Genomic DNA, 88793 nt, shown 5'->3' on the forward strand with positions numbered 1-88793 from the left:
CACCTGGGTGCACTCGTACGTGAGCGCAGACAGGACGCGCACCTTCTGCGGTTACGACGCTCCCAGCCCCGAAGCCATCCGTGAGGTGGGGCAGCGCAACCAGCTTCCCGTCGGCAGCATCACCGAAGTGTCCGTGCTCGATCCGTATTTTTACTTAGGTACCGGACATGCCGGGGTCGAAACCGTGGCGCACTCCCGGCTCCGCACGCCCTGGCTACCCTTCAGTTACGTGCTGGCCTGAGGCGCGATGCTGCAAGGGCAGCACGTCGCTTCACTCGTCTGGAACCTGCCCGGTGCGAACATAGGGCAGGTTCCGGGGAGCGGGTACGGTGGAACTCATCGAACGCGATTACCCCCTGCAACGGTTGCATGAAGCGGTCGAGCGAGCGGAGCAGGGTTCAGGGCTCATCGTCCTGGTCAGCGGAGAGGCGGGCATCGGCAAGACATCGCTGGTCCGCCGTCTCGTTCGCGACCGGACCGGGGAAGGCGACCGCGTGCTCTGGGGAAGTTGCGAGGCGCTGTTCTCGCCCAGGCCCCTGGGGCCGATCTACGACATGGCCGGCGCCTTCGATGGGGACGTGCAGGGCATGCTCGGCGTCGACGGGCCCCGCGCGAGGTTGTTCACCGCCATCCTGAGCGATCTGCAGCATTCGCCGCGCACGACGATCCTGATTCTCGAGGACGTGCACTGGGCCGATACCGCGACACTGGACCTGGTGAAATACCTGGCCCGACGTGTCCATCCCCTGCGCGCCGTCCTCCTGCTTACCTATCGTGACGATGAGATAAGCGACAGGCATCCGCTGCAGACCGTCTTCGGTGACCTGCCCACCGACCGTGCCGGCGCGCGTCGAGATCGCCATGGTCGACGCCGTGCTCGCGCCGTCGCTCGATGACCTCTCCTCCGCCCTGGCGTCGGGCCTCCTGACTGCAGCGGACGTCTGGTATGCCTACCGCCATGAACTGGCGCGCATGGCCGTCGAAAAAGCCCTGGCCGCGCCGGTGGCAACGGCCCTACATGCACGCGTGCTCGCCTGCCTCGAGACCGGGAACGATCCCGTGCCGATGGCCCGGCTGGTCCATCACGCCGCGGGTGCGGGCGACGCAGCGGCCGTGTTGCGGTACGCGCCACTCGCCGCGGCCGAGGCGATGAAGCCTATGCGGACGATGCGGTGGCGTTGTTGGAACAGATGCCGGAAGAGAGCGAATTTGCCTGGGCATTGAGCAACCGGTCGCAGCTGTACATGCTTGCCGGACGTACGCCCGAAGCGGTCGCATGGGGTACGCGCGCCATGGAGCTGGCCAAGCGGGTTGATGACACCGAGGTCCTGTGCCACGCGATGAACAACGTGGGCACGGCGATGCTCTCGAGTGGCGATCCGGAAGGCCGGCACTGGCTCGAAGAGAGCCTTTCCATCGCGCTTGATCGCGGCTACGGGGAGCATGTCGCCCGGGCCTACGCCAACCTGACCAGTACCGAAGTCACGACCCGCAACTACGTCGTGGCCGCACGGACGATTCATGAGGCGGGTGTCTACTTCGCCGAGCGTGATCTCGACTCGTGGGCAAACTACGTGCTGGCCTGGAAGGCCCGCGTGGATTTCGAGCAGGGACGCTGGGACGACGCTGCCCGCCTGGCGAGTCAGCTCATCGTTCGCGATGCGGTGGCGCCGGTGACGCGCATACCGGCCATGGCCGTGCTGGCACGTATCCGCCTGCGACGTGGTGACCCCGGTGCGACCGAACTGATCGACGAGGCCAGCGAACTGGCCAGTCAAACCGGCGAACTGCAGCGGCTCGCACCCATCGCCGTCGCACGCGCGGAAGCGGCGTGGCTCCGTGGCGAGACCTGCCTGAACGATCCGTGGGTCGGGGCAGGGCAAATATCGCGACAGCGACGACCCGTACGCGATGCAATGGGAGGGGGCTTGGCAGTCCGCTGCGGACGCGTGGCGCATTCTCGCTTGTCCCTACATGCGCGCGATGGCCCTGTGGGATGGCGAGGAAGCCTGCAAACTCGAAGCCCTGGCCATCTTCGAAGCCATGGGCGCCTGCGCGACAGTGAAGCTATGTCGCGCCCAGTTGCGCCAGGCCGGCATACGTGGCGTGACACGGGGACCAAGAGCTACCACGGTCGCCAATCCCGCCGGCCTGACCACGCGCGAACGCCATGTCATGAGCCTGTTGGCGAAAGGCCTGTCGAATGCGGAAATCGCACAGCACATCGTTCGCTCGGAGAAAACCGTCGAGCATCACATCTCGGCCATCCTGCGCAAGCTGGACGTCTGTTCCCGCGGTGAAGCCGTCGCCGCCGCGGGGCGGCTCGGACTGACCGACCCGCCCTAGCGACGTGGGCCGTTATGGGGACAGCTTCGCCGTGAACTGCTTGCGCAGCTCGGCCGGCACGTCACCCTTCCCGAGCGACGCATCCAGCTGACGAACGCGTGCGCGGAACGCCGCCACCTCCTGCGCGAAATGTTCGGGGTGATAGTCGATGAGCCGATCGGCTTGCGCGGCTTCGGAAAGTTCGTCGGGAATGCCGCCGAACTCCGTCCAATGGCTCTTCAACCACTCGACCGCCTCGCGAACGTCGCGCATCTTACCGACAAGCCCATCGACATCGGGGGCATCATCCGGCCAGGTGACGTCGATCGCCTGGGCGCTGGCGAAGTCATGCGCCGGCAAGGACACCTGCAGCGTCAGCGTGCGTCCCTCGAGACGCCATGACCCAGGCTTGAGTTCGGCATCGCCCGCGACGCGCTGGAGCGTCTGGCCATCGACGACCACGCGTGACGGCATCGCCGACGCGACGAAGGCCACGCTCCAGTGACGCGTCGATGGCATACCCGCGTACGTGCCGGAACGCGGCGCGATGCGCAGGCGCACCGCGTGCTTCGACCACTCGGTGGTCAGTGTGGTGCGTGCGAAGGCCTTGCCGCGATATCCTTCATCGTCGCCGGCATCTTCATACAGTTCCGCCTGCCGGTTCGCGCCTGGATGGATCACGAAGGTGCGCGCACCATCATCGTTGGCGACGCTGTGCGTGGGATCGCTATTGGTCGGCACGATGGCGCCCGCGCGGGCGAATACCGGCACGTCGTCCAGGCGATAGCGACCGCTCACGGTCTGTCCGCCTTTCAGTGTCCGGCCGCGAGTCACGTCGAACCAGTCGCCCTTGGGCAGCCATGTGGTCTGTCTGGCGAAACCATCGCTGCCGGCGGCCGCGGTCACGGGGGCGACCAGCAGGTCGTCACCGAACATGTACTGCCCCGCGGTCTGGTAGGCCTTCTCGTCATCCGGCCATGCGTAATACATCGGGCGCACCAGCGAAACGCCAGTATCGAAGGCCTTGCGGCCCATGGTGTAGGTGTACGGCAGCAAGGTATATCGCGTGAGCACGGTGTCGCGCAACGCATCGAACTGCGCCGGCGCGAAACGCCAGGGCTCCTTGCGAAGGTCCGGATTCTTCGTCGTGTGCGTGCGCATGATCGGGCTGTACGCGCCGAACTGCATCCAGCGTATGTAGAGCTCGGGATCGATCCGCCGTGTCGCCGGATCGCTCTCGTCGCGGAACGTATGGCCGCCCAGATCGTGGCTCCAGTAGCCGTAGAGGACATTGGAGGCGGTAGCGGTGAAGCGCGGCTGGAAGGCCAGCGAGCCCCACGAGATGATCGAGTCGCCCGAGAAGCCGATCTGGTAGCGATGGTTACCCAGGCCACCCCAGCGATGATAGATCAGCGCGCGCTTCTCGCCCTGTTGCTGCATGTGGGTAAAAAACACGTGGTTGAGCCACCACGTGTTGCTCAGGCCCGGCTGGGCCTTCGATTCACGCCACTGCTGCCAGTCCAGCCACCAGAAGCTCACGCCCATGTGCTGCAGCGGATCGAGCACGGTCTTGAAGAAGGCGGCCATGTACGTCGCGTCAGCGGCCTCGAAGGCCAGTGGCTTGGCGGGATCGGCCTTCAACTCGCCCATGAACCGGCCGTAGGATTCTTCGTGGGGCAGGATGCCCGAGGCCGGGTGCAGGTTCAGCGTCACCTTGAGGCCCTGATCGCGCAGCCACTGCAGGAGGCGCTCCGGCTCGGGGAACAAGGCGCGATTCCAGGTGAAGCCGGTCCAGCCCTTGTCCTGGCCGTTGATGTCGTTCTGCGGATGCACCGATGACAGTCCGTCCGTACGGTGCCAGTCCATGTCGATGACCAACACGTCGAGGGGAATGCGGTAACGCACGAAATCGGCGACCACGTCGCGCAGTTCGCTATCGCTGTAGTTCCAGTAACGCGACCACCAATAGCCGAAGGCATAGCGCGGCGGCAGCGGTTCGCGGCCGGCCAGCAAGGCGAAGTCCCCGAGTGCCGCGGTGTAATCGTGGCCGTAACCGAAGAAGGTCCAGTCCGTGCATTCCTGGCAGGCCCGTCGATGCACCCAGGGCAGCGTCTCGTCGCCAAAGACGAAGCTTCCGGTGTCGTCCACGACATGCCAGCCATCACGCGAGAGCAGGCCGTCGCCCAGGTCCAGCGGGGTGTTGTCCCTGACGTGTCGATCGCCGTCCACCTGATCGAGCGTGCGTGCGGTGCCGCCGAGGTTGGCCGCGTCTTTCTGGCCCGGGTGCCAGGTGAAGGCGGGCTTGGCCCTGTCCGATGCGATGCTCAGGTTCTCGGCCGTAAAGACGCCTGCACCTTCCTTGTAGCGGAGGATGATGTCGGTGGTACGTATGACCAGCCAGCCGTTCTCATGGGCGATCTTTGCGTCGACTGGCGGGGCGTCGTTGCGCGTGGCGAAGACCAGGGACGGCGCGTCTTCGAAATGACCGTTGCCGGCGAACTCCATGCGGATGACGCGCGGCGTGAGGACGGTGAAGCGGGCAGATCCGCTGATGACGGCTTGGGGTGTGGCCTGGGCGATCGATGGTCCGATCAGGAAACATACCGTCGAAAACAAGATCTTCCGCGCTAGCGTCATGCGTCTGGCCCCAAGGATGAGAGGACGCCCGGGCAGTGCCCGGGCAACAGCGGACCGTAGCATGGGTGGCGACCGTCGCAATGCGCCGTATGGCACATTCCAGGGCAAGGTCATCCAGCACGTCGCCTTTGACGTATATGATCCTGACACTCTTCCCCCACCACAGGAGCCCCCGTCATGAAGCCCTTGATGACCCTCGCCGCGCTTGCGCTGGCCGGTACCGCCGCCCTGGCGACACCGGCGTCCGCCGCGCTGAAAGAAGGCACGCAGGCACCGGACTTCACCTTGCCCGCCTACCTGGCCGGCAAGCCGTTCACCTTCAGACTCGCCGACGCCCTGAAGCAGGGCCCGGTGGTGGTGTATTTCTTCCCCGCGGCGCATACGGATGGCTGCAATGTCGAAGCCCACATGTTTTCGGAGGCGATCGACAAGTTCAAGGCGCTGCACGCGACGGTGATCGGCGTGACAGCGGGCAATACGGGTGAGCTCGCGGCGTTCTCGACGGAGAACGAGCACTGCGGCGGCAAGTTCGCCGTCGCTGCCGACGAGGGCGCGAAGATTGCGAAAGCCTACGATTCGACCCTGATGATCCGGCCAGGCTGGTCGGACCGCACGTCCTACGTGATCGCGCCGTCGGGCAAGATCACCCATGTGTACTCGAGCCTGAAGCCGCAGAAGCATGTGCAGGAAACACTCGACGCGGTCAAGGCGATCGAGGGCGCCCATTAACACGCGCGACTGCGCGGTGTTCGACCTCGACAAGACTCTGCTCTCGGCGGATTCGACCGTCGAGTGGATGCGTGGTTTGTTGCGGGCATCACCGTTGAAGCTGCTTGCCGCGCTGCCGGTGCTGCCGGTGGCGTTGGTGATGCTGCACATGCCGTCGGCGAGGCGCATCGGTGCGTCCCTTTTGCTGTGGATCGCCACGTACGGTCTCGACAAGGCGGCGTTGGAGCAGAGCATCGATGCCTTCGCCGTGCGATTCGAGCAAGGCATGCGCTCGCTGCGCTGGATCGACGATGGGATGGCACGGCTGAGGGAGCACCTGGACCGCGGTGACCGCGTTGTCATCGTAACGGCGGCGCCGCAGTGGCTTGCCCGGCGTCTGCTTGCCTCGTTTGCCGGCGATCTCCCGATGATCGGCTCGGAACTGCGGAGGTCGGGTAGCGGCTGGATCATCCACCGGCATTGCCGTGGTATGGAAAAGTGCCGGATGCTTCTCGAAGCGGGTTATGGCAAGGCGTGGCGATGGGCGTATAGCGACAGCGCCGATGATGCGCCGATACTGGCTCGCGCGCGGGAAGCCTTCCTTGTCAATGCAACGGCGGCAACCCAGCGACGAGCCGCTGCACACGGTGCGTCCCATGCGGTCGTGCTGCACTGGCCCGCATAGCGCTCAGCGCAGGGTGATGGCGACATCGCGATGGCGTTCGGCGAGATTGCCCGACCAGTCGCTCGCCACGATGCGAATCAGGTAATCGCCGGGCGGAAAGATGCTCGCGTCCCAGGCGCCGTCGCCGACTTCGCCGTGGCGGAGGACATGCGTCACGGCGTAGATGAATCGCGTGCGGGCACTGCCGTGTACGGTCTCGCCGCTCTCCGGTGCATAGATGACGCGCGCCGCATCGTCGTCCTCAGGCAGTACGTCGAAGACGATGTTCATTCGCGCCGCTCCGAAGGCGGGCAACGGCGTACCGTCCGCGGCCAGCACCTGGTAGCCGACGGCGTATAGACCCAGGCGCCGCCGGGCGAGATTGCCGTCGACCTGGTCCCAGGCTTCGACCGCGATCTGGATACCTCCCGCGTTACGGGGAACGATCAACCGGTTCGCCACCTTCGTGCGCAGGGCCGTACCGGCGGCATCGCGCAATTCCACGGCGTCGATGGTCGGCGGGATGTGGTCGACGAAACCGGTGAATCCCAGTGCGAAGGCATTGCGATTGGCAACGTTCCCGGTCAATGAGAGGTGCGTATGCGCCATGGCGTTGACCGTGCCCAACACCTCGCCTGCGTGGAAGCGCGTGCCACGGCGGACCTGGACACGTTCCGGCTTGCCATCGTCACCTGCGCCGATGACGAAGCGCTTCGGGTCCAGCGACTGCCCTCGGGCATTACGGCCGACACGCATGTGGATGTAGTCGATGCGATCGATCGCCAGCCCTTCGTTGAGCTTGCCGAATCCCCAGGTCGACAGCGGATCACTCACCTTGCCGTCGGCGATCGCATGGACTTCGTCGCCGACGTCCGCACGCACGTCGAGCCCACCGTGCAGGTGATCGCGACTCTCACCTTTGTCGTTGCCGCGCACCTCGCCGAGCACGCCGACGATCTCGTGCCAGGCATCCTGCGGAGCGATCGGCCATCGGCCCTCCGTGACCGGAAGGGGTGCATCAGGCGCGGGCCCCATGGGAGCCGGGAGTGCAGGAGCCGGTGCGTCATCGACACGATAGATCCGTGCCGACGCGGCGTCCGTGACTATGAGCTGGCTGCCATCGAAGGCAAGTGAGGCCGGCTGTCGCATCGCCTGGCTGCCGTCCTCACCCGTGAGGATGCGCAATGTGCCGTCGTAGCCATAGCGCAATATGCGGCCGTGCACGGCCTCGGTGACATACACCGCATCGGTATCCGCGACGATACCGAGCGGCCGATGCAGCGGCGCATCGTCGTCTTCGCGGGACGACTGGGCCAGGGTACTGACCGTGCCATCCGGGGCGATACGCCGGATGGCACGATTACGGGTGTCCGCGACCCAGATCGATCCGTCCGGTCCGATCGCGAGCGAACACGGTGTGTCGAACCGGGCCTGAGTCGCCGCGCCGTCCTGATAGCCGGGGGCACCACCGGCGATCGTGGTGACCGTACCGCTGGCGTCGATACGACGGATGCGATGGTTATAGGTGTCGGCCACGTAGAGGTTGCCGTGACCGTCCGGTACCACGCCGAGGGGACCGTTGAAGCGGGCGTCGTGACCGGCACCGTCGCGGTCGCCGGGTCCATGCCCGCCGGCGACGGTCGTCACCGTGCCCTTCGGATCGACGCGGCGGATCGCATCGTTGCCCGTATCGGCCACGTAGAGGGTCCCGTCGGTATCGATGGCAAGGTCCGACGGGGTGTCGAAGCGGGCCACACCGGCAGGACCATCCGCCAGACCGGAGACGGAACCTGAGAACGTCTCGCTGCGTCCCGTCCGGTCGATGACGCGAATGCGATCGTTGTCGCCGGCATCCGCGACGAAGACACGCCCGTCGGCCGCCACCGCGATGCCCCAGGGATCGGAGAAGCGCGCGGGGGAGCCGTCGCGGAACCCGGCTACGCCGTCACCGGCGAGCAGTGCCAGATGGGCAGGATCCCGTGCGAAACGATGCACGACGCCAGCGTCGCGGATGGCGGCCGACGGCGAGGCTGCATCGACCGAACGATCCCGATGGCTACGGTGCAGGCAGCCGAGCCCGATGGCGATGACAAGAACCAGCAGGGCGAGTCCTATCCACTTACCGCGTCTCACCATCGAGGTTCCGTCCAGGGCATCCGGCAGAGGATAACGCACGGAAGTGTGATCGCCGACGCGATTTCAGCCAGCGAACAGTGGACACATCCACCCGTGTGCGAAAACTGTCACAACCCGCCGCGATACTCCACGGCGCAGGGGATCACGACAACGCACGGGGCACGCATGACCATCCAGGATCGGCGGCACTTCCTGAAGTTTTCACTTGGCGCCGCGGGTGCCGCTTTCGCGGCCTCCGTCGTGCCGCCGTCCATCCAGAAGGCGCTCGCGATACCCGCGGCACGCCGCACGGGGACGCTGAAAGATATCGAACACGTGGTCATCCTCATGCAGGAGAACCGCTCGTTCGACCATTACTTCGGCAGCATGCGCGGTGTGCGCGGCTTCGGCGATCCCCGGACGCTCACCCTCGGTACGGGGCGTTCGGTGTGGCATCAGCCGGTGACCGCCGGCAGTGACGACTACCTGCTTCCGTTCCGTCCCAAGGCGGATAATCTCGGCCTGCAATTCATCGAAGACCTGCCGCACGGCTGGAACGATACCCATGCGGCCTTCAACGCGGGCAAGTACGACCAATGGGTGCCGTCAAAAGGCACGACGACCATGGCCTACCTGACGCGCCAGGACATCCCGTTCCACTACGCGCTGGCCGATGCGTTCACCGTGTGCGACGCGTACCACTGTTCGATCCTGTCCTCGACGGATCCGAACCGTTACTACATGTGGACCGGCTACGTCGGCAACGACGGGCAGGGCGGGGGACCGGTGCTCTCCAACGCGGAGCTCGGGTACGACTGGACCACCTACCCGGAACGCCTCGAGGCGGCCGGCGTGTCGTGGAAGATCTACCAGGACGTGGGTGCCGGCCTCGACGCGGCGGGCGGCTGGGGTTGGGGTTCCAATCCCTACATCGGTAACTACGGCGACAACTCGCTGCTTTACTTCGACTCGTACAGAAATGCCGAGCCAGGCAATCCCCTCTACGACAAGGCGCGCACCGGCACGAACACGCTCAACGGCCAGTCGCTGTTCGATATCCTGCAGAAGGATGTCCTGGCCAATCGCTTGCCGCAGGTGTCGTGGATTGCTGCGCCGGAAGCGTACACCGAGCATCCCAGTTGGCCCGCCAACTACGGCGCCTGGTATATCGACCGCGTGCTCGATGCGCTGACCGCCAACCCGGAGGTCTGGAGCAAGACGGCGCTGTTCATCACCTACGACGAGAACGATGGCTTCTTCGATCACATGTTGCCGGCGTATCCGCCGGCGTCGCGCGATCGAGGCCTGTCCACGGTGAGCATCGACGGGGAGGTCTATCCGGGCGGCAACGGCTTCAATCCCGGCGTGTACGGCCTGGGCGTGCGGGTTCCGATGCTGGTTGTCTCGCCCTGGAGCAAGGGCGGCTGGGTGTGCTCCGAGACTTACGATCACACCTCGATCCTTCGCTTCCTCGAGCAGCGCTTCGGCGTGCGCGAGCCCAACATCTCGGCCTGGCGGCGTGCCGTTTGCGGCGACCTGACGCGGGCCTTCGACTTCGAGGGGCATGACGGGCGGGTGCCCGCGTTGCCCTCGACGAATGCGTACGAACCCGATCGCGGCACGCATAGCGATTTCAGTCCGACGCCGCCGACCGACCAGCACCTCCCACGACAGGAACGCGGCCAACGGCCGGCCCGCGCGCTGGCATACGCACTGGAGGTGACAGGTAAGCTGGATCAGGGGCAGGGGCGATACGTCCTCGACTTCGGGAACACGGGTGAGATCGGTGCCTGCTTCGCCGTCACCTCGTCCCTGCGGTCCGACGGCCCGTGGACGTATACGGTCGAGGCCGGCAAGTCCTTGGCCGACTACTGGACCAGTTCCAACAGCGGTGATGCCTACGACCTCACCGTGTTGGGGCCGAATGGTTTTCTCCGCCAGTTCAGTGGCAAGCAGCCGGCAAAGGCCGAGGATCACCGGCGGCTCGCGTTGCCTGAGGTCACGATGTCGCAAGGCCGTCATGCAGGTGAACTGCATCTGGTGCTGAGCAATGGCGGTGGGCGTCCTTGCGCCATCACCATCCAGGCCAACGCATACCTGCACCAGGCGCCGCAGCGCTATTGGCTGCAGCCCGGCGAGCACGTGGACGCGCGTTGGGATATCGCCGGATGCGATCACTGGTACGACCTGAGCGCGACGTCCGACGCCGATCCCTTATTCTTGCGGCGATTCGCCGGGCATCGGGAGACCGGGAAGCCGTCCGTCTCCGATCCGGCGCTGGGCGGGTGACGGGGCGAAGTTAAGGTTTCTTCGCTCGTGTAATCAGCTTTTTACCGATGGGGCAACAAGCCGCTTCGCCGCGAACATGATGCCGCCCGCCATGCCACGCATGGCGGCTGTCGTCGCGGCGAAGCGCCGCGGCATCCCCTACCGGCGAAAAGGAACGCATCATGTCACTGCAGACAACGACAAACGACTGGGTCATCAGCGGCCACGGCTCGACCTCCACCGCGACCAAGCCCGCGGAAACCACGGTACCGGCGCACGTGCGCCTGGTACTGCTCGCTCCTCCGGGGGCTTTCCTCAGCAACCGGCTGGGCCAGGCGCTGGAACGCGGTGTCAAGATCGACAAGCTGGTGCTTCGCCAGAACGGTCGTGACAACTCGCATTCGCCGAGTGTCTACGAGCCGGGCAGCAAGGCGCCCAACCTCACGCTGCACTTCATCGGCCCGCGCGATATCGGTACGCCGACCGTTCCCCACGTCATCGGCGTGGCCGTGGATACGCAGCTCAACGACATCTGGGCGCGTATTCCGGCCAGCTCGAAGGTCGTCACGGTGTACTGGGCTGCCTGCTCGAACGTCGACAACGATCCGCACGGCCCGACCGTCGACTATTAAAGCTGCCGTCTGACGCGATGCCCGGCGGGGCCATGGGCCCCGTCTGGCATGCATTGGGCGGGTTCATGCGTCGCGAGGCGCGCCTTCCTGAAGCAACGGATGCGCGCGAGCGAAGCCATCCAGCGCCGCGCAGTTCGCCGCGATGTCGCGCAGCGTCGGCATGCTGTCGAGGTCGATCTGCAAGGCCTGCGCACGGAACACGATACTCACCAGGCAGATGTCCGCCATGGTGGGCGTGTCGCCGTGGCAGAACCTGCCCGTTTGCGGATCAGTCGCCAGGAGGCGTTCCAGGCTTTCCAGATTCGTCGTCAGCCAGTGAACCTGCCATGCCTGCCACGCGACCTCGTCAAAACCGCCGTGCAGGGAGAGGTATTTCTTCACGCGTGGTGGCAGTAGAGGATTGGTATCCGTTACCAGCAAGGCAGAGAGCGAGCGGACCCTTGCGCGGCCGTGCAAATCAGATGGGAGCAGGGGTGGTTGGGAGACCTTTTCCTCGAGGAATTCGAGGATCGCCATCGACTGGGTCAGCGGCGGATGGCCGTCCTCGACAAGGGCGGGAATCACGCCCGCCGGATTGATGGACAGATACGCGGGTGTTGTCTGCTCGCTTTTTTCCAGATCGACGAACCGCTCGTTCGCGACCAATCCCTTCATGTTCAGCGCGATCCTTACCCGATGGGTGGCCGCGGTACGCCAGAAAGCGTAGAGCTCGAAGTCTGCGTTGGTTGACACGGAAGATCCTGCTGTCGTTGGACTGGCTGGAGCATGAGTCTTCCGTTTTCCAGCGTCCAAGACCGGTTCGTTATCCGCGTCATAGGCTCTTCTTATTGCCCACGCCACTCACGGCGAAGAGGCCCGCGACGATGAACGCCATGCCCAGCCATTCGCCGGCCGTCGGTGTCTCGTGCAGGATCGCCCAGGCCATCAGGACGCTGATTACCGGGACGGCTAGCGACGACACCGAAACGACCGCCGTCGGGAGCTTGCGTACGACCAGCAGCCACAGCGTCCATGCGAGACAAGTCGCCAGCAGTACCGAGTAAGCCAGGCCTGCGATGAAGGTCGGGCTCCATTCGATGGATCGCTGGGGAACGAGCAGGGCGACGACGCCCAACGCAGCGGCACCGAATGCCATCTGCCAGGCCGTAAAGGTGAGCGGATCCGGTCGATGCCGCTGGAACATGTGCTTGCTGGTCACGGTACCCAGCGCCCAACAGGCGCCGCTCACCAGAGCAATTCCCGTGCTGACCGGATTGCCCAGGCCGTGCCATGGCGCGATGACACAGGTAAGGCCGATCGCGGCGAGTGCCAGTCCAATCCAGTGCCGGCGTAGTGGACGTTCTCCAAGGAAGGCCCAGGCGAAGAGCACGGCCCAGAACGGCATGGCGTACGCCAGCAGGACGACATGGCCCGCGCCGCCTGAGATCAGGGCGAACTGACCCAGACCCTGGAAGGCAGCTGTCTGGGCGAGGCCGGTGACGAGTGTCCCGACGATCGGTGGCGGTGCCAGTGGCCGACGCAACGCCACCAGCACGACGAACAGCAGCACGGCGCCGATGCTGTAACGCAAGGCCGAGAAATCGAACGGCCCTGCGTAGCGCAGCACGACCTTCATGACGATCCAGCTGAAGGCCCAGATGACGACGGTGGCGCTCAGCGCGATGACCGAGCCCGTGGATGCTTTTGCTTCATTCATGCCTAAGCGTACAACCACGCTGCTCGTCGACTGAAATGCTCAGAAAGGTTTGGTCGGCAGGTACTTGCCGTCCAGCGTAATTACGGCGCGCTCGCCGCCGTCCGGATCCGCGACCTTCTTGATGTCGAGCTTGAAGTTGATGGCACTGATGATGCCGTCGCCGAACTTCTCGTGAACCAGCGCCTTGAGCGTGGTCCCGTAGACCTGGATCATTTCGTAGAAGCGGTAGATGGTCGGGTCGGTCGGGACGCCGCCTTCGATGCTCCCACGCACGGGAATGGTCTGGAGCAGGGCGATCGCGTCCGCATCCAGGCCGAGCTTCTTGCCGACGATCTCGGCAACGTTGGCAGGAAGAGGATGCTGGCCGAGCAATGCGGCCGTGACGAAGGCTTCGGACAAGCCGGTGCCCTCGGCGATCTGGGCGAACGTGAGCGACTTCTTCACCTTGGCCAGCACGATGGTGTCGGCGAGGTCCAGACGGGAAGCGTTGCGATACTGGGACTGGGTCATGGCGGGTCTCTGTGTGGGGAGTGGGGAGTCAGGCGGCTTCGCGAGCTGATGGATGGACTGCCAGCGGAACGAAGGTGCCGGTCGATGCGTCATACGCATCAATGCGGCCGCTCTCGATGTCGTAGCACCAGCCATGCAGGGCCAGGCGACCTTCTGCCAGTGCCAGGCGGACCGAGGGATGCGTCTGCAGGTTGGCGAGCTGGGCGATGACGTTCTCGCGAATCATCGCGTCCGCCTTGGCGGTGGCGCTGGCATGCGACCGCGCTTCGTTGACGACGCGCGCCGAGTCCGCATAGCTGAGCCAGTGAGCGACGGCCGGCATGTGCGTCATGCAGGTGCAGTTCGCGACGGCGGTCATTGCACCGCAGTTGGAGTGCCCGCAGACGACGATGTCCGAGACCTTGAGCGCGGCCACGGCATATTCGACGGTCGCCGTGACACCGCCGGGTTCGGGCCCATACGGTGGAACGATGTTGCCGGCGTTACGGATGACGAAGAGCTCGCCGGGTTCCTGCTGGGTAACCAGCTCTGGGACCATCCGGCTGTCCGAGCAGGAAATGAACAGGGTGCCGGGGCTCTGCTGATCGGCCAAGTTCTTGAACAACGTTGCCCTGGCAGGAAACGCGTCGCGCTGGAACTTAAGAATGCCGTTGATGAGGTCTTTCACGTTGGGCTCTCGGTCTGGCTGGTGCAAGCGAGACTAGGCCCGGGGCGGGATTAACGTAAAAGACCGATATCCAATCGAGTCCATCGGTTTTTCTTATGGGCTGCCGATGTCCGGGCGGACCACGGCGTCGCAGGGCAGCAGACGATCAGTGTCGTCGAGTTCCTCGGCATGGTGTTCGCCCCACTGCCGCATTTGCGCGATCAGCGATTCCAGGCTCATGCCCAGCGGCGTGAGGGCGTAATCGACGCGGCGCGCGTCATCCGCGCCCGCCTTGCGATAGACCACGCCGTGCTCCTCCAGCGCGCGCAGTTGCTGGATCAGTACTTTCTGGCTCAGCGAGGGAATGTGCTTCTCCAGTTCACTGAGACGCTTCGGGCCGGTCAGCAGCACGGAGATGAGGACGCCCTTCCAGCGGCCCGAAATGACGCCGAGCGTTCGCTCCAGGGGTAGGCCAGGCAGGTGTTTGCTGATTTTCATGTTGCACACCAATGGGTGTGTGGATGGGGCGATTCAAGCGGAATAGCGTACGCCGATCACATCCCTTCCCGAGGAACGATCGATGACGACCTTGTTTGAGACCCACGCGCTTGGTAACGAAACGGTGTTGAAGAATCGCATCGTGATGGCGCCCATGACCCGGACCCGGACGTCAAAGGGCGATCTGCCGAACGCGCTCATGGCCACCTATTACGGCCAGCGCGCCAGTGCGGGACTAATCGTGTCCGAGGCGACCGATGTGTCGCCGTGGTCGAAAGGCTATGCGTGGACGCCAGGTATCTACACGGAAGCCCAGGTCCAGGGGTGGCGTCTGGTGACCGACGCGGTTCACCACCGCGGTGGGACGATCTTCATGCAGGCCTGGCATGTCGGCCGGCTCGCGCACACCTCGACGCTGCCAGGGGGTGAGGCCCCCTGGGGAGCGACAGCCGAGCGTGCGAGCGATTCGGATGTCTTTGCTCATGACGACGAAGGCAAGCTCACCTTCATGCGCGCCAGTACGCCGCGCGCGATAACAACCGACGAAGTGGCCGTGGTCTTGGGCGAGTTCGCTCAGGCCTTCACCAACGCGAAGCGCGCTGGATTCGATGGCGTCGAGATCCATGCGGCCAACGGCTACCTGTTCGAGCAATTCATGAACTCGGTATTGAATACACGTACCGACCCATACGGCGGTCAGTCGCCGGAGAATCGCACCCGTTTGCTCCTCGAGGTCGTCGACGCCGCCATACGTATCCTGGGCGCGGGCAGGGTAGGTATCCGGCTGTCACCCTTCGGTCGCTACGGCAGCATGCCGGCCGATCCGAAGGTCGAGGAGACACTGTTTTACCTGTGCCGTGAACTGAATCGTCGTGGCATCGCGTACCTGCATCTTCTCTATCAATTGATGCCCTCGGGTAACGCCCAGGACAGCCAGTTCAACGAGTCGCACCTCAGCGAGTCCTTGTCGAGGAAGCTCCGTGATGGTTTCGCGGGAAGCATCATCTGGTGCGGCGGTTTCGACGGCACGACGGCGCAAGCGGCGCTGGATAGCGGGCTGGTCGATCTGATCGCATTCGGTCGTCCCTTCATCGCCAACCCGGACCTGGTCGAGCGGATGGAACACAACGGGCCGCTGGCGGAAGCCGACAGGTCGGCCTACTACACGCGGGATGGAAAACGAGGCTACACGGACTTCCCGGCCTGGGAACCGGCTGCCGTTCCTGTCGGGCAATAGGACGTATAACGAAGTGTTTCCCCCGCCGACCCTATGAAATCCGGCCGCCGCCACCACACTGCTGGTGGCGGGGCTCCTTCACCTGTGAGACTTATGAGCAAGAAAACCTTTCTTCTTACCGGCGCGACCAAGGGCATCGGGCGCGCTATCGCCGAGCGACTGGCCGCGGCGGGCCACCACGTCGTGGGCGTGGCGCGAAACATCGACGAGCCGGATTTTCCCGGCGAACTCGTTTCGATCGATCTGTTCGACCGCGAGGCCACCGCGAAGCAATTGGCCACACTGGTGTCGAAACACCGCTTCGACGGCCTGATCAACAACGTCGGACTGGTAAAGATGGACCGTATCGACGACCTGAAGCTGGACGATCTCGACATTTCGTTCCAGGCCAACCTCGTGTCTGCCGTACAGACCGTACAAGCGGTATTGCCCGGGATGCGTGAACGGGGTTTCGGCCGCATCGTCAACATCACGAGCCTCGTCGCGCTCGGCGGCTATCAGCGACGTACGACGTACGCGGGTACCAAGGCTGCACTGACGAGTTTCACGCGAAGCTGGGCGTTGGAGCTGGCCGAGACCGGGATCACGGTGAATGCTGTCGCCCCCGGGCCGATCGAAACCGAACTGTTTCGGGCAAATACACCGGCAGGGAGCGAGGCGGAAAAGGCCTTCCTGGCGAGCGTGCCGATGCGCCGCCTGGGCCAGCCTCGCGAGATCGCGGCGGCTGTCGCCTTCCTGCTTTCCGACGACGCGGCTTATATGACGGGTCAGACCTTGTTCGTCGATGGTGGTGCATCCATCGGACGCGCCGCCATTTAGCGGATGCCGGACAGCGATGCGGGCCGGGCCACCCGTGCCCCGGCCCCGCACGGCATAACGAGGCACCTATCTGAGCAAAGCCTCGCCATAACGGGCAAAATAGGCGGCTCAGTCCGTGAGGCGGCGCGTTCCTGCGCCTGGCAACGTGCTGATTTTCTCGTTACGGAACAAGACTTTGACCACTATCACGCCACCGTCCGACGACGCCGATACCGACGCCGCACTGCTGGAGCGCTTGCGCGCCGCGACGCAGCTGCTCGAGTCGGTAGCCGCCGATCGACTCCTGCTCGATGGGCTGCCGGCGGATGACCGCCAGCGCCTGTACCAGGCGGTGGCGCAGGTCTATCACCCGGACCCGGGTGAGCGTCGCATCCGATTGAAGGCCGCGCAGAAAGCGCGGCATGCGTCGAAGATCCAGGTCGAAGACACGGTGCTCAACCAGACCGGCATCCGCGCGCTGCGTCGGAAGCCGGTATTCACCACGCCGAACGTGTTTGCGCCGGAGGGCTTCGAGGCCCATGACGTCGCGCCCGATGTTGACGCCACGCATCCGCGCGAATTGATCGAGCCCAAGCACTGCTATGTGTGCAAGCAGAAGTACTCGGCGATTCATTTCTTCTACGACCAGTTGTGCCCGACCTGCGCGGCGTTCAACTACGCCAAGCGCACCGAACTCGTCGACCTTCGCGGGCGTGTCGCGCTGCTGACCGGTGGACGCGTGAAGATCGGCTATCAAGCCGGCCTGAAACTGCTGCGAGCGGGGGCGGAACTGATCGTCACCACGCGCTTCCCGCGTGACTCGGCGGCACGCTATGCCGAGGAACCGGACTTCGGTGAGTGGGGCCATCGCTTGCAGGTCTATGGACTCGACCTGCGTCACACGCCCAGTGTCGAAGCCTTCTGCCAGGAACTCGTCGCCACGCGGCCGCGGCTGGACTTCATCATCAACAACGCCTGCCAGACCGTGCGCCGTCCGCCCGAGTTCTATGCGCACATGATGGAGGGTGAGACCGCCGCGCTGCACGACATGCCCGAGCACGTCCGCAAACTGGTCGGTCATTACGAGGGTCTGCGTAGCTCGGACATTCTTCCCGAGGCTGGCGTTCCGACGAACTCGCTGACGAACCCTGCCGACGAGCTTCCCGGGCTGACCCGCGCGGCCGAGCTCTCCCAGGTGCCGCTTCTGCCGGAAGAACTCATCGCGCGAAGCCACCTGTTCCCCGAGGGAAGGCTCGATCAGGATCTGCAGCAGATTGACCTGCGCGAACGTAATTCGTGGCGTTTGCTGATGGCCGAAGTGCCGTCGGTCGAGCTACTGGAAGTGCAACTGGTCAACGCGATTGCACCATTCATCATCAACGCGCGACTGAAGCCCCTGATGATGCGCACACCCGAACGCGACAAGCACATCGTCAACGTATCGGCGATGGAAGGTCAGTTCTATCGGAACTTCAAGACCACGCGCCATCCGCACACCAACATGGCGAAGGCCGCGCTCAACATGATGACGCGCACCTCGGCCACCGATTACCACAACGACGGCATCCATATGAACAGTGTGGACACCGGTTGGGTGACCGATGAAGATCCGGCAGAGCTGGCAGCGAAGAAGGTGCTGGAAGAGCGCTTCCACCCGCCGCTGGACATCGTCGACGGTGCCGCGCGGATCGTCGATCCGATCATCAGCGGGATCAACACGGGCGAGCATGTCTGGGGGCAGTTCCTCAAGGACTATCGTCCGACGGACTGGTAAGTCGGCCGGACGGCCCCCTGTTACCGCGGGATTCGAACAGCGAACTCGGTCCCGCGTCCTGCGTCGATCTGCAATGGACGACCCAGGTGCCTTGGTGTGCGCGCCACCGCGTACGAACATATTTGAACATCCATTGCGCAGCTTTGTCAGTGCCCGACGCCTATCGTTCTTGATAGTTTGAACGCATCGGCGTGATGCGCCGGCCATCCTATGGAGATAAATATGCAGATCGGATTCATCGGTCTCGGCAGCATGGGCTCCGCTATGGTCCGAAACCTGGTGAAGGCCGGACATGACGTACGTGCGTGGAATCGCAGTCACGTCGCTTCCGACACGATGCCCGGGGTCACCTTGCTTGGCAGTCCGCATGAAGCGGTGCAAGCGGACGTGGTTTTCACCATGTTGTCGGACGACGCCGCGATTCGCCAGGTGGTGCTTGACGCAGGTCTGCTTCGGGACGCCCGTCAAGGAATGATCCATGTCGTTACCTCGACGATCTCGGTCGCATTCGCAAGAGAATTGGCAAAGCTCCACGAGGATGCAGGGCTTGGCTACGTGTCGGCGCCCGTCCTCGGACGGCCGAACGTCGCGGCGAGCGGGCAGCTCAATATTCTGGCTGCCGGCAAGGCCGATACGGTGGCGATCATCGAGCCTGTGCTCGCTTCGCTCAGCAAGAAGGTCTGGAAGCTGGGCGAGGATCCGGCTCAGGCTAACGCCGCCAAACTCGCAGCCAACATGATGATCGCCATGGCGATCGAGGCCATGGCTGAAGGCGTCGCGCTAGGCGAGAGCGTAGGTCTCGATCGCACCGATTTCTTCGAGCTCATTCTCGGCACATTGTTCGCCGGTCGTGTTTATGAAAGCTATAGCGCGCAGATCACGGAGCGCTCTTTCGAGCCTGGCTTCAAAGCGAAGCTCGCTCTGAAGGACATGCGGCTCGCGAGCGAGCTAAGCAAGGAAAACGGCCGCGCGTTGCCCATGCTCGACGTCGTTCAGGAACGGCTGACCACCGTCGTGTCGGCGGGCCTTGGAGAGAAGGATTGGTCAATCATGGCCGACATCGGGCATCACGACGGCAAAGTGGAGTGCAACGCATGAAGACGTGGCTTATCACGGGCTGCTCGAGCGGATTTGGCCAGCGACTTGCGCTCGCTGCGGCAAGGCGCGGTGATCAGGTCATCGCCACCGCCCGGAACGTCGAAGCAATCCGGGAACTGGCCCGGCCCTTTGACGGACGCATGGTCGCGTTGCCGCTCGACGTAACCGATGGTTCCTCGATCAGCGCCGCCGTTGCGGAGGCCCTGGCGACGTTCGGTACCATCGATATCCTGGTCAACAACGCTGGCTATGGGTTGTTTGGCGCGATAGAAGAGGGGGCGCCTGAGGAATATCGTCCCCTATTCGAGGTGAACGTATTTGGCCTGATCGAGACGACACGAGCAGTGCTTCCGACGCTTAGGCGCCATGGCGGGACGATCATCAACATGTCTTCCGGCGCCGGCATCGCAGGTCATGGCGGTGGTGGGTATTACAACGCCAGTAAGTTCGCTGTCGAAGGTTTGTCCGAAGCGCTGGCGGACGAGCTCAGGCCGTTCGGCGTGCGGGTGATCTTAGTTGAGCCGGGCCCGTTTCGTACCGAGTTCCTGGGTCGCTCGATCACCTTGGCGGCGAACGAAATGCCGGAATACGCCGTGAGTTCGCGGCGCCAGTATCGCAAGACGAACAACGGCAATCAGGCTGGCGATCCCGATAAGGCAGTCGCCGTGATCCTGAAGGCGGTCGATGCCGAAGAGCCTCCGTTGCATCTTCCGCTCGGTCCAACCGCCCACGGGATTGCTGAGCGGAAACTGGCCGCGTTCCGCAAGGACATCGACGTGTGGCGCGACATTTCGATCGGGACCGACTTCGATCGGCCCTGAGCGCAATCGTTCATCCCRTCCCGGCGCCACACTTCGACCGAGTGCAAAAAATGTTTCCCACGTTAGCGGGCTTTCGCCAACAACTGATTACGGCAAACGGCATCAAGATCAATGCCGTCACTGGCGGCGAAGGTCCGCCGATCCTCCTGCTCCACGRCTGGCCTGAAACCTGGTGGGAGTGGCACCACGTGATGCCACTACTCGCGGAGCATATGAGTGTGGTGGCCATCGACCTGCGCGGTGCCGGCTTTTCCGATTGCCCACTTGACGGTTACGACAAGGCGACGATGGCGCGCGACGCACACGAAGTCATGGCCGCGCTCGGCCATGAACGGTACGCGGTGTGCGGGCACGACATCGGCGGCATGGTCGCGCTGCCTCAAGCGGCATTGTTCCGGGACGCGGTCAGTCATCTTGCGGTGCTTGACGTTCCCCTTCCGGGATGGACCGGGTGGGAGGAGACCATCGCCAAACTTTGGCACTTCTCCTTCCACATGAATCGCGACCTGCCGGAACGAATGATCCATGGCCGGGAATACGACTATGTCGCGGCTTTCATGGCAGAGCGCTTCTATGACCACAGCAGCTTCGATCCAGCGGATATCGACATTTTCGCGAAAGCCATGGCGTTACCAGGGAGGACACGCGGCGGCATGGAATGGTATCGAACACTCGTCGGCGATCACATGGCTGCGCTGGAGTACAAGAAGCAGCCGCTCGATGTTCCCGTTCTCGCTTTGGGCGGAGACCAGCGCTTCGGTCCGCGGATGGTGTCAATGCTGCGCGAGTTTGCCAACAACGTGTCGGGCGGGTCGATCGAGCGGAGCGGTCACTATGTCGCCGATGAGCGGCCCAATGAGGTTGCCGCGGCGCTGATCGAATTTCTTGGAGCCACGTCATCCGAGGCGGTGGGGCCACATGCCTTCGAGCCGGATGCGGCCCGCGTCACAACCCCTTACTTCAACGTCTAGACCCAAACGGAGACCATCATGTCTACACCCGAGATCCGCGGTGTCAATCACGTCGGGATGACTGTTCCAGACATCGAGGCAGCGAAAGCCTTCCTCATTGAGGCATTCGGCGCCCAGCTCCTTTATCAGTCCAAGGTTTGCTACTGCCAAATGCCGTGGGGCACGACGATGGAATTCATCACGACGCCGGACGAAGGTTGAAGATGACGACGAAGATGATGGTCATTTGCACGGGCGATGCCAGCGTACGATTCGATCGGGCGTACTACGCCAACGAGCATTTCAAGTTAGCCAAGGCATGTTGGGAGGAGCACGGACTTCAATCGGCAGAAGCGTTCTTCCCACACGCCGAGGGCGGCGACTGGATATCCATGGGTGTGTACACCTTCTCGTCGGAGCAGGGGATACACCACGCACTGGCTAGCCCCAAGACGCAGCAAGTGATGGACGATGTGAAGAACTTCACCGATGCGACCGTGGTGCTCCGCAGCCTGTTCACGGCGTTCTGAGCGAGACTGTCCTTGAGCGTCTCGAGTGCATCTGCCAGGCGAATGTCCACCAGGTCGGCGAGACCGCCCGATCTCGGCTACGAGAGCCTACCCGGCTTTGTCACCATGTTCCGTAAGGCCCTGGGTACCTCGCCGGGACGTTACATGGCGGAGCGCTACTCGGGGTTAGCCTGAAGCCTCAAGCCAACCCCGTGCCTTAACGCTGAGTCAGTACTGGTACTGCAAGGTGACACCCACCGTCCGCGGCTGGTTCAGTGCCACACGGCGCGTGGTCGGCAGGTCAGCGGAGATCGCGACCGGTAGATCGGTCTCGCCACGCTTGTCGAACAGGTTGGTCGCGTACAGTGAGATATCGAAGCCGTTGCGACCTTCCACGCCCATGCGGATGTTGGTCGTGGCGAAGCCGCCGCGGCGATAGAACGGGCTGTCACGGTCGTACAGGAAGTTCGAATTGCCGACGTAGCTGACGTCGGCGCGCATGAAGCCGTCGTACTGCACGTTGACCCGGTGACGGTATTCGGCCGAGACCGAACCGGTAAAGCGCGGCACGTTGACCAGACGGTCGCCGTCCTTCGCATCGGTGCCGGGAACGTCGTTCTTCAGGTGCGCGTCGTTGTAGCTGAAGCCGGCGCCGAGGGTCACCGAGTTGATKGGCAGGAACTTGATTTCCAGTTCCGCACCCTGGCTGACCGCCTTACCGAAGTTGGCGGTGATGTTGTAGCCGCAGCCGAGCACGATCTGCTGCTGCACGTGGTTCCAGTCGATGTGATAGACCGACGCATCGACAAGCAGGCGCTTTTCCAGCCATGCGCTCTTGAAGCCTAGCTCGTAGTTCCAAAGGGTATCCGGGTTGTACTTGTTCAACTGCGACTGACTGAGGCCCAGGCCGGCCACTTCCGTGCCGCACAACGCCGCCGGTGCCGGATTGTTCGGACCACCCGGTCGGTAGCCCTGCGAGGCCGTGGCGTAGACCATGTTTTCCGGGCTGATCTGGTACTGCAAGGTGAATTTCGGCGTGCTGCCGTAATCCTTCGAGTTGCTGTGTACCGTGCTCGGGCCACCGTTGAGCAGGCCGTCGCCGCCCTGCGAGAAGCCCTGCTTGACCTCGAACGCACGGATACCCGCGCTGGCCTTCAGCTTATCGGTGATGTTCCAGGACAGCTCGCCGAACACCGCGTACTCGTCGAGCGTCGCGTTACGGGTACCCGCATAGATCGTCGAGTAAGCCGGGAACGGATTGTTGAACGTCTGGTTGAAGCCGGCCGGGTAGGGGATGGACGATTCAAGCGGCGCGTTCACGTCGTGGTAGAACGCACCGAGAATGCCCTGGACCGGACCATCGAAGTTGCTGGTCGCCCGCACTTCTTCGGTGAATTCCTTGTTCTTGTAGCTGCCGTACATCGTCGTTGGGTAGACCGTGGGCAAGCTGAAGAAGTAGTTGATCACCTTGGAGCTGTCGTCGCGAATGTTGACGTCGCGGGTGAAATACGAGGTCGACGAAATCAGCTCGAACGCATCGAACTGCTTGTGGATCGCGATATTGGAGATCGTCGACTTTTGGACGTTTGCTTCGTTGACGTCACGTACCTGGTACGGGTTGTCGAGCGTTGCGGGGATCTTGTCGTAGGTGAACGGCGATCCCAGCTTCGAGTACTGGTAGATGAAGCTCGGCGTGATGGACAGCGTATCGTCCGGCTTGATCAGCATCGCGACGCGCGTGCCGTAGGTCTTGTACGTGTTGACGTTGTCCTTCTTCTTGCCGTCCGGATCCGCCTCGAGGTAATTGGTCGGGGAGATCGGGTAGCGGTCGATATAGCCGTCATCGTCGCGGTAGTACGCCGACACACGCAGCGCGACCTTGTCCTTGATCAGCGGGACGTTGAGCACGCCGTTGACGTTGGCATTGGGACCGCCATGGTAGGTGCCCGAGACATCGGTCTTGATGCGTGCCTCGACGAAGTCCAGATCCGGCTGATTGGTGACGTACTTGACCGTGCCACCCATGGAGCTGGAGCCGTAGATCGTGCCCTGCGGACCGCGAAGGACTTCGACGCGCTCGATGTCGAAGACCGAAGGGTCGATAACGCCTCGCGTCGACAGCAAGGCGGCATTGCTCGAGGCGGCGATCGGCACGTCGTCGAGGTAATAGCCCACGGTGGCCGCCGAGCCTGCGCTGGACGAGATACCGCGGATGATCAGGTTGTTCTCGCCGGGACCCGACGAGGCGACGGTCAGTGCCGGCGCGATGCGCGCCAGGTCGCTGAGGCTGGTCACGCCCTGCCGCTCGAGCTGCTCTCCGGTCAGCGCCGTCATGCTGATCGGCACCTTCTGGATGTCCTGCTCTCGCTTGGCGGCCGTGACCGTGATGCCTTCAAGCGTCTGCGGCGTATCGGACGCCTGGGCCTTTTTCTTGTCGCTGGCGGGGGCGGTGGCGTCCTGGGCGCTGGCCACGGTGGACGACAGGGCCACGGACAACAGGGCCGTGTAGAGAAGCGTGCGCTTGAAATCGTGATTCATGAAACTCCCCCGCAAATCGGCTTGATGGAAGGCTGCCTGCAGAGGGCAAGCCTTCGGCGCACGCTCGTCGATGCGAGCGTGTTCTTTGAGTGCGTGTGCGTTAACCCCGGGCGTCGATCGCCCTTGCTCGGTTGATGCCGGACCGTCCTGACCGGCAGCGCCTTCGATCCCCTGGCACCGATATAGCCGTCTGAACCGCGATTGCTGCGGTGCACACTCCGTGATTTCGATCAGATCAAAAAGTTTTGATGGAGTCAAGCTTTTACGTTACGATCAGGTTGCAATCGCAGATAGCCATCCAAAAGGGTCGGATCTATTTCTCTCGTGCACAAGGGGTGTCATGAAAACCACGTCCGTTCTTCTCTGTGCCTTGAGCGCAGTGGTGGCGACCGCCACCGTGTCGGCTGAAACACCGGCTGTGCCGACTGCCCAGGCTATCAAACAGACGCTCGACGCCAGCGCCGCGGCTTGGTCCGCCGGCGATCTGAAGACCTTCATGGAGTGCTACGAGCGTGCCCCGGGCACCCGCTACGTGAGTTCCAGCGGCGTCATCGAGGGCTACGACGCCATCGAAGCCATGTACACCGCGCGCTTCAAGAAGCCGGGCGGCACCTTCGGCAAGCTCACACTGGAACTGATCGACGTCAAGCCGCTGGGTTCCGAATACGCCTTCGTCGTCGGCCGATACCACCTCAAGCCGGACACCGGTGCGGAGATCTCGGGCATCACCACGCTGCTCTTCCACAAGGTGGGTTCGCGCTGGCTGATCAGCAGCGATCACAGCTCGTAACGATGGCGGGCGCACGAGCGACGCCGGACAAAGCCGCTGGGCTGAGCATCGGCTCGGCGATTCGCGACCGGCGGCGTGGCCTGGGTCTGACCCTGAAAGGTCTCGCCGATAGCTCGGGACTGTCCATTCCATTCCTCTCCCAGGTCGAGAGGAATCTGGCGTCCCCGTCGCTGTTGTCCCTGGAAGCCATCGCCCAGGCGCTGAACGTCGATGTCGACTACTTCGTCGGCGTTCCCACGCCGGGGCAGATCGTCTGCCGGTCCAACGAGCACGACCGGATCGACCTCGAATCGCCGGTGGTCTACGAGCGACTGAGCGGCCGGCACGCCGAGCGCAAGATGGAAGCGCTCCGTTTGATCGTTCCACCCGGCCTCGTGGCACCCACGATTCACAGGGAAGGCGAGGGCTTCTGGTACATCCTCAGCGGCACGCTCGAAATGACGGTCGGCAGGAAGAAGTTCGTGCTGAACGCCGGTGACAGTGCGCACTTCGACCAGCGGCATCCCTACAGCATGCGTAACGTCGGCAAGTCCGAGGTCCGCATGATCTGGGTAGGGACGCCGGCCATATTCAAGGACTGACGCCCAGATCCATGTCGCCGAGGACGATGGTCACCTTGTCGATGGTGCCGGTGTAGCTGAAGGGAAGCGTATAGCTGAAGTCGATGGCCGAACCGACATCCGTGCCGACGTCGAGGCCCTCGCCGAGCGAGAACTGGATCGGGATGGTTCGTTCCACACGGCCGCTGGCGATCGTTTTACCGTTCGCTGAGAGCGTGAATGTCCCGCCTTTACCGGCGCCGCCGCCGTCGTAACGGAAGTCGACGACCAGCGTGGTCTTGCCTGCAGGTAGCGCGGCGTCCGCGGCAAACGTGCTGCGTTCGATGCTCAGGAAGTTGTAGACGAAGGTGGGCTTGCCGTCACGCAGGTAAAGGCCGTAACCGCCCTCGAGCCCTCCGTGGGTCACGATCATGCCGTTAGCGTCCTTCGCGGGGACATCGATGTCCGCCGTGATCGTCCAGGAACGGTTGCACATCCGCGGTGATGAGCCATCCGGAAGGCCGAACGTGCCCGGGTAGTAGGTCATTTCCTTGCGATGGCCCATCGGGCTAGGACGTCCCATGAGTTCGGCGTTCATGCGGATGCTTCCGCGCCAGTCGAGCGGCAGTACGTTGTACCGGGAGGCCTCGACCCACCACAGGTCCTGCAACGCTCGGAGCTTGTCCGGGAACTGACTGGCGAGATCGTTGGCTTGCGAGAAGTCCTCGTCGACGTTGTAGAGCTCCCAGACCGCCTTGTCCGGATCCCATTCCTGCCGGTTCGGATCCCAGGGAATGAACGACGGCGACGACGCCATCCAGCCGTCGTGATACAGACCGCGATTGCAGCCGAGCTCGAAGTACTGCGTGGTGCGCGTGGCGGCCGCGCTACCGTCGTCGAGCACCGAGGCAAAACTGCGTCCCTCGATCGGCTTCTGCTGGATGCCGTTCAATTCGCTGGGGGCACTGATGCCACACAGCTCGTAGAGTGTCGGGACGATGTCGATGGTGTGCAGGAACTGATCGCGCAGGCCACCCTTGTCGCGGATCTTCGCGGGCCACGAGATGATCATCGGGTTGCGCGTGCCACCGAAGTGGCTGGCCACCTGTTTGGTCCACTGGAACGGCGCATTCATGGCGTGCGCCCATGCCGACGGGAAATGGTTGAAGTGTTTCGGACCGCCCAGCTCATCGATGGCCTTGATGTTGTCTTCCCACTTTTCCGAGAAGCCGTTGAAGAACAGGTTCTCGCAGAGCGACCCTTCGATGCCGCCTTCCGCACTGGATCCGTTGTCGCCCGCGATGTAGACGATGATGGTGTTGTCCGCGCCGGGGAGGGCCTTGCAGGCATCGACGATACGTCCCAGTTCGTGGTCGCAGTGCGCCCCATAGGCGGCGAACACTTCCATCATCCTTGCGTAAAGCCGCTTCTGGTCGGCGTTGAGGGAATCCCAGGCAGGAAGGCCTTTCGAGCGCACGGTGAGCTTCGTGTCCTTCGGCACGACGCCCAGCTTCTTCTGACGCTCGAGCGTCTGCTCGCGGTAATCGTCCCAGCCACTGTCGAACTTGCCCTTGAACTTCTCGAGCCAGTCTCTCGGCGTGTGGTGAGGGGCGTGCGTGGCACCCGTCGCGACGTAAAGGAAATAGGGGCGGTCCGGCGCGATGCTGCTGGCCTGGCGAACCCAGGCGATGGCCTTGTCGGCCAGATCGACGGTCAAATGGTAATCGGGGTCGGTCGACGCGGGGACGAGGTCGCGATTCTGATAGAGGATCGGGTTCCAGTGGTTCATGTCGCCACCGTTGAACCCGTAGAAGTAATCAAACCCGAGGCCGTTCGCCCAGCGATCGAAGGGCCCCACGGCGCTGGTTTCCCACGTCGGCGTGTTGTGGTTCTTGCCGATCCATGCGGTCATGTAACCGTTCTGCCGAAGCACCTCACCGATGGTGCCGCAACTGCGTGGCAGGATGCAGGTATAGCCGTCGTAGCCCGTCGCCAGCTCGGTGATGCCGGCGAACGATGTGGAATGGTGGTTGCGGCCGGTGATCAGGGCGGCGCGCGTGGGGCTGCACAAGGCCGTGGTATGGAAGCGGTTGAAGCGCAGCCCCTCGGCGGCGAGCTTGTCCATCGTCGGCGAAGGCACGCCACCGCCGAACGTACTGAACTGGCCGAAGCCCGCATCGTCGATCAACACCAGAAGCACATTCGGTGCCCCCGACGGCGCCGCTACCGGCTTGGGAAACTGCGCCGGCTCGGAATCGAGGTACGTACGGCCGACTTCCCCCGGAAATCGGAAATCCGGGCGCGGAAGAATGTCCGGTGTGGCCGTTGTCTTCGTGGTCATGGCTGCGTCCTCGACGGGGAGAGCGAATGTCCCTCGACGATGGGCCGTCCGGGTCTTGCGCGCCACCGTAGTTCCGTGAGGCGACCTGCGTAGAAATTCGTATGCGGATTGTGGGATTCTCGACGACTCGCTAACCCAAGGATGCACGCATGCCGCCTGAGCTCCGTTCGCGTGGACTACGCCGCCTCTCCGCCGCATTGGCGGCCCTGGTCGCCGTTCCGGCGTTTGCCAGCCCGCCGCTGGCCACCCTGGTCTTTCGCGATGGCGGCCGGCCCGTCCTTTCGATCACCGATCCGCAGGGCGCTCCGCTGGTGGACGAGACCCTCGGCCTCACCACCGCTGATGCCGACCTCGCGCAGGGCATGACGCTGGCAACGACGCAGACACGGCAGTTCACCGAGCAGTACCGCATGACGACCGGCAAACGCCTGGAAAGGAAGGCGAACTTTGCCGAGACGCGTTACTCCTTGCGGAACGTCGCTGGTCAGAAGCTCGACGTGGTGGTACGGGTGGCCAATGACGGCGTGGCTTTCCGTTATGAACTCCCCGGCGTGAAGCAGACCACCGTGCTTAACGAGGCGACGAGCTTCGCGATTCCTACCGATGCCAGGGCATGGCTGCTGCCTTACGGCCCGCAGTACGAAAAGGAACGGATAGAGACCACGGCCGGTACCGCCGCGTCGGGCGAGTATGGCTATCCCTCCTTGTTCCGCATCGGCCAGAGCTACGTCCTGGTCACCGAGGCCAATGCCGACGGTCGCTACGACGGAAGCCGGCTGTCCCATCTCGTCGGCACGAACGCATGGAAGCTGACCCTCGCCGATGCGCGCGTCGATAGCACCGGCGTCACACCCTGGCGCACGGTCATCACCGGCGACCTCGCTACCGTGACGGAATCGACCCTTGTGGATGATCTTGCCGACGCGTCGAAACTCGCCGATGTCTCGTGGGTGCACCCGGGCAAGGTCGCGTGGTCCTGGCTCAGTGAGCACGACAGCCCCTCCGATCCCGTGCGGCAGCGTGCCTATGTGGACTTCGCGGCGCGAAACGGCATCCCCTACGTACTCGTTGACGAAGGCTGGAAGGACGCCTGGATTCCCGACCTGGTGCGTTACGCCAATGCCAAGCACGTCGACATCCTGCTCTGGTTTCACTGGTCGAAGCTGGATACGCCTGCGAAACGCATCGCGGCGTTGACCAAGGTGAAGGGGTGGGGTGTCAAAGGGGTCAAGATCGACTTCATGGAATCGGATTCGCAGGCACGCTTTCAGTGGTATGACGCCACGCTGGCCGATGCCGCCCGACTGCAATTGATGGTGAACTTCCATGGCGCGACCGTGCCGCACGGCCTGGCGCGGACCTGGCCGCACCTGATGACGATGGAAGGCGTACGCGGTGCGGAGAACGATCCGCCCGCCGTCGGCAACACGATCCAGCCGTTCACACGGAACGTGGTGGGCTCGATGGATTACACCCCCGTAGCGTTCGACGCTGGACGCAAGGAGGCGAGCATCGCGCACGAAGTCGCCTTGCCGATCGTCTTCGAATCCGGCTGGACGCACCTGGCCGATCGCCCGGAGGCCTACGAGTCCCGTCCGGTCGCCCTGGCGTTCCTCGACCAGATTCCGACCGTGTGGGACGAGACGCGACTCGTCGCCGGCACACCCGGCCAGGACGCCGTCTTCGCCCGTCGTCGTGGCAGCCGGTGGTTCGTCGGGGCCATCGCAGCGGGGCCGGCGCGCCGACTTACCGTACCCCTGGCCTGGCTGAAGGGAGGTACATGGCATGCGGATATCGTTCGTGATGGCGTGGGTCGCGGTGACGTCGTGCGCAGCACCCAGAATGTTGCTTCCGATGGCACCTTGTCGTTTGATGTACCGGTGAATGGCGGCTTCGCGGCCATCGTATGCCCGGCAGAGCAGGCGCAGACGACGAAGGGCTGCTACAACTAGCGGAGGGCCTATCGGTCCTTGACGACCTTCCGTCCTTTTTTCCGGGACGCTGCCGCGTAGCGCTCTTCACCCTCGACGAACTTGTCGTAGTAACGCACGACCATCTCGGCGACTTCGGTATTGATGACGTCGCCGTCCATTGTCGGGTTGTCCACGACCATTTCCGTGGCGGCGTACATCACTTCGGTAGAGAGGCGCATCGCCACGCGCAGGGCTTCCGGGTCCGCACTCGGGTAGCGATCGCGCAAGCCCTTGTACGAGGTCTCGGCCACGTCGTCATGCGAATCCAGACGGATGTGGCGGAGCGTCGGTACCGCGCGGAGCGCGCGCATGATCCACACGGCGCCAGGAAAAGCGAGCGTTGCCGCGTTGATCGCGGCCTGCATGTCGCGCAGGCCGCGGATGCTCGCCTCGCGTGATCCGTCGTAGTCGAGTGCCTTTTCCTCTTCCAGCCACGCCCGATACGCCTTGTTCTGGCACTTCATCAAGCGCTCGCCAAGCTCGTTGAGAATGGCGTACTTGTTCGGAAAATACCGATAGAGGGCAGGGGGCGAGAGACCCGCCTGCGCACAGATCAGGTTCGTCGAAAGTCGTTCCACACCCACTTCGCCAAGCAGGCGCGACGTGACCTCGAGGATCAACTCGAAGGTCTGTTGCGACCTTTGTTGTACCGGCTGTTGCTTGGTATCCAGCGCGATTGCCGGACGCGCATCGGGCTTCTTCCGACGCGTAGCGCTTTTCATGGGGTGACCTCGACGAGGATCTTCGCAAGTTCTGGCGAAGAGAAAATGGTTCCAGATGGTACTAATTTCACGTCAAAACTCTGTCATGTGCACACAGTAGCTTTAACTACTGTTTTCCCCAACCCCCACCTCCCAGGTATTCCCACATCCCCTCGGGCTCGACAGAGCTGACCGTGGCGGGTAACCGCGCGGCCGATTTACGCAGGAGTTTCAGCGCAATGCATCACGCCGTACGTTTTGGATTTGGTCTGGCTGCGCTCGCGGCCGCTATCAGCGCCGCCGCGGAAACCACGGAAGCGGATATCACGAAGCAAACGACGAACCTCCAAGGCGTCGCCGTCACCGCGGGCATCGACGACCCGAACCTGGCGCCGCTCGGCAGTGCGGCGGCCCTCGCGCCCACGCAGGGCAACCTGTTCGAGATCGAGCCGCAGTCGGTCCTCAGCCGCAAGTTCATCCAGACGATCGCCACACCAAAGGCGGACTACCTCGCGCTGCTGGAGCTCACACCATCCGCAGTGAACGCGTCGCCGAATGGCGCAGGTCTTTCGAGCAAGAGCGGCACCATTCGCGGCTTCCAGGACGGCGAATACGACGTCACGTTCGACGGTATTCCGTTCGGCGATCCGGGCGCGTTCGGTCACGCCACCACCGCGTTCTTTCCTGGGCCGTCGCTGGACAAGGTGGTGGTCGACCGTGGTCCGGGTACGGCGAGCAACCTCGGTAATGCGACCTTTGGCGGCACCGTGGCCCTGTACTCGGCGCCGACGACCGACAAGCCATCCGGTGAGGTTTCTGCAATGTACGGCAGCGGTGCCACATGGCAGGTCGCCGGTTCCGGCAACACCGGCGTGATGAACAAGATCGGCACCGAGGCCTCGGTCAACTACAGCCACACCGAGTCCAATGGCCTGATCGACGATGCCGGCTTCCGCCAGGACAACGTGTTGTTCAAGGTGAAGCAGCCGCTCGGCGAGAACACGACGCTGACCCTCGTCGCCGATTACAACAAGGTGAAGTGGAACACTTTCACCGCCCAGCCGAAGAAGCGTACCGACATCCTCGGCCTGGAGTTTGGCGGCCTGAATAACGATCCGACGTCGCAGGGCTTTGCCAACTACAACATCGACGATCGTCATGCCGACTTCGAATACCTCCAGCTCCATGGCGACTACGGCGACTGGCGCGTCGACAACAAGTTCTATACCTACGGCCTGCGCGACAGCGGCCCGGGCGGCGTCGACCTGCTCGGCAACACACCGAACATCGCGCTGTTGCCCAACGGAGGTGTCCCGGGCGCGATCAACCACAGCCGTTACCGCGCGGCAGGTGATTTCCTCACGGCCGAGAAGGACCTTGGCGACGGCTGGCTCGAGAGCACCCTGAAGGCCGGTATCTGGGCCGAGCGCACCTACCAGGTGCAGGACCAGGTCACCGTCGATCTTTCCACGATGACACCGCACGTCCTCAAGGGGGAACCGAACGCCAACATCATCGACACCAGCCAGCACACAAATACGACGCAGAGCTACGTCGAGATCAACTGGCACCCCACGGAGAACCTCAGCATCGTCCCGGGCGTGAAGCAGATCGTGTTCGACCGCACGCTGGACGGTGTCTCCAACTTCCTGCCCGTCGGTGGCGATGGCCACTTCGCGACCACGCTCACCTCCGTGGCGGCCAACTACCGGTTCTCGCCGAACATCGCCGTGTATGCGCAGGTCGCCAAGGGCTTCCAGGCACCCAAGGTCAACGTGATCCAGGGGCCGGCCGGCCATATCGATCCCCAGACCACCACGAACTACCAGGCCGGGCTGGTCTGGAAGACCCCGACGACCGTGGCGGACATCGATGTCTACTACATCGACTTCGGCAACCTCGTCAGCAGCATCGACGAACCGATCGGTCCGGGCGGCTCGCTGATCAGTGTGTTCGTGAACCAGGGCGGCGTGGTCTACAAGGGCGTGGAAGGTGAACTGACGCACCTCCTGGGCGACACCGGCTTCAGCTTCACGGCGAACGGCAGCGTCAACAGCGCGTACTCCAAGACCACGCACCTGCAGATCTCCAACTCGCCCATGTCGACGGCGGATGCCGGCTTCATCTACGACCAGGGTCCGCTGTACGGCTCGTTCCTGGTCAAGTACGTGGGCACGCGTTTCACCGGCGTGGGCGAGACCAGTGGCGCCACGTACAACCCGAACACGAAGCTGCCCAGGTACAACTACACCAACTTCAATATCGGCTATCGCTTCACCCCTGACCTGAGACTGCAATTGTCGACCAATAACCTGTTCGACCACCGCACGGCGATCCAGGGCAACGGCCTGGCGAAGGATCCCACCTTCTACTACCTCGCTGGTCGCAACTACACCGTGCAGGCCACCTACACGTTCTGATCGTCAGGTTGAACAGGAAACTCCATCGATGCATACCCTTTATTCCCTGGCGCGGCGCACCCTCGCGGTCGCCATCGCTTCCCTTGTCATGGCAGCGCCCGCCGCCCTGGCCACTGACCACGCTGCCGACGTCGATCCATTCATCGGATCGGATTGGTTCGGCGAGGTCTTCGTCGGTGCGACCATGCCCTTCGGTATGGTCAAGGTCGGCCCCGACGTGCGTGACTACGGTTACCGCAAAGGCTTCCAGAGCACCGGCGATATCCGTGGCTTCTCACATCTGCACCTCAGTGGTGGTTCGGGCAAGTACGAAAACGCCCGCGTCATAGCGACCACCGGCGACCTCGAGCCGGGCGCGTTCCATTCGCCCCGCGCCAACGAAGTGGCCAGCCCGGGTTACTACGCGGTTGACCTCACTCGCTATCAGGTCAAGGCGGAACTCACCGCCACCCGGCGCATGGGCATGCACCGTTACACGTTTGCCAAGGATGGCGATGGCCATGTGACACTGGATCTCGATCTGCTCTACAAAGACACCGGCGAGGAATCCCAGCAGTTTCTCGGTGGCGACCTTCGCGTGGTCTCACCGACCGAGATCGTCGGCGTGGGGCACTATGCCGGCGGCTGGAACGAAGGCGGTCCCTACGATGTCTTCGTGGACATGATCGTCGATACGCCAGCGGCATCGACGCGTACATGGCTCGACAAGGCCGTGAGTAGCGCCGCGTCGGTGCACGCCAGCAGCGCGATGCCGCTCGGCGCATCGTTCGATTACCAGGTGAAGGCGGGGCAGGCGATCCAGGCGAAGGTCGGCATCTCCTTCGTGAGCGAAGCACAGGCCCATCGCAATGCGACGGAAGAGGCCCACGGCTGGCACTTCGATGACGTGCGCCAGGCCGCCGTTACCGCCTGGAACAAGGCACTTGGCCGTATCGAGATCGCCGGTGCGGACGATACCCAGCGCCGCACGTTCTACACGGCGCTGTATCACACGATGATGATGCCCTCCGATCACACGGGTGAGAACCCGAAATGGAAGTCGACCGAGCCGTATTACGACGATTTCCAGGCGATATGGGACACGTTCCGCAGCCAGGGGCCGCTGTTGACCCTGATTGCACCGGAGGTACAACGCGATATCGTGAGGTCGCTGGTGGACACCTACCGCCACGCGGGCTACATGCCCGATGCGCGGGTCGGCAACGACAACGGCCGCACCCAGGGTGGCAGCAATGCCAACGTGTTGGTGGCGGATGCCTATATGAAAGGTCTTACCGGCATCGACTACGCGACGGCGTTCAAGGCGATGGTGAAGGACGCTACGGTGCCACCCGCCAACGCACGCAAGGAGGGTCGCGGCGGTCTGGAGACGTACAACCGTCTGGGCTACGTGGCCCAGCCGACCGAGCGCGCCGGGTCGCGCACGGTGGAATACGCGTACGACGACTTCGGTATCGCCGAGGTGGCCTGCGGCCTCGGTCACGCTGACGAGGTGAAGCTTTATCGCGAGCATGCAGGCAACTGGGCGAACCTATGGGATGCGACGAGCGAGCAGGAAGGCATCACCGGCTTTCTCCGTCCGCGCAACGAAGACGGCAGCTGGGCACCGCAGTACCTGGTCCGTCGCGGTACGTGGCCGGATTTCTACTACGAGGGCGATCTGTGGACGTATTCGCTTTATGCCCCTCATGACGTGCGTAAGCTGATCGCGATGTCGGGAGGTAACGAGGCCTTTGTGAAGCGTCTGGATACGGTCTTCGATAACTTGCATTTCGACATTACCAACGAGCCTGGCTTCCTGATCCCGGACCTTTACCTCTGGGCAGGTCGTCCCGATCTCACCGCCGATCGCGTCACGACCTTCTTGCATCGGGCGTTCGGTGCGGGTCGCGCCGGCATCCCCGGCAACGACGATTCCGGCGCGATGTCGAGCTGGTACGCCTTCCAATCGATGGGCTTCTATCCGAATCCGGGCCAGGACGTCTACTTGATCGGTACGCCGTCGTTCCGCGAATCGTCGATCGACCTGGGTGCCGGCAAGACCTTTACCGTACACGCGGAGAACTTCACGCCGGATGGGACGAACCGTTACGTCCAGTCGGCGACCTTGAATGGGCTGCCACTGGACGCCGCGTGGTTCCGCCATGGCCAGATCGCCAGGGGCGGCACGCTGGATATGGTGATGGGACCGTCGCCGTCCCGGTGGGGAACGAACGCGCCGCCGCCGTCGATGTCGGACCCCGACTTCTCCCTTTGCCAACGCCATAGCCGTTGATCGACTCCGAGGATATCCATGCTTGCTCTTCGTACGTATCTGCTGCCGCTTGCCGCAGCCGCCTCCCTAGTCGCTTCCGCCTCGCTGTTCGCAGCGACGAGCGACGTGCACATCAACCAGATCCAGGTCATCGGCACGCATAACAGCTATCACGCCGGCTTCGCGCCCAGTGCCCGGCGGGTGATGCAGAAAGAGGCGCCCAAGGAGTTCTTCGCTATCGATTACAGCCATCCGTCCTTGACCCGCCAGCTGGACGACGGCGTGCGTCAGGTGGAACTGGATGTGTTCTCGGACGCCAAGGGTGGCTTGTACCTCGATCCCGCGATCGACCACATGATCGCCCTCAACGGCCTCCCGGCAGATCCGCCGACGGCGGCGCCGGGTACGTGGGAGAAGCCAGGCTTCAAGGTCATGCATATCCAGGGCGTCGATCAGCGCAGCACCTGCCAGCCGTTCACCGCGTGCCTGACCGAACTGCGCGCCTGGTCGGAGGCGCATCCGGGACATACGCCCCTGTTCGTGCTGGTCGAGACCAAGCAGGAACCGCTGAAGGCGAAGATCCCCACAGCAACGCCGGAGCTGTTCACGCCTGCCGTGTTCGACGCCCTCGACGCGGAGATCGCCTCGGTGTTCCCGCGTAACGAGATGGTCGTCCCCGACGATGTACGCGGCAGGCACGCGAGGCTGGACGAAGCCGTGCGTGAGGGTGGTTGGCCGACGATGGACAAGGCGAGTGGAAAAGTCGTCTTCCTGCTCGATCAACGCAAGATGGAAAGCGTCTACAGCGAGGGCCATCCGTCGCTACGTGGCCGCCTGATCTTCACCAATGCCACGCCCGGAGCGGATGATGCCGCGTTCACCGAGTGCAACGAATGCTCGGCCGACGAGATCAACGCGCTGGTGCGGCGTGGTTACATCGTGCGTGCGCGGACCGACGATCCGGCTCAGGGGCAGGGACTGAAAAACGACGGCTCCCGCCGAGACGTGGTATTGAGCAGCGGCGCGCAGTTGATCAGTACGGATTACCCGGCGGGTGAGCCGTCGGAGCATGGGTATTCGGTGGGCTTGCCGGGCGGTGTGACGGTTCGGTGCAATCCGATATTGACGAAGAAGGGGCAGTGCACGGATGCCGCTTTAGGTGCCGTGCGGAAGTGATTCACGGTCGATCCGTGTGACACGACGGCGTCCTGAAGATCCGGGGCGTCGTCGTATCCTACTCAGGATCCTCTTACAGGAGGATTCCGGCCAGAGCCCCGCTGTGGCAAGCTTCGTCCACCACAGGACAGGAGTGCCACGATGGTCATGGTCAAGGGATGGCGGCAGGCGGCAACCGTATGCCTGGTGTTCGCGATGGGAGCGGTTGCAGTGCAGGCGATTGACGCGACGGACGCGGCAGAGGCGACGCACAAGCTCATAGTCGCCAGCGACACGCCGCCATCGCAGGCCGATGTGAAGGAGGTGGCCGATGCTGTCCTCGATATCCGCGCAGGGAAAATCCAGCGGGCCATCGATGGTCCCCTGACCGATGTCGTCAACCGTTACGAGAAGCAGTACGGCAATAGCTCCGACGTCGTGTTCTCGGCGCGCGGACCCGTGCAAGGATTGCTGTATCTGGCGACGACTGCGTCCAACCATGCCTTCAAAGGCAGCGGCAATGCCATTGACGTCGGACCAGCCTGGTCCATGGCCCATTGGGCGCGTGGCTACGGCTATAGCGAGATGAATCGTTATCCGGAAGCGGAAGCTGAGCTGAAGAAAGCACTTGCTTTGTCGCCGCGTTACGCCCAATACGCATCGGAACTCGCTTACGTGTATCAGATGCAAAAGCGCTTCAGCGAGTCGCTGGCACTCTTTGAAGGCGTCAACGCTATGCTCGATACAATGGATGGATGGACAGATGCGGCCAAGACCGAGTTCCGCTGCAAGGCGCTTCGCGGGCAGGGCTATGATCTCGTTGAACTGAAGCGATACGACGAGGCCCAGGCAGCCTACAGCGCGTGCGTCGTGTTGATCCCGGGTGAACCGAAATCCGTCGCTGAACTCGAGTACATTAAGAGCGTGCGGGCCAAGGGGGGCTGAGAAGACATGATCCGTCGTCATGACACGTTGTGGGTAGCGATCGGCTTGTCCGCGCTTTTGTTCGTATCGGCGTGCGTCCAGGCGCAGTCGGCGTCCCGACCCGAAGTGACCGAATGGACCTGGGAGGTCCGACCCGACCAGGTCGACCAGAAGCTGCCAAATGTTCTCCTCGTCGGGGATTCGATCACTCGCAACTACTTTCCGGAAGTGCAGCAAGAACTCCAGGGCAGGGCGAATGTCTACCTGTTCGCTGCGTCGACCAGCCTCGGAGATCCACGCCTGGACAGGCAGTTGAACGAGTTCGCTGCGCTGGAAGGCGTGACATTCACCGTCGTCCATTTCAACAACGGCATGCACGGCTGGGCCTATAGCGAAAAGGAATATGCGGCGTCCTTCCCAGGCTATGTTGCGACGCTGCGAAAGATCGCCGCCGGTGCCCACCTCGTTTGGGCGTCGACGACGCCCGTGAGGAAGGCCACTGCACCTGGTCCCTCAAACGAGCGGATCGAGGTGAGGAATGCCGAGGCGCTGAAATTCATGACCCATGAGTCTATCGCCTTGGACGACCAATACGCGTTGATGCTGCGTCATCCCGGTTTCTACATGGATGACGTGCACTTCAATCCGGAAGGATCGAGCCTTCAGGGCAAGCAGGTCGCCGACACCATCGAGAAGTACCTGAAGTAAGGCCCGTATCTAAGATGCCGTTGCATCGACGGCTGCCTGGAGTCGCCTGCTCGCGTCGGTGTAGCCCTGATCTTCGAGCGCCATCGACAGTTGCTCCAGCTGTGCCTGCGTCATCCCTGTGTTCCGACTGATCCGGACATGCGCCAGTAGCTGCGCCTCAAGCCCCGTCGGCGATGCGAGCGCTCCGAGTGTCGCGATTTCCCTGCTGATCCAGTCCAGGTTGTCCCGGGAAAAGATATCGCCGAACACGTGTGCCTTGATGAACTGGTCGGCGACGGGTGCGAAGTCGAACACGGCTCCTTTTGCAGGAGCACCGATCAGTTTGGTCTGATTCGCCGTTCCTGCGCGGAGTGCGTCGTAACCGGGAGACACCGGCCCTGGCGCATCACCCTCGGCATCGTCGTGGCCCGCGGCTTTGCGTGCCTCGATCACCTTGATCAGTTCGCCGAGTGCATTGAGGCTGCGGGGGAATCCCGCGTATGCATAGAGCTGTACCAGCACCTCACGACAGGTACTGATGGTCATTCCGTGGGAAAGACCGTCATCCAGTGCAATGCGGAGAGCCTCGAGATCGCCGATCGCCGTCGAGGCACCGATGGAGACGATGGCACGCTGATGTTTCATAGAAGAGCCTTCGATAGACGGAAAGGACTGGGCTATTACATGGTCACTGTATCCGCGGCCGCCGCGTGGAGCGCACGATGCGGACGATGTCTCTCATGAATGTTATTCACGAATGCGCGTCGGCACTGCCGACACGCGTCAATACACGCCATGGGTTGCCGTCCCGGGGATGCTCGTAATAGGTTGCGATCTATCCCAAAGGTTATGAGGTATTTCGTAGAAACTTGTGGCAAGATCTGGCCCGATCGCGCCTGGCAGGGGTGACGGGGCGCTGGACATTGACGTCTGGGGAAGGGGAGCCACATGAAGGCATTGACCGTGATGCGCAGGCGGGAGCTTGCGCTGGCAGTATGCGTGGGACTTGCTGCCGGCCTGGCCGGCTGCGGCGGGGGTGGAGGCGGACGTTCCTCCACAGGCGGGACGACGGTAACGGCTCCCCCACCACCACCGGCGACGCCACCACCCCCGGTCGACGCGGCACCTGCGAACGCGCAGCTGCACTCTACGGGGGCTCAAGAGGCCAGGGCACTCGGGGCAACCGGCTCGGGCCAGTTCATCGGCATCGCCGATTCCGGCGTGGACGAGACGAACCCCGCGGTCAGCGACAAAGTGTCGTCGCGCGGCACCGTTCTGGACGGCAAAACGGGCGGCGCCGCGACCGGTGATGTCCTTGGTCGCGGCACGGCCATGGCAAGCGTGGCGGTCGGGCATGCCGTCGGTACGTTCGAAGGCGGCGTCGCACCCAACGCGTTCGTGGTGTCCGAGAAGATCTTCTCCAGTGGCGACCCGGCTGACGAGCGTTTCGCCGAAACGCATGCAACGGCCGACCAACTCGCACGCACCCCGGACGCGCTGAAGGCGGCCAACGCGGCGATGCTCGCGGCTGGTGCGCGTTTCCTCGTCTACGGCGCGACGGATGGGATGGTTCGGATCGATGGAACGAATACGGCAGACAGCTACCGTGCTGCGTTCGCCGACGGTGTGGCACAAGGCAAGCTCTTCGTCATCGGCGCAGGCAGCAGCGGCCACGCCGAGGCTGGCGGACTGGCGTCGCTCGCCATGGCGGGCCCGGACGCGAGCAACGCGGTGAACGCTAATTGGCTTATCGTCACCGCACTCACCGGGGCCGCCAGCGATACCATCGCGTCTTATGCCAACCGTTGCGGGCAACTGCAGGCGATCTGCATGGCCGCACCCGGTCACGTGCAGACACTGGCGGCTGGCTCGACGGCGGAAGCCCCGAAGTACGAGGACCACATCGGAACCTCCTATGCCGCCGCGCAGGTAGCCGCTGCGGCTGCGTTGGTCGCACAGGTCTATCCGACGCTGGACAACATGAGTGTGCGCTCCCTGCTCATGAATTCGGCGGATGACCTGGGCGACCCAGGCGATGACAGCACTTATGGATATGGGCGTCTGAATGTCGCCCGGGCGCTTCGTGGACCGACCAACGTGCAGTACGGTCTGGACCTGTTTCTCGGGCACGGCTATCTGCATTTCAAGGACGACATCACAGGGGGAGGCGTGATAGCCGTAGGCGGCCCCGGCACACTCGAACTGTCGGGCAGCGTGGATGCGAAGCTTCGCGTTGCCAATGGCGCCGAGATCATCCTGTCGAAGGGGATTACCCGATCGATCACGATCGATAGCGGCACCGCAGGTTCGACCGTGCGTGTTCACGGCGATATCGGCTCCGGTCATCCCTCCGTCGGCGGCGCGTATATCGACGGCATCTTCAGCGGTGGCACGGTAGACCTGACGTCCAATATTAACGGGACGCGGGTGCACGGCGATCTCATGATGTATGGCGGGTCAAGCAACTTCCTTTCGGTGCTGCTCGGCTCGCCCGTCATCGTGGATGGCAAGGCTCAACTGTATGGCACGCTCGTGCTTGCCGGTACGGTTCCCGGCTACGTGGGGCAGTCACATCAGGTCATCCTGCAGGCAGCGTCCATCGACGGCGTGTTCGGCAATGTCATCAAACAGGGTTTCTTCCTCGATACCTACCTGCAGACCGACGGCAAGGAACTGTGGATCGACTCTTCACGCATCAACGTGCAGGCGGCAGCCAGGGCAACGCCCGTGATCAACAACTCGGCGGCGGCAGTGAACGCTTCGACACGGCTCGACGCGGCGATGAATAGCCTCGACGCGGCCGCAGACGCGGGTACCACTCCACCCATGGGGACCTTGCTCGCAGCAGGCAGTCTCGAGCAGGCACCGGGCGCCGAGGCGGCGCGGCGCTCGCTGGAATCGCTTTCTGGACAGCTTTACGCAGCAAGCACGGCGATGACCCTCGCCAACATCGATGCTGGCAATGATGCATTCGCCGCACACGTCCGTAACGAGCGCGGTGGCGGTGTGTGGACAGCCTCGTTGGGCCGCACCGACACACTCGCGCGCACGGGCTTCGGCGGTGTGTCGTACCAGATGGGTGGCGGCATGGCCGGACAGGAAGTGTTGTTGGGCGCCCAGGGTTTTGCGGGCATGGCGGTCGCACGTTACGAGGGGACGGGCCAGCTTCAGAATGCCTATGACCGGCAGCGCAGCCGCACCAACGAAGGCATGCTATATGCTGGTTCGCGCGGCGAACAATGGTATAGCGCCGGGCGCTTCGCCTTTGGCAGTTTTCGCGGCGACGTGCGCCGGGTGTTGCAATTCGGGCAGCAGGCGGCATTCACCGGCGGTGACGTGGATGGCCATTACACCGCTGGCTTTGGCGAAGCAGGCTTCCGCGCGCACTTCGGAGCACTGGACGTTACCCCGTTCACCACGGTGCAGTACACGCGCATACAGCGCGATGGTTTCGAGGAGGCCGGAGGCGCGGGTTTCGGACTCGCCACTGGCGGACAGCGCGTGGTGCGATGGCAGGGTGGTGCCGGCATGCGCCTGGGCACGGTGATGCGGCTAACGTCTTCCACGCTGCACCTCGACGGCTCACTGGCCTGGCAACGCGCCTTTGGCGTCCAGGGCAACGACCTGTCCGCGCGCTACGCGGGATTCTCCAGCTGGGCACCGGTGGAAGGCATTGGCCTGTCGCGTCAGGCCGCGACCTTCGGCTTCAACGCCAGCCTGGACGTCGGCGCCCGTACGCAGCTGGCCCTCGGTGTCGACCAGCGCTTTGCCAGCCGCGACCGTTCGCACTCGGCGACGGCCAGCCTCAAGGTGGCGTGGTAAATCGACTCAATGCGCTTCGGCACCACCCACGCGAGTGAGCAGGGCTTCGCACGCATCGTTCAGATGCGTGACCTGTAGTTGCTTGCTCTGCTGGGCATAACGACGGCGCAGCGCTTCGATCGCCTCGACGGCCGAATGATCGTCCAGGTGCGCACCGGAACAGTCCAACTCGACGAAGGACGGATCGTTGTCGACATCGAACATGGTCTGCAATCGCGCGGTCGCCGCAAAATACAGCGTGCCCTGTAGACGATAGCGGCGACCGCCGTTGGGAAGATCCTCGCGATTCACGCTGAGGCGATCGGCGTGCTTCCAGGAAAAGGCGATGGCGGAGATCAGAACACCACACAGAACGGCGGTAGCGAGATTGGCGAAGACGGTGATGACCGTGACGGCGACAATGGTCAAGGCATCGGTCAGCGGCAGCCGGCGCAGCAGCGGCACGCTTCCCCAGGCAAAGGTCTTCTGCGCCACCACGAGCATGACGCCGAGCAGTGCGGCCAATGGAATACGCTCGATCAACGGCGAAAGAAACAAAACGAAACACATGACCAGCACACCGGCCGTGATGCCGGACAAGCGCGTGCGCCCGCCCGAGGTGAGGTTGATCATGGTCTGGCCGATCATGGCGCAGCCACCCATGCCGCCGAACAGACCGGACACGACGTTGGCAGCGCCCAGCGCCATGCACTCGCGATTGGGCTGGCCTTCGGTGGCGGTGATTTCGTCGACCAGGTTGAGCGTGAGCAGGGTTTCCAACAGGCCGACCATGGCCATCACCAGCGCATACGGAAACACGATCTTCAGCGTATCCAGCGTCCATGGCACCTGCGGCCAGTGCAGGAAGGGCAGGCCGCCCTTGATGGACGCGATATCGCCAACGGCGCGCGTGTGCACACCGAACAGTTGCACGACCAGGCTGACTATGACGATCGACGCCAGCGCCGAGGGCACGACGCGGGTAAGCCGGGGCAGCACATAGACCACCAGCATCGCCACCAGTGCCAGCCCGAGCATGAGATAGAGCGCGTTGCCGGCGAGCCAACCACCGCCCGGCGCGTGCAGATGTTCCAGCTGTGAGCTGGCGATCACGATCGCCAGGCCATTCACGAAGCCCAGCATCACCGGATGCGGAATCATCCGCACCAGCTTGCCCAGCCGGAGCACGCCGAACAGGAACTGGATCAGGCCACCGAGCAGCACGGTGACCAGGAAATAGTCGGCACCGTGCTGCACCACCAGGGCCACGATCACCACCGCCATCGAGCCGGCAGCGCCGGAAATCATGCCCGGACGGCCACCAAAAGCCGCCGTGAGCGCCGCGATGATCGCTGCGCCGTAGAGGCCCATCAACGGGTTGAGATGCGCGACCAGGGCGAAAGCCATGGCTTCAGGGACCAACGCGAACGCGGTGGTCAGCCCGGCCAGGAGGTTCTGGCGGACAGAGAGGGTGGAAGGGGACATATGATTTTCCTGCGCAGCGTGCCGCAGTCAGGCTCAGACCCCTGCGAAGCCCCGCACCTTGCCATGCTGCGTTGCATCAGGCAAGGCGCGGGTCAGTGGATCGACTTATTTCGGCGTCAGGCGGTACAACCCACCCGGCTGCGCGTCTTCCAGCACCCAGAGCGAGCCATCCGGCGCCTCTTCGATATCGCGGATGCGCTTGCCGAGGCTCCAGCGCTGGACGTCGGTAGCGCCGCCCTTGCCGTCGAAGGTCACGCGGATGATGCCCATGGTGACGAGGCCACTGATCAGCGCGCTGCCATTCCACTTCGGAAACATGCTGCCCTTGTAGAACATGAGATTGCCCGGCGCGATCACCGGCACCCAATAGATCACGGGCTTGACGAGATCAGGCCGCGTATCGGGGGAAGCGATCGGCACGCCGTTGTAGTTCATGCCATACGAAACCAGCGGCCAGCCGTAGTTCTTGCCGCGCTGGATCAGGTTCAGCTCGTCACCGCCTTTGGGGCCGTGCTCGAGCTCCCACAGGCGACCGTCAGGACCGAAGGCGAGGCCATACGGCGTGCGGTGGCCGACGCTCCAGGTTTCGCTCGGCGTGAGGTTGGGGCCGGGGAACGTATAGGTGCTGACCACGGGCGCCGTCTTCGCTGCCTCGGTATCGGTCGCCGGATCGATCAGCGGAATGGTGGGCGTACCGACCTTGCCTGCCCACGGATTGCCCGGCGCCGGTTTGCCGTCGAGCGTGAGGTGAAGGATCTTGCCCACCGGCTGGTTGGGATCCTGCGCAGGCGTGAAGCGCTGACGATCGCCCACGCTCAGGAAGAGGGTCTTGCCGTCCGGCGCAAACGCGATCTGCGCACCGGCCTGGCCGCCTTTGCCCGTGGGCATCTGGCGCCATAGCACCTGGAAGTTGTCCAGTCGTGCCTGATCGCCATCGAGCACGAGCTGACCTCGACCCATGGCCAGGCCACCGCCGTAGTCACCGGGCGCGACATAGGTGAGGTACACGTTGTGATCTTTGGCGTAATGGGGCGAGAGGAAGACGCCCAACATGCCGTTCTGTCCTTCGAAATAGCTGGCCGGCACGCCCTTGACCTCGGTCTTGGCGCCCTGCTGGGTTACCAGCTGAAGGCGGCCGACTTTTTCGGTCACCAGCATGCGGCCATCGGGCAGGAAGGCGATACGCCAGGGCAGATCGAGGCTGGCGACCTTGGTGACGTTGAAGGGGAGGTCGGGATCGGGCTTCTGATCGCCTGCATTGGTCTGCGCATGAGCGGCGCTTGCCAGCAGCGCTGCGACCCATAACCCGTGTGCCAGCTTCGCCATGTGCATGTTTCCTTGCGTCCGAGTGACGCGGACGATAGTAGTGTCCTGGTCGCCGTTTGGGTGTGACGGTTTTTTTAATGCGTCCCGCCATGCGGGCCAACGCTGATGGTCACGCTCTGTGAGCCAGGCCACATTTCTGACGTGCGACGTGTAACCGACAGCATCTGGCGACCGAAGACATGGAGAGCCGTCCGGCTCCTTCGGAGAACTGCCCATGAAGACCTCGCAAAAACTTGCCGTTGGTATCGCCGGCGTACTGGCGACGACTGGCGCCGTCCACGCCCAGGATCGTTCGCTGAACCTGCGCGGATTCGATTCCCCTTACGTCTATGTCATGTCCAATGACATCCAGAACAACAGCGTCGCAGTGCTGCGTCGCAATTTCTTCGGCGGCCTGGAAAAGCTCGCTGTGGTTTCGACCCAGGGGAAGGGCGTCGGCGTGGGCACCACGGCGCCGCCGCCGGATCCGCTCGGTTCGCAGAATGCGCTCATCAAGAGCGACGATGGACGGCTGCTCTTTGTCACCAACGCGGGCTCCAACCAGGTGTCGGTGTTCGCGATCGAAGGCAGTCGCCTGCGCCTGATCGACATTCAGCCGACCGGCGGGACGTTCCCCGTCAGCGTGGCGCAGCGCGGTAATCGGCTCTACGTGCTCAACAGTGCGGCTACCTCCAGCGTGACAGCGTTTCAGATCCTTCCGAGCGGCCAGTTGGTCGCGCTGCCCGCGGAAACACGATTGCTCGGTACCGACGCACCGCTTGTGGGAAACCAGCCGAACGTTGGCATGACACCGGCGCAGCTTCAGTTCTCGCCGGACGGTAACTGGCTCGCCGTATCCATCAAGGATGCCTCCGCCAAGGGCTGGTTCGAGTTGTTTGCCGTGGGTCGCAATGGCAGCCTCGGCAAGGATCCTGCGATCACGCCTTCCAACGATCCGCAACCGTTTGGCTTCGACTTCGACGCTCGCGGCCACCTGGTCACGTCGCAGGCGGCAGGTTCGGCGGCGAGTTCGTACGCGGTCGCGCGTAACGGTGCGCTGACGCCGATCTCCAGTGACATTGCCAATGGCCAGGCTGCCGCATGCTGGCTAACGGTATCGGGACGCTTTGCGTTCACGGCCAACGCAGGCAAGGGCAATATCAGTGGGTATCGCATCGGTAACGATGGCTCGTTGACCTTGCTCGATGGTGGCGTGGTCGGCAAGCTGGAAGCCGGTGCCGCGCCGACCGATCTCAAGGCGTCGGCCGATGGCCTGTTCCTCTACGTGGGCAACTCGCTGGGTGGCAACATCGACACCTTCCTGATCCTGGGCGATGGTCGCCTGCTGCAGGTCGGCCAGACCCCCGTGTTTGCCGGTGCGTCGGGCATGCAGGGCATCGCGCTCTGACTATCTGACCGAATCCACGCGTCGCATGCGTGCCTAAGCCCGGCTGTCGGGCTCAGGCACGTATAGCGTGCACAGCGCCGCGATAAGAAGGCTCGCTCCGCCAAGGCCGAGCGCCCAGATCGGCTGATTGTGAAAGCACAGTCGCAGCAACAGGCCGAGAACGCTGGCGGCGAGCACCTGGGGAATCACGATGAAGAAATTGAAGATGCCCATGTAGACACCCAGTTTCGCCGTTGGCAGGGTGTCCGAGAGCAGCGCGTAAGGCAGCGACAGGATCGATGCCCAGGCAAAGCCGACACCTACCATCGAGGCGAGCAGCCAGTGCGGATCGCGGATGTAGAGGAACGACAGCAGGCCGGCACCACCCAGGCACAGGTTCACTACGTGGCTGATGCGCAGGCCCCAACGACGGACCATCAGAGGAATGACCACCGCGGCCAGGGCACCAAAGCCGTTATAGGCGCCGAACAGCACGCCGACCCAGTTCGCACCCTCGTTGTAGAGGGAGGAACCGGTATCCGCGGTACCGTAAATCGTCTGCGTCACACCCGCCGTGGTGTAGATCCACATCGCGAACAGCGCGAACCAGGAAAATAACTGCACCCCGGCCAGGCGTCGCATCGAGACCGGCATGCCGTAGAGGTCACCCATCACCTCGCGCAGCATCCCGTGACTGCGGGTGCGGCTAAGCCAGGTAAACAGAAGGCCAAACGCGATCAGGCCGCCGGCCAGCAGGTAGACCTCCCTTTCCAGCGCGAAATGCGTAATCGCGACGAGGACCGCGGCGCCCGCCACCAACATAAGCAGACCGGGTCGCCCGGCGCGCGATACATCCACCGACGGCCTCTCAGGCACGTTGTCGGTGAACGAAAGAAGCTGGGCGGGCGTGTACTCACGGGTTGCCAGGATGGTCCAGACCACGGCGCCCAGCAGTACCGCACCGCCGCCGTAGAACGCGTACTTCACCGTATCGGGGATGCTTCCGTCCGCCGCGACGTTGGCAACGCCGAACTGCGCCAGGACCCAGGGCAGCATCGAGGCGACCACGGCACCGGCGCCGATGAAAAAGCTCTGCATCGCAAAACCGGCGGGGCGTTGTCGCGTGGGCAGTTGATCGCCAACCAGRGCGCGAAACGGCTCCATCGACACGTTGATCGACGCATCCAGGATCCACAACAACCCGGCAGCCATCCACAACGCCGGCACGTTCGGCATCCATAGAAGGGCCAACGAGGCGAAGACGGCACCGGCCAGAAAATAGGGCCGGCGTCGACCGAGGCGGTTCCAGGTGCGGTCGGAGTAGTGACCGACGATCGGTTGCACGATCAAGCCGGTCAGCGGCGCGGCGATCCAGAGGGCAGGGATGTCATTGAGGTTCGCGCCCAGGGTTTGGAAGATCCGGCTGACGTTCGCGTTCTGTAGCGCGAGGCCGAACTGGAGACCGAGAAAGCCGAAGCACATGTTCCATATCTGCCAGAACGACAGCGTGGATCGCTCTCTCATCGACGCCTGGCCTTGTGGCAGGCAATGTGGTTGATCCCGGTCATGATTCCTCCTCCAGCAGCAGTTATGTCATGACCGGACACATCCTGCATGCTGCGGATGCAGCATCCGGGCTCCGTGTCGCCCTTGTAAGCAAAGGGCTCTGGCGGCATAGTCATTCGACAGTGTGATCACAGCGGAGAATCCATGCGGGTACGTCTCGAAGATGTAGCGCGCGCAGCGGGCGTATCGCCCAAGACAGTGTCGCGTGTGCTCAATGACGAGGCCAACGTGACCGATGCGACGCGGCAACGCGTGCAAGCTGCCATGGAGGCGATGGACTATCGCCCGCATCCATCGGCACGCAGTCTGGCGGGAAATCGCTCGTTCGTGGTGGCGATGCTGTATGACAACAACGACAACCCAGCCTCGACCTATCTGGCCGAGATCCAGGACGGCGTGCTCGAGGCCTGTGACGAGCATCGTTACAGCATGATGGTGCGACCGCTGCGAATGCGTGATCGCGACTTCATCCGTCGCTTCGATGCCCTGATCTCCGACCACCATCCCGACGGTGTCGTGCTGACACCGCCGATTACCGACTATGCGCCACTGCTGAAGCGCCTGCGCGAGCGCGAGGTGCCCTATGCCAGCGTGTCCCCGCTGCGGCGTGGCAAGACCTTGGGCGTGACGATGGACGAGCAGAAGGCCGCGCGTGCGATCGTGGAGCATCTGCTGGAGCTCGGCCATCGACGCATCGCCCACGTGATCGGCATCGCCAATCACGGCGCCAGTCGGTGGCGGCTCGCTGGCTATCGCGAGGCGATGGCTGCCGCGGGGTTGCCCGAGGATCCTGGCCTGGTGGTGCAGGGCGCTTTCACCTTCGGCTCGGGCGTGGAGGCGGCGCGCCAACTGTTTTCGCTGGCCGAGCGACCGACCGCCGTGTTTGCCGCCAATGACGACATGGCCACCGGCGTGATGTGGGCGGCGGGCGAGTACGGCCTGAAGGTACCGCACGACCTCTCGGTCTGTGGCTTCGACGATACGCCGCTGTCGCGTCAGCTCTGGCCGGCACTCACCACGATCCAGCAGCCCAGTCGTGAGATGGGGAAGATCGCCGCCGAGCAGTTGCTCAACGAACTGCGTGGCCACGGCACTGGCCGACTGGTGCAGATTCCGTTCTCCCTGCAGATACGCGGCTCCACCGCCATCGCACCCTGAGACCCTTTCGCTGCGCCGGGCCAGGCGTGGGCCATGTTGCAACGCAAATTGACAGCGCTGTCATTCCTGCCACGATGCGGACCGGAAGCGTACCGCCGGTATGCCAGCCTGGAGCGTTGACGTGCCACTGCTGCAGCGATCGAGCCTGTTTTTGCGACGTATTTCCGTGCCGCTGTCGATGGCCAGCGCCTTGCTGGTCACCGTTCCCGCCATGGCGGGCGATGCGACCCTCGTGCACCCCGAGCAGTGGCCCAAGGGCACGTCGCCGCTGCCGCCGGACCCCGCGATCGAATCGCGAATCCGCGCTTTGCTGGCGAAGATGTCGGTGGAGGACAAGGTCGGCCAGATGATCCAGGCCGACATCAAGTACGTGACGCCGGACGACGTACGCGAGTACCGCCTGGGCTCGGTTCTCGCCGGCGGTAATTCCAAACCACCGGGACAGCCGTACCCGGTTGCCTCGCAGTGGCAGGCGCTGTCCGATGCGTTCTACCGCGCGTCCACGGACACCTCGCATGGCGGCCTGGCGATCCCGGTGCTGTTCGGCATCGACGCCGTGCACGGCCACAACAACCTGGTCGGCAGCACGCTATTTCCGCAGAACGTCGGGCTGGGTGCGACGCGCGACCCGCAGCTGATCCACGACATTGGTGAGGTCACGGCACAGGAACTGCGTGCCAGTGGCAYCAGCTGGACGTTCGCGCCCACGCTCACCGTCCCACAGGATGGGCGCTGGGGCCGTTCGTACGAAGGCTACTCGCAGAACCCCGCACTGGTGGCGCAATACGCCGCCGCGGTGGTCGGCGGCCTGGAAGGCAAGCCGGGAACGCCGCAGTTCCTCGACGCGGGGCATGTAATCGCGACCGCCAAGCATTTCCTCGGCGATGGTGGCACCCATGACGGCAAGGATCAGGGCGACGCCCAGATCAGCGAAGCGACGTTGCGCGACATCCATGGCGCCGGCTATCCGCCCGCGATCAAGGCTGGTGTGCAGGTGGTGATGGTCTCGTTCTCCAGCTGGAACGGGGTCAAGATGGCCGGCAACAAGGCCCTGATCACCGGTGTGCTGAAAGAGCGCATGGGCTTCGATGGAATTGTGCTGGGCGACTGGAACGCGCACGGGCAAGTGCCCGGCTGCAGCAACGAGGATTGTGCCGCGGCTTACAACGCCGGGCTGGACATGCTCGAAGCGCCCGATTCCTGGAAAGGGGTGTACACGAACACGCTGGCCGAAGTGAAGGCCGGCGTGATCCCGATGAGTCGTGTCGATGATGCGGTGACTCGCATCCTGCGGGTGAAGATGCGTCTCGGCATGTTCGAGGCCGGACTGCCGTCGACCAATCCGCTCGCAGCCAAGGCGGCGGACGTGGTCGGCAGTCCTTCGCATCGCGCCGTGGCGCGTCGGGCCGTACGCGAGTCCCTGGTGCTGCTGAAAAACAACGGCGGCGTGCTGCCGATCGACCCACGCAAGCATGTTCTGGTGGCCGGTAACGGCGCCGACAACATCTCCAAACAGAACGGTGGCTGGACGCTGACCTGGCAGGGCACGGGTCTGACCAATGCGAACTTTCCGGGCGCCACCTCGGTGTGGGCGGGTCTTCGGGCGCAGATCGAAGCGGCCGGCGGCAGCGCCGAACTATCGGTGGAAGGCGATACGAAACAGAAGCCGGATGTCGCTATCGTCGTGTTCGGCGAGGATCCCTATGCCGAGTTCCAGGGCGACCTGCCGAACCTCGCCTACCGTCCCGGCAACGATCACGACCTCGATCTGATTCGCAAGCTGCGCGGGCAGGGCGTGCCTGTGGTTGCGGTGTTCCTGACCGGACGGCCGCTTTGGATGAATCGCGAGATCAACGCTGCGGATGCCTTCGTCGTTGCCTGGCTCCCGGGCAGCGAAGGGGAGGGCATCGCCGATGTCCTGCTGCGCACCCGGGATGGCCATATTGCGAACGACTTCCACGGCAAGCTGGCCTACGCCTGGCCACGTAGTGCGCTGCAGGTACCCGTCGCCGCCGTCGCTCGAGGTGAGCAGCCGCAGTTTCCCTACGGCTTCGGTCTGACCTATGCCGACAAGGGGAAGACCGGCACGTTGCCCGAGGATCCGGGGCTGGTACTGAGCAGCGCCCAGGCGGGCGTCTACTTCACCCGCGGTAAGCCGGCACAGGACTTCGTGGTGCGCCTGACCGGTGCGAATGGCGTGGTGACGAATGTCACTGCCACGCCGGCCGCGACGGCGGATGGAAGCCTGCATATCGGCGCGCTCGACTATAAGGCGCAGGAGGACGCGCGGAGCCTGGCGTGGGCTGGTAACGGCGCTAAGGCCGCAAGCATCGAGCTGGTCGCGCCGGCACCACTCGATGTCGACCGCGAAACCAATGGCGATGTCATGTTGGTGACCACCCTGAAGATCGATGCGGTGTCACCGGGTGATACCTCGACCATCGGGATCGGCTGCGGTGCCGGTTGCAGTGGATGGGTGCCCGTGGGATCCCAGCTCTCCGCGTTACCCAAAGGACAATGGTTGAGCGTGGGCATTCCATTGAAGTGTTTCCGCGATGCCGGTGCCAACATGAGCAAGGTGGATCGTCCCTTCGCATGGTCCAGTCACTCCGGTGACCAGATGGCGATCACCGACGTGTCGCTCAGCACGGTAGCGGACCGAACCTTGGTTTGCCCCGCTCACGCGAGCAAGCCGTAAGGGTCGGGTCACTGTCTGCAGCCGTCGATTGACGCCGCCCACTTCGGCCGGACGGCAGGAAGGCTATTTGCTTTGCACCAATTCGGCGTCATTGAAGCGAACGTCAAGTGGTGCGGGGCCTTTCAGAAAGTGTTTGTGAATGTCTGGATGACTTGCTGCCATGCGGCAAGCATTCAACGTAATACCGCTCTATCATCCGTTAATGACAGCGCTGTCATTTAGGGGGTGACAGGGCGCCAGGGGAGTTAGGGAAGCTTTGATCCGAACGATTGATCGATGGGGAGAGCCAGATGAATCTGCGTCACAAGTTGTTGTATGTCGCCATGTCACTCGCGTTTGTTCCGGGCACGCTGCTCGCGGCGGATCAGGACACGACGGTGCAAAACCCGTCGTCGAAGAATCCGGAGGGCGCCGATAAGAAGGTGCAGAACCTCGACGCCATCTCGGTCAGCGCGACCAAGCGCGACACGCCGCTGCAGAAGACACCGGTCGCAGTCACGGCGATCACCGTCGACACGCTCGATCGGGAACGCGTGATGACCGTGCAGGACCTGACCAAGCTGGTACCCGGCCTGCAAGGCACCTCGCAGGGCGATCATGGCGTCGTGACGCTGACCTTGCGCGGCATCGGTAACGACAGCGCCAAGACCGAATACGCCGATCCCGAAGTCGCCACCTTTGTCGACGGCGTGTACGCACCGCGCGCCGAGGCGGCGTCGGGTCTGTTGCTGGATATGGATGGCGTCGAAGTGCTGCGCGGTCCGCAGGGCACCCTTTGGGGCCGCAACTCGACCGCCRGCGCCATCAGCTTCCAGACGGCCAAGCCGGACATCGGCGCGGGCTTCTACGGCAACGCGCAGGTCGAGGCGGGTAACTACAACCAGATCGGCTCGCGCGCCGCGTTCAACCTGCCCATCAGCAACACCTTCGCCATGCGCGTCGCCGTGGTGCACGAGCAGCATGATGGCTACGTCGACTACCAGGACCCGTCGGGCCAGCTGCCCAGCGTGGCCCAGCAGCAAACGACATATCTGGCCTCCGGCGGCACACTGGCCAACTTCAAGCCCATCGATCCCGGCCAGTACGTGCAGAAGGGCGACAAGTACAACGCGCAGGACCAGTCCGCCGCGCGCGTCAGTGCGCTGTGGCAGCCCAGCGACTCGTTCAAGTGGAACCTGTCGTACGAGTACTTCGTCGATCGCGGCACGCCCAGCATGAGCCTGATGCAGACGCCGCGGGAAGGTGAGAAGTTCTGGTCCGCGCTGATCGACACCGCGCCGTACCTGCACCGTACGTCCAACACCGTGCGCAGCCGCATGGACTGGAACATCAACGACGGCATGCAGCTCAGCTACATCGCCGGCTACAACAAGTACTCGGGCCAGAGCGACTTCGACCAGGACGTCGGTGTCAGCGTACCTACCAGCTTCACCACCAACGGCGTCTATCAGGACGATCGCACCAACACCTCCCACTACAAGAACTGGAGCCAGGAGATCAACCTGAAGTCCACCGGTCCGCAGACCGTGGACTGGATTCTCGGTGCGTACTACGGCTACGAGAACAACGACATCCGGTTCGATATTCCCATCATGAACGGTACGCGCTATGGCACCGTGAGCTGGCAGGGTTCCTTTATCCAGCCGAAGGAAACGGTGGAGTCGTATGCGCTGTTCGGCCAGGCCACCTGGCATCTCACCGACCATCTGCGCCTCACCGGTGGCGCGCGCTGGTCGCATGATGACAAGGAAAACAAGGGCGGCATCAACTGGGGTTGGGCGTACGACCCGACCGTGCCGCAGCTGCCGATCTCGCCGGATGTGTATCCCGATCCGTCGAACGGCTTCAGCATCTCGCAGCGGAATACCGCCAAGTACACCAAGAGCAAGCCGACCTGGTTGATTCGCCTGGATGCCGACGTCAGCGAGAACGGCATGGTCTACGCCAGCGTTTCCACTGGCTACAAGTCCGGCGGCACGCAGGACGCGGGCACGCTGTACAAGCCCGAGTCGCTGACCAACTATGAGGTCGGCAGCAAGTTCGGTTTCCTCGATGGCCACATGACGTGGRACACGGCCATCTATTACGAGGACTTCAAGAACTTCCAGCTGTCCGCGCCCATCGTCTATCCGGACGGCAACCACGGCCTGGGCTTCTCCAACGTGGGCGGCAACACCAAGGTCCTCGGTTTCGAGTCGGAGCTGGCATACCAGCAGCAGGATGATCGCTTCAACCTGATCTTCTCGGCCATTCCGAAGAAGAAGCTCGGCACGCTGACCTATGCCGGGTCCAACGACTACCAGGGCCTGCCGGCATGCCCGCCGGCGTCCAACCTCGCCAACTGCATGGACGTCACCGGCAACGACCTGCCGCATGCGCCGGACCTGTCGCTCACCGCCATCTACGAGCACACGTTCCACCTCGGCAATGGCGGACGCCTCACGCCGCGCGCCAGTGCGCAGTACCAGAGCTCGCAGTGGCTGAGCTACTTCAACCTGGGCGAGGGCGACAAGCAGAAGGCATACGTGCGTGGCGACCTGTCGCTGCGTTACAGCGAGCCGGGTGACAAGTGGTGGGTCAACGGCTACGTGCAGAACGTGACCGACAAGAAGACCCGCACCAGCGCTGGCCGCTTCCTGATGGCCGATGGCTCGCTGCAGTACGTGTCGCAGTACCTCGCGCCGCGTACCTATGGCGTCCAGCTTGGCGTGTGGTTCTGACCTGCAGGGCGGCCCCATGACAGTCGTGCCGCCCGACCTTTGCCGTTCTACTGGCGACGTTCGAGGGAGCGTCGCCTAACCCTCCCTGTGAATGGCTTTTGCCGGGTCCGTGTGGGGCGTGCCCGGCAGTTCTTTTCTCGTATCGTGCGGCACCTGCGGGGACACACCATGGCGCGTCTGAAGAAAGTGTTGATCGTCGGCGGCGGCACCGCCGGTTGGCTGGCGGCATGTTATCTGGCCAAAGCGGTCAACGCGGTCGACCCTCGAAGCGTGCAGGTGCACCTGGTGGAATCGCCTGACATCGGCCTGCTTGGAGTGGGCGAAGCGACGTTCCCCTCTATTCGCGGCACCCTGGCGGCCATCGGTCTCGACGAGCGCCGCTTTCTGGTCGGTGCCACGGCGACGTACAAGCAGGGCATCCACTATCGCCATTGGGTACGGCCGCCGGGAACTCCCGGGCCGGACCATTTCTTTCATCCGTTCAACGCTCCCAGCCAGCGTCCGGGTGGCCCCGACCTGTTGCCGTACTGGCTGCTCGGTGCCGCGCCCGAGGGCATGTCGTTCGCTGATGCGGTCTCGATGCAGAGCATGCTGGTCGATCATTCGCGTGCGCCCAAGCGCCCGAAGGATGCGGACTATCAGGGGCCGATGAACCACGCGTTCCACTTCGACGCCGCCTGCTTCGCGCGAGTGCTCGCCGAGCACGGCCAGGAGACACTTGGCGTGGTTCGGCACGTGGCCACGGTGGAGCGCACGGAGCTGGACGAGCACGGCGCCATCGCGCGCGTGGTGACGAAGGAGGAGGGCGAGCTGACCGCTGATCTCTACGTAGACTGCACCGGATTGCGCGGCATGCTGATTGGCAACGTGATGCAGTCGCCGTTCCGTAGCCGTGCGGACGTGCTATTCGCCGATCGGGCGGTGGCTATCCAGGTGCCGTACGAAACGCCCGATGCACCGATCCCGTCGTACACCATCTCGACCGCCCAGGAGGCTGGCTGGGTCTGGGACATTGGTTTGCAGAAGCGGCGTGGTTCTGGCTATGTGTATTCCTCGCGGCATACCACCGACGATCGTGCCGAAGAGGTCTTCCGGCGCTATCTGGGTAAAGCAGGGGAGGGCCTCAAAGCCTTTCATATCAAGTTCGAGACGGGGTATCGCCCTGAGCACTGGCGCAAGAACTGTGTCGCGGTGGGGCTGGCGGGAGGGTTTGTCGAGCCGCTGGAGTCGACCGGTATCGCACTGATCGAGTTGGCGACTTATCTGCTGACGCATCTGCTGCCTGGCGACACCGACGATATGGAAAGCGCAGCGCGTCATTTCAACGAAATGATGGTGGCGCGGTATGACCGGATCATCGACTTTATCAAGATGCACTACTGCCTCAGCCAGCGGCGGGATTCGTCCTTCTGGATCGACAATGCTGACCCTGCGAGCATCCCTCAGACCCTGCAGGAGAAGCTCGAGAAGTGGAAGCTACGCCCGCCGCATCGGTTGGACTTCGTCAGCGATCTGGAGATGTTCATGACCTCCAGCTGGCAGTACGTGCTGTATGGGATGGAGTTCCGGACGGATCTCGAGCCTATGCGGAGTGCGTATCCGGATATGGACGTGGCGCGGAAGGAATTCGCGGTGATCCGCCAGGCGGGGTCTCTGGCACTCGATGATCTGCCGGACCATCGGGTATTCGTGGAGCAGATGTGCCGGGAGCACAGGCAGCGCAGCGAGGCCGTTGGGGTATAACTGCGTCGGTAGCCACCCACCGACTGCGGAGAGCACGTTATGGATATCGCATCGTTTCGCCCCTTGACGTTGTTCTGTGTCCTGGCGCTTGCCGGGGCACCGCTTCAGGCCTCTGCCGCGCAAAACGCTCCCACACCAGCTCAAGCCCCCACGAGTGCCACCGAAACGCCCGCGGCGCGACCTGCGGACGTAGCATCGATGGGCGCGATCATCGATGCGGTCTACGACGTGATTTCGGGCGCCAAAGGGCAGGAGCGTGACTGGGATCGCATGCGTTCCCTGTTCCTGCCAGGCGCGCGCCTGATTTCCGCGCGGACCGACAAGGATGGCGTCACCGCAGCCCATGTAATGAGCGTGGAGGATTACATCCGGGTGGGTGGTCCCATGCTGAAAAAAGATGGCTTCTTCGAGCGTGAGGCACACCGCACGGAGGACCGTTACGGCAACATCGTCCAGGTGTTCAGCACGTACGAATCGCGCCATGCGGCGGCTGATGCGAAGCCGTTTCAGCGGGGGATCAACAGTTTTCAGCTGCTGTTCGATGGCCACCGTTGGTGGGTGGTGACGATTTACTGGCAGGGTGAGACGGCGGAGTTTCCGATTCCTGCCAAGTACGGCGGCTAAGACGTCGAGGCCGCGGTACGCCAAGGATTTCTCGCTAGTCGCGCGAGGCTTCACGTTCGGTGGTGAAAGCGTGTCAGCGCTGCCGTCATCAAAGCGAGTGCTTCGCGCGCAGCCGGAAGCGGCCCGGAGTGTGTAAAACCATGGTCCGCGCCGGCGAACTCGTGGTAGTCGGCCGATACGCCTGCTTGATTCAGACAGTCGGCATAGACCTGTGACTGCTCTTTGATGAGGTCGAGGCTTCCGGTGACGATACACGCCGGAGCGAGACCCGCGAGCCTCGTACACCGAAGCGGGGACACGTCCGCGGATTCACGATCGGTGACCCGCGGCAGATACATCGCGCGAAAGAACGGCAGCATGGATGGCGGGAGCGCATTACCCATGCCCGGTTCCTTGACGGGATCTTTGGTCCAGGCAAGATCGAGCCATGGATAGGCGAGCACCTGGCCGCTAAGGCGAAATGCGCCTTCGTCGCGGATTCGTCTGGCGAGCACGGCAGCGAGACCGCCTCCCGCGCTGAATCCGCCCACCGTCACGCTCGATGCATCCAGGCGCCACGATCTTCCGTGACGAAGCAACGTACGCATGACGGCCAGACTGTGGACGACTGCTGATGGATAGCGGTATTCCGGCGCCAGTGGGTACGCGACGCTCGCGATGGCGCAACGAGCGGTCACGGCGAGGTGTCGACAGATCAGGTCGTCCTGGTGCGGTGATCCTGTTGCGTAGCCGCCACTGTGGTAGCTGAAATGCACAGGCCAGGGACCTCCACCCGGCTCGTCGGGGACGTAGAGAGTGACAGTGCCGGTACAGATCGCGGAGGTGATGGGGATGGTGGTCACGGTGACGCCATCGGATCCTAGCCCGAGCCTGGGCGTGACCTTCGCAAAAAACGGCACGATGAGACGCAGCAGGCGCGACCGTGCTCGCCCTGCAAGCGTGACGACGACGATCTCTCCAACCTGATGACTGTGCCGCGCAAACAGTAGCCAGGCGACGGCGAATAGGACCGCCGCGACCGTCGTCGCTACGGGCAGGAGACAATGAAGGGCATTCATAGGTATCGGCTCAAAATTCCGGCGCTTCAGTGGCCCCGGAGGCGACCTCTGTCATCGTCGCTGAAAGGGGGCGCTCGCGAAGCAACAGCGCAACGACGATGCTGGCGACTCCGGCGACAAGCCCTGCGCCAAAGCAGAAACGGTAGGACTGGAAGAGGCTTGCGCTCTCAGCAGGCAAGACGAGACGGACGAGCACCGCTGCCGAGGCGCCCAACGCGCCACCAATGGTCTTGAAGAAGTTGAGAATGCCGGTTCCCAGGCCGAGGTGACGTTCGGCAACGGCATTCTGGCCAGCAAGAAGTGCGCTCTGGATAACGAGGCCAACGCCGACACCGAGCGTCGTACCCGCGCAAATAATCAGCGTCGGCGACGGACTGCCTGGCGTCGCGGTCAGCCAGCCCAGGCTCATTCCCATACATACGGTGCCGACCGTGGGAATCGCGCGATAGCGGCCGGTACGCGCAACAACGGTTCCTGCGACGCCCGAAGCCGCGACAAGGCCAAACAGCATCGGGATGATTGAAGCGCCGGCGGTCGCCGGCGACAGCGCGTAAACATCCTGCAAGGTCAGGGGAATGTAGAGCATTCCCACGAACAAGACGGCCGTCGCCAACATGAACAACACCGCAGACGACCAGAAGATGTTGGGAGCCACAAGCGAGGCCGACAAGCCGGCTCGGTGCCCCGCATAGTGCGCTGCGTGCGGAGCCTCACTCACGTTCAGGTGAATCGCAACGAGGGCCATGGCGACGAGGCCGATGGGCAGGTTGACGAGAAAGATCCACCACCAGCCCATGTGCTCGACGATCAGCCCACCGATCAGTGGTCCGCACACCACGGCGATGGCAGGAACGATACCCAGGGCTGCCTGGTATTTGCCGCGCGCCCGCGGCGGTGCCAGCGCAGCCACAATCGTCATGACCAGGGAGCTCAGTGCGCCGCCACCCACACCCTGCAGCGCTCGAAATGCGATGAGTGCGGGCAGCGTTCGGGCGACGGCGCACAGGCAGGAGGCCACGATGAAGAGTCCGAGGGTTACCTGAAACGTGCGCTTCTTTCCAAAGACGTCCGCGATGCGCCCGAGAATCAAGGTTGATAACGCGCCCGTCAGGAGGTACGCCGTTGCGATCCACGAGACGTCGCTGCCGCCGAGGGCTTTTCCGATCGGCCCGAGTGCCGAGGCGACAATGGTCTGGTCCAGCGTGGCGACAAAGAGGACCAGCATCATCGGCAGCAACGCCCGTGAAAGGGCCTTCTGCCGTTCGGACGCGGCCTCGATCAGGGCGGATTCGGAAGTCATACCTGCGCCAGTCCGCCGTCAACCGAGAGAACGCTGCCCGTCATGTATGACGAGTCCGACGATGCCAGGAACGCCGCCGCGCGTGCCACCTCTTCTGGCTCGGCCCATCGACCTAGCGGTACCGCGTTGCGAACGTACTCATCTACCGCCGGGTCCTTCCATGCTTCTTCGGTGAGCGGTGTCCGGACAGGGCCGGGACTTAAAACGTTGACGCGGATGGCTCGTCCGGCGAACGCTTCATGGGCTGCGAAGGTACGAGCGAGACTGCGCACGGCGGCCTTCGTCGCTGCATACAAGGGATCTGCCAGACGCCCCATATCCGCAGCGGCGGATCCGGTAATGATGACCGAGGCGCCTGTCGCGAGGACCGGGATGGCGTGCACCATGGTGAAGAAAACGCCCTTGAAGTTCAGATCGGACATCGCGTCGAACGCGGCCTCGTCAACGTCATCGAGGGCAGGTGTGTGCGACGTACCCGCATTCGCCATAAGGATGTCGAGATGTCCGAATCCATCTGCGACCTGATCGACGATCCGTTGGACGTCCTCGACTCGCGCCATGTCCGCCACCAACGTTCTTGTACCCGGACCGATCGCCTCCGCCGCTGCCGCCAGGCGCGAAGCATCCCGCCCTGTTATCAAGACCCGGGCACCGCCTTGATGGAGCAGTCGGGCCGTTGCCAGCCCAATACCACTGGATCCGCCGGTGATGAGGGCGATTTTCTCTTCGAACCTGCCTGCATTGCTGTTCATGGGCATGCGCTCCAAGCCTAAAGTCAACAGTTGATGACAATAGGCTGCCCTTGATTCTTGATAGTGTCAACACTTGATGACATTATGTCCTGGATTGATGCATTGGAGCTGCCATGACCAAACGCGACGCGCCTGCCATGCCTGTTGGGGGAGCCAAATCACAGAGGACGCGCGACAAACTCCTGTCTTCCGCGCGTTTCTGGTTTTCCGAACGGAGCTACGACGCTGTAGGGGTGCGCGAAATTGCGCAGCGAGCCGACGTTGATCCCGCCATGATCTCGCGTCACTTTGGTGGAAAGCAGGGCCTGTTCGTCGCCGCTTGCGACGGCGCTTTCGACGTCGTGGCGCATCTCCCCGCTGATTCGGCGAACATCGGCCGCTTCCTGGCCGGGGCCGCTGCGGGGACCTCAGGAACCGAGGACCCGGACGGTTTCAATGCGCTCTCGCTCCTGCTGCTCTCGTCCGACAGCCCCGAGGTCGCTGACGCGCTGTCGGCTGCATTCAGGGAGGGATTTATCAACCCTCTGGCCGCCAAACTGTCCGGGAAGAATACGGCAGGGCGAGCCGCAGCCATTGCCGCGTGCGTCGTCGGGTTGGCCACAGTGTGCCACCGGTTAGGTCTCGGGTCGCGCACGCATGCCGCAAAGGCTGCGGAGAGAAGCATGGGAGATGCTATCCAGCGGATGGTCGACGGATGATCTCGGTATTTCAGGCTGTCGGCAGTTGCCCGAGGTGATGCTGTCCTTATCCGCCATTGAGGGTAGGGCGCACCTTAGCTCCAGGACCCTCATATGAAGGGCTCCTGGCGCCCAAGGGGCGATCAGCATCAATTCATCCGGGCTGCTTCCAGTACGCTAAGAGGCCCGCTGTTTCGGTATCCATCGCCAGGAGCGGTGAAGATGTGCTCCGTAAGCTCGTTGATGGCGGGTCATCGGTTGGAGCGCTGGAGTTAGGTGTCGATCTTCCAGTTCGCTTCGGCCTTGCGTACAACTTCGCCGATCCAATCTACGAAGGCGCGCACGGTTGGCGATAGATGACGGTTCTTTGGATAGAGCGCCGATAACGGAACTGCCGGGGCCCGGAACTTTGTGAGTACCCGCTCCAGGCGCCCGGTTTGCAGGTGCTTAAGTACCATATAGCTGCCGGGGCGAATCAGCCCCAGCCCCTGTAAACCACATTCGACGTACGCATCTGTATCGTTCACGACGAGGCGCTCGCGCATTCTTATCGAGCGGCTCTCGCCGTCCACCACGTAGTTCCAGTCCAGTGAACGCCCAGTTCGGCTCGACAGGTAACCAACGGACTCGTGATCGGCCAGGTCATTCAACGACTCCGGTCTTCCGTGCTGAGCCAGGTAGGCCGGCGAGGCGCAGGTGACCCATTCGAATGCACCGATGCGCTTTGCGACCAGCGTCGGCGAATCTTCGGGGACCCCTGCGCGAATGACGCAGTCGATTCCTTCCTGTATCAACTCGACCGTCCGGTCCGCCGCCGTCAAGGTCAGTTCAACGTCAGGAAAGCGTGCCTGAAAGTCTTTGATGAAAGGCAAGACCACCAGCCGCGCCAAAGAAAGCGTCATGTCGACACGTAGGCGACCCCGCGGTTGGCCGGCGCTGCCAGGAAAGCCAGCCTCAACAGCCTCGATGTCAGACAATAGTCGCCGGCAATGCTCGTAATACACCGAGCCATCCGCCGTCAGGCTTATGTGCCGCGTGGTTCGCTGCAGGAGGCGTACGCCAAGAAATGCCTCCAGCTCCTTCACCGCGCGAGTGACTCGCGATGGGGGGAGGGACAGGCTTTCTGCTGCTCGTCCAAAGCTGTGCATCTCGACGACACGAGCGAAAATCTGCATCAACTGAAGGCGATCCATAGCTTCTCCCGCGTTGAATATGTTATTCCACTGTGCGCAATTAGTGACGGATACAGCTAGCTCTTATGCCACTATAATTCCATTTTAAGTAATAATATTAGCTAGATTTTGGTCTAGATGCTCCGGTGCGGCGAATTCAGACTGCGGCATGTCCCACTTCCCGCTGCGCATCTCATGAACCGCCCTAACAAGATCCGCCTAGCCGCTACTGCGGCTGTCATCGTGCTCGTCGGCGCGGGCATTGTCCTTTGGAGGCAGCACTCCGAAACACCGTCCGAAGCCACCGCAGCACTGCCCGTGGTTACGTTCCGGACCGCACTGCAGCGGCCTGTTTCCGATTCCCAGGACTACACCGGTCGGCTGGAGGCCGTCGACATCGTCGACGTTCGTCCCAGGGTGCCGGGAACGATGCTTACCGTGCATTTTAAGGATGGCCAGCAGGTCCATCAGGGCGATCTGCTGTTCACTATCGATCCCGCTCCCTATCAAGCCCAGGTTCAACAGGCACAGGCAAACCTGGCTGCCGTTGAGCAACGGCAGCGGCTGGCTGACCTGGAGCAGGCTCGTGGCCGCAAGCTGATCGATGCTAACGCGATCGCGCGTCGCGAGTTCGATACGCTGGATAACGGTGCACGCGAGGCTGCCGCCTTACTTAAGGGCGCGCGTGCGGCCTTGGCGACGGCTCAGCTCCAGCTCGATTACTCGCAGGTTCGCGCGCCAATCAGTGGTCGCATCTCTCGGGCAGAGATCACTGCCGGTAATGTGGTGGTTGCTGGAGGCGACTCGCTGCCGCTAACCCGGATCGTCTCCGACGAGAAGCTGTACGCGTCCTTCAACGTTGATGAAGAAAGCTATCTCCACTTGATAGCGCCTTCCTTGCGCGCCGGCCAGCAGCCCACCATCAGAGTCGGCCTTGCCGGCGACAACGCCTACCCTTATGCCGCCAGCATCGACTCCGTCGACAATCAAATGGATACCCGATCGGGCACCGTGCGGATCCGCGCACGCCTCAGCGAGGTAAGTCCGGAGATGCTGTCTGGCTTGCAGGCCCGGGTGCGCCTGCAGGGCGGTACATCCTATAACGCTGTTGTGGTGGACGATGCCTTGGTCGGCACCGATCAGGACCGTAAGTACGTCCTCATCGTCAACGGGGAGAACAAGGTCGAGCAACGCTACGTCGAGCTCGGCTCGCTGCAGGGCACGCAGCGCGTATTGCGTAGCGGCGTCGTCGCCGGTTCGAAAGTCATCGTTGATGGCGCGTACCACGCGCCTCCCGGCTCCACGGTATCGGCCGTTGCAGAAGCCGCGCCAGTCGCTGCCAGTGCCGTGGCCGGAGCGCGGTAATGAACATCTCGAAATTCTTTATCGACCGACCGATCTTCGCCTGTGTCTTGTCCGCCCTGATCCTGATTGGCGGTATCGTGACTGCGTTTCACATGCCTGTGTCAGAGTACCCACAGGTCATTCCGCCATCGGTCGTGGTTCACGCGCAGTATCCAGGCGCCAATGCCAAGACCATTGCGGAGACCGTTGCCGCGCCCCTCGAGCAGTCCATCAACGGCGTGGAAGACATGCTGTACATGGACTCCAAGGCGAGCGGCGATGGCCACCTCTATCTGACGGTCACCTTTCGCCTGGGCACCGACCCGAACAAGGCGCAACAGTTGGTGCAGACCCGGTTGTCGCAAGCTCAGCCGCGGCTTCCTGAAGATGTGCAGCGATTGGGCGTCACGGCGATCAAGAGCTCGCCCATCATCACAATCGCTGTGCACATGGTTTCGCCCAAGGGCAGCTTCGACAATAACTACATCAGCAACTACGCCGTCCTGCATGTGAAGGATCGGTTGGCGCGAATTCCGGGCGTAGGTGACGTCGTGCTCTGGGGACCCGGCGGGTATGCCATGCGTGTCTGGCTGAATCCGGCCGCCCTGGCAGAGCGCGGTTTGAGCGCGAGCGATGTCGCCGAGGCCATCCGACGCCAGAACATTCAAGCAGCAGTAGGTACGGTCGGTAGCGCGCCAACCTCGCCGGAGACAGCTTTCCAGCTAACCATTAACGCCGACGGACGATTGAAAACACCGGACGAGTTCCGCGGGATCGCGATCAAGTCTGACAACCATGGCGCAATCACCCGTCTGGGCGACGTGGCTCGGGTGGAGCTCGGCGCTGAGGACTACGGAATCCGTGCCACGTTGAACAATCAGCCGGCCATTGCGCTCGCTGTCCAGGAAGCACCGGGCGCGAACTCGCTGCAGATTTCCACTGAAGTCCACCAAGTCATGGAGGAACTCTCCAAGCAGTTTCCAAACGACCTGATATATCGCGTGGTCTATGAACCAAGCCGGGCAGTGCGGACAGGTATCGAGGCAGTTGTCACGACCTTGTTGGAGTCGGTGGCGCTGGTCGTGCTGGTGGTATTCCTGTTCCTGCAGACCTGGCGCGCATCGATCATTCCGCTACTCGCCGTACCTGTCTCGATTGTCGGTACGTTCTCGTTCCTGTATCTGGCAGGCTACTCGATCAATACGCTTTCACTCTTCGGCCTGGTCGTGGCCATCGGCATCGTGGTGGACGATGCCATCGTGGTTGTCGAGAACGTCGAGCGGAACATCGCGCGCGGCCTCAGTCCCCGTGAAGCAACCTATCAGGCCATGCGCGAGGTCAGTGGTCCGATCATCGCCATCGCGTTGACACTGTCCGCGGTGTTCCTGCCGCTTGCCTTCCTGAGCGGCCTGACGGGCGAGTTCTACAAGCAGTTCGCGGTAACCATCGCGATCTCTACGCTGATCTCCGCTGTGAACTCGTTGACACTTTCGCCGGCATTGTCAGCGCTGCTGTTGAAGGGGCACGACGACAAGCCGGATCCTGTGACGCGGCTGACGCAGGCGATGTTCGGCGGCTTCTTCGCGCGTTTCAATCGCTTCTTCGACCGATCCTCCGAGACGTATGGCGGCGGCGTCGGTGGCCTGCTGAAGCACAAGGGCGCCATGCTCGTTGTGTACGTCGGCCTGCTGGGTGTTACCTGGTGGCTGACCGATCATGTGCCGGGCGGCTTTGTCCCGGCGCAGGACAAGGAATACATCGTCAGCCTGGCGCAGCTGCCCGAAGGTTCAACGCTGGACCGCACCGAAGCAACGATGAACCAGATGAACCTCATCGCGCTCAAGCATCCGGCCGTGATGGGTACCTCAAGCTACAGCGGGCTGTCGATCAACGGCGTGACCAAGAGCCCAAGCACGGCGCTGACCTTCGTTCTGTTGAAGCCCTTCAAGGAGCGGCCGGGCATCTCCGCCGACCAGGTCACGGCTGACCTCAACCGCGAGTACGGCAAGATCGGTCATGCCTTCACGGCCGTTTTCCCGGCGCCGCCGGTGTATGGCTTGGGAACCCTGGGTGGCTTCAAGCTGCAGATCGAAGATCGTGCGGACCTTGGTTACGAGGCCCTGTACAAGGCCACCCAGGCCTTCATCAAGAAGGCGTCCGCTGCGCCGGAGCTGACCTCGCTCTTCTCGACGTATACGGTGAACGTTCCGCAGTTGAAGGTCGATATCGACCGCGAAAAGGCCCAGCAGATGGGCGTCAACACGCCAGCCATCTTCAGCACGCTGCAATCGTTTCTTGGCTCTTGCTACGTTAACGACTTCAACTTCCTCGGACGCGTGTACCAGGTGCGCATGCAGGCGGATGCACCTTATCGCGCGAATCCCACCGACATCGGACAGCTGCATGTCCGCAGTGAGTCGGGTCGGATGATCCCGCTCGCCTCGCTGATGTCCATCAAACATACCTATGGCCCTGATCAGGTCGCGCGCTACAACGGTTTCACCGCCGCCGATGTCAGCGGAAGTCCCGCGCCTGGTTATTCATCGGACCAGGCGATGGCGGCCGTCCAGCGCATTGCGGCAGAGACGCTGCCGCCGGGCATGAGCTTCGAATGGACCGACCTGACCTATCAGCAGATCATCGCTGGCAACAGCGCCGTGTGGATCCTGCCCCTGTGCGTGCTGTTGGTGTTCTTCGTGCTGGCGGCTCAGTACGAAAGCGTGACCCTGCCTCTGGCGATCATTCTCATCATCCCGATGAGCATCTTTTCCGCATTGCTCGGCGTTTGGCTCAGCCAAGGCGATAACAACATCTTCACCCAGATCGGGTTGATCGTGCTGGTCGGGCTGGCGTCGAAGAATGCGATTCTGATCGTCGAGTTTGCGCGCGAGTTGGAAATGGCGGGCATGTCCACGGTGAAGGCGGTGATCGAGGCGAGCAGGCTGCGCTTGCGACCGATCCTGATGACCTCCATGGCTTTTATCATGGGCGTGATTCCGCTAGTACTTTCGCACGGTGCGGGCGCGGAGATGCGCCACGCCATGGGCATCTCGGTGTTCTTCGGCATGATCGGCGTCACCGTGTTCGGGCTGTTCCTGACGCCGTTGTTTTACGTCGTCGTCAGGGCGCTCGGCGGGGGCAAGCCGCTGCATTCGGCCTCACATCACGATGCGCCGACGATCGTCCCGCATAGCGCGGGCTCGAGCGACGCAGAAGGTGAGGTATGAATACGACTCTCACTGAAAGGCAGGGCATTCGCGGTACGGTCGGATGCACGCTCGCCATGGCGCTTGCTGCGCTGCTGTCTTCGTGTTCGCTCGCGCCGGTCGAGAAACGCCCATCATGGGACGTCCCTGGGCAATTCGTGGAGCTGCAGGACCTTGCGATCTCCAAAGAGGTCCCGACTGAGGCGCTCGGTCGATGGAAGCCGGCCGAACCCGGGGATACCCAATCGCCTTCCCCCTGGTGGGGCGCCTTCGGCGACCCTGTTCTGGTTCGGTTGGAAGAGGATGCGCTCAAAGCCAATCCCGATGTGGCTATCGCGATGGCGAGGCTTGAGCAGGCCCGTGCCCTCACCCGGAGCGCTGTGTCCGAACGTATTCCCGATGTGGACGTGGGGTTCGGTCCGACGCGGCAGCGCACGTCCGGTGCCGCCAATGGCAAAGGCGACGGCGTGCCTGGCACGACGCAGACACTGTGGCGGGTCCAGGTCCAGGCCGCCTATGAGGTAGACATCTTCGGTCGGGTTTCGTCGGGGGTGGCTGCGGCGCGCGGTGATGAAGCCCAGCAACGCGCACTCACGCATCAGATGCTTCTTATGGTTCAGGCCGACGTCGCGACGACGTATTTCAGCCTGCGTCAGCTAGACGAAGAACGGCGCCTGCTGTCGGAGACGGTGCGCTTGCGGAAAGGTGGACTGAACGTGCTAGAGCGAAAGCTCAGTGCGGGCGACGTCGCACAGGCGCTGCGCGACCAAGCAGAGACGGAGCTGTACACCACCCGGGCCGAGCAGGCCGCGAAGGAGCGGCAATACGCCGTGACCGCCCACGCATTAGCCGTGCTGCTGGGCAGGGCGCCTGAAGGGTTTGCGTTGGAACCGAGCGGGCCGAAGAAAGTAGATATCCGGCTTCCGGCAGGCATGCCATCCAGCCTGCTGGAGCGTAGGCCAGACATCGCCGCTGCGGAGCGGGCAATGGCGGCGGAGAATGCGCGCATCGGCGTTGCGCGGGCAGCCTTCTTTCCGTCCTTGTCACTGACCGCGGCCCTGGGGCACGAGTCGCAGGAACTCAACAATCTCGGCAACTGGTCGCAGCGTACCTTCCTTTTAGGCCCCTTGGTGGGGACGATGCTAAACCTGCCGATTCTGGACGGCGGAAAACGTAAGGCGGACGTTGCCCGCGCACACGCACGCTACGAGGAACGGGTGGCGGCGTATCGGAAGACGGTCCTTCGGGCCTTCCGCGAAGTGGAAGACGCCCTCGTCTCGATACGTACATTCGACGAACGTATCGTCTACCTGGGTCGGGCGGAGGATGCGTCCTCGCGAGTTGTGGTGGCGACGAATGCCCGCTTCGACGAGGGCGATGTCGACTACCTGGCGGTAGTCGACGCGGAACGCACGCTACTGCGCAGCAGCCAATCGCTCATCCAGACCGAAGGCGAGCGTGCGCGAGCGACGGTCGATCTGGTGCGTGCGCTCGGAGGCGGGTGGCAGGAACCCGACCTCCGTGATTCCCAAGCCGCGCGTTGAGTCGGAAAAGMTGCATCCATCCCACTCTCATCACTTCCACCTGGAGATATCCGATGTCCACGTCGGACCTGTTCAAACCGCTATCGCTTTTGCACGGCCCGGCCATGCGCAATCGCTTCATGTTGGCGCCACTCACCAATCAGCAGAGCGAGCACGAAGGCTTCGCCTCTGAATTCGACCTGGAGTGGATGGCCCAGATAGCGCGCGGTGGCTATGGCCTCGTGCAGACCTGTGCGACCACGGTCGAACGTGGTGGCATCGCCTTCGGGCGGCAGCTGGGCATCCATAGCGACGCCCAGTTAGAGGGCCTGACACGCATGGCAACGTCCATTCGCGAAGGCGGTGGCCTCTCTGCGGTGCAGCTGCACCATGCCGGCCATCGTGCAAATCCCCAACTGGGCGGCATTCCGGCGCCCGCATCATGTCGAACGCTGCCCGGAATCAGGGCGTTGGCCACCGAGGAGGTTGAACGAATTCGCGACAGTTTCATCGCCGCCGCTAGGCGAGCCGAACTGGCAGGGTTCGATGGTGTAGCGGTGCACGGTGCGTTCGGGTGGATCCTGTCGGAGTTCATGTCGCCATTTCTTAACGATCGCACGGACAAGTATGGCGGCACGGTCGAAAATCGGGCGCGACTGACCATCGAGGTTATCGAGGGCATTCGGCGAGTCTGCAGGCCGGATTTTCAGATCGGGTGGCGCCTGTCGATCGAGCGTTACGGGCTGCGGCTCGAGGAGCTGCGCGACATCACTGCCGACATCCTCGACCGGGAGCTGATCGACTACCTCGACCTTGCGCTGTGGGATTCCGCTCAGGTCGTTCAGGAGGGCGCATTCAAGGGCCAGTCCATGCTTGGCGTGTTCACCCATCTCCCGCGTAAAGGCGTGCGGTTGGGTGTGGCAGGGAAAATCATGGGCGCACGGCGCGCTGCCGAGCTCCTGCAGCGTGGCTGCGACTTCGTGTTGATCGGCCGCGCCGGCATTCTTCAGCGCGACTTCCCACGCCAGGTGGAGCAGGACCCGTTCTATGAGAGCCCGCAACTTCCGGTGACTGCACAGTATTTACGGAATGGCGGTCTGAGCGAGCGCTTCATTAATCATATGCGCGGGTGGCCAGCATTCGTCTACCCGGGCAGCCTGTGATACGCGCAGGTGGCGAGTCCAACAGACGCGACGGAAGGAGTAAACGATGAGCCACACATTTGCCGACAGCCAACCGGTCGGTTACACACCGGACAAGGTTTGGCGCCCCAAAACCGACCACGGTGGCCAGTTCGCCAGCATTAACCGCCCCGAATCGGGGGCGCGTTTCGAACTGGCTTTACCGGTCGGCAACCACTCGCTACAGCTCTATTCGCAGGGAACGCCGAACGGGCAGAAGGTCACCATCCTGCTCGAGGAACTGCTTGCGGCAGGACATGCCGGTGCCGAGTACGACGCGTGGCTGATCGACATCTTTAAGGGCGATCAGTTCGGTAGCGGTTTCGTAGAGGTCAATCCCAACTCGAAGATTCCCGCGCTGGTGGACCACACCACCGATCCGGCGACACGCGTCTTTGAGAGTGGATCCATCCTCGTCTACCTTGCCGAGAAGTTCGGGGCGTTCCTACCTACGTCCGGTATCGCACGAACCGAAACGTTCAACTGGCTCATGTGGCAGATGGGGACGGCGCCGTTTGTGGGTGGCGGACTTGGCCATTTCTACGCCTATGCGCCGATCAAGATTGAATACGCGATCGATCGTTACGCCATGGAAACCAAACGCCAGTTGCACGTGTTGAATACGCACCTTGCATCGCATGAGTTCCTCGCCGGCGACCAGTACACGATCGCCGACATGGCGGTATGGCCGTGGCATCCCGGCAGTCTGTACGGCGTTTACAACACGCACGAGTTCCTCGCCGTGGAGCAATACACCCACCTGCTGCGTTGGTACAAGACGATCGCCGCACGCCGTGCCGTTTCGCGCGGTCGAATCGTCAACCGCACGAATGGGGAGCCCGGGGAGTTCTTGCGCGAAAGGCACGACGCAACGGATTTCGAGTTACTGACACGATAGGAGATTTTCTTGAAACTGTACTACTCACCTGGTTCCTGTGGCCTGGCCTCACAGATTGCATTGCGCGAAGCAGGGCAGGCTTTCCAGCTGGTCAAGGTCGACTTTGGCACCAAGACGACGGCGGAAGGCGATTACTTCGAGGTCACTCCGAAGGGCTTCGTACCCGCGCTGAAGCTGGCCGATGGTGACGTCCTCACGGAAAGCGCGGTGATCCTGCAATGGATCGCCGACAGCTACCCGGCGCGGCGATTACTACCAGCGTACGGAAGCCGAGAGCGGTACCGGGCGCTGGAATGGGTGAATTATGTGGCGACCGATCTGCATCGGGGCATGGCGCTGATGTTTTCTCCTCTCATCGATGCAGTGTCAAAGGTTCGCTTCGCCGAAGGCAGCCTGGCCAGCAAGTTCGAGTACATCGATGCACACCTTTTACACAAGGAATACGTGCTAGGTCCCGATTTCTCAGTGGCGGACGCATACCTTTACAACGTGTTGTGCTGGCCGCCGCGTGTGAACGTGGATATCTCAGCCTACGCGTCTATCCAGAGGTTCATGGCACGCATGGAGCAGCGTCCTAGCGTGCGTGCATCCCGCGAAGCAGAGGGCCTGGGCGACAGGTAACGACAGGTAAGCAGGCTTCGTAGGTGGTCCGGCCGTTGGCCTGACTGTAACCCTCTCGGCCACCATATGGTGGCCGAACTCTCAGCAAAAGAAGAGGGCCGCATTGCTGATGAAGGAATGGAGGCCGGAACGACAGCCACCCAAAGGTACACGACCCGGTGTCAGGCCATCGAACGGAAGGGCGTTAGGCCTCCGCCTGAAGTCATGAGTCTGACGAACTAGCTGGGCCGAAGCCCAGTATGCGAGTCACCGGCGTGTAGCCCATACGCTCATAAACAGGGTAGCCCGCTTGCGTCGCATGTAGGCAGGTCTTCCGGTGGCCGGTTGCCTCGCTTGCAACCCTCAACGCGTGCCGTACAGTTGCTTCTGCGAATCCGCGGCGCTGCGCCTCCGGCCGCGTGGCCACGAGTCCGACATAAAGCACGTCGTCGATTTCCACAACTGACGCTGTCGCTACGGCAGTGTCACCTAGATAGGCGAGATAGCAATAGGCACTCTTCTTCCACAGCGTCGCACCATCGAGTCCATCTCGCATCAGCTCTACGGGTAAGCTGTAAGCCTCGCTGTTTATATCAGCACATTCGTAGAATCCGCTCTCGTCGGTGACGCGAGCGAAGCGAAGCCCAGCAGGTCTCGAGCCTTCTTCGAAGGCGGCCAGATCGCCGATCATGCCAATCGTTTCGATCATTGATACGAGGCCGGCTTCTTCCAGGGCAGCGTCGAATGCTCCGWGAACCTCGTTATCGAGATAGTCTTCCGATATGAAGAACAGTCCTGGGTCGGTCTTCGATCGCATGTAATCTGCCGCCACGTGCAATCGTCGATTCAGCATCGAGCGATCGGTGACGGGCTCGGAAAGGAAGATCAGGTTGAAGAAAACGGCGGAGCTACCTGCCCAATACGTCCTCATCCCATCCTTCTCCCAGGCATCGGCCCCGGGTCTGCCCGCCACGAGCAGCTTTCCAAAGGCTATGAATTGTTCGTTCAGTAGGACCGGGTCACGTTCGAACATGGATGAGCTCCGCATGCATAGTGGGTGGAGGTAAACAGGTGTGTCAGCGTCGCGGAACGGCAGCCGTGGGCCGGTTCCGCTGCCTGACGACGAATAGCCAATAGCCACCCAGGCCTAAGGCGAGCCAGCTGAGTCCAAGCAACCATGCGTCCGGCTCCATGTAGTACAGGACATACGCAAGGATGCAGAAGCCGATGGCTGGACACGCCAAGTGTTTGGCGTACGCGCGCGAGCGCTTGCGAATGATGAAGTGCACTACCACGGTGACATGAAGGATCAGAAATCCCGTGAGTGCCCCAAAATTGACCAGGATGCCGATGAGGTCAAAATGATTGAGAAACGCCATGGCAACGGCGACCGACACGGCCGATACGAAGAGCAGGCTTTTGTAGGGGGTTTTAAACTTCGGATGCACGGCAGACATGAAGGCCGGCATTCTTCCCTCACGGGCCATCGCATAGAGCAAGCGAGAGATGGAAGCCTGTACAACACTCGCCGACGAAAGACCGAATGTCACGGCACAGATGAACGCGGTGACGATGCTGAAGGTCTTGCCGCCCGCTATGGCAATAATCTCGTAAAAGGCAGTATCCGGCGAGGCGAACGCCATGCCATTGGCAAGGTCGGCCGCGATCCAAGTCTGTACGACGAACAGGACAGCCGCGAGAGCCAGCGAGATAAGGGTGGCGCGGCCAATAAGTCGCTTGCTGTCACCCTTCGTTTCCTCAGCGAGCGTTGAAATCGCGTCGAACCCGAGAAACGACAACGCTGACAATGAAACAGCCGAGAACACCAGGCCGATGCTGAAGACATGCGCTTGATACAGCGGCTTCAAGGTCAGATGACCCGCGCCTGCACCGTGGTTCAGAGCGTAAAGACCCAGGACGATGAAGGCGGCAAGAATGGCAAGCTGCACGACAACGATCAGCTTGTTGACCACAGCGGTGATCTGTACGCCGATATAGTTGATGACGGTCCCTGCACTGATGAATGCCAAAACCATTGCCCAGCGTGGCAAGGCTGGCACTATCTCATGAAGTGCATTCGCAGCTGCCAGATACACTGCGGCAGGCAGCAGGATGTAATCGAGAACGAGCATCCATCCCGCGATGAATCCCGTTTTTTCTCCGATGGCGCGTCGGGCATACGCGAATACGGATCCGGCAAGTGGGAAATCTGCGGACAAGAGCTTATAGCTGTAGGCAGTAAAGAACATCGCGATCGCACCTACCACATAGGCAAGAACGACCATGCCTTTCGCCGTGCTGCTGACGTAGCCATAGAAGGCGAAGGGAGCTATAGGACCGATGAATACCAGCCCGTAGATAATGAGGTCGGCGAGTGAAAGCGATCGCTTGAGTTCAGAAGGCGGCGATGTCAAATCGCCCGCGGGGGTTTCTGCAGGCTCGAAATCTCTATACGACATGGGGTACTCGGGTACCCGCCGAAGCGCTGCGCTACAAAGGTGCGATGTTCGAATTCCTTGAGCGCTTTGCCGAGATCCACCGGATGCGATGGCGGGGAACGAGTCGCTGATAGAACTCGAGGCGATCTCATTTCCGACGCTTCGATAGCGTCGTAACAGCATCGGTGAGTAACAGTACGAGCATTGATCCGACTGTCGCGATCGAACACGGATAGCAGCGTATACGAAGCCTCCCTCGCGCGACGTCGCAACATTTGCTAATGCTGGTAGGTTGATGGGGCGCCCATGGTTGACCCTGGCTGTCGACGTGGCCACGCGCTGCGTTGTCGGGTGGTATCTAACCGAACGGGCGCCTTCGTCAGTCTCAGTAGCGATGTGCGTTGCCCACATGATGTGCCCGAAGCCAGAGAATGCGGTGGAAGGCGGATTGTGGCCGATGTATGGCCGTCCCGACTGCATTTTGGTGGACAACGGCAGCGACCTTACATCGCAGGCCTTTCAGCGAGGGTGCTCGCAGCATGGCATCGAACTTCGGTGGCGCCCCCCCGGTCAGCCTCATTACGGCGGCCACATCGAGCGGTTGATGGGTACCGTGATGACCGAAGTCCACGAGCTTCCCGGTACGACGTTTAGTCGCTCAAAGCAGCGGGGAGACTACGCCAGCGAAAAACGCGCATGCTTGACACTTGCGGACTTACGGGAGTGGTTGATCGAACGTATCTGTCGCGGATAGACGCAGCCCGCCACCCAAGCTAACTCCCGCCGCTCTCAAGTGACTTCAGCAACCGATCTTTTTCGCGTGCCGGGAGGCGTTCAAAAATAACGATCAAACTGGCGAGCTTCTCGTCCAAGGCGAACAGGAATGCAGCCGGAACGTTGAGCTCGTCTGCCAAGCGCTGCACCGTCGTCAAATCTGGCTGATGTACACCGAGTTCGTAGCGGTTGATACGGGTACTCGCCACGAAGCGATCCAAGCCGGCACGGATGCCAAGCTCTTTTTGAGAAAGCTGTTTGGCTTCTCGCGCTTCCTTCAAGCGGCGCTGAAAGACTAATCGAAGGTCTCGTTGCGGATCCAAGGGGCGTGTTCGCAGGCTACGAAGGGCCTACGAGATTCGTAACTTGGGCGCCAGCTAGATACTACGAGTTTCGTAGCTTGGCTCTTAATGAGTGTCCCGCGAGTAGCTAGGCGCGCCAGACGCTCTACTCGTCGGACAGATGGGGCCAGCTGCACTGGCAGCATGAACTCCGACGATTCCATGAAATTAATGGTCCTCGCAGTGGGCAAGAAGTGCATTCCCGGTCAGGCGGGAGCCGCATCAACCATTCGAACGTCGGCCTGGCGGGTGAACAGTCACGGCGATGCTCCATGAGGCTCATCCTGGGACAACATTCGCCTTCACAGGGGGTTTCTCATTCCACCAAGTTAGAGCGGTTCGAACCCGAGGGCATCGAGTTCGTCGGCAACGCGCAATATGCCTGCCCCGTAACCGGGCAACGGTGCTGTACCCACCGGGCCAAGGATGACAACGAGGTGCGCGGCGGCAAGAGCCAAGTCGACGTAACCGGCATCATCGGCCTTCGCTGCAATCAGCTGGGCTCGAAAGCGGGCTTCGTCCATATCCATCTCCAGGGCGGCATCACCCATGGCGGCCGCCTCGCGGACAAGGACGGCGACATCAAGGATGTAGTTTTCGCGGGAATCCATGCGGCGAGTATATCGGCCGTGCCATTGGTCCRCTTCTGCAAGCGCTCAACGACGAATGCTGGAAAGTGCCGCCGAACTGTACCAACCCTGTTACAGGCTTTTCGACCGCGCAAAGTCGGCCTACAGTGGATGGCCGGCCGTCCAACGGCCGCACGGTGCCACGCTCGTGCTTATTCGACCAAGGTCCGCATCCACCGCCCAGCCCGCTGTCGTCGCGGCTTACATGCGCATGTCGACGGACATGCAGCGCTATTCCCTGGAAAATCAGAGGAGCGCCATCAACGCCTATGCCACCCAGCACGGCATGAAGATTGTGCGCGTGTACCAAGACGCAGGACGCAGTGGGTTAACCATAGAGCGGCGCCCAGGCCTTACTGCATTGTTGGATGACATTAGGGGCGGGAACGCTGGATTTGATGGCGTGCTGGTGCTCGACGTGACCAGATGGGGCAGGTTCCAGAACACCGACGAAGGCGCCTTTCACGAATTCTTGTGCTGGCGGTCCGGTGTGCAGGTCATCTACGTGGGCGAGCCTTTCGAGAATGACCTCAGTCCGTTCTCCATGGTGTTCAAGGGCCTGAAAAGAGCGATGGCGGCTGAGTACAGCCGTGAACTGTCGGCGAAGACTTCGGCCGGACAGCGGCGGCTTGCAATGCTCGGTTACAGGCAGGGTGCCATTGCCGGTTATGGCCTTCGAAGATTGCTCATCAGCGGAGACGGCGAAGAAAAATTTCTTCTCAAAGATGGCGAACACAAGAGCGTGCACACGGACCGCGTCATTCTCGTGCCTGGTCCGCCAGACGAAGTGAAGCGGGTACGTTGGATGTTCCAGCAGTACATCAATGGACGTGGCTGCACGGAGATTGCGCGCCTCCTCAACGAGAAAGGAGTTCTGACACACCGGGGAAAGCCTTGGGTGTACAGCACGGTCCGCACTGTTCTGGATGGAGAGAAGTACATGGGTGATGCTGTGTACTGCCGGTCGAGCAAGAAGCTTGCGGGGAGGCTAGTCCACAACCCGGAAGTCGATTGGATTCGCCAGGACGGGGCGTATGAAGCGGTGGTTTCGAAAAATCTCTTCGAGGCAGTGAGGGCGCGACGGGTGCAATCCCGCGAGCACGTGACCAACGCCACCTTGCTGGATGGCGTCCGGGCGCTTCTGAAAAAAGAAGGTCGCTTGACTGCACCCCTCCTCGACGCAGCCCCTGGGCTGATGTCGAGCCATGGCATCGCTTGCCGGTTCGGCGGTTTAACTGCCCTGTACAAGGCAGTCGGTTTTACCCCGGGCCAACACGCCAGATATGCCGAAATTCGCTCCTGGCTCACGCGCTGGCGCGAAAGCCTGACGTCCTTTGCAGCTGAGCAACTGGAGGACGACGGTTCAATTGTGGAACGGAACGGATTGCGGCTGAATGTGGACGGGGCCTGGACCCTGTCATTCATGGTGGTCCACGGGTCCCGACCAGCGGGGGCCAGCCAGCAGTGGTTCAACCACCGCAGGCCCGAAGACACCGACATCGTGGTTTTCGCACGCAGTGTCTATGGCGAGCCAGGGCCTATGGATTACTTCGTGCTGCCGAGTGTCTTGTTTCCGACTTGGCCGAAGTGCTTTTACATGCGAAATGGCCCCTTGGTCGAAGGTTGCAGGTATACCTCACTGGCCGTTCTGAACGACCTCGCCAGGCTATCCCGGATGGAGACACAACTGTGTGGGTGACCCGCTCAGAACGGGAGTGGATCCGGCGGCGCGATGCCGAAACCTTGGCGGTTGAGGCGGGCAGGTCGGAGGCCCGGTTCCACGATGTGACGAAGGCCCTAAGCACCCTGTTAGGTGACACGCGAGCTACCGACATGCTCAAGCGACACGGTATCCGACGGATATCGATAGGACGCTCCTCAAGACTTCCGGAGAACGGGAGAGCGGAAGGCTTGGCGGTGCTCGAAGGGGTGGTCCTTGCCGGGATTGTTACAAAGGTCTTGGCCGACGGCGAGCTCACCCGGTGGCTGTCCTGCCATCACCCAAAAGAGCTCGCGGCCCTGCATGCAGCGTGCAGTCGAGAACGCTAGCCGCAGCCAAGTGCGTACAGATTATCGCAACCACGCAACCACGCAATCACCGTTCGTCTTTGAGCACGAGTTAGACCGTTCGCTGGCCCTCCTATCGTCGAGGCTGCGCACACAGACGATGTATATCAAGTCCTCTAGAAATCTCACGCAGAGCGACGCCAGCGAGGCAGACTTGACCTAGCCGCCAGAGATTTCTTTGCTGGCCGCGCGCTCAAGCGTTTGTGCCGGTTGGCGAACCAGGTGAAGTGCCTGCTGTACGGCCGGGCTGCTTGCCGATTCTGTGGCCCACACGTCTCACCCGGCGATCCTCTCACCACGGGCAATGGGGCATGCCAGAATGCCGCCTCCTTCAACGCGCAGGAGTGCAACCATGACTGACCACAATGCTGGCAATGCGACAATCGAGGCCGACGACGGCAAGGACGAACTGGCAGAAGCGCTCGACAAGCTGGTACCGGAAGAACGGCAGGCCCAGATGGACCGCCTGTTTGCCGGCGATTACCTCCTGACAGAGTTCGTGGAACTCGCAAACATAGGGTTGGGCATTCCAATCACCTTGTCAGTGGGCGGTCAGCTCATCACAGGTCAGCTGTCGTCGCTACAGGTGTATTTCGATCACGCGGTTAAGCTGATGGGGGCCGTCGAGGACAAGAAGCTTGCCGAGTCTCTGGTTGCATGCATCGAAGCCAAACGTCCTGATCCCGATAAGCCGAAGCGAGTACCCGGCATGCCACCCGCCTTTATCCACCTGGTCGACGCAAGGTACGTCTCGGAAGCGGGCGATTACATTCCGAGCCGCGACGCCAAGGCCCTCATCTGGCGTGGCAAGGTGGCCAGCGTCGACGGCTTCTCGATCGGTCAGTTCGTGCCAGTTGAATGACGGGAGACAGGACCCGAATCCGAATAAAACTGGCGGGGTGCTTCACGGCGCAACGGGGGGTCACGAGGGGATGCGCCTAAAAAGGATGCCTCGTAAACAGCTCGGTTGAGCCATTGTGTACCTGACTCGAGATCATGCRCGGTCGCGCTTGTAGTACCGATCGATAGTCGCCGGCAGCTCGTTGGCGCGTGTTCGAAGCGCGTCGATGAGCGGCGCCACGCTGACGATCCTCGTCGCGAACTTCTCGTCGGTAAGGACGCCGTCGGCGTGCATGCGACGCCAACCATCCACCTGTTGCTTGAAGTTCGCCATCAAGATGAGGTACTGGGCGATCTGCTCCGCCACCGGCGTCGGGAAGCGACCCACGGTCTTCGATGCTTCTCGGGTGATCGGGGCGTAGTCCGGAGGAAGCTCGATGTATCGCATGTTTTCGAGCCGATCCTCCTGACTGATTCCTTCGTTCATCTTAATGGAGAGATCAAGGGCATGCAGCGCTGCTCGTACTTCTGCACCGACCGACAACGCTAAGCGACGCGTGTCTTCCGCGTCTTTGCGCCGATCGTTTTGTGCGCTCACCAGATACGTGACGAAGCCGCCAACGAGCACGCCGCCGAGAGCTTGAATCGTCGGCATCAATGCACTGAGCGAAGATGTCTCGGCAGCGGCGCCGGCAGCAAGAGAGACGAAACTATCGAGCCACATCGCGATCTCTCTCCTTGATAAAAACGGACCAACGTAGGCCAATCCAAACCGTTCCATACCTATAAACGAAAAAGCCGCCTAGGTAATTTAAGCACTTAGCAGGCCGTATCCGTGGAGATGGCGGGAGTCGAACCTGCGTCCAGGCCCGGCAGACCAGATAGTTACGTCACATGCTGACCAAGACCGGACCAATAGGCTAAGCGGCGTCAGAGACCTTGTGCCCGGTCACGGTTAGTAGGAGCGCCGGGTTACCGACCAGTTGCCCAACGCCCTTCAGCCCGCCTTTGCCATCGAACTCGCCATTGAACTCAAGTTCGAAATCAACCTGGCCAGGGAATACGTTCTGGACGGCTGGATTCCATCGCGAGACGTGAATCCGGCCAGAGCACTTCGCTTCGACCGCACGAAGGGGGCCACGGTAAACAAAGCCGTGGTCGCCACCGTTGATCGTGTCGCCCTTGATCGTGACGAGTCCACCGCCGAATCCCGTGCTTGGGTTGCTTGGCGCGCTGAACTCGATCTTATAAATACCGTCATGCATGCTGATTCCCTCCTGTGATGACCCGGAGCGGTCGGAAGGCTTCCTGACCGCAGGCGGCGGCAGGTTACTCCCCGGGGCAGCTTCAGTCTGTAGGATTTTCCCTACAGCGTTTCGGCATGCGCGGCCTGGGCGGATGTCCACCGCAGCTACGTGGCGGGTTACACCGACAACATGCCGCGGATCTTCGCCAGCAACGTCCTGCATGGCGCACACCAGATTGCCCGCGCCCGGTATGGATACCAGATGGAGGACTCGATGGAGCACATGCGGGCGACGGTGGAGGGTAACCGGCCACTGATGGGTGTCGGTCAGGCCCGCACACGCCGATGCGTTGGTCGGCGAGCTGGCCAAGCAAAAGTCACCAGGGCAGGGTGATTAGGGGGGGGTATCGAGGGTGTAGGCCTGGGATGGACTGCCCGCGCCACCTGATTGTTCTGCACCATGCGTGTTCCGGCCGTTTTATCGAAGCGGCTGGGAACGGCGCATGGCGCCCCAGTCCCTTATCAGACCCTGAGATAGGTCAACGCCCGGTCGAGCGCCTCAGAAAACGCCAGAACACCCAATGCATAGCCTGGCTTGGGTGGATTGCCAGGCTCACCGAGGAGGCGGACGACCTCGGCGGCTGTCGAGTGCACGTCACGCAGGTGCGACCCGACCGCATGTCTTGCGATGATGTGGGCCCGGAAACGGGCTTCGGACAGGTCGCCAGCAAGCAACGATTCACTCAAGGCCACCCCGTCGACAACAAGGGCCGCGACATTCGGAACTGCTTCCCCGTCAGACATTGAATGGGCCCCCAGCAATTGGCAATTGGAAGCGTCCCGTTCACCCGTTGCGCGAGTGGAGGTCGCTCGATTGGGCTACGGCCGCCATTGACTTCTGGGAGCGGTGCCTTAGTGAGGCTGAAAGAGTCGTTCTTTAAAATATCGAAGTCGAGACGCTAATCAAGCGCCATGCGGGCCTGACCTTCGCCTCCACCGTTTCTGCCACGCGCGCTTGGCTGCTGTAATCCGCGCTCATCCCTTCTCCAACTGAGTGACCTGATGAATAGGAGGGGCCGCCCGCTGATGTCCATTACCGTTCGTGCCCACCTTTGACGGGCAGTTGGGTAGTTCCTGCAGACGCTTACCGTTTGGACGTCCGCTGCATGAATCCGCCGATAAGGTCCATAAGCGCGTCTTCGATCTCCGCTTTCGGTGGCGGGTTCTCACTCAGCGCATAGTTCCGGAGCACCCCGGCAATAGCGTAAGTCTGCACGAAAGCCTGTGCCGGCGTCAGTGGCTGCGGTTCCTCCCCAGGAAGGGCCACGCCTTGTGAGGTCATGGTGGTCATCACCTGTGCATACATCGGCGCGAGTCCCTGGCCGGTTGTCCGGCTCATGGTGTGCGCGATGAGTTGGCGGTGCACGCGGTTACGTCCGCCGTAAGAGCCCACGACGGCGCTCACGATACGGCGCAGACGCTCGCCGCCTTCCATGGGCGCCTCGGTATTCACCGATGCCATCACTTTCCCTGCCATATCCCCGAGCTCGCGTTCGACGAGTGCATCCAGCAGCGACTCCTTGTCTCCGAAATACTGGTAGAGCGTACCGATGCTGACGCCGGCGCGTTCAGCCACCGCGTTGGTGGTCAGGGTGCGCACATCGCCCTCATCGAGCAGCCGCATGGCAGCCTCAAACATGAGTTCGATCTTCAGTTGCGATCTCGCTTGACGCGGTAATCGCCTCGCAGGCGACTGTATTTCCTGCGTTTTCTTCTTCATCGAAGGTTCCTGCGAACGCGAGTTTTCGAACATGAGTGTTACTCATATTCTCTCGTTTCCCCCGGCGAGTGCAAGGCACGCGCCCACTCCGTGACCTTGCCCGGCGCCAGCCGAGCAACGAGGCACGGCGCCGGGCCACTCCCACGGATACGACGATGAAGACGAAGAAAACCTCCCCCCGGCAACGCCCGCTGGCGGCCGCCCTGCAGTGCGCTCTCCTGAGCGCCGCACTGATGCCGTCCTTTGCGATGGCGCAGACGGTGCCCGGTGGCAACAACTCGCCGCTCAACTACACGAACACCGGCAACACCCCGCCCGACCAGACCCTGATCAACCAACCCGGCCCTGCCGGTGGCGACGGCGCGGCTTACACGATCGAGCTGCAGCCTGTGCAGGACGTGCGAGGCGGTTCACTCCAGGCGCTGTTCAACGTGAGTAGCACAGGCGGCAATGGCGGCGCCGGTGGCCCGTCGGATGTCGGCTACGGCCCCAATGGCCCGCAAGGCGGCACAGGTGGCGCAGGTGGCGCCCTGGGCTTCACGGTCGATGCGCCGTCGCCGAACTATTCCGCGATCGAGAACTACGCTACAGGTGGCTACGGGATTTCGCTGGCCAGCCAGGGTGGCAATGCCGGCTCCGGCTCGGATGCCCAGAACAATGGCAACGGTGGCATTGGTGGCACGGGTGGCGCCGGCGGAAAGGTGGTCTTCAACCTCAATGGAAATGCCAGCTACCCAGCCTCACTGAATTTCATCGAGGCCACGGGTGCGGGAGTGAACCTGTATTCGGGTGGTGGTCGCGGTGGTGACAGCGGCGAAACCCAGGGAGGCATCGGTGGGCCGAACGTCACCGGACGCAAGGGTGGCTCGGGCGGAGACGGCGGCGAGGTCGACGCGAACCTCAACGGCAACCTCAACGGTTATGACGGCGGTTCGGGCCTCGTGGCCGTAAGCATGGGCGGTGACGGTGGTACGGGTGGCACCGCGGAACAGAACACCGGGAAGGCAACAGGTGCCGATGGCGGCGACGCCGGCAATGGCGGCGTCATCAACATCAACCTACTCGGTGGCGCCGTAGCCGCCGCAGGTCCGGCTACGGCGGGAACCGGCAAACAAGAAACCTTCGATAGCGGGAGCGATCCCAACCAAACCGTGCCACTCGATACCTCGGTCACCGCGGGCGGCATCCTGGCCATGAGTCAGGGCGGCCTCGGCGGCGTGGCGGGTACCGTCGACGGTGCCGTAACGGATGCCGGCAACGGGGCAGCGGGCGGAACGGGCGGTACCGTCACGCTCGACCTTCAGGGCTCGAGCCTGCCGGCGTTGAACAACAACGCCATTCTCAGCACGACCGGGTACAACACCTTCGGCGCCATGGCGCTGTCGGCAGGCGGCAACGGCGGCACTGGCAACTCCGGTTCCGGCGTGTACTTCCGCAAGGGCGGTGCGGGCGGCACCGGTGGCGACGGCGGCGGCGCCTTTATCAACGTTGCCAATGACACCACCACGCCTTACGCCAAGATCGTCACGGCCGGCGACGATGCCGATGCGTTGGTGGCGATGAGCGTCGGTGGCGGTGGTGGTTACTCGGGCGACCTCAACGACAGCGGCGGCGGCGGCGTCTTCTCCGTGTACATCGGCGGCGAAGGTGGAAATGGTGGCGACGGCGGCAACGCCAAAGTCAACAACGGTTACTACGACGCACAGGGATTCTTCCACCCGGGCGATGTCATTGCCACCACCGGCACCTTCTCCCGCGGCATAGTCGCCCAGAGCGTCGGCGGCGGTGGTGGTCGAGGCGGCGATGCGACAAACACGGCGCTGGGTTCGGCCGTGACCATCGGTGGTTCCGGTGGCAACGGCGGCGTTGGCGGCCTTGCCCAGGCTTTCAATTACGGACTCATCGATACGTCGGGGCAGCATTCGTCCGGCATCTTTTCGCAGAGCGTTGGCGGTGGTGGTGGCGCCGGTGGCGGCGCATTATCACGCGCGATCGGCGCGCAGATCGCCGTGTCGATTGCGGTCGGCGGCGACGGCGGCAAGGGTGGTGATGCCACCGAAGCCGACGCATACAACATTGGCCAGGTACAGACATCGGGAGGCAATGCGCATGGCATTTTCGCGCAGGCGGTTGGTGGTGGCGGTGGCCTCGGTGGTACGGCGGCGGCACAGAACTACAACACGAGCATTCCGGACGAACCGAGCATCACGTTGACCACCAGCGTGGGTGGCAAGGGTGGTGCTGGGGGCGACGGCGGACTCATCAACGTCATGAACTCGGGCCTTCTGCAGACGCAAGGCCAGGATGCCTACGGTGTGTTCGCACAGAGCGTCGGTGGCGGGGGTGGCGCCGGCGGCGATGCCACGGCGACCAGCATGGCCTATCAGCAAGCAAAGCTCGCCGTGAGTACATCGATAGGTGGCTCGGGCGGTGCTGGCGGTGACGGCGGCCAGGTGAATGTCTGGAGCAGCGGCCTCATCACCACGGCCGCGGACAAGGGCATCGGCATCTTCGCGCAAAGCGTGGGCGGTGGCGGCGGCACCGGTGGTGTCGGCACCACCGACCAGGGCGGCTTGTATTCTGCCGGCAACTACAGCACCCAGTTGTCGGTCGCCGTGGGCGGACAGGGTGGCGCCGCCGGTCAGGGCGGCGACGTACTCGTCAATAACTACATCAGCCCCAACAGCACCGATCCAGGTTACTTCGCGAACCCGAGCGTACTTCAGGACCAGGACATCACTGGCTCGGGCGGCATCCTCACTGTCGGTGACCTCGCCGCCGGCATCTTCGCCCAATCCGTGGGCGGCGGCGGCGGAAACGGCGGTGATTCGACGGGTAAGGGCAGCAACGGCCAGGTGAACGTCAACGTTGCTGTCGGTGGAGGTGGCGGAGCAGGCGGCGACGGAGGCAATGTCACCGTACACAACGGCACYGGCGCGATCAAAACGATGGGCGCCCAGTCGTACGGCGTGATGGCGCAGAGCGTCGGTGGCGGCGGTGGCACCGGTGGAAACGCGGCCACGGGCTCCGCGGACGATCCGGAATACCTCTACCCGAAGCTGGTCGCCAACCTAGTCGCCAACGACTACGGCAAGGATCCCAGCGCCTTCACCCAGGTGACCAATAATCTCTGGGACTGGAAGGACAACGTCAAGGGCGCGTGGGACGACAAGAACACGCTGGATGACCTGTACAACGCGACCATGGATGCCAACGGCGTGGTTACCAAGCCGTGGTACTCGGGTTTGACAGGAAGCAACCTCACCATCGACGTCGGTGGCGGTGCAGGCGGCAAGGGCGGGTCCGGCGGCGATGGCGGAGTCGTGTCGATTGATTCGTATGGCTCCATCGTGACGAATGGTCCGATGGCTTACGGCATGTTCGGTCAGAGCGTCGGCGGCGGTGGCGGCGTGGGCGGTGGCTCCGCGCCTGTCACGGCGAACGACAAGCTGCACGACTCGCTGATCGAATCTTCGATCGCTGTCGGTGGTAGTGGCGGCAAGGGTGGCAACGGCGGTGATGTAACCATCACCAACTATGCCAGTGGCGTAATCGAAACCAGCGGCGACCTGTCGTACGGCATGTTTGCGCAATCGATCGGCGGCGGCGGCGGTGTGGCAGGCGCATCCACGCCCGATGCTGGTCTCGGCAATCCGATAGCGCTGAGTTTCGGCGCAAGTTCAACCGATGCGAACAGCGTGGTTTCGGGACATGGCGGCGCCGCGACGGCCGTCAACAGCGGCTCGATCCAGACCACGGGTGACAATGCGGTCGGCATGTTTGCGCAGTCCATCGGTGGCGGTGGAGGCGTGGTCTCGGTGATGGGTCAGAGCCAGGACCCGAGCACCGGCCTCTACCACTCGTCATCGCAGACGCTGGTCCAGGGCACGGTCAAACCAACGCTGGGGCAGAACTACGATTCGTCGGGCAACATTGGCGGCAACGCCACCGTGCAGCTCAACAGCGGCGGCACGGTCAGCACGCAGGGCGTCAACGCGTTTGGTGTATTGGCACAGTCGATCGGCGGCGGTGGCGGCCTGATGGTGATCGATCCGAACAATCAGGTCACCGTGGATCAGCTGGCGCCCAATCCGGACAACTATGCGCCGTCAGGCGGCAACAGGGCCGGTGCGGTGAACGTGACGACGCAGGGCCAGACGAACATCACCACCCTGGGTAACGGCGCAGCGGGCATCGTCGCGCAATCGCTGGGTGGTGGCGGCGCGCTGGTCAACGGCATGGATGGGGTGAACCTGACCCAAGGCTCCTCTCAGGTTTACCAAGACCGCTGGGACATGGGTATGGGCGGATCGGTGACGGTAAACAACAACGCCGACATCACCACCACCGGTAACTATGCGCATGGCATCTTCGTCCAGGTGGCTTCCGGCACCGGCGGCGTTATCGGTCGCACCAATCCCGCCAACGATGCCACGGCGACGGGCACGGTGTTTCGCAGCGGCATGGGCGAGGCCATGTATTGCGGTGGAAAGACCGCTTGTGGCGGCGCGGCCGCGGTAAACCTGCAGGCGGGAACGATCACGGTGTCGGGCTTGCACAGCTGGGGCGTGGCCATGGAATCGGAGAACGTGAGCTTTGTCCAGGAGGAGAATGGGCCGAAGGTCGACCAGAGCAGTGTTGCGCTCAATGTATCCAGCGATGCGGTCGTCATAGCCAAGGGCCAGGCCGACGGCGCGGTGCTGCTCAACGCATCCGGTACGAACACCGTCACGAATGCGGGCATCATTGAGGCGACCGGCTCGGATGCCTATGCGATCAGTTCAGTGGGCAAGTCATTCAAGGTGATCAACCAGACAGGAGCCACGCTCCTGGGTAACATCGGTTCAAAGTGCAGTGGCGATTGCGAGGATATCGCGACCGCTCGCTCGGCCGTCGACAACCAGGGCACGATCAATACTGGCGATGTCCTCGACCTGGGCGGCGGCGAGCTGAGCAATGCAGGCGTGGTCAGCATCCATGGCAGTGATGCTGGTGCGACGACGCTTACAGGTAACTACAGCGGCGCGGGCCAGCTCGTCTTCGATGCGGATTACGCGCATGGCAAGGCCGACAATCTCGTGGTGAACGGCACGGCCGAGGTCGCCAGTGTGGTCGTCCGTCCAATGACGATGCGCAAGCAGACGGTGCCGATCCTTTCCGCCTCCGGTGGGTTGAGTCTGGACCCGCAGCTGACTGCGGCGAGCACGTCAATGCTGTTCTCGACGCGACTGGATCACGATGCGAATACGCTTTATGCCACACCTGAGGCGCATTTGAGCGACATGGCTGCTGGGATGGGCGAGACCAACCGCGTGGTCGCCGATCACCTGCAGAGCCACTTCGACCAGGGCATCCCGATGGATGACGGCTTCACGGCGCTTTCGAAGGTGGCCTCACCGGCAGCGTATGGGACCGCGCTTAGCAGCATGAGCGGCCGCGCGCTAGGCAGTATCGGTGCGTACCGCTTCCAGAGTAGTCGCGACTTCGTCGGCAACCTCAATCAGGGTTGTGCATCGGACTCAGCGCAGGACGATTGCACCTGGGGCCGGATGCAGGCCAACGGTGCCAGCCAGGGTGAGACCTCGGACGCGCTCGGCTACCGTGCCAACACACAAACCTATGAAATGGGCGTGCAGCATGAGCTGGGTGGTGGGTTCACGCTAGGTGGCGGCATCGGCTACGAGAACAACTCGTTCCGCGATGCGGATGGCCTTGGCAGCGTGAAGGGCGACGGTGTGCTGGCGGGTATCGGCCTGCGATACGACCATGGCCCGTTCGAAGTCTCCGGTATCCTCGATGGCGGCTACGGAAGCTACGACAGTAACCGTACAGTGGTCGCCGGCTCCCGTGTCGATCAGGCCAAGGCAAGCCCGGACGTATGGAACGCGGGCATGCATTTCCAGGCCAGTTACACCTATGACATGGGTCACAACAGCTACCTGAAGCCCTTCGCCGAACTGCGTGGCATCGAAGTGCACGGCAGCGGCTACACCGAGCGTGGCAGCTCACCGTTCAACCTGGCCGTGAGCTCGCAAAGCCAGTTCTCCATGGGTGGCGGTCTGGGCTCGGAGCTCGGCACGAAGTGGATGCTCGGCAATCGTGCACAGCTTGGCCTGCACATGACAGGCGCCCTAGAGTCCTCCGGCGGCACCGACTGGACGACGCGGGCGCGCTTTGCCGATGAGAGTGCCGGCAACACGTTTAATGTGCACACCAACGTGCCGAGCACGTACGGCCGGGTCGGTGTGGGCGTGGACATGCTCAACTGGAAGAGCCTGGACATCAGCCTCGACTACACGGCGGAGTTCGGTGGCGGCTACCGTGCCAGCACCGGCACAGCCCGGGTGGCATGGCACTTCTAGGCCGTCGGCCGCGCAGAGCTGGCAGGCGCACCGCGAAGATTCTGGAACGGTTTGCGCTAAGCCGTTTAATGCGCGAAAGCTGTGCTATTGAGTCGAGTGCCCGACGGCGCGAGTCCGCGAAGAAACTCATCGACAAGGTCGGCGCAGACGTTGGCCACGAGCTCGTGCCCGGGCCGATCACGCAGTGCACGCAGTTGATCGATAAAGCTTCGAGCAGCGTTCTGACAGTCGAACTAGTCAAAGCCGTTTTTTTCTTGCGAAGCATGGCCAAAGCGCGAGCGGCGAGGCGTGGCTGGCGAGGGGCGGACAGAACCCGTCCTGCAAGAAAGATGAGCTGCAGCCGCCCGTCGATTTCGCGCGTTGCGACAAGGGAGGTCACCTGATCGAACACTCGATGAACCTCACCGTCGATCAACGTGGCGTAGTGCGAAGCGAGTAGTCGCGACCACCAGGGTTCGAAGAGCGGCCAGCGATCCTTGTCGACGCAACGAATGGCGAACACGTGCTGATAGCCGGACACGAAGCGATGCCACCATTGTCTCTTAAGGCCGGGGACGAAGCAGACCAGCCAGTCAACCTCCTCGAGCGAGACGGGGGAGCCGTTCTCGTCGGCCTCGAAGGCTGACGGGCTGCGCTCCGCAAGCGACACGCGGGCGGAGGCACGAGGCAAGGGTTTGAGCGATGTGGATGTGGTTGTGGCCATGGGATTCTCAATGTGTGGGCAAGGGCTATCGAATGACTCGCAGGAAGGCGACCGTCAGCGCTCCGATGGCTGCGAATCGATGTGTGCGAGCAGCAGCGCCTGCTGGTCGAGGGAGCGCACGATCATCGTCATCCAGGCGGTGCGGATCGGCGTCGCCTTCGTGATCAACGGCGTTCCCGGCTCCGGTCTGCTCGTGCTGGCAGTATTGCTGTTGGGGATAAGGAAGACAGCTGACGTAGCTCGAAAGGGGATACGTACAAATACCCATTCGGGGGTCACGGAGCGGTGCTTTACTGCCTTGCAACCCGCTAGGAGATCATCGATGAACACCCGCATCCTTCTCAGCTTCGTCGCCCTGGCCACGAGCCTGGGCTTTACCGCTCCGGCCCATGCCGCTCCGTTGCAATGCACGATGCGCTTCGACCTCTCGTCGTGGTCGGTCATCTACAAGCGCACCACTGGAACGGGCACCATCACGTGCTCCGATCACTCGAGCATGAAAGTTGAGTTGAGTGCGCACGGCGGCGGGCTGACCGTCGGCAAGGCCACGATCAAAGGTGGAAAGGGCACCTTCACCCACGTGAAATCCATCGACGAAACATTGGGCACTTACGCTGCCGCCGATGCGAGCTTCGGTACGCCGAAGGCAGGCACGGCCCAGGTCATGACCAAGGGCGAGATCTCCCTATCCCTGGCCAGTGCCGGCAGGGGACTCGGCGTCAGCCTTGGCGGTCTGACGATCGAGAAGGTGCCCTGAGGGCAGGGGAGAGACCTACTGGATGATGTTTCGCTCACAGGCGAGAGGACTAATTATGTCCGACACCGAAGACACGGGCACAATTCAGGTGACTCGGCGCCGGCGGAAAGCAGTCTCGCTTCAACTCATAAAAGCGAATCTAGATGACTCTTCTCAAAGGGTCGTAGCTCGGAAAAGCGCCCGTCCCTAACCTTGTTCGGCCAGTCCGGGTCGCTCAGAAGAGCGCGGCCTACTGCGATGAGGTCAAACTCATCGGACGCCATGCGGCGGAGCACTTCATCCAGGGGGTCGACGGACGCGCCTCCTGATGAGTCGCAAAGTTTTTCCATGGTCGGTACTCGCATCACCGACGGTATGGTGCCCGAATCCAGCGATGTCGAGCGACTTACGATGCTGCTGGGGCGTCACGGCTCCCCGAGAACTGCTCTGCTACGGTGCTAAGAGGAAGGG

70 protein-coding genes are annotated in these 88793 nt (G+C 62.7%); 43 read left to right on the forward strand and 27 right to left on the reverse strand.

The genetic code is table 11. The features are described 5' to 3' along the window. The 4 genes from AC1DYM_RS12770 to AC1DYM_RS12785 form a co-directional block, all read left to right on the forward strand. Positions 1-241, forward strand: a 241-nt coding sequence (locus tag AC1DYM_RS12770; protein ID WP_477338830.1) for a DUF4242 domain-containing protein, incomplete at its 5' end; no start/stop codon positions are given. Between the two features lie 88 nt (positions 242-329). Then, the gene (locus AC1DYM_RS12775; RefSeq protein ID WP_477338831.1) at positions 330-896 is read left to right on the forward strand and encodes an AAA family ATPase; all 567 of its coding nucleotides are present in this window, start codon (positions 330-332) and stop codon (positions 894-896) included. Continuing rightward, positions 862-1224 carry a hypothetical protein gene (locus AC1DYM_RS12780; RefSeq protein WP_477338833.1) on the forward strand — a complete coding sequence of 121 codons (363 nt, stop codon included), beginning with the start codon at positions 862-864 and terminating at the stop codon, positions 1222-1224. The genes AC1DYM_RS12775 and AC1DYM_RS12780 overlap by 35 nt, the downstream gene beginning before the upstream one ends. Before the next feature lie 750 nt (positions 1225-1974). After that, the gene (locus AC1DYM_RS12785) at positions 1975-2346 is read left to right on the forward strand and encodes a helix-turn-helix domain-containing protein (RefSeq protein WP_477338835.1); all 372 of its coding nucleotides are present in this window, start codon (positions 1975-1977) and stop codon (positions 2344-2346) included. 12 nt (positions 2347-2358) lie between these two features. On the opposite strand, the gene AC1DYM_RS12790 is transcribed toward AC1DYM_RS12785, so the two are convergent. Next, positions 2359-4941, reverse strand: coding sequence for a glycoside hydrolase family 31 protein (locus AC1DYM_RS12790; protein ID WP_477338837.1), 2583 nt, complete (start codon positions 4939-4941; stop codon positions 2359-2361). Between the two features lie 198 nt (positions 4942-5139). Between AC1DYM_RS12790 and AC1DYM_RS12795 the strand changes: the two genes are divergently transcribed. Beyond that, a complete protein-coding gene (locus AC1DYM_RS12795; RefSeq protein WP_477338839.1) occupies positions 5140-5691 on the forward strand; it encodes a peroxiredoxin in 552 nt (183 codons plus the stop codon). A gap of 16 nt (positions 5692-5707) precedes the next feature. Next, positions 5708-6355, forward strand: a complete 648-nt coding sequence (locus AC1DYM_RS12800; protein WP_477338841.1) for a haloacid dehalogenase-like hydrolase — start codon at positions 5708-5710, stop codon at positions 6353-6355. 3 nt (positions 6356-6358) lie between these two features. On the opposite strand, the gene AC1DYM_RS12805 is transcribed toward AC1DYM_RS12800, so the two are convergent. After that, positions 6359-8470 carry an NHL domain-containing protein gene (locus tag AC1DYM_RS12805; RefSeq protein WP_477338843.1) on the reverse strand — a complete coding sequence of 704 codons (2112 nt, stop codon included), beginning with the start codon at positions 8468-8470 and terminating at the stop codon, positions 6359-6361. Between the two features lie 165 nt (positions 8471-8635). Here AC1DYM_RS12805 and AC1DYM_RS12810 point away from each other — a divergent pair, with 165 nt between their 5' ends. Then, positions 8636-10738, forward strand: a complete 2103-nt coding sequence (locus AC1DYM_RS12810; protein WP_477338845.1) for a phosphocholine-specific phospholipase C — start codon at positions 8636-8638, stop codon at positions 10736-10738. A 161-nt stretch (positions 10739-10899) separates the two neighbouring features. Beyond that, the gene (locus tag AC1DYM_RS12815; protein ID WP_477338847.1) at positions 10900-11349 is read left to right on the forward strand and encodes a putative adhesin; all 450 of its coding nucleotides are present in this window, start codon (positions 10900-10902) and stop codon (positions 11347-11349) included. A 63-nt stretch (positions 11350-11412) separates the two neighbouring features. Here the strand turns inward: AC1DYM_RS12815 and maiA are convergent, their stop codons facing one another. From maiA to AC1DYM_RS12840, 5 genes are all read right to left on the reverse strand, one after another. Next, positions 11413-12141 (reverse strand): maleylacetoacetate isomerase, encoded by a 729-nt coding sequence (gene maiA, locus AC1DYM_RS12820; RefSeq protein ID WP_477338848.1) that lies wholly within the window; start codon positions 12139-12141, stop codon positions 11413-11415. A 19-nt stretch (positions 12142-12160) separates the two neighbouring features. After that, a complete protein-coding gene (locus AC1DYM_RS12825) occupies positions 12161-13045 on the reverse strand; it encodes a DMT family transporter (protein ID WP_477338850.1) in 885 nt (294 codons plus the stop codon). Positions 13046-13084: 39 nt separating this feature from the next. Continuing rightward, entirely contained in the window at positions 13085-13555 is a 471-nt protein-coding gene (gene cynS, locus AC1DYM_RS12830) for a cyanase (RefSeq protein WP_477338852.1), read from the reverse strand. 28 nt (positions 13556-13583) lie between these two features. Beyond that, positions 13584-14222, reverse strand: a complete 639-nt coding sequence (locus tag AC1DYM_RS12835) for a carbonic anhydrase (RefSeq protein ID WP_477338854.1) — start codon at positions 14220-14222, stop codon at positions 13584-13586. 93 nt (positions 14223-14315) lie between these two features. Beyond that, positions 14316-14699 carry a winged helix-turn-helix transcriptional regulator gene (locus AC1DYM_RS12840; RefSeq protein WP_046967661.1) on the reverse strand — a complete coding sequence of 128 codons (384 nt, stop codon included), beginning with the start codon at positions 14697-14699 and terminating at the stop codon, positions 14316-14318. 82 nt (positions 14700-14781) lie between these two features. Here AC1DYM_RS12840 and AC1DYM_RS12845 point away from each other — a divergent pair, with 82 nt between their 5' ends. The 8 genes from AC1DYM_RS12845 (at position 14782) to AC1DYM_RS12880 (ending at position 21907) form a co-directional block, all read left to right on the forward strand. Then, positions 14782-15936 carry an alkene reductase gene (locus AC1DYM_RS12845; protein WP_477338857.1) on the forward strand — a complete coding sequence of 385 codons (1155 nt, stop codon included), beginning with the start codon at positions 14782-14784 and terminating at the stop codon, positions 15934-15936. Positions 15937-16029: 93 nt separating this feature from the next. Continuing rightward, positions 16030-16755, forward strand: coding sequence for an SDR family oxidoreductase (locus tag AC1DYM_RS12850; protein ID WP_477338859.1), 726 nt, complete (start codon positions 16030-16032; stop codon positions 16753-16755). A 175-nt stretch (positions 16756-16930) separates the two neighbouring features. Then, complete coding sequence (locus tag AC1DYM_RS12855) at positions 16931-18508, forward strand: SDR family NAD(P)-dependent oxidoreductase (protein ID WP_477338860.1); 1578 nt, start codon at positions 16931-16933, stop codon at positions 18506-18508. 222 nt (positions 18509-18730) lie between these two features. After that, complete coding sequence (locus AC1DYM_RS12860; protein ID WP_477338862.1) at positions 18731-19606, forward strand: NAD(P)-dependent oxidoreductase; 876 nt, start codon at positions 18731-18733, stop codon at positions 19604-19606. Beyond that, on the forward strand, positions 19603-20427 hold the full coding sequence (locus AC1DYM_RS12865; protein ID WP_477338864.1) for an oxidoreductase: 825 nt from the start codon (positions 19603-19605) through the stop codon (positions 20425-20427). The genes AC1DYM_RS12860 and AC1DYM_RS12865 overlap by 4 nt, the downstream gene beginning before the upstream one ends. A 50-nt stretch (positions 20428-20477) precedes the next feature. Then, on the forward strand, positions 20478-21398 hold the full coding sequence (locus tag AC1DYM_RS12870; protein ID WP_477338866.1) for an alpha/beta fold hydrolase: 921 nt from the start codon (positions 20478-20480) through the stop codon (positions 21396-21398). Positions 21399-21416: 18 nt separating this feature from the next. Further along, entirely contained in the window at positions 21417-21599 is a 183-nt protein-coding gene (locus AC1DYM_RS12875; RefSeq protein ID WP_477338868.1) for a VOC family protein, read from the forward strand. Positions 21600-21601: 2 nt separating this feature from the next. Next, positions 21602-21907 carry an EthD family reductase gene (locus AC1DYM_RS12880; protein WP_477338870.1) on the forward strand — a complete coding sequence of 102 codons (306 nt, stop codon included), beginning with the start codon at positions 21602-21604 and terminating at the stop codon, positions 21905-21907. Between the two features lie 207 nt (positions 21908-22114). Here AC1DYM_RS12880 and AC1DYM_RS12885 read toward each other — a convergent pair whose 3' ends face one another. Beyond that, on the reverse strand, positions 22115-24424 hold the full coding sequence (locus tag AC1DYM_RS12885) for a TonB-dependent receptor (RefSeq protein ID WP_477338872.1): 2310 nt from the start codon (positions 24422-24424) through the stop codon (positions 22115-22117). 340 nt (positions 24425-24764) lie between these two features. Between AC1DYM_RS12885 and AC1DYM_RS12890 the strand changes: the two genes are divergently transcribed. Both AC1DYM_RS12890 and AC1DYM_RS12895 read left to right on the forward strand, forming a co-directional pair. Further along, positions 24765-25214: a YybH family protein gene (locus tag AC1DYM_RS12890; RefSeq protein ID WP_477338874.1), complete on the forward strand. Its 450-nt coding sequence runs from the start codon at positions 24765-24767 to the stop codon at positions 25212-25214. A gap of 2 nt (positions 25215-25216) precedes the next feature. Next, positions 25217-25795, forward strand: a complete 579-nt coding sequence (locus tag AC1DYM_RS12895; RefSeq protein WP_477338876.1) for a helix-turn-helix domain-containing protein — start codon at positions 25217-25219, stop codon at positions 25793-25795. On the opposite strand, the gene AC1DYM_RS12900 is transcribed toward AC1DYM_RS12895, so the two are convergent. Then, entirely contained in the window at positions 25785-28094 is a 2310-nt protein-coding gene (locus AC1DYM_RS12900) for an arylsulfatase (RefSeq protein WP_477338878.1), read from the reverse strand. The two genes, AC1DYM_RS12895 and AC1DYM_RS12900, sit on opposite strands and share 11 nt — an antisense overlap. A gap of 149 nt (positions 28095-28243) precedes the next feature. Here AC1DYM_RS12900 and AC1DYM_RS12905 point away from each other — a divergent pair, with 149 nt between their 5' ends. After that, entirely contained in the window at positions 28244-30046 is a 1803-nt protein-coding gene (locus AC1DYM_RS12905) for a glycoside hydrolase family 97 protein (RefSeq protein ID WP_477338879.1), read from the forward strand. Between the two features lie 8 nt (positions 30047-30054). Here AC1DYM_RS12905 and AC1DYM_RS12910 read toward each other — a convergent pair whose 3' ends face one another. Beyond that, entirely contained in the window at positions 30055-30789 is a 735-nt protein-coding gene (locus AC1DYM_RS12910; RefSeq protein ID WP_477338881.1) for a TetR/AcrR family transcriptional regulator, read from the reverse strand. A gap of 218 nt (positions 30790-31007) precedes the next feature. Between AC1DYM_RS12910 and AC1DYM_RS12915 the strand changes: the two genes are divergently transcribed. The 5 genes from AC1DYM_RS12915 to AC1DYM_RS12935 all read left to right on the forward strand — a co-directional run bounded on the left by AC1DYM_RS12915 (position 31008) and on the right by AC1DYM_RS12935 (position 38229). Beyond that, positions 31008-33188 (forward strand): TonB-dependent receptor, encoded by a 2181-nt coding sequence (locus AC1DYM_RS12915; RefSeq protein WP_477338883.1) that lies wholly within the window; start codon positions 31008-31010, stop codon positions 33186-33188. Positions 33189-33216: 28 nt separating this feature from the next. Next, on the forward strand, positions 33217-35463 hold the full coding sequence (locus AC1DYM_RS12920) for a GH92 family glycosyl hydrolase (protein WP_477338885.1): 2247 nt from the start codon (positions 33217-33219) through the stop codon (positions 35461-35463). 18 nt (positions 35464-35481) lie between these two features. After that, positions 35482-36618 (forward strand): phosphatidylinositol-specific phospholipase C1-like protein, encoded by a 1137-nt coding sequence (locus AC1DYM_RS12925; RefSeq protein ID WP_477338887.1) that lies wholly within the window; start codon positions 35482-35484, stop codon positions 36616-36618. 141 nt (positions 36619-36759) lie between these two features. Continuing rightward, entirely contained in the window at positions 36760-37542 is a 783-nt protein-coding gene (locus AC1DYM_RS12930) for a tetratricopeptide repeat protein (RefSeq protein ID WP_477338889.1), read from the forward strand. Positions 37543-37548: 6 nt separating this feature from the next. Beyond that, positions 37549-38229 carry an SGNH/GDSL hydrolase family protein gene (locus AC1DYM_RS12935; protein ID WP_477338891.1) on the forward strand — a complete coding sequence of 227 codons (681 nt, stop codon included), beginning with the start codon at positions 37549-37551 and terminating at the stop codon, positions 38227-38229. A 9-nt stretch (positions 38230-38238) separates the two neighbouring features. Here the strand turns inward: AC1DYM_RS12935 and AC1DYM_RS12940 are convergent, their stop codons facing one another. Beyond that, entirely contained in the window at positions 38239-38853 is a 615-nt protein-coding gene (locus tag AC1DYM_RS12940; RefSeq protein WP_477338893.1) for a carboxymuconolactone decarboxylase family protein, read from the reverse strand. Positions 38854-39156: 303 nt separating this feature from the next. Between AC1DYM_RS12940 and AC1DYM_RS12945 the strand changes: the two genes are divergently transcribed. Next, positions 39157-42030: an autotransporter outer membrane beta-barrel domain-containing protein gene (locus tag AC1DYM_RS12945; RefSeq protein WP_477338895.1), complete on the forward strand. Its 2874-nt coding sequence runs from the start codon at positions 39157-39159 to the stop codon at positions 42028-42030. A gap of 6 nt (positions 42031-42036) precedes the next feature. Here the strand turns inward: AC1DYM_RS12945 and AC1DYM_RS12950 are convergent, their stop codons facing one another. Together AC1DYM_RS12950 and AC1DYM_RS12955 are read right to left on the reverse strand one after the other, a co-directional pair. Further along, complete coding sequence (locus AC1DYM_RS12950; protein WP_477338897.1) at positions 42037-43494, reverse strand: SulP family inorganic anion transporter; 1458 nt, start codon at positions 43492-43494, stop codon at positions 42037-42039. A 105-nt stretch (positions 43495-43599) separates the two neighbouring features. Next, a complete protein-coding gene (locus tag AC1DYM_RS12955; protein ID WP_477338899.1) occupies positions 43600-44820 on the reverse strand; it encodes a PQQ-dependent sugar dehydrogenase in 1221 nt (406 codons plus the stop codon). 214 nt (positions 44821-45034) lie between these two features. On the opposite strand from AC1DYM_RS12955, the gene AC1DYM_RS12960 reads away from it, so the two are divergent. Further along, the gene (locus tag AC1DYM_RS12960) at positions 45035-46207 is read left to right on the forward strand and encodes a lactonase family protein (RefSeq protein WP_477338901.1); all 1173 of its coding nucleotides are present in this window, start codon (positions 45035-45037) and stop codon (positions 46205-46207) included. 33 nt (positions 46208-46240) lie between these two features. Here the strand turns inward: AC1DYM_RS12960 and AC1DYM_RS12965 are convergent, their stop codons facing one another. Further along, on the reverse strand, positions 46241-47710 hold the full coding sequence (locus AC1DYM_RS12965; protein WP_477338902.1) for an MFS transporter: 1470 nt from the start codon (positions 47708-47710) through the stop codon (positions 46241-46243). 186 nt (positions 47711-47896) lie between these two features. On the opposite strand from AC1DYM_RS12965, the gene AC1DYM_RS12970 reads away from it, so the two are divergent. From AC1DYM_RS12970 to AC1DYM_RS12990, 5 genes are all read left to right on the forward strand, one after another. After that, positions 47897-48910, forward strand: coding sequence for a LacI family DNA-binding transcriptional regulator (locus AC1DYM_RS12970; RefSeq protein ID WP_477338904.1), 1014 nt, complete (start codon positions 47897-47899; stop codon positions 48908-48910). Positions 48911-49010: 100 nt separating this feature from the next. Continuing rightward, positions 49011-51608 carry a glycoside hydrolase family 3 protein gene (locus AC1DYM_RS12975; protein ID WP_477338906.1) on the forward strand — a complete coding sequence of 866 codons (2598 nt, stop codon included), beginning with the start codon at positions 49011-49013 and terminating at the stop codon, positions 51606-51608. 290 nt (positions 51609-51898) lie between these two features. Continuing rightward, positions 51899-54328: a TonB-dependent receptor gene (locus AC1DYM_RS12980; protein ID WP_477338908.1), complete on the forward strand. Its 2430-nt coding sequence runs from the start codon at positions 51899-51901 to the stop codon at positions 54326-54328. Positions 54329-54496: 168 nt separating this feature from the next. After that, entirely contained in the window at positions 54497-56071 is a 1575-nt protein-coding gene (locus AC1DYM_RS12985; protein WP_477338910.1) for a tryptophan halogenase family protein, read from the forward strand. 198 nt (positions 56072-56269) lie between these two features. Next, positions 56270-56695, forward strand: a complete 426-nt coding sequence (locus AC1DYM_RS12990; RefSeq protein ID WP_477338912.1) for a hypothetical protein — start codon at positions 56270-56272, stop codon at positions 56693-56695. A gap of 50 nt (positions 56696-56745) precedes the next feature. Here AC1DYM_RS12990 and AC1DYM_RS12995 read toward each other — a convergent pair whose 3' ends face one another. The 3 genes from AC1DYM_RS12995 to AC1DYM_RS13005 form a co-directional block, all read right to left on the reverse strand. Continuing rightward, on the reverse strand, positions 56746-57537 hold the full coding sequence (locus AC1DYM_RS12995; RefSeq protein ID WP_477338914.1) for an alpha/beta hydrolase: 792 nt from the start codon (positions 57535-57537) through the stop codon (positions 56746-56748). A gap of 226 nt (positions 57538-57763) precedes the next feature. Beyond that, positions 57764-58981 carry an MDR family MFS transporter gene (locus AC1DYM_RS13000; RefSeq protein WP_477338962.1) on the reverse strand — a complete coding sequence of 406 codons (1218 nt, stop codon included), beginning with the start codon at positions 58979-58981 and terminating at the stop codon, positions 57764-57766. Between the two features lie 68 nt (positions 58982-59049). Beyond that, positions 59050-59805 carry an SDR family NAD(P)-dependent oxidoreductase gene (locus AC1DYM_RS13005; RefSeq protein WP_477338916.1) on the reverse strand — a complete coding sequence of 252 codons (756 nt, stop codon included), beginning with the start codon at positions 59803-59805 and terminating at the stop codon, positions 59050-59052. 113 nt (positions 59806-59918) lie between these two features. On the opposite strand from AC1DYM_RS13005, the gene AC1DYM_RS13010 reads away from it, so the two are divergent. Continuing rightward, the gene (locus tag AC1DYM_RS13010; RefSeq protein WP_477338918.1) at positions 59919-60503 is read left to right on the forward strand and encodes a TetR/AcrR family transcriptional regulator; all 585 of its coding nucleotides are present in this window, start codon (positions 59919-59921) and stop codon (positions 60501-60503) included. Positions 60504-60754: 251 nt separating this feature from the next. On the opposite strand, the gene AC1DYM_RS13015 is transcribed toward AC1DYM_RS13010, so the two are convergent. Continuing rightward, complete coding sequence (locus tag AC1DYM_RS13015; protein ID WP_477338920.1) at positions 60755-61675, reverse strand: LysR family transcriptional regulator; 921 nt, start codon at positions 61673-61675, stop codon at positions 60755-60757. 174 nt (positions 61676-61849) lie between these two features. On the opposite strand from AC1DYM_RS13015, the gene AC1DYM_RS13020 reads away from it, so the two are divergent. Genes AC1DYM_RS13020 through gstA form a run of 6 tightly spaced genes read left to right on the forward strand, consistent with a single transcriptional unit; the run spans position 61850 to position 70427 of the window. Next, complete coding sequence (locus AC1DYM_RS13020) at positions 61850-63019, forward strand: efflux RND transporter periplasmic adaptor subunit (protein ID WP_477338922.1); 1170 nt, start codon at positions 61850-61852, stop codon at positions 63017-63019. Further along, complete coding sequence (locus tag AC1DYM_RS13025) at positions 63019-66225, forward strand: efflux RND transporter permease subunit (protein ID WP_477338924.1); 3207 nt, start codon at positions 63019-63021, stop codon at positions 66223-66225. The genes AC1DYM_RS13020 and AC1DYM_RS13025 overlap by 1 nt, the downstream gene beginning before the upstream one ends. After that, positions 66222-67748, forward strand: coding sequence for an efflux transporter outer membrane subunit (locus tag AC1DYM_RS13030; protein WP_477338926.1), 1527 nt, complete (start codon positions 66222-66224; stop codon positions 67746-67748). Before AC1DYM_RS13025 ends, AC1DYM_RS13030 begins: the two co-directional genes overlap by 4 nt. Positions 67749-67801: 53 nt before the next feature. After that, positions 67802-68890: an NADH:flavin oxidoreductase gene (locus AC1DYM_RS13035; RefSeq protein WP_477338928.1), complete on the forward strand. Its 1089-nt coding sequence runs from the start codon at positions 67802-67804 to the stop codon at positions 68888-68890. 46 nt (positions 68891-68936) lie between these two features. Further along, a complete protein-coding gene (yghU, locus tag AC1DYM_RS13040; RefSeq protein ID WP_477338930.1) occupies positions 68937-69806 on the forward strand; it encodes a glutathione-dependent disulfide-bond oxidoreductase in 870 nt (289 codons plus the stop codon). A gap of 9 nt (positions 69807-69815) precedes the next feature. Next, positions 69816-70427 carry a glutathione transferase GstA gene (gene gstA, locus AC1DYM_RS13045; RefSeq protein ID WP_477338932.1) on the forward strand — a complete coding sequence of 204 codons (612 nt, stop codon included), beginning with the start codon at positions 69816-69818 and terminating at the stop codon, positions 70425-70427. Positions 70428-70629: 202 nt separating this feature from the next. On the opposite strand, the gene AC1DYM_RS13050 is transcribed toward gstA, so the two are convergent. Both AC1DYM_RS13050 and AC1DYM_RS13055 read right to left on the reverse strand, forming a co-directional pair. Next, the gene (locus AC1DYM_RS13050; RefSeq protein WP_477338934.1) at positions 70630-71439 is read right to left on the reverse strand and encodes a GNAT family N-acetyltransferase; all 810 of its coding nucleotides are present in this window, start codon (positions 71437-71439) and stop codon (positions 70630-70632) included. 43 nt (positions 71440-71482) lie between these two features. Continuing rightward, positions 71483-72865, reverse strand: a complete 1383-nt coding sequence (locus tag AC1DYM_RS13055) for an APC family permease (RefSeq protein WP_477338936.1) — start codon at positions 72863-72865, stop codon at positions 71483-71485. A 274-nt stretch (positions 72866-73139) separates the two neighbouring features. Here AC1DYM_RS13055 and AC1DYM_RS13060 point away from each other — a divergent pair, with 274 nt between their 5' ends. Continuing rightward, positions 73140-73598 (forward strand): integrase catalytic domain-containing protein, encoded by a 459-nt coding sequence (locus AC1DYM_RS13060; RefSeq protein WP_477338938.1) that lies wholly within the window; start codon positions 73140-73142, stop codon positions 73596-73598. A gap of 19 nt (positions 73599-73617) precedes the next feature. On the opposite strand, the gene AC1DYM_RS13065 is transcribed toward AC1DYM_RS13060, so the two are convergent. Then, positions 73618-73941 (reverse strand): helix-turn-helix domain-containing protein, encoded by a 324-nt coding sequence (locus AC1DYM_RS13065; protein ID WP_477338940.1) that lies wholly within the window; start codon positions 73939-73941, stop codon positions 73618-73620. Between the two features lie 347 nt (positions 73942-74288). After that, entirely contained in the window at positions 74289-74570 is a 282-nt protein-coding gene (locus tag AC1DYM_RS13070; RefSeq protein ID WP_477338942.1) for a hypothetical protein, read from the reverse strand. Positions 74571-74793: 223 nt separating this feature from the next. On the opposite strand from AC1DYM_RS13070, the gene AC1DYM_RS13075 reads away from it, so the two are divergent. Both AC1DYM_RS13075 and AC1DYM_RS13080 read left to right on the forward strand, forming a co-directional pair. Beyond that, complete coding sequence (locus AC1DYM_RS13075) at positions 74794-76287, forward strand: recombinase family protein (protein WP_477338944.1); 1494 nt, start codon at positions 74794-74796, stop codon at positions 76285-76287. Positions 76288-77007: 720 nt separating this feature from the next. Next, complete coding sequence (locus tag AC1DYM_RS13080) at positions 77008-77517, forward strand: hypothetical protein (RefSeq protein ID WP_477338946.1); 510 nt, start codon at positions 77008-77010, stop codon at positions 77515-77517. A gap of 132 nt (positions 77518-77649) precedes the next feature. Here the strand turns inward: AC1DYM_RS13080 and AC1DYM_RS13085 are convergent, their stop codons facing one another. The 4 genes from AC1DYM_RS13085 to AC1DYM_RS13100 all read right to left on the reverse strand — a co-directional run bounded on the left by AC1DYM_RS13085 (position 77650) and on the right by AC1DYM_RS13100 (position 80521). Next, positions 77650-78219: a hypothetical protein gene (locus tag AC1DYM_RS13085; RefSeq protein WP_477338948.1), complete on the reverse strand. Its 570-nt coding sequence runs from the start codon at positions 78217-78219 to the stop codon at positions 77650-77652. A 196-nt stretch (positions 78220-78415) separates the two neighbouring features. Next, positions 78416-78760 (reverse strand): GrlR family regulatory protein, encoded by a 345-nt coding sequence (locus AC1DYM_RS13090; RefSeq protein WP_477338950.1) that lies wholly within the window; start codon positions 78758-78760, stop codon positions 78416-78418. Between the two features lie 503 nt (positions 78761-79263). After that, the gene (locus AC1DYM_RS13095) at positions 79264-79488 is read right to left on the reverse strand and encodes a hypothetical protein (RefSeq protein ID WP_477338952.1); all 225 of its coding nucleotides are present in this window, start codon (positions 79486-79488) and stop codon (positions 79264-79266) included. A 397-nt stretch (positions 79489-79885) separates the two neighbouring features. Next, positions 79886-80521 carry a TetR/AcrR family transcriptional regulator gene (locus AC1DYM_RS13100; protein ID WP_477338954.1) on the reverse strand — a complete coding sequence of 212 codons (636 nt, stop codon included), beginning with the start codon at positions 80519-80521 and terminating at the stop codon, positions 79886-79888. Between the two features lie 155 nt (positions 80522-80676). Between AC1DYM_RS13100 and AC1DYM_RS13105 the strand changes: the two genes are divergently transcribed. Further along, positions 80677-86883, forward strand: coding sequence for a hypothetical protein (locus tag AC1DYM_RS13105; protein WP_477338956.1), 6207 nt, complete (start codon positions 80677-80679; stop codon positions 86881-86883). Here AC1DYM_RS13105 and AC1DYM_RS13110 read toward each other — a convergent pair. Further along, positions 86804-87586 (reverse strand): hypothetical protein, encoded by a 783-nt coding sequence (locus tag AC1DYM_RS13110; RefSeq protein WP_477338958.1) that lies wholly within the window; start codon positions 87584-87586, stop codon positions 86804-86806. The genes AC1DYM_RS13105 and AC1DYM_RS13110 overlap by 80 nt on opposite strands. A 322-nt stretch (positions 87587-87908) precedes the next feature. Here AC1DYM_RS13110 and AC1DYM_RS13115 point away from each other — a divergent pair, with 322 nt between their 5' ends. Beyond that, the gene (locus AC1DYM_RS13115; protein WP_477338960.1) at positions 87909-88343 is read left to right on the forward strand and encodes a hypothetical protein; all 435 of its coding nucleotides are present in this window, start codon (positions 87909-87911) and stop codon (positions 88341-88343) included. The last annotated feature ends 450 nt before the right edge of the window (positions 88344-88793 follow it).

It is taken from the genome of Luteibacter sp. P1_D3 (assembly GCF_056406135.1).

Excerpts from the sequence above, each read along its gene's own strand:
- AC1DYM_RS12780 (WP_477338833.1), top strand. The coding sequence starts at position 862 with ATGGTCGACGCCGTGCTCGCGCCGTCGCTCGATGACCTCTCCTCCGCC.
- AC1DYM_RS12785 (WP_477338835.1), top strand. The coding sequence starts at position 1,975 with ATGCGCGCGATGGCCCTGTGGGATGGCGAGGAAGCCTGCAAACTCGAA.
- AC1DYM_RS12795 (WP_477338839.1), top strand. The coding sequence starts at position 5,140 with ATGAAGCCCTTGATGACCCTCGCCGCGCTTGCGCTGGCCGGTACCGCC.
- AC1DYM_RS12805 (WP_477338843.1), bottom strand. The coding sequence starts at position 8,470 with ATGGTGAGACGCGGTAAGTGGATAGGACTCGCCCTGCTGGTTCTTGTC.
- AC1DYM_RS12810 (WP_477338845.1), top strand. The coding sequence starts at position 8,636 with ATGACCATCCAGGATCGGCGGCACTTCCTGAAGTTTTCACTTGGCGCC.
- AC1DYM_RS12815 (WP_477338847.1), top strand. The coding sequence starts at position 10,900 with ATGTCACTGCAGACAACGACAAACGACTGGGTCATCAGCGGCCACGGC.
- AC1DYM_RS12825 (WP_477338850.1), bottom strand. The coding sequence starts at position 13,045 with ATGAATGAAGCAAAAGCATCCACGGGCTCGGTCATCGCGCTGAGCGCC.
- cynS (WP_477338852.1), bottom strand. The coding sequence starts at position 13,555 with ATGACCCAGTCCCAGTATCGCAACGCTTCCCGTCTGGACCTCGCCGAC.
- AC1DYM_RS12840 (WP_046967661.1), bottom strand. The coding sequence starts at position 14,699 with ATGAAAATCAGCAAACACCTGCCTGGCCTACCCCTGGAGCGAACGCTC.
- AC1DYM_RS12845 (WP_477338857.1), top strand. The coding sequence starts at position 14,782 with ATGACGACCTTGTTTGAGACCCACGCGCTTGGTAACGAAACGGTGTTG.
- AC1DYM_RS12850 (WP_477338859.1), top strand. The coding sequence starts at position 16,030 with ATGAGCAAGAAAACCTTTCTTCTTACCGGCGCGACCAAGGGCATCGGG.
- AC1DYM_RS12860 (WP_477338862.1), top strand. The coding sequence starts at position 18,731 with ATGCAGATCGGATTCATCGGTCTCGGCAGCATGGGCTCCGCTATGGTC.
- AC1DYM_RS12865 (WP_477338864.1), top strand. The coding sequence starts at position 19,603 with ATGAAGACGTGGCTTATCACGGGCTGCTCGAGCGGATTTGGCCAGCGA.
- AC1DYM_RS12875 (WP_477338868.1), top strand. The coding sequence starts at position 21,417 with ATGTCTACACCCGAGATCCGCGGTGTCAATCACGTCGGGATGACTGTT.
- AC1DYM_RS12880 (WP_477338870.1), top strand. The coding sequence starts at position 21,602 with ATGACGACGAAGATGATGGTCATTTGCACGGGCGATGCCAGCGTACGA.
- AC1DYM_RS12890 (WP_477338874.1), top strand. The coding sequence starts at position 24,765 with ATGAAAACCACGTCCGTTCTTCTCTGTGCCTTGAGCGCAGTGGTGGCG.
- AC1DYM_RS12895 (WP_477338876.1), top strand. The coding sequence starts at position 25,217 with ATGGCGGGCGCACGAGCGACGCCGGACAAAGCCGCTGGGCTGAGCATC.
- AC1DYM_RS12900 (WP_477338878.1), bottom strand. The coding sequence starts at position 28,094 with ATGACCACGAAGACAACGGCCACACCGGACATTCTTCCGCGCCCGGAT.
- AC1DYM_RS12905 (WP_477338879.1), top strand. The coding sequence starts at position 28,244 with ATGCCGCCTGAGCTCCGTTCGCGTGGACTACGCCGCCTCTCCGCCGCA.
- AC1DYM_RS12910 (WP_477338881.1), bottom strand. The coding sequence starts at position 30,789 with ATGAAAAGCGCTACGCGTCGGAAGAAGCCCGATGCGCGTCCGGCAATC.
- AC1DYM_RS12915 (WP_477338883.1), top strand. The coding sequence starts at position 31,008 with ATGCATCACGCCGTACGTTTTGGATTTGGTCTGGCTGCGCTCGCGGCC.
- AC1DYM_RS12920 (WP_477338885.1), top strand. The coding sequence starts at position 33,217 with ATGCATACCCTTTATTCCCTGGCGCGGCGCACCCTCGCGGTCGCCATC.
- AC1DYM_RS12925 (WP_477338887.1), top strand. The coding sequence starts at position 35,482 with ATGCTTGCTCTTCGTACGTATCTGCTGCCGCTTGCCGCAGCCGCCTCC.
- AC1DYM_RS12930 (WP_477338889.1), top strand. The coding sequence starts at position 36,760 with ATGGTCATGGTCAAGGGATGGCGGCAGGCGGCAACCGTATGCCTGGTG.
- AC1DYM_RS12935 (WP_477338891.1), top strand. The coding sequence starts at position 37,549 with ATGATCCGTCGTCATGACACGTTGTGGGTAGCGATCGGCTTGTCCGCG.
- AC1DYM_RS12940 (WP_477338893.1), bottom strand. The coding sequence starts at position 38,853 with ATGAAACATCAGCGTGCCATCGTCTCCATCGGTGCCTCGACGGCGATC.
- AC1DYM_RS12945 (WP_477338895.1), top strand. The coding sequence starts at position 39,157 with ATGAAGGCATTGACCGTGATGCGCAGGCGGGAGCTTGCGCTGGCAGTA.
- AC1DYM_RS12950 (WP_477338897.1), bottom strand. The coding sequence starts at position 43,494 with ATGTCCCCTTCCACCCTCTCTGTCCGCCAGAACCTCCTGGCCGGGCTG.
- AC1DYM_RS12955 (WP_477338899.1), bottom strand. The coding sequence starts at position 44,820 with ATGGCGAAGCTGGCACACGGGTTATGGGTCGCAGCGCTGCTGGCAAGC.
- AC1DYM_RS12960 (WP_477338901.1), top strand. The coding sequence starts at position 45,035 with ATGAAGACCTCGCAAAAACTTGCCGTTGGTATCGCCGGCGTACTGGCG.
- AC1DYM_RS12970 (WP_477338904.1), top strand. The coding sequence starts at position 47,897 with ATGCGGGTACGTCTCGAAGATGTAGCGCGCGCAGCGGGCGTATCGCCC.
- AC1DYM_RS12985 (WP_477338910.1), top strand. The coding sequence starts at position 54,497 with ATGGCGCGTCTGAAGAAAGTGTTGATCGTCGGCGGCGGCACCGCCGGT.
- AC1DYM_RS12990 (WP_477338912.1), top strand. The coding sequence starts at position 56,270 with ATGGGCGCGATCATCGATGCGGTCTACGACGTGATTTCGGGCGCCAAA.
- AC1DYM_RS13000 (WP_477338962.1), bottom strand. The coding sequence starts at position 58,981 with ATGATGCTGGTCCTCTTTGTCGCCACGCTGGACCAGACCATTGTCGCC.
- AC1DYM_RS13005 (WP_477338916.1), bottom strand. The coding sequence starts at position 59,805 with ATGAACAGCAATGCAGGCAGGTTCGAAGAGAAAATCGCCCTCATCACC.
- AC1DYM_RS13010 (WP_477338918.1), top strand. The coding sequence starts at position 59,919 with ATGACCAAACGCGACGCGCCTGCCATGCCTGTTGGGGGAGCCAAATCA.
- AC1DYM_RS13015 (WP_477338920.1), bottom strand. The coding sequence starts at position 61,675 with ATGGATCGCCTTCAGTTGATGCAGATTTTCGCTCGTGTCGTCGAGATG.
- AC1DYM_RS13020 (WP_477338922.1), top strand. The coding sequence starts at position 61,850 with ATGAACCGCCCTAACAAGATCCGCCTAGCCGCTACTGCGGCTGTCATC.
- AC1DYM_RS13025 (WP_477338924.1), top strand. The coding sequence starts at position 63,019 with ATGAACATCTCGAAATTCTTTATCGACCGACCGATCTTCGCCTGTGTC.
- AC1DYM_RS13030 (WP_477338926.1), top strand. The coding sequence starts at position 66,222 with ATGAATACGACTCTCACTGAAAGGCAGGGCATTCGCGGTACGGTCGGA.
- AC1DYM_RS13035 (WP_477338928.1), top strand. The coding sequence starts at position 67,802 with ATGTCCACGTCGGACCTGTTCAAACCGCTATCGCTTTTGCACGGCCCG.
- yghU (WP_477338930.1), top strand. The coding sequence starts at position 68,937 with ATGAGCCACACATTTGCCGACAGCCAACCGGTCGGTTACACACCGGAC.
- AC1DYM_RS13055 (WP_477338936.1), bottom strand. The coding sequence starts at position 72,865 with ATGTCGTATAGAGATTTCGAGCCTGCAGAAACCCCCGCGGGCGATTTG.
- AC1DYM_RS13060 (WP_477338938.1), top strand. The coding sequence starts at position 73,140 with ATGGGGCGCCCATGGTTGACCCTGGCTGTCGACGTGGCCACGCGCTGC.
- AC1DYM_RS13070 (WP_477338942.1), bottom strand. The coding sequence starts at position 74,570 with ATGGATTCCCGCGAAAACTACATCCTTGATGTCGCCGTCCTTGTCCGC.
- AC1DYM_RS13075 (WP_477338944.1), top strand. The coding sequence starts at position 74,794 with ATGCGCATGTCGACGGACATGCAGCGCTATTCCCTGGAAAATCAGAGG.
- AC1DYM_RS13080 (WP_477338946.1), top strand. The coding sequence starts at position 77,008 with ATGACTGACCACAATGCTGGCAATGCGACAATCGAGGCCGACGACGGC.
- AC1DYM_RS13090 (WP_477338950.1), bottom strand. The coding sequence starts at position 78,760 with ATGCATGACGGTATTTATAAGATCGAGTTCAGCGCGCCAAGCAACCCA.
- AC1DYM_RS13100 (WP_477338954.1), bottom strand. The coding sequence starts at position 80,521 with ATGAAGAAGAAAACGCAGGAAATACAGTCGCCTGCGAGGCGATTACCG.
- AC1DYM_RS13110 (WP_477338958.1), bottom strand. The coding sequence starts at position 87,586 with ATGGCCACAACCACATCCACATCGCTCAAACCCTTGCCTCGTGCCTCC.
- AC1DYM_RS13115 (WP_477338960.1), top strand. The coding sequence starts at position 87,909 with ATGAACACCCGCATCCTTCTCAGCTTCGTCGCCCTGGCCACGAGCCTG.